A 111,178-nucleotide genomic window follows, 5' to 3' on the forward strand; every position below is an offset into this window, starting at 1 on the left:
ACATCGGCCTCAAACCCCGCCCGGATTTTCTGAAACGCCTCATCTTCGTCGCCGAAGAAAGCGAAAGTCGGACTGTCCCCGTGCTTTTCGACGTAATCCTGATGGAAGGCGGGGTCTTCGAAACCCGAATAATCAAAAACGAGCAGGTCGGCATCCTGTGCCGCCGCGGCTGTGGCTAGCGCCGTGGCTGAGACAGCGCCCAAAAGCGTGGTGAATTTCATGGCAGGTTCTCCCGATTGAACTTTGCAGCGAAAATTAGGGGCGGGCCGGGGTGACGGCAAGGGTCATTTCGCGCGTGCTTTCGCGGCGCGCTTTGCGATGACATCCTGAGCCAATTCTTGGGTATATGCGGCCAGATTGGCGAGATTTTCATCAGCTTGCGCACTGTCCTGCGCCTCAATCGCGTCGGCGATGGCGGTGTGAAGCGCGATGATGCGTTCGCGGTCACGGGCGCTGAAGGTGATCATGTTCATGAGGGGCTGCATCGCCTCGACCGCACCCGCAAGTTGATAGGACAGAACCGGGTTGCCCGCCGCATCCACCAGCGCCCGGTGAAAGGCCACGTCAGAGGCGCAGAAGGCCTCATCGGTCAGACCGGGCTGCGACTGCCGATGCGCCTCCGCGCGCATGGTGGCGAGATGATCGGCTGTGCGCCGCGCGGCTGAAAGCGGAGCGCAGGCCCGCTCGAGCGCGTAGCGCGCCTCGCAAGCGGTGGCAAAGCTCACATCATTCATCGATAACAGCAGGGTCGAGGTGGTGATTTGCTGGCCATACGCGTCCTCAAACCGCAAGCGGTTCACGAAGGCGCCGCCGGTGGCCCCACGTTGGGTGCGGATCAGCGATTGGGCGGCCAAGCGTTTCAGCGCCTCGCGCACGGTGGGGCGCGAGACGTCGAATTGCTCGGCCAGTTCCGCCTCGGACGGCAAACGCTCATCCACGGGCAGCGCGCCCGAGATGATCGCATCGCGGATCGCCTTGGCGATTTGCGCCGACAGATCGGCGGGGTTGGAAGGGTCAATTTTCATTTGTCAGACAATTAAACGTCTGACATATGATTGCGCAAGTCTCGACTCGCGTTTGGGAGGACGCCGGTGCCGCATTTGATCCGCTCATCGCTCTGGCTGGCGTTTTTCGGCGCTATCCTGGCCGCGTGGTGGATGATGTATGTCATGGCGATGGACATGGATCTGGACTGGATCGGGCGTCCGGGGCCGATGGGGCAGGCGATGGCCGACATGGACCCGCGCATGCCGATGGATATGCCCATGGCGCGGTTTGGCCCGCTGTTTGCGATGTGGGCGATCATGATGGCGGCGATGATGCTGCCGACGCTGGTGCCGACGCTGACGACATATGAGCGGCTGATGATTAGCGCGGACGGCACGCGGGCCGGGTGGCTGGGCGTGCTGCTGGGATATTTCATCGTCTGGGTTGCGTTTGCCGCAGCGATCACGGGCGTGCAACTTGCGCTCCTTTTCGGCGGCGTGATCAACATGCTGGGCATCGCGCCAACCTGGCTCTCTGCCGCACTCTTGATCGCGGTTGGCGCATTCCAGTTCAGCCGCGTGAAAGAGGTTTGTCACGGCGTGTGCCATGCGCCCATGACCTACTTCCTCGGTCATTGGAAGACGGGTTTCTATGGTGGCTTGCGCATGGGGTTGGGTTTGGGCGTATTTTGTGTGGTTTGTTGCTGGGGCTTCATGGCGCTGGGATTTGTCGGCGGGGTGATGAGCCTTTTGTGGATGGGCCTCGCCACACTCCTCATGGTGTTCGAAAAACTGCCCGATATCGGGCACAGGATCATCAAGCCAACCGGCGTCGCGCTGATCGGCGCTGGCGTCGCGTTGGCGGTTTTCTGAAGAAAGGAACGAGAGATGGCAGAAAAGACACGCGCACCCAGTGACCGATTGCCGATCTCGCAACGAATTGATCAGCGGATGGACAGCAACCCGCTGCGCCGCAAGATGAAGCCGACCGAATGGGCGATCAAGGGTGAGCTTTTCCTGAATTGCTCCTGCACCGTCTTCTGCCCTTGCGTCGTCAGCCTCGGCGCGCATCCCCCGACCGAAGGGCATTGCCATGCCTGGATGGCCATCGCTATTGATGAGGGGCATTTCGAGGGGGAGCCGCTGGATGGGCTGAATGTGGGCCTCCTCGTCGATATCCCGGGCCGCATGGCGGAGGGCAACTGGAAGGTTGCGGCTTATGTGGATGAGCGTAGCACGCAAAAGGCCTATAACGGTATCCTGAAGATTTTCAGCGGCGTGGCAGGCGGCACGACCGGCCTTTTCACCATGCTGGTATCCGAAATCATCGGCGCGGAACGCGAAAAGGTTGAAATCGTGCGCGATGGCGACAAGCGCGGCATCTATATCGGGCGCAAGATCCAGGGCGAGATTGAGACGATGAAGGGCGCGAGCCCCGATCATCCGGTCATGGTCACCAATTCCAAATACTGGATGGGCCCCGACATCATCGCTGCACAAGGCACCAAGTCCCGCGTGCGCGACTATGGGCGCGTCTGGGATTTCGGTGGCAAATCCGCCGAGATTTGCCCGATTGACTGGAAAGGCCCCAAGCCATGATCACGCCTGAGTACTGCCAGACCATGGCGCGCTACAATGCCTGGCAGAATGACGGGCTGCGCAAGATGATCCCGGAAATGAGCCATGATGATCTCTATGTCGATCGCGGGGCGTTCTTCGGCTCGATCATGCGGACGCTTAATCATCTGTTGTGGGGCGATATGTTGTGGATGAGCCGCTTTGACGGTGGCGAAGCGCCAGATCCCGCGATGAGCATCGAAGACAGTTTTGAGATGGCACCGACGCCCGCTGTTTGGGCAGCAGACCGGTTTCGCATGGATGCGCGGATCACGCTGTGGGCGCAAAGCCTGCATGCGGTCGATCTGGTTGGCGATATGGAATGGTATTCGGGGGCGATGAAAAAGCAGATGTCAAAGCCGAAAGCGATCTGCATCATGCAGCTTTTCAACCACCAGACCCACCATCGCGGTCAGGTCCATGCCATGCTGACGGCGGCGGGGCAGAAACCCAATGATACCGACATCCCGTTTATGCCGGAGGATGCCTGATGGCGACCATCGCGCCATCCCGCCGTATCCGGCGCACCCCCTTCACCGAAGGTGTCGAAGCGGCAGGTGTGAAGGGATACACCGTCTACAATCACATGCTGCTGCCCACGGTTTTCCGCAGCGTGGAAGAGGATTACCACCACCTGAAATCTGCTGTGCAGGTCTGGGATGTTGCTGTTGAACGGCAGGTCGAGCTGCGCGGCCCGGACGCGGCGCGGCTGATGCAGATGCTCACGCCCCGTGACCTGCGGGGGATGCTGCCGGGCCAGTGCTTTTATGTGCCGATTGTCGATGAAACCGGAGGTATGCTCAATGATCCGGTTGGCCTGAAACTGTCTGAGGACCGCTGGTGGATTTCTATTGCTGACAGCGATTTGCTTTTGTGGGTCAAGGCCTTGGCCTACGGCTATCGCCTCGATGTGCTGGTGGATGAGCCCGATATCTCGCCCCTTGCGGTGCAGGGGCCGAAGGCGGATGAACTGATGGCCCGCGTCTTTGGCGACGCGGTGCGGGCGACTAAGTTCTTCCGCTTCGGCTGGTTCGACTTTCAGGGTGTCAGCATGGCCGTCGCGCGGTCAGGCTATTCCAAGCAAGGCGGGTTCGAGATTTACGTGGACGGCACCAAGAATGGGATGCCGCTCTGGAATGCGCTTTTTGAGGCGGGCAAAGACCTGGATGTTCATGCGGGCTGCCCCAACCTGATTGAGCGGATAGAGGCGGGGCTTCTCTCTTACGGCAATGATATGACCCGCGAAAACACGCCCCATGAATGCGGGCTGGGGCGGTTTTGTTCGACCCAGACGGCGATTGGTTGCGTAGGGCGCGATGCGCTGCTCCGCGTGGCAAAGGAAGGGCCGACGCAGCAGGTCCGCGCAATCGCAATCGATGGCCATATCCCTTCGTGCGACCGGGTTTGGCCTATTATGGCGAAGGGGAAGCGGGTGGGGCAGGTGACCTCTGCCGCCAAATCCCCCGACTACAACACAAATGTCGCCATCGGGATGGTGCGGATGACTCATTTGGACGAGGGGACGCAGTTGGACGTCCACACGCAGGACGGTGTGCGGCAGGCGACGGTTTACGAGAACTTCTGGATTTAGGAATGCGGCACCCGTAGGAACCTCCGGCGGGCGTTTTGGCAAAGATGAAAAGAGGAGCGTGCGATGTTCAAGGCATTGGTGGTTGAGAAGAATGATGAAGGAAAAACCAGCGCTGCGGTGCAGGAGATTGGCCTTGATCAATTGCCCGAAGGGGATGTGACTGTTGCGGTGGAGTATTCCACTGTCAACTATAAGGATGGGCTGTGCATCGGGCCGGGTGGCGGTCTAGTGCGGAACTACCCCCATGTGCCGGGGATCGACTTTGCCGGGACGGTCGAGGCCTCAGACGACGCGCGTTACAAGCCCGGCGACAAGGTTGTGCTGACCGGCTGGCGCGTGGGTGAGGTGCACTGGGGCGGCTATGCGCAGAAGGCGCGGGTGAAGGCCGATTGGCTGGTGCCACTGCCCGACGGTCTGGATGCACGGCACGCCATGGCGGTGGGTACGGCTGGCTTTACGGCGATGCTCGCTGTGATGGCGCTCGAAGATCAAGGGATCAAGGATGGGCCGGTGCTCGTGACAGGTGCGGCGGGTGGTGTTGGATCGGTGGCGACTGCGATCCTGTCCAAGCTGGGTCATCAGGTTGCCGCTGTGACAGGACGCCCGGAAACGGCCGATTACCTGATATCGCTCGGCGCGACGCAGATCGTCGCGCGTGAAGAGATCAACGAAACCACCAAACGCCCCCTAGAGGCAGAGACGTGGGGCGGCTGCGTGGATGCCGTGGGCGGCGAGATGCTCGCGCGCCTGTTGGGCCAGATGCAGTATGGGGCATCCGTGGCCGCCGTCGGCCTTGCCGGTGGCGCAGGCTTGCCCGCAACGGTCATTCCGTTCCTTCTGCGGGGCGTGAACCTGCTGGGCATCGACAGTGTGATGCAACCCTATGAGAACCGTGTCCGTGCGTGGGAGCGGATCGCCCAGGACCTGCTGATGGACAAGCTCGACGCGATGATCCATCCCGCGACTTTGGAAGATTTGCCCGAGCTTGGGCGTGGCATTCTGAAGGGTCAGGTCAAAGGGCGCGTTGTCGTTGACGTAAACGCGTAAGGCGGAATTGTTTCCAGTTCGCGTATTCTGAAGAGGCGCCTGGGCATCTAAAAGCAGGCGCCAAAAGCGCCCCTCTCACCGTGCTAAAATGCTGCAATTGCAAAGGAAATCGTGCAGTTGCAGCGTCGTTTCATGCGACAAACGCGGCGCAAATCCGGGTTATTTTGTCGCGTCTTCCTGTTATAGTTCTTTCATAAAACAGCCAACAGGGAAACAATTATGGCCATTCAACCTCCTCTATCGGACCTGCCGATAAAGACCGCAGATAGCGGTTTTTACCGCGGGTTCAGCGTCAATGTGACGGTCGTCAGTAAGATTATCATCAGCGTTCTAGTGGTCTGGTGTATCTTTTGGCCGCTTCAGGCGGGCAGGATCCTGGGTGATTGGAACTCTGCCATTCTGGCGCAGTTTGCGGCCTGGTACATCTGGGTTGTGGCCGCTTTCGTCGTGGTTTGTTTGGGCCTCGCATTATGGCCAGCTGGCGGCAAACTGAAACTTGGCGCCGATGGGGAAGAGCCGGAGTTTTCGAACTTCTCCTGGTTCTCGATGATGTTTGGCGCCGGGATTGGTGTGGGGATGCTGACTTGGGCGGTGGCAGAGCCTGTCGCGCATTTCGGTCAGAACCCGTCAACGATCGCGGGCATCACGACACCACTTGGAGAGGACAATGTGCGGACCGCCTATATCTGGTCCTATATGCATTGGGGTTTGGGTGCCTGGGCATGCTACGCCATTGCCGGGCTTGCACTGGCGTTTTTCAGCTACCGGCGCGGGCTGCCCCTGACTATCCGGTCATCGCTGACACCGCTCTTCGGGAAGGCCTTGTCGGGCACATTGGGCCACATCATCGATATCGTGGCCGTGGTCGCCACGATCCTAGGCGTTGCGCAGACACTGGGCTTTGGCGTTGATCAGTTTGTCGCTGGTCTCACGCGGATCGGGATCGGCGGGCTGGTCCATCCAGCAGGCGCGGTGGATGCTGCAGGTGCCAGTATTGCTGGCACGGTGAATACGTTCGGTATCGTTGTCGCGCTGCTCTTCATCATGGGCGCTTCGACCCTGTCGGCACTCTCAGGTGTGGGCAAAGGCATCAAGTGGCTGTCCAACATTAACATGGTGCTGTCGATCATCCTGCTTGGTTTCTTCATCATGTTCGGCGCCACATGGTTCGGGGCATCTGCGTTCTTTGTTGGCATCTGGGACTACTTGATCGCGTTCCCGGGTCTGTCGGTTCAGGTCTATTCTGGTACAGGGCTTGATGCATTCGTTGCGTCAGCACCGGCCGCGATCCAAGGCCTGTCCGCGGCTGAAGCGGAGACGGTTTTGTCAGCACTTTCCAGCCCCAGTGCGACGGTCGAAGGCGTGACCGCGTCGATGACGGAAGGCGGTATCGCCGTGTCAGAAGCTGATATTGCTGCCGTCTACGATGGTACGTTGGAGAACCGTCTGACCACCTGGCAGGGCTGGTGGCCCGTCTTTTACTGGGCCTGGTGGATCGCCTTTGCACCCTTTGTGGGACTGTTCCTTGCGCGGATTTCGCGCGGGCGCACGATCCGGGAGTTCGTGCTTGGCGCGATGATTGTGCCAGCCCTGATGTGCTTTGTCTGGTTTGCCTGGGCAGGTGGCACAGCCGTGGATCTGGAACTGAACGGTGACGCCAATGGCGTGATCCTGAATGCGGGCAATGGCGACAAGATCTTTGCTATGACCGAGTTCATGCTGGCCCCGATCAGCGAATGGCTGGCCTGGGGCATGGCCGTGATGATCGTGGTCCTGTTGATGACTTTCCTGGTCACCTCGGCTGACTCCGCTGTATTGATCGTTAACACGATCAACGCGGCAGGCGACGAAGGGCCAAAGGCGCGGCCACATATCATGTTCTGGGGCGTGGCGCTGGCGCTTGTTGTCGGTGGGTTGCTGCTCTCAGGCGGCACCGGGGCAATCCAGACCGCGATGGTGATTGGGGCGCTGCCGTTTTCGATCGTGATGGCGCTGATGTGTTTGGCACTGATCAAGGCGATCTGGAATGACGGGCGCCGCGCTGCGGCGGGCGTGGAGTCGGTGACAGTCGACGCCGTCGCAACGCCGGCAGAATAAGGCCAAGAACCATAGCAAAGGCCACGCACTTAAGCGGCGTGGCCTTTGTTTTTGCATGGTCTGCTTGACGAAAAGGCCGACGTGCTACGTCGTCATCGCAAGCGGGACAAGACGTTCCCGCATGGAGGTTCGATGAGCAATTCCCCGATTATTGTGTGGTTCCGGCGCGATCTGCGGCTTGACGATCATGCGGCTCTCAGCGCTGCTTGTGCAACCGGGCGACCGGTCATCCCGGTCTTCATCCATGATGATCTGGTGGCCGGTCTGGGGGCTGCGCCAAAGATGCGACTTGGCCTCGCGGTGGGACATTTTCAGAAGGTGCTGGAAGACCGTGGCAGCCAGCTTATCCTGCGCAAGGGTCCGGCCCTTGCCACTTTGCGGGCGCTGGTGGACGAAACGGGGGCAGGGGCGGTGTACTGGTCGCGGCTCTACGATCCGGCGAGCAAGGCGCGCGATACCGAAGTGAAGGCAGCGCTAAAGGAAGACGGGCTGGATGTCCAAAGCTGCGCGGGGCATCTGCTTTTTGAGCCCTGGAGTGTGCAGACAAAAACCGGCGGTTTCTACAAGGTCTATACGCCGATGTGGAATGCGGTGAAGGGTAGAGAGGTTGCGCCTGCCTTGCCCGCACCCGGTCGCATGCCCGCTCCCGAAAGCTGGCCCGCGTCTGATCATCTGGGCAACTGGCAGATGGGGGCGGCCATGCAGCGCGGTGCTGACATCTTGACGAGCCATTGCACGGTTGGCGAGCGCGCCGCCATCGACCGATTGGACACTTTCATTGACAACAAAGTGCAGAAATACGTCAAGAACCGTGATCTGCCCGCGGTGGACGGCACATCGCGTCTGTCCGAAAACCTCACCTATGGTGAGATTAGCCCGCGCACTTGCTGGCATGCGGGGATACGTGCGCTGCATGAAGGTAAGGCTGACGCGGAAGTGTTCCTCAAGGAATTAGTCTGGCGCGAGTTCGCTTATCACCTTGCGCATTTCACGCCCCGGATCGTCAGTGACAACTGGAAAGAGGATTGGGACGCGTTCCCGTGGAACACTGACGAGACGCCGGAGGTCGTCGTTTGGAAACGCGGGCGCACCGGTATCCGCTTTGTCGATGCTGCGATGCGTGAGATGTATGTGACCGGCACGATGCATAATCGCGGACGGATGATTGTCGCGTCATACCTCACCAAACACCTGCTCAGCCATTGGAAGATCGGGATGGACTGGTTCACCGATTGCCTGATCGATTGGGATCCCTGCAGCAATGCGATGGGTTGGCAATGGTCGGCGGGCTCCGGCCCCGATGCGACGCCTTACTTCCGAGTGTTCAACCCGGTCACGCAGCTCGACAAGTTCGACAAGGACCGGGCCTATGTGAAACGCTGGATCGCGGAAGGAACAAGAACGCCTTCTGACACGGCTCTGTCCTATTTCGAGATGATCCCCCGGAATTGGGGTATGACGCCGGACGACTGCTACCCTGATCCAATTGTTCCTGCCGATGAAGGTCGCAAACGCGCACTCGCCGCTTACGAAGCCCGTGATTTCTAAGGCCTCACGGAGTGATCAAATAAAATTTGAACGTTTTCCGTGACTTCGCCGTATCTATAAGTAACCTCAACATGAACAAAGCGGGTCAACCCCGCATAAGAACGATATGACGACAGGAACACACATGATCTTGACCAGTACTGAAGGGCAAACGGCCCTGCCACGTTACTTTGCGCAGGTGTTTGAGCAGATCAAACACCTCAACAAGGGGCGCGTGGACCTGGTGCTGCCCGATGGGCGCAGATTCCGCGCAGAGGGGCCAAAGCCGGGCCATGTCGCCGAAGTGCATGTGCATAACGATGACCTTTTCGCGCGTACGATCCGCGAAGGAGATATGGGCTTTTCCGAGGCTTATCTTGATGGCTGGTGGACCACGCCTGATCTGATGGCCGTCATGGACTTTATCCATGATGATGCCGATCACATCTATGATGGTTTTCCGGCGCAGCGACTGGTGCGGGCCTATGAACGCCTGCGGTTCTGGATGCAGCGCAATTCCAAGAAACAGGCCAAGAAGAACATCAGCTACCACTATGATCTGGGAAACGAATTCTACGGTCTGTGGCTGGACGACACGATGACGTACTCTTCGGCCATCTTTGAGACTGGTCAGGAAAGCACCGAAGCTGCGCAGAAGGCGAAATATGCCAGTATGGTCGACCAGATGGGCGCAAAGCCCGGTGACCATGTGCTTGAGATCGGCTGCGGTTGGGGCGGCTTTGCCGAATATGCCGCGAAGGAGCGTGGGATCAAGGTAACCGGGCTCACCATCAGCCGCGAACAGCACGATTATGCCATCGAACGGATCGCGCGCGCCGGGCTGTCCGACATGGTGGAGATCAAGATGCAGGATTACCGCGATGAGAAGGGCCGCTATGACGGCATTGCCAGTATCGAGATGTTCGAAGCGGTGGGTGAAAAATACTGGCCAACCTATTTCAAAACCGTGCGCGAATGCTTGAAACCGGGCAAGAACGCAACACTCCAGATCATCACGGTCAAGGATGAACGCTGGGAAGGATATCGCAAGGGCGTGGATTTCATCCAGAAATACATCTTCCCCGGCGGTATGCTGCCCGGTCCTGCAATCTTGCGCCAAGAGATTGAAAAGGCTGGATTAAATGTTGCGGGCTCCGTCGAATTTGGCACCAGCTACGGACTGACCTTGCGCCGCTGGTACGACACGTTCAATGAAAAGTGGGATCAGGTGGCGGCGTTGGGCTTTGATGAGCGCTTCAAGCGGATGTGGGATTTTTATCTGACCTCTTGTGCGGCGACATTTGATAGCCGAAACTGCGATGTAACGCAGATCACCGTGAGCCGCGGCGCCTGACGCGCCGCCCACGGGCCCGAAACAAGGACCGAGTATATGCCCACCGCCGGACGTCTTGCAGGTGCTGTTATCTTTGCCCTGTTTGGCTGGTATATCGGCGGTATCATGGCGCCGCTGTTTCCTGAAGAGCGCCCGCCGCAGTTTCTATTGCCTATGTGTGCACTGTTCGGGCTTTTCATCGGGTGGACAGTTTGTGGAAGCCGGACGGGCAAAGGCTATGTCAACGCCGTCAGCAACGGTCTGACCACGATTGGCGCGTTTTCGTTCTGCGTGGTCTTTGCGTTGGGCGGCAACCAGATGATCTCGAATGCGTTGCGTAACCGATATGATGGCCCGATGGAGGCGTTGATCGGCATGTTTGAGCTGATGATCGAACATGCGGTGCAGTTCCTCGATGTGACCTTCCTGGCGACATTGATCATCGGGGGTATCATTTGCGCACTGATCGCTGAGTATTTCGGCAAGAAGTATCCCTGACGCGTATGGACCTTTTCGTTTACGGAACCCTGCAATCAACGAAGCTGATGCAGGCAGTAGCGGGCGGCGTTGTGCCAGAGGCCCAGTCGGCAGATTTGGCGGGTTATGACATCTCTCGGCTCCAGAACCATGTTGTCCCGCTGATCCGTCCGCATCGGGGCGGCAAAGTGTCAGGTTATGTTTTTGCAGAACTGACAAAAGAGCAGACCGCACGGCTGGATTTGTTTGAGGGGGCATTTGGCTATCGCTGCGCCTCGGTCACGGTGACAACGGAGCAAGGCCCTCGCAATGCTGAATGCTATCTGCCGCCATCGGATTTGAAGGGCGACGGCCCATGGTCATTTGCGGATTGGCAGCAGAAACACGAAGCACCGACAATCCTGGCGGCGCAAGAGCTTTTCGCGCATGATCCATTGCCGGATCAGACAACCCTCCGCGCGATGTGGCCAATGATGGAAAGCCGCGCCTGGGCTAAGCATCGCGCGGCAGCAGGGCCTGCCAATCATCGCCATCAGCCGCAAGATGGGGATGTGACGATCCAGCGAATGCACCCGCCTCAGGGAGGGTTCTTTCGTTTCCAACCCTTTGAAGTGACCCACAAACAATTCGACGGCGGGTATAGCCCGCCTTTGTCGCGTGAGATCTTCATGGGTGTCGATGCGGCGGTCCTCTTACCCTATGATCCGGTGCGCGACCGGGTGCTGATGGTCGAACAGGTGCGCATGGGGGCGCTGATGCGCCACGATCCGAACCCATGGATGCTGGAACCAGTTGCCGGGATTGTGGATGCACGTGAAAGCCCGGAGGATGCTGCACGCCGTGAAGCCGTCGAAGAGGCGGGCGTGACGCTGACCCATCTGGAACATGCCGGGTCATTCTACCCCTCGCCAGGGGCCAGCACGGATTACTACTACACTTATGTTGGTCTATGTGATCTTCCGATGGACGCCCCGTACTTCGGCGGCATACCGGGCGAAAACGAGGATATACGTGTGCATCCGATGTCCTTCGACGCTGCGATGGACCTGCTCGATACGGGCGAGATTGGGACCGGGCCGCTTTTCTATCTGCTTTATTGGGTCGCGCGGCATCGCGACCGTTTGCGCAGCCTGACTTGATGTCGCTCTGGTCCGGTCCTACACAGAAGACCAGACAATGAAAGGCGCGCAGATGACTATCCGAGAAGACCTTGCCGACGCTGTTGGCAATACCCCCCTGATCAAACTGCGCGCCGCGTCCGAGGCGACGGGATGCACCATTCTGGGTAAGGCGGAATTCCTGAACCCCGGCCAGTCGGTCAAGGATCGTGCGGCGCTTTTCATGATCAAGGATGCGATTGCACGCGGTGATCTGAAACCGGGCGGGACGATTGTCGAGGGCACGGCAGGCAATACCGGCATCGGACTTACGCTGGTTGGTGCCTCGATGGGATTCAAGACCGTGATCGTGATCCCTGAGACGCAAAGCCAGGAAAAGAAGGACATGCTGCGCGTCGCAGGTGCACATCTGGTCGAGGTCCCTGCGGTGCCTTACGCGAACCCGAACAATTACGTCAAATACTCCGCGCGGTTGGCGGCAGAGCTTAGTAAGACCGAACCGAATGGCGCGGTCTGGGCCAACCAGTTCGACAATGTGGCCAATAGACAGGCACATATTGAAACGACCGGTCCGGAAATCTGGGAGCAGACGGACGGGAAGGTTGATGGCTTCACCTGCGCGTGTGGTTCGGGCGGGACGCTTGCTGGTGTCGCGGCGGTTTTGCAGCCTAAAGGGGTCAAGGTTGGTCTGTCGGATCCTGACGGATCAGGGCTCTACAAGCTCTTCACCAATGAGGTGCCGCCATCTGGCGACTCGATCAGTGAGGGGATCGGGCAGGGGCGGATCACCGCAAATCTTGAAGGTTTCAAACCCGATTTTGCCTATAAAATCCCTGATGCCGAGGCGCTGCCGATCATCTTTGATCTGTTGGCAGATGAAGGGCTGTGCATGGGTGGCTCAACCGGCATCAATATCGCTGGCGCCATCAGGCTCGCGCGCGACATGGGACCGGGCCATACGATTGTGACGATCCTGTGCGATTACGGCACCCGGTATCAATCAAAGGTCTACAATCCCGAATTTCTGCGCTCCAAGGGGCTGCCAGTACCCGTATGGCTGGAGTCTGACAAAGACGTGCCCACGGTTTTTGAAGACGTATGATCCTGCGGGTCTTCGCAGTACTGACGGCATGCTTGATGCTCTGTTTGGCGCCCGTTAAGGGGGGCGCGCAAACACTGCCAGAACCCGGCTCTGAGACCGCAGAAGAAGAGGCGAGTTGGGAACGCATTGCCCAGCGTGCTGAACAACTCGCGGCGCGCGACGATGCCTCGGAATTCGCGCTTAATCGCTTAAGGGCAGAACTTGTCACGTGGCGCGACATTTTTCTGGCGCGAACGTCAATCAATGCTGGCCGCATTGCGACGGTTGAGGCACAGATTGCCGCACTCGGCCCCATCCCGGAAAGCGGTGAGGAATCGGACCTCATCGCACAGCGTCGTGTCGCGTTGGAGGCGCAACGGCAAGAGCTGATCGCGCCCCGACTTCTGGCAGAGGAGGCCTATGCACGGGCGAACGGGCTCATCGGCGAATTTGATGCGCAGCTTCTGTTACGCCAGACGACAGCGCTGACCCAGAGGGGGCCAACCCCACTCAACCCAACACACGCGGCCGGCGCTGTGGCGGCGTTGTGGGATCTGGTGCAGGTGATCGGCGTCGAGACCCGTGCGAGGACTGAGCAGCAATGGGGTGCGGGTCGCCTGATCGCCGGATTGCCACGGGCAATCCTTCTCTTCCTGGTAGCTCTTGCCTGTCTGGGCCTTTTTCGTCGGCGTTTGACCGCGTGGCGGCAGCAGGTCCGCAGGGACAATCGCCGTTTCGCGCCCGTCTGGCTGTTCGTCCTGTCGCTAGCCCAACTTCTCATTCCCACGATCGGACTGGTGGCGCTGTCTGAGGCGTTGACGACACTCGATATCTTTGGATTGCGCGGCAATGACGTGGTCGAGGCCTTGCCAGCGGCGGGGTTTGTTGTGCTCTTCGCCTGGTGGCTGAGCCGGATGATTTTTCCCGTGGGAGCCGAGGCAGGCTATTTGGGGCACGATGTTCGCACGCGCTCAGCCGGTCGACGCTATTCGCTTGCTTTGGGGTGGATGCTCGCCCTTTGGGTGCTGATCACCGGTGCGTTGCAAACGATGGATATTGAGGCAGGCCCGCGTGCGGCCATCGATTGGCCACTGATGGCGATCATGGGTGTCCTTTTGTGGCGCTTTGGTTTCGTACTGCGCACGAAGCCTGAACCGATCCCAGGCGAAATCGTGTCAGAGGGCCGCATGCGGGGATTGATCGGGCGGTTTTGCACGATTGTGGCCGTTGTCGCTCCCGTAGCGGCTGCCTTCGGATTTGGCGCGGCAGGGGCAGCTCTTCTTATCCCGGCCCTGTCTTCATTGGGGCTGGCGGGCGTGGTGTTTTTGGTCCAGCGGCTCCTGCAGGATGTGACAACCCCGCGCGCCACGGACGAGGCGGCAAAGGGTTTTGCGGCACTCGTGCCTGTTTTTCTGAGCTTCGTCATCTACATGGCCAGCCTGCCTGTATTCGCTTTGATATGGGGGGCTCGTGTTGATGATCTGGTCGAAATCTGGACGCGCTTTCGCGAGGGCTTTGCGCTGGGAGAAACGCGGATTTCACCCACCGATTTCCTGGCCTTCATTTTGGTCTTTGCCATCGGTTATCTGCTGACGAGGTTCATTCAGGGGACTTTGCGCCGCTCGGTGATGCCGCGTACCCGGCTGGATATCGGTGGGCAAAACGCCATCGTGGCAGGCTTTGGCTATGTCGGGATCATCCTTGCCGCGATTATCGCGATCACCAGTGCGGGCATTGATCTGTCTAACATTGCCCTTGTCGCCGGCGCCTTATCGGTTGGGATCGGTTTTGGTCTGCAGAACATCGTTTCAAACTTTGTTTCTGGCATCATCCTGTTGATTGAACGCCCGGTCAGCGAAGGCGACTGGATTGAGGTGGGCGGGCAGATGGGCTATGTCCGCGCCATTTCTGTCCGCTCCACACGGATCGAGACCTTTGACCGGACTGATGTGATCGTCCCCAATGCAGATCTTGTCAGCGGGCAGGTCACCAACTGGACGCGCGGCAATCTGGTGGGCCGGGTCATCGTGCCGGTAGGTGTCGCCTATGGCTCTGACGTGGACAAGGTGACCGAGATCTTGCGCGGCATCGCCGAGGCCCATCCGCAAGTGGTGATGACACCGCCGCCTGCCATCCTGTTTCAGGGATTTGGCGCGGATTCGCTGGATTTCGAAATCCGCGCGATCTTGCGGGACGTTAACTATGTCCTCACCGTGAAGTCGGAAATGAATCACGCTATTGCCAAGGAATTCGCGGCTGCGGGCATTGAGATTCCCTTTGCCCAGCGTGATATTTGGCTGCGCAACCCCGAAGCCCTGAAAGGAGACACCGCGTGACCGAACTCTTGTTCCGGCGAGATGCCTATATGCGAGAGGCATCCGCGAAAGTCACTGCGCTCACTTCAGAAGGGGGCGTTATCCTGGATCAGACGCTGTTTTATCCGACTTCCGGCGGGCAGCCGGGCGATAGCGGGACATTGTCGTGGGATGACGGGACACTGGAAATCGCCACCAGTGTGAAAGGCGAGGGGGAAGACGTGGTGCATCTGCCTGCCACACCATCGCCCTTGCCACCTGTTGGCGCTAACGTCAGCCAAAAGCTGAACTGGGACCGCCGCTACAGGCATATGCGCGTTCATACCGCGCTGCACCTTTTGTCTGTTGTCATCCCCTTACCCGTGTCGGGTGGGGCGATCAGCACCGAAAAAGGCAGGCTCGATTTCGACATGCCGGAGGCGCCAGAGGATAAGGAGGCGCTAGCCGCCGATCTTAACCGACTGATCGCCTGCAACATGGATGTGCGCGAGGAATGGATCACGGATGCGGAGCTGGATGCGCAGCCGGATCTTGTGAAAACGATGTCGGTTCAGCCGCCAAGAGGCAGCGGTAAGATCCGCCTGATCCGTATTGGCGTCGGTGCCGAAACCGCCGACCTGCAGCCCTGCGGCGGCACGCATGTGGCCAATACCGATGAAATTGGTCCGGTGCGCCTGGGCAAAATCGAAAAGAAAGGCCGCCAGAACCGGCGCGTCTATCTGCATTTGGAGTAGCGCGATGGTACGGTTCGGTCTTCTTGTGATCTTGATGCTTGGGCTGGCACGGCCTGCAATGGCGCAATCCCTTATCGATTGCGGTAAGGATGAGGCGCGCGTCGTCACCGACGCGCTGCGCAATGCCAAGGACCTCACGCTCGTTGCAGCAGCGCGGGTGGGTGACACGCCAGAATATCGCCGGTGGTTCGGCGATTATTCGGATGCCAATGCCGAGGTTGTGCGCGCCACACTTAAATCCGTTATCACCGCGATCCGTAGCGGCGGTGTGTCAACGGAATGTCATCGCGCCACCGATCCCAGCTGTAGCGCGGGCGAATATGCCTGGGTCTATCCGCATCGCCCGTTCGAGGTACATGTCTGTCCGCCATTCTTCCAACTTCCCCCGCTGACAGCATTGCGCCCCGGCGAACGGCGCAGCGACAACGGCACGCGCGAAGGCACGATGGTGCATGAGATTTCGCATTTCCTCGAAGTCGCGGATACGTGGGATCATTGCTATTCGCGCAGTGAATGCAGCCAGATGGCCATCGACTACCCGCGCCGTGCGATCGAGAACGCGGATAGCTATCAGTATTTTACCGAGGATGTGACGTACTACGCGCGTCAGCCCTTGGCGGGCAAACCGGCGACGGACTAGTCCTTGTACTGATCCTGCATCAAGAGATCGCGTGGCGCCTGGTCCAGCATCCGTTCGGACTCTGGCAGTCCCTCGCGCGATAAAAGGATCGCGAAGGGGCGCAAGCCGGGAACATGGCTGCAGACGACCAGCAGCATCACCATGATCGGCACCGACAGGAACATGCCGGGAATGCCCCAGACCGCCCCCCAGAAGGCCAGCGACAGAATGATCCCGAACGATGACAGGCGCAGTGCACGCCCCATCAGCATCGGATCAATGACACTGCCATTCACAAACTGAATGATGCCGGCAATTGTGAAGATCATCGCGGTTGTCGCAGGATCGCCGAGTTGCACATGCGCGATTAGCGCGATGAGCGCTGTTGCAATAATCGACCCGATATTCGGGATGAAGTTCAGCACAAAGGTGATGATCCCGATGGCCGCCGCAAGCTCCAATTCGAAGAAGCGCGCGACGAAGTAGATCATCACTCCAGTGACCAGGCTGATCACGGTCTTGACCAGCAGGTAGTAGTTCACGCGGTGGATGATCGATTGAATGATCTTGCCGATGCGTTTGGCCTGTTCGGGGTCGCCGACAAAGTTCTGTAACTTGGTCTCAAACCAGATCCGCTCGGCAAACAGAAAACCAACGAAGAGGATGATTAGTACTGTGGCTTGCGTCATCCCGCTGGCCTGTCCGGCTGCCGTCCGCAGATAGCTGGACACGTCAAAGGAGCGCATCGCATTGAATATGGCTTGCTCGCTGTCCGGCCCCAGCCAGGTAAACAGCGACGCAATGGCCGAAGGGGCCTGCTCTGTATACGACAAGGTGGTGACCAGCACCGTGTTGACCTGCGCCAGCAATATCGAGGTCAGTGTCAGGAGTGCTGCGGTAATCAGCACCATCGCCGCGATACTGGCCAAGGTGAAGGGGATGCGAAACGGGCCAATCCGCTGGCGGGCAATAAAGCTGATCACGTCGCTTGTCAGGCTGAAAAGGATGATTGCCGTGGCCAACGAGATCAGAATGAACCGCGCCTGCACCAGCAGGAACAGCACAACAGCAAAGGCAATGATGACCAAGGCGCCGGTTTGCAACCGGGCCGCGTCAGAGCGACGTTCGGGGCTATTGGCCTTGGGTGGATCATGCAGCATGGCGCGAATTGCTCTTTGACAGGATAAGCCTGTTATACGGGTGCTGCACGTGCGGCGTAAACCACAGTCACAAACATATGTTGGGGTCTTGCAAAAGGGGGGCAGTGCGCGCTAAACCGCCCGGCACGGACAGGTGGCCGAGTGGTCGAAGGCGCACGCCTGGAAAGTGTGTAGGCGGGAGACCGTCTCCAGGGTTCGAATCCCTGTCTGTCCGCCAGATATCCAAATCAGAATTTATGACAGGCGTAGAGAATGCACCGTTTGGCAGAGCCGTCACGTAGGTTCGCCAATAGAAGGCATCAACCGATCTGCCCATCCATCCTGCAAGCTTTGTCAAATGGCTTTTCGCACGATCTCTTCAGGGGCGATCCGCGCGCTGCGCCATCTCCGACACTGAGACTCACACGCCGCAGATTTGGTGCGTAAGCACTTCATTTCCGGGGACGTCTTACGTGGCGTCAGGCATTCCGCCAAAAATCAGACAGAAATGAGGCGCTATATTACACGAGTTTTGCGTGCCAAATTATTGTTAGAAATAAATAAATGTGAGCTGCCATTTCACTTGCGCAGTGTAAACTAAACATGACAGTTGATTTTGACGCGACAAAATGACACCTTGCGAATGCATGTGCGTCAAAATGACGCGATGCTCTGAGGCTCGCGTTGGCCGTTCGTGATCTTGGTCATCCCCGCTTCTGAGAAGATTAATCAAGGAGGATTCGGAGATGTCCGATGATGACGAAAAGGTTTGGCCAACAGGCTTGACCCTGCGAGAAGCTGAGGAAGTCCACAGTTATCTCATTGACGGTACGCGGGTATTTGGGGCCATTGCCCTGCTTGCGCATGTGCTCGTGGCGATTTCGACGCCTTGGCTCGGATAAGGGGGTGACGTCATGAATAATGCAAAGATGTGGCTTGTTGTCCCTCCTGCGGTTGGCGTGCCGGTATTCCTGGGTGCTGTCGCGGTCGGGTCCTTTGCCGTTCACGTGGCTGTTGTCAGCAACACGTCATGGGTGGCTGATTTCCTGTCGGGTCAACCGCTTGGCACGGGTGATATGCAGGCATCGGCGACGACGCTCTTGCCGGATGTGGACACTGCAAAGGCGGCTTATGTGATCGAAGGTGAGGATGGCAGTCACGAGGTGACGATCATCATGCCGGATGGCACTGTGGCGCGGGCGATACTGCAACCCAATGATGTCCTCGCATCGGCAACAACCGAAGCGCCACCTCTTATCGTCGAGCACTGACGCTTCAAAAACTGGGTGCGCTTGCGCCCATCTTCTTCCCGCGCCTCTCATCGGGTGTTCCTGACGATTGGGATGCTCTGAGGGCGCGATTAGGGAGCATTCATGTTCGACTATCGCAACTTTGCGCTGCGCCGGTTGGCGACACTGGCGCCGAAGTATCTGCCGTTTGCAGATGTAGCGACCGACGACGTTCCATTGTCGCGGTTGTTGCGATTGTCCTTGTTTCAAGTGACGGTCGGTATGGCTCTTGTACTGCTGGTCGGGACGCTCAACCGCGTCATGATCGTTGAGTTATCGGTGCCTGCAACGCTTGTAGCGGGCATGTTGGCGCTGCCTTTGCTCTTCGCGCCGTTTCGCACCTTTATCGGCTATAAGTCGGACACGCACAGGTCTGCACTCGGCTGGCGGCGTGTGCCCTATATCTGGAAAGGCACGCTTTACCAGTTTGGCGGCTTTGCGATCATGCCTTTCGCCTTGCTGGTTCTTTCCGGTTACGCCGAAGCCATTGATGCACCACGGTGGATCGGCCTTTCTGCGGCAGCCCTTTCGTTTTTGTTGGTCGGCGCGGGCGTGCATATGGTCCAGACCGTTGGCCTCGCACTCGCCACTGATCTTGTCGATGATGCGGATCACCCCAAGGTCGTGGGGCTGATGTATGTAATGCTTTTGGTCGGTATGGTGCTGAGCGCGCTTATCTATGGGGCACTTTTGGCGAATTACACACCCGGCCGTCTGATCCAGGTGATCCAGGGATCAGCCGTGGTCACCGTTGCCCTGAACCTCTTTGCCCTGTGGAAGCAGGAAGCGCGTGATAGAGTGCGGGCGAAAGAGATGGAAACGGCCCGACACGAGCGGTTTTTCGTGGCGTGGCAAAGGCTGGTTAATCGACCGGGCGCGCTGCGCCTTTTGGTACTGATCGGTCTCGGCTCCTTTGGGTTTGGCATGGCGGATGTCTTGTTGGAGCCCTATGGCGGGCAGGCGCTCGGCTTCTCGGTGGCTGAGACCACGCGGCTCACGGCTATCCTTGCTACGGGGACCTTGATTGGGTTCGGCGTCGCCTCGCGTGCGCTGTCCGGGGGGCGGTCGCCCATACCCCTTGCAACCATCGGTGCCGCAATTGGGGTGCCCGGCTTTCTCGCCATTATCATGTCATCAAGCGTCATCGGGCCGATGCTCTTTGTTGCAGGCACATTCGCCTGCGGGCTTGGCGCGGGGCTCTTCGGCCACGCCACACTGACGGCAACGATCCAAAGCGCACCCAAGGGGCGGGTCGGCCTCTCGCTGGGTGCGTGGGGCGCTGTCCAGGCAACATGCGCGGGCATTGGTGTCGCGCTTGCCGGCATTGTCCGGGATGTGATGGTGGGTTTTTCGGCACAAACGGGACTTCAGGCCCAAACGCCCTACAATATTGTATTCGGCATAGAGATCGTCTTTCTGGCGGTCGCGATCCTCGTGGCGATCCCGCTGCTATCGAAATCGAAAGTTGGATCCGACAGACCGCAAAACGCTCTTATGCAAAATAAGTCGGTGGAGGTCTCATGACACAAGTCATCACACGATACTTCGACAGCGCGAAGAACGCGCAGAAAGCCAAGTACGAGCTGATCAAGATACGCGGTTTGTCGCCTGGTATTCTGGATCTCTATGATCAGCCGGACGGGCTGAGCGATGCTTTGGCCGCCCAAAACGTTGAAGACGCGACGATCCGCGCCTACCAGCAGGAAATGTCGGCGAAGGGTGGTGCTGTGATGCTGGTGCGTGCAGGGTACAAGCCCTTGCGCGTCGCTCAGATCACCCGGGATGTTACGGCAGCGATGGGTGCTTCCGAGCTGGGCGGACTGGTCGAAGAGGTCTATGTCAAGGAGCGGCCAAAACGGCCTTTGAGCATCCTTGATAACCATCCTCACATGCTCAAACGCGACAAGGATCCTTATCGGACCGAGTTCCACATGGCCGATTGGCCAATTCCGCTCATCAAGCGTCGTGACCGCGCCCCTCACAGTGTCACGGACGCGGATTTTCACCTGACCGAAGTTTTCTGGCCACTCACGGACCGCAGAAAGCCCTATACGGGCTCCATCATCGCGCCGCATGCCCGGATGGCGAACTTTCCGTTGCCATTGATTAGCAGAACGCAACCCTTCACTGGTTCGATCTTTCCACTCCATGCGCGGATGGCAAACTTTCCCATCCCGCTGATCAGCAGACGGAAGCCCTTCAACCGGTCGTTGATCCCGCGCCACGGACGGATGGCATCGGTTCCGTTTCCGCTCCTGATCAACGAAAAGACCGGCAAGAATGCCCTGATCCCGGGCGGTCCGCGAATGGCGAATTTCCCGATTTCGCTGCTGAGCGATCGCAAACCGTTTACCGGTTCGATTTTTCCGCGCCACGCGCGGATGGCCAACTTTCCCATCAGGCTCATCAGCCGGCGCAAGCCGTTCACCGGTTCCTTGATACCCCGTCATGGCCGGATGGCGAACTTCATTCTGCCATTGATCACCCGGCGTGACGATGTTGCTTCAGACCAAGGTGGTGAAGGTTTCTCATTCTCAAAGCTGATTGGGGTGCCGACTCTCATCCGAAGACGCGCATAGCGGTTTGCTGCTGCGTCCTTAACGCCCAACAACCAACTCGGCCATCAAGCCGCCGAGCTTGGCGCTTTGTCCCAATCGCAAAACACCGCCATGGGTGCGCGCAACATCGGCCACGATGGAAAGGCCGAGGCCTACGCCACTGCCTTTGTCTTGATTGCGCGCCGGATCAAGCCGAACAAAGGGGCTGATCGCATCCTCCCGCTGTTCAGGTGGAATGCCGGGCCCGTCATCCTCAACCCAGAACCGTACCGCGCGATCCGTGACGCTGACCCCAATCTCCGCCTTGGAACCATAGCGCAAGGCATTGTTAATCAGGTTGTCGAGCGCGCGGCGCAGGGCCAGCGGGCGCATGCTGATCGCATCATGCGCACCTTCGATACCGCCACAGGTGACTGCTTGACCGGTTCGTTCGGCATCCTCCAACACTGCTGTGACTAGATCGGCGGGCACTATCGTCTCAAGCCTGTCACTCGCGTCACTGCGTGCAAAATCAAGGAACCCATCCAGCAACCGCTGCATGTCATCGACATCACGGATCAGCGGCCCGACATCCTCGCCCTCCATCATCGACAGGCCCAGCCGCAAACGGGTCAGCGGCGTGCGCAGATCATGGCTCACCCCCGAGAGCATGAGGGTCCGGCTTTGCGCCTGCCGCTCTAGCCGGTTGCGCATATCGAGGAACGCCATGCCGGCCGCACGCACCTCAACGGCGCCGGTCGGTGTAAACTGCGTGATCCGACCCTTCCCGTAATCCGCCGCTGCGGTCGCCAACCGCTTGATCGGGCGTAACTGGTTGCGCAGAAACACATAGGCAATCGCCGTCATCAGCCCGCCCAGGACCACCATGATGACCAACAACTGGTGCGGGTTCGAGGCCGAGACACGACGGCGCGAAAAATCCATCTTGAACGGCCCATGCCGCGTGTCGACCCAGACAACCACCCGCCGCCTGTCCTCAAGCGAGATGGCCAGAATATTCGCGATGCCAGAACGCATATTGCGGATCACCCCGTTGCCGGTCAGGTCGATGAAGGGCTTGATATCAACGGGCGAGACATCATCGGCGGGCAAATCGGTCAATATCTCAAGCGGCGCATCGATGCGCGCAACAGCGGCCCGTGCCGCCTGCAGATCAGGTGCATCATTGGCAGTGTCAATCAGAAAGCGCAGCTCGATATTCACCGCACTTGTCATCAGCCGCGTCACACCGTCAAAGTGACGCTGAATAAACACAACCGAGACCAGCAATTGCAAAAAGATAACCGGCAAGATGAGGATCAACGCCGCCCGCGCATAGATTCCCCGCGGCATCGTGTTTTTGAGCCAACGAAACAGCATGCGCCTACGCTAGCGGGCCGCGCGGGAAACCGGAAGCCAAGATCATGACGGATGCCGTATCCTATCCAGTTGGCGTACCCGTGCAATTGGCACCTGATCTGCACTGCGTGCTGGCGCCCAACCCCTCACCGATGACCTTTTGGGGTACTAACACCTATCTGATTGGCGCTGCAGCGTTAGCGGTCGTGGATCCGGGCCCGGCGGACATGCAACATCTTGATGCCTTACTCGCCGCAATTGCGGGTCGCCCTGTCACCCACATTCTGGTCACGCACAGCCATTTGGATCATTCGCCGCTGGCCCGACCGCTGTCAGAGGTCGTCAACGCACCCATTTTGGCCTTCGGTGATGCACAGGCCGGGCGCAGTCACGTAATGACGCGTCTGGCTGCAGCTGGTCTGACGGGTGGAGGGGAGGGAATAGATGCCGATTTCGTGCCCGATGAATGCCTATCGGATCAGGCAATCGTCAACGGACCGTGGGGGACAATCCGCGCGGTGCACACGCCTGGTCATCTTGGCAATCACTTGTCCTTTCAATGGCGGCAATCTCTTTTTAGCGGGGATCACGTAATGGGCTGGGCCAGTTCCTTGGTTTCGCCGCCGGACGGTGATCTGACCGACTTCATGCTGTCATGCCAGAAACTCAGCGCAATTGACGCGACAACCTATTTTCCTGCCCATGGCCCAGCCATCACTGACCCGAAAACGCGGCTGGCATGGCTTGTGGGTCACCGCAAAGACCGCGAGACGCAGATCCTTGATCAACTGTCACTTGATGATCTGACCGTCAGTGAACTGACGCGCCGGATCTACGTGGAAGTGGCGCCTGCGCTGCTGCCAGCCGCCGAAAGAAACGTTTTCGCCCACCTCGTGGATCTGACCGAGCGTGGCATCATTGATGCCTGGCCGACCCTTGCGTTCACCGCACAGTACCACCGCCGATAGTAGCCGTCACGGAAAGCAGAAATTCTGTTCCAAACCCTCTGGACGGAGCGGATTCACATTGCTATACGGCCCGTCATGTTCCGGCGTAGCTCAGCGGTAGAGCAGTTGACTGTTAATCAATTGGTCGTAGGTTCGATCCCTACCGCCGGAGCCAAAATACCCAATAAGTGAGTGTTTTGGCAAAGGCGTTGCGCAGCAAAACTGGAGCGCCTACAACGTTGTGCTCCACTCAATTCTTCGATCATTTCAATACCAGGTTCGGTTGCGAAGTTGACTTACGCGGCAGTGATGGCAAGCGGCTGAGTATAGAAACCGATCACATGCATCCGCATTCTAAAAAAAAGCGGGCAACCGGTCTGATGTTGATGTTTTGGCGGAGAGACAGGGATTCGAACCCTGGGTAGGCTTGCACCCACAACGGTTTTCGAGACCGCCCCGTTCGACCACTCCGGCACCTCTCCGCGGGGGTCGCGCTGTCCTAATGCGCGGATGCGGCACTGGCAAGTCCCAATGCGGCGGGCGGTGACAATTCCGTCACTGCCCTTGGAAAAGGCCCGTCGCCCACATATCAGTAGATTAACGGGATCTTTGGAAGGAATTGCGATGCAACGCCTGGTTGGGCCTACCTTTGCAACAATGATCACGGTCTTCGCTTTGCCCGGCTGGGCGCAGGACGATGAAGCTGCGAAGATCGATGCTCTATATGAAGCACTTGCGTTGCCGCAGATGCTTGAGATCATGCGCGAAGAGGGGCTTGATTATGGCGAGACCATCGCGACCGACATGTTCCCGGGCAGCGGCATTGCCCGCTGGAATGACGCCGTGTCTCAGATTTACGACGTCGAGATGATGAATGAAGAGGTGCGTGGCGCATTCGGTGAGGCCTTGGAAGGCGATGATATCGACGCAATGCTGGCCTTCTACAACTCCGATACGGGCCGCACGATTATCGAGCTTGAAGTCAGCGCGCGGCGCGCCTTGCTGGATGATGCGATTGAACAGGCCAGCAAAGATAATGCGGCCCTTGCGATGGCTGACGAGACGCCGCTGGCCTTGCAAGTGCAGGATTTTGTTACGGCAAACGATCTGATTGAAGCCAACGTGGTCGGTGCGCTCAATTCAAACTATGCGTTCATGACTGGCCTGATCGATGGTGGTGCCATGCCCCCCGGGATCACGCCGGAAACCGTTTTGCGGGATGTTTGGGCGCAAGAGGATGAGATCCGTGCCAATACATCCGAATGGGTTTATTCGTTCCTGCTGATGGCTTACCAACCGCTCGAAGCCGAGCAGATGGACGAGTATATCGCCTTCTCAAAAAGCGATGCCGGCGCCGAGATCAATGGTGCCTTGTTTGAGGCCTTTAACGGCATGTTTGATGATATCTCGCGCGCATTGGGGCTGGCAGCATCGCGGTTCATGATCAGTCAGGAGTTGTAGACTGGTCTTGGCATTCGGGGCGCAGGGCTTATTCTGCCGCCAAAGCCGCTGACGAAAGGACCGCCTCCCTTGCTTCGACTAACTGCCGCCGCTGCGGCACTCTCCATCCTTGCCGCATGTGATCAGACCCCGGCGATCACAGGGGACCCGAACCTGCCGCTGGATGATCCGGCGCAACAGGCGCTGGTGATCAGCGAATGCGCGATCTACTTTGCCGCAGTTCAAAAATTGGAAAGCGAAGGACGCAGTGCCAATGGCAATCCAACGCGGGATTGTCCGGATGTGGCGCGTGGACGGCAGGCGGATATCAATCCGCGCGTCAGCGTGCCACCGGTCAGCCCCGGTTATCCCGAAACGCTCTACCAGCGCATGATCGCGCGCGGCATCCCGCAGGACCTGGCGGATGATATCGCGAAATCGCAGGCCTTCTGGAACCTCGTGGCGCAGCGCGATTCGGCTGTTGGATCGTTCTAGCGCATAGAAGATGTAGCAACATCGGAGCCTCAATATGACCACCTGGGCTGACTTTGCGATCATATTTGGTTTGGGTTTATTGCCGCTGACCGGCGCGTCTGAAAGCAGAACATTCTGGGGGCCTGATCGCCCCTGGTTTCTGCCAAACAGGATACGGACACCGCTCGGTCTTTCGTTGCTTTTGATCGCCTTCTTTGGCTTTCAATATCAAGACTACCCACGCCCAGAGGATGCGGATTGGCAGTGGATTGATTTTCTGGGCCAGCTTGGCACGGCCTTTTCGCGCGTCTTCGGGATCGGCTAAGGCGATCCGAACTCAGCCGCCATACACCATCAAGGCCACGACCAGCGCGCCGGGATTGGCGGCATAAAGGCCAAGATCTGATTGCAGCTGGATGATGCGGGCAGGGCGGTCAGCTGCGGGGATCCCGGCGGCATCCATCGCCTCGGTCAGGACCGGACCGCCACCTGCATTGATGTCGGCAATGATGGCGTCGAAATTGCTTTTGACGATGACTTCCACACGTCCGCGCCGCTCATTGTACGCCGCATTGCCCACCGCGGTACTAACGCCCGAGACCGACAGCAGCAGCGGATTGCCCAGATGACTGGCCTCCTGCGAACAGGCGGCGAGCGTGAACGCAACGGCATAGATAAGTCGCATGGGTGTTCCACCTTCTTTTGGCTTGACTTGCAGCGATATTGCTCACATAAGCCGCCATCTCAGCAACCCGTTTGCTGAACCATTGCGAAAACTCGCCCAAGGGCGCGCTGTCCACAGGTACCAAACACCGGACCGATCCGGGGCCTAAGAGACGCGGAAAATGAAGGAAAATAGCATGTTTGCGGTTCTGAAAACCGGCGGCAAGCAGTACAAGGTTGCTTCAGGCGACGTTCTGCGTGTCGAAAAGCTGGCAGCACAAGCTGGCGACAAAGTCCAATTCAACGAGATTCTGATGGTCGGCAACACGGTCGGCACGCCCTTCGTCGAAGGTGCTGGCGTGCAGGCTGACGTGATCGATCAGATCAAGGGCGAAAAGACCATCAACTTCGTCAAGCGCCGCCGCAAGCACAGCTCGCAGCGCAAGAAAGGTCATCGCCAGCAACTGACCTTGGTGCGGATTGCCGACATCCTTGAAAAAGGTGCGGACAAATCCGGCGTGATGGCAGCGGTCTCTGGTGCCGGTGTTGTCGCAGCCCCTGCGGCAAAGCCTGCCAAGAAGGCGGCACCAAAGAAAGAAGCTGAGGCACCCAAAGCCGAAGCTCCCAAGGCCGAGAAGCCAAAGGCAGAGAAGAAAGCAGCCCCTGCGAAAGCAGAAGGCGCTGACGATCTGAAAAAGCTGTCCGGCGTTGGTCCCGCTTTGGAGAAAAAGCTGCATGACGCAGGCGTGACCACATTCGCCCAGATTGCAGCATGGACCGAAGCCGATGTAGCTGCTATGGACGAGAAATTGTCATTCAAAGGCCGGATCGAGCGTGAAGGCTGGATCGACCAGGCCAAAGACCTGGCCAAGGGTTAAGGAGAGCAACCGATGGCACACAAAAAAGCAGGCGGTTCATCCCGTAACGGGCGCGACTCAGCCGGTCGCCGCCTTGGCGTGAAGAAATTCGGCGGTGAAGCCGTCGTTCCAGGCAACATCATTTTGCGTCAGCGCGGCACAAAGATGTGGCCAGGCTCCGGCGTGGGCATGGGCAAGGATCATACGATCTTTGCAACTGCCGAGGGCGCCGTGAAGTTTCACAAGGGCCTCAAAGGTCGCACCTTTATTTCGGTTCTCCCGGTGGCGGAGGCCGCTGAATAAGCCGAAAAGCTCAAGAACAAACATTTGAGGGGATCGGTGCAAACCGGTCCCCTTTTTTATTCATAGTTTCGCCACCATCTGTGACTAGGGAAGAGGCGAAGTCGGTAAGTGGGTTTCGAGGAGGGAACGCAATGAGACATGAGGATATCACCGTGCAGGACACGATCGAGGCAGCGCGCTTTATTCTGCGTCCATGCCGCAAGTCCGATGCGGGTCTTATTGCGATGTATGCAGGCGATGATCGTGTCGCCCGTGGCACCCGTGCGATGCCGCATCCCCTGCCGCCCGGTGCCGTTGAGGCGATGATCGAACGCGCGAGCCAGCCTGACCGGACAGAGGATGTCTGGGTCATCGACGGCTCTGGTCACGGCCATGCCGAAGCCTTGGGGCTGATCAGCCTTGAGCGGATGGACCGCGCGCAATCGGAGATCTTCTATTGGATCGCGCCCGCCTTCTGGAACACCGGTTTCGCGACCGAGGCGGTGCGCACCCTGATCGCAGCCAACCCGCACAAGGCCGAACGCATCTTCGCCGAGGCGTTTCAGGACAACCCAAGCTCGGCCCGCGTGCTGACCAATTGCGGCTTCGATTATCTTGGTGATGCAGAGGCGTTTTCCGTCTCGCGCAATGCCACGGTGCCAACCTGGACCTATACGCTCAAAACGGGGTGATGACCGTCCCGACATTGCGGACGGAGCGGCTCCTTTTGCGCGGATTGGTGCAAGAGGATGCGCCTGTATTGGCCGCGGAGCTGAACAATTACGAGATCAGCAAATGGCTGACGGTCGTGCCGTACCCGTACACCCTTGCGGATGCGGAATGGTTTATCGGTGAGAATCTGGCAGGCCGCATGCTTGCTAGGACAATCTGGCGTGGCGAGGTCTTTGTCGGTGTTATGAGCATCGACAAGGAACTCGGCTACTGGCTGGCGCAGGACGCCTGGGGGCAGGGTTATGCGACCGAGGCGGCTGGTGCGGTGGTCGGTCACCAATTCGCGTCCACGGACGCAGAGGCAGTTGGTTCGAGCCACTTCGTTGAAAACGAGGCGTCGCGCAACGTCCTGACAAAGCTGGGTTTTGTTGATATCGGCCCGCATGTCCATTTCTCCAAAGCCCGCGATGCAGAGGTGCCGGGGCGCAGCATGGAACTCACCCGCGCCCGGTGGGAGGCAAGCCAAGATGCCTGATCTGACCCATCGCAACATCCGCACGGATGATTTTGAAGATCTGCACGCAATGGTGTCGCACTGGTCCGTCACCCGCCAACTCGGCGGCTGGCCCTGGCCCGCAGACCCGGATTTCACGCGCAGCCGTTGCAAACCCTACGAGGGAGACGGATTTATCTGGGCTGTCTGTCTGGATGATCGCCTGATCGGCTCAATTGGCGTCACAAACGGCGATCTCGGCTACATGCTCAACCCCGCCCATCACGGGCAGGGGATCATGCGCCATGCCGCTCGCACGGCTGTTGATCATGCGTTTCAAACGAGTGAGCGCGATCATCTGACCGGATCAACCTGGTACGACAACCCCACCTCCGCCCGGCTGCTTGAAAGACTTGGTTTCCTGCACTGGCAGACGGCTTACATCCGCAGCAAGGCGCGGGGCTTTCCCGTGTTGGTGCATCATCGGAGGTTGACCCGTGTCGATTGGGAGAAGCCTTGAGAGCGCGTTCTGTCAACGGTCTTGAGTGGTAAATTCAATGTCGCAGCGACCGCGCTAAAACTTGTTTTGGGACGTATTGGTTCAGCGGAGAGCAGCAAACGTTTCAAACTTAAGACCTCGTTGCCTGAATTTATAAGAACCGTTGTGGTGCGTGTCCCCGGATTCGAACCGGGACTTTTCGGATTTTAAGTCCGATGCCTCTACCAGTTGGGCTAAACACGCTGAGTTATGGTGTCAGACCCGGGACTCGAACCCGGAACAAATACGCCCTCAACGTACTGCGTCTACCGATTGCGCCAGTCTGACGAGTGTTTGGTGCGGGTGGTGGGATTCGAACCCACACTGTCCTGATCCTGAATCAGGCGCCTCCTGCCAGTTGGGCTACACCCGCATGGTGGTTTGGTGGGACAGGCTGGATTCGAACCAGCACAGCTTTTACACGAGAGATTTACAGTCTCCGACCTTCGCCAATAGGAGAGCCGTCCCACAAATTTTAGTGGGTTAGGCGATACTCCAATTGATAAGTCGCGATCTGTTTCATGACGGCGGCTTATATTCAGCAATCCTTTGATGTCAACAGCATTATGCAGGAACTGATATTTATCGGGTGTCCCGAACGTTTCTGCGCGGGTTCACCCGCGTCCGCTTGAGAACCTGACAACAATCGCGTATCGCACATCGCTGAACAGCCGCAGAAAGCCAGCCACATGAAATTCCTCGATCTTGCCAAGGTCTATATTCGGTCCGGTGCCGGTGGGTCGGGCTGTATCTCGTTCCGGCGCGAGAAATACATCGAATATGGCGGCCCGGATGGCGGTGATGGCGGCAAGGGCGGTGATGTGGTAGTGGAGGCCGTGGAAGGCCTGAACACGCTGATCGATTTCCGCTATCAGCAACACTTTTTCGCAGGCAACGGCCAGGCCGGCATGGGCAGCCAGCGGACCGGCAAGGACGGTGGCGACAAGGTGCTGCGCGTGCCTGTCGGCACCGAGATCATCGACGAGGATGAGGAAACCGTCATCGCCGACCTCACCGAAGTGGGCCAACGCATCATCATCGCCAAAGGCGGCAATGGCGGCTGGGGCAATCTGCGCTTCAAGACCGCGACCAACCAGGCCCCGCGCCGCGCCAATCCAGGGCAGGAGGCGATTGAGCGCACGATCTGGCTGCGCCTGAAGCTGATCGCAGATGTGGGCCTTCTCGGCATGCCCAACGCAGGCAAATCCACCTTCCTGGCGGCAACTTCGAACGCCCGGCCCAAAGTCGCCGACCACGCCTTCACGACGCTGATCCCCAACCTTGGTGTTGTCGGGATCGACGAGGTCGAATTCGTCGTTGCCGACATCCCCGGCCTCATCGCGGGCGCATCTGAGGGCAGGGGCCTTGGCGATACCTTCCTCGGCCATGTCGAACGCTGTGCGGTGTTGCTGCATTTGATCGATGGCACCTCCGGCGATCCGGCGGGCGATCTGACCACGATCATCGAAGAGCTTGAGGCCTATGGCGGTGCGCTCGCCGAAAAGCCGCGTATCACCGTCTTGAACAAGATCGACACACTCGACGACGAAGAACGCGCCTTTCTGACCGAGGAGATCGCCGCCGTTGCAGATGGCCCTGTCATGCAGATGTCCGGCGTCAGCCGCGAGGGTATTCCGGATGTGCTGCGCGCGCTACGCGAAAAGATCGACGAAGACCGCCTGCGCCATCGCAAGGAGGCCGCAGAAGAACAGGACGACGCGCCATGGCAGCCTTAAGCGACGCCAAGCGTCTTGTTGTCAAAATCGGCTCGGCCCTGCTGGTCGATGCCGAGACCGGCAAGCTGCGGCAGGACTGGCTGACCTCGCTTGCCAGCGATGTGGCGCGGATCAAGGCGCGGGGGACCGATGTCATTCTCGTCTCGTCTGGATCCATCGCGCTCGGGCGGGGAGTTTTGGGGCTGCCACTTACATCTCTGGCGCTGGAACAATCACAAGCCGCCGCCGCCGTCGGCCAAATCCAGCTCGCCCGTGCCTACGAAGAGGCGCTGGCGCCTCACGGCATCACCACCGGCCAAATCCTCGTCACGCTTGAGGATTCCGAGGATCGCCGCCGTTACCTCAACAGCCGCGCGACGATGGAGACGATGCTTGGGCTTGGTGTGACGCCCATCGTCAACGAAAACGACACGATTGCCACCGACGAAATCCGCTATGGCGACAATGACCGGCTTGCGGCGCAAGTTGCAGTGACGGTGGGGGCCGACCAACTCATCCTGCTGTCCGATGTTGACGGCCTCTACACCGCTAATCCAAAGATCAACAGCGCCGCAAAACACATTGATCACGTTGAGAAAATCACCGCCGAGATCGAGGCTATGGCGGGTGATGCGGGTTCAGGCCTCTCCAAAGGCGGCATGATCACAAAGATCATCGCAGGCCGCATCGCGACCGAGGCGGGATGTGCGATGGCAATCGCACTCGGCACCGCGCTCTACCCACTGGGCAAGCTCGAAAACGGGGCCAAAGCCACCTGGTTCGCTGCCCAGACTGACCCGCAGGCGGCGCGTAAGCGCTGGATCGCATCGATGAAACCGCGCGGCACCATTACGATTGATGCAGGCGCGAAAGATGCACTGGGGCGCGGCAAAAGCCTTTTGCCTGCCGGGGTTGCCCAGATCCACGGCAGTTTCGGGCGCGGCGATCTGGTGGCGATCATCGATACGGAAGGCGCGCAACTTGGCCAGGGCCTGATCCGCTATACCAGCGCGGAGGCGCGTCAAATCATGGGCCGCCGCACGGCTGACATTGTTGATATTCTGGGCTATGAAGGCCGCGCGGCACTGGTGCACCGCGACGACATGGTGCTGTAGGAGGACGCGATGAACGAGCAAAACACAATCGGCACGATGATGGCGAAAGTCGGCAGCGATGCGCGTGCGGCTGCCGCAGTCTTGGCCACCGTCAGCGCAGAGGCCAAAGCGCAGGCGCTGAACGCCGCCGCCGATGAAGTCTGGGCACAGCGCGCCACCATCATCGCCGCGAATAAAGAAGACCTCGCCTTTGGCGCGGAGAAGGGTCTATCGCCCGCGATGATGGACCGCCTGATGCTGGATGAGGGTCGCATTCAGGGTATCGTGGACGGCCTGCGTGCCGTTGCCGCCCAAACCGACCCTGTCGGGGAAGTCGCCGAGGAATGGACACAACCCAGCGGCCTGCACATTCGACGCGTACGCACGCCGATTGGCGTCATCGGCGTGATCTACGAAAGCCGCCCCAATGTGACGGCAGATGCCGGTGCACTCTGCCTCAAATCCGGGAACGCCGTGATCCTGCGCGGCGGTTCAGAAAGCTTTCATTCCAGCCAGGCCATCCATGCCTGCCTCGTCACCGGCCTGAAATCCGCTGGCCTACCTGAGACATCAATCCAACTGATCCCAACGCGGGACCGCGCTGCCGTGACAGCCATGTTGCAAGCGACTGACCATATCGACGTGATCGTCCCCCGTGGCGGCAAAGGCCTTGTGGGCCTTGTCCAACGCGAGGCCCGCGTCCCCGTCTTTGCCCATCTCGAAGGCATCTGCCACATCTATGTGGATGGCGACGCCGACCTCGAAAAGGCGAAGGCCGTTGTGCTGAACGCGAAAACCCGGCGCACGGGTATCTGTGGATCAGCCGAGACATTGCTCGTTGATCGCGCTTTTCACGCCCGCTACGGCGATGTGCTGAGCGAAGCATTGATCAGTGCGGGCGTCGAAGTGCGCAGCGATGGCAGCCTGAAGGGCTCAACACCCGCAAAGGCGGACGATTTCGGCAAGGAATTCCTCGACATGATCATCGCGGCCAAGGTCGTGGATGGCGTGGGTGAGGCGATTGCCCATATCAGGCACTTCGGCTCCAACCATACCGATGCGATCATCACCGAAAATGACGACATCGCCGATCAGTTCTTCCGTCAACTCGACAGTGCCATCCTGATGCGCAACGCCTCAACCCAATTCGCGGATGGGGGCGAGTTCGGCATGGGCGCCGAGATCGGCATTGCCACCGGCAAACTCCATGCACGCGGACCTGTTGGTGCGGTGCAATTGACCAGCTTCAAATACCTGGTCACTGGCGACGGGACGATCCGGCCCTAAAAAACGGCCACCAGCTTGTCAGTGTCCATGGTCAGGCGCAGTCTGCGGCCAGCCTCAGCCATGACGCCCGGGATAAGCGCGAATTGCACCTGCGCGGCGGTGTATTCGTAACCGACGACCGGGCGGCTCATCGTGTCCCACAAAGCGCCATCGACGCTCAGCCGCGGACCCTCGGCACTCAGCCGCCACTGATCCCCTTCCTGCACCACATGGATGTCGCCGCCCATGGGCAGGGCTGCTTCAAAGCATTGCATCAAAAGCAGCGCACAACGCACCAAGCGCCGCGACTGTTCCCCTTCGACATTCCAGAAATAGGTAAAACGTCCGCCGCGCGCCGTGGCGGCAAGGATCGACACGATTTCGGCGCGGCTGATCATCTGATCGTCGCTGGTCGCCCCATAAGCGATACGAAAGTACCGGATCCGCGCATTGGCGTTCTGCACGCTTTCATTGATCAGTTGCATTTCAGGGCCGGTATCACCGTCCGTCAGCGACAAAAGCTCGACACCATTGCCGATCGCGCCGATAGGGCTGATAAGGTCATGACAAATACGCGAACCCACAAGGGCGGCCAGATCGGGGCTCATGAAAGAGGCTCCTTTTGTGAAGGAAAAGACATGTCGGACATCAACGCGATCCTCGAACCGGGCATGCTTGTGCGGCATCCGGAACATGCCGATTGGGGCGTCGGGCAAGTCCAGTCGAACATCGGCGGGAAAATCACCGTGAACTTTCGTGAAGAGGGTAAAGTCGTCATAGATGGATCACGCATCCTGCTTGTCTTGGTATATGAAGAATAAACACAACCCAAAGTAGTTCGACACCAAAAAATGAGAATTTGGACAGAACAGAGCTTGTGATGCAACGGTTAGCAATTGGTTAATGCCGCCGAGGAAAAGTAAACACTTGCACAAATGCAAATGACCCCGACAAAAACACCAACCGCCTTACAGGTTGATCTTGCAAAGACAGAGGATGATCTGCGGCAAATCCAGCGTCTGCGATACGATGTCTTCGTTGCTGAACTGGGTGGGACGGGCCCGCATGTGGATCATGCGGACCGGCTGGAGCGTGATCGCTTTGACGATCACGCCGAACACCTGATGCTGCGCGATCTGGCGCGGCCTCCGGGGCAGGATGTGGTGGGGGTATACCGGCTACTCACCCAATCGGGGGCGGAGGCTGCGGGACAATTCTATTGCGAGGACGAATACAATCTCAGCGTGCTCAAATCAGGCGGCAAGCGTCTGCTGGAGCTCGGTCGATCATGCTTGCATTGCGATTATCGGGGCGGCCCGGGCCTCATGCTTCTTTGGGGGGCGCTGTCGGATTATGTCAGTGCACATCAGATCGAAATTCTGTTCGGCGTTGCCTCTTTCCACGGGACAGATATGAACAGCAAGGCTGAGCAACTGAGCCTTCTACATCACCATTATCGCGCGCCGCAGCATTTGCGCGCGCAGGCGATTGGACCGACCGCAAGCAAGATGGACCTGATCCCCCCCGATGCGATTGATCGAGTGAGGGCAATGCGTGATATGCCGGCACTGATCAAGGCCTATCTACGACTGGGTGGCATGGTCGGTGAAGGCGCTTTTGTTGATCACGCGTTCAACACGATTGATGTCTGCCTGATCCTGCCCATCCACGCTGTGAGTGCGCGCCAACGCGAGCGTCTGGCGAGGGGAAAGCCGCGTCGTGGCTGAGACATGGTATGGTGGCGACGCCCCGGATCCGACGCCCTTGGGCCTCATGGATTGGTGTCGGGTCGTTGCGCGTGCTGTTCCGCTTGGCGTGTTGGTTTTTGGTGGCCTTATCATTCTGTTGGCTGTCCGTCTTTTTGAGCGGCCGCTTTGCGGCGTAAGACGCCCAGTGACACCGCATATCACCCAAGTCGTCTGTCGTTTAGCGTTCATCGTCTTGGGCATCCGGTACAGCGTGACTGGAAGACCGATGCAAGGGCCCGGTGCAGTGGTGGCCAACCACGCGTCCTGGCTCGACATTTTCGCGCTCAACGCCCGCAAACGGGTCTATTTCGTCTCCAAGTCCGAGGTCGCGGGCTGGCCCGGCATCGGCTGGCTCGCCCGCGCGACCGGCACCGTCTTCATCCGCCGCGACCGGCGCGAGGCCGCAACCCAGATCAGCATCTTTCGCGAGAGGCTCGCAGCAGGTCACAAGCTGCTTTTCTTCCCCGAAGGCACCTCCACCGATGGTCAGCAGGTGCTGCCCTTCAAGCCAACGCTCTTTGCCGCATTCTTTGACGACGCATTGCGCGACACGCTCCAGATCCAGCCTGTCACCGTCAACTACACAGCCCCGCCCGGCGCGGACCCCCGGTTTTACGGCTGGTGGGGCGACATGGATTTCGGCCCACACCTCCTCAGCACCCTCGCCGCTCCGCGCCAGGGCAAGGTCAGCGTGACCTACCACGCACCCGTGAAGGTTAGCGATTTCGAAGATCGCAAAACGCTCGCCAAAGCAACAGAAGAGGCGGTGCGGGATGGGCTGGCAAGCGCACCGGTCTAACGCCGCTTCGGCGTGTTCTTTGGGTGTCGCCCACGTGCATGAAAGTCAGCGTTGTCGACGCAAAAACTATCAAAAGCTCCGCTAACGCTTTCGGGCTTTTCCCGCGCGTTCAACGCAGGGGCTCTGCCGCCAAGCGCCGGAAACATGCCGTCCTCTTTTTGCGTCAAAACGAGCCCAATCAACCGCTTACCGGACACGAGGTAATCGCGACTATGCCGCTCGATAAGGTCAAGAACATGCCAGCCCTGGCCGTTCAACCCGGCGTCCACTGCGTCATAGTCCGGCAGCCCAATCACACACCTGTCCGTCCGCGAAAACGGCTGCAAAGCAAGCGCGTCGTTGAGCGCATCCATGTTGCCCGTCCAGGGCGTGTAGCCAAAGCTTTCCTCCAATCGCAGATCGTCGCTGACACGCGCGCAAAATTGCGTCCAGTCCCGAAAATGCCAATTCAGCAACTCGTATCCAAGTATTGCCAGATCTTCTATCGCGCGCTGGTAAACATCCTCTTTATGAAAAAGCGTGATCGCGCCGTGCCGCAGCAAGTCGGTGTCAGCCGACATGTCTAGCCACCCATCGCGGCATGCATCTCAAGCAATGTCGCAGCCGCATCATCAGCGCCCCAAATCTCCTGCCCGATCCCAAAGAAATCCGTATGCGGGGCGAGCGTGCGGATTAGAACTTGATCAAGCGCACCTTCGGCGACCACGGGCACTTCGATCATCATCGACCACCATTCAAAAAGCTCAAGTTCCGCCTGCCGCCCGTCACCCAGCGCAGTGACGCCAACCGGGCCAAAGCTCACATAATCAGCGCCCAATTCCCCAGCCGTCATCCCGTCATGGCGCGAATTGCCGCAATAGCTGCCCACAATTGCGTCCTCACCCAGATCCTTCCGAACCTGCCGGACAGAGCGCGCGCCGTCCGGCAGATGCACCCCGTCAAGGCCCAGCCGCTCGACCATCAGGATATGACTGTCGATCACGAGCGGGACGTCCCGCGCGTGGGTCACCTCGCGCAGCGCGTCAGCGGCTTTGACAATGCGTGCGTCATCCTTGGTTCCCAGTGCCAGCCGCACGCATGCCACCGGGACCTGATCAAGGCAGGCGGCCAGCTGCGCCGGAAACCGCGACAGATCAAATTCCGAAGGGGTGATCAGGTAAATCTGCGGCGTGTCCTGGTCGTCCGACATGAGCGTGTCTTTCGTATTTCTTCTTTGGTGAAAGGGTTCTAGCGGGGATCACACGGCTTGGCCATGGGGTGCTTGCCTCTGCGCGGGGTGCGGCGTATCAGGCCGCGACCGTCAGATGAGAATGCCGATGCCCAGCCCCGACCCGCAACCCGCCTTTGTCCTGATCCGCCCGCAAATGGGCGAAAACATCGGTGCTGCCGCGCGGGGCATGTGGAATTTCGGGCTCGACCGGATGCGCATCATCGCGCCGCGCGACGGATGGCCCAACCAAAAGGCGGTCGCGATGGCCAGCGGGGCAGGGCGGCTCCTCGACGAGGCGCAGATCTTTGATGACACACCTGCAGCCATCGCCGATTGCGATTACGTCTATGCGACAACAGCACGCCCCCGCGGGCTGACCAAACCGGTGCTGACGCCAGAGGCCGCCATGGACGAGGCGCGCGCGATGATCGCCGAAGGTCGCAAAGTCGCAGTCATGTTCGGGCCGGAACGGTCCGGCATGGAAAACGACGACATCGCGCGGGCCAATGCGATCATCTCGGTGCCGGTGAACCTGGATTTCCCGTCGCTGAACCTCGCCCAATGTGTCCTGCTGACCGGTTATGAATGGCGCCGTGCGTCGGTGCCTGCCCGGCCAGCCCATGTGGATGCGGCGGGCGATTGGGCCGAACAGATCGAGATTGAAAAGCTCAGCCAGCATTACGAAGAGACGCTCGACCAGGCAGGCTTTTTCTTCCCCGACCACAAAGCGGCCAATATGAAGACCAACCTGCGCAACCTTTGGTCCCGCATGCCGCTGACCCGCGCGGATGTGCAGGTGCTGCACGGGATCATGCGGCAGATGGTGCGCTGGAAGGATTGCGGCTAGCGCGCGTTCCGCGTCACCCTGACGCTTGCAGGTGACGCCCGGCGCGCATAGGTTCCGCGCGACAAAGATGAAGGTTCGTAATGGCCAACAAACGCAGCATTTTCGAAGAGGTTGGCGACACCCCCAAACAAACCGCCGCACCGGGTGCGATCGACGCGAAATCAGGCGGAGCGCGGCAGGGCATCAGGCTCTGGCTCATGGCGCTTTTTGGTCTGGTGGTCGTGATGATCGTCGTGGGCGGCCTGACGCGCCTGACCGATAGCGGATTGTCGATCACCGAGTGGAAACCCGTCACCGGCGCGCTGCCCCCGATGTCAGCAGCGGAATGGGATGCCGAGTTTGAAAAATACCGCGCCATCCCCGAATATCAGTTGCAAAACAAAGGGATGACGATGGCCGAGTTCAAGGTCATCTACTGGTGGGAGTGGGGTCACCGGCAGCTTGGGCGCTTTATCGGCCTCGTCTGGGCGCTGGGTTTCGTGGGCTTTCTGGTGGCGCGCAAAATCCCCACCGGCTGGACGCCCAAGCTGCTTTTGCTCGGTGCTCTTGGTGGGTTGCAAGGCTTCATCGGCTGGTGGATGGTCGCCTCTGGTCTTGAGGAGGGGATGCTCGATGTCGCCTCCTACCGGCTGGCGACCCATCTGGGTGTCGCCTTTGTGATATTTGGCTTCATTGCCTGGTATATCTACCAACTCGGACGCAGCCAAGGCGACCTCTTGCAAGCGCGCCGCAACGGCGATGTCCGGCTTGCGCGCCTCGGTTCTATCCTGATCGTTCTCACCTTCCTGCAAATCTTGCTCGGCGCGCTGGTCGCCGGGATTGACGCCGGCCGCGCATACCCCGATTGGCCGCTAATGGCGGGTAGCTTCTTCCCACCGCAACCCTTTGATTTGCAGCCGATTTGGCGAAACTTCTTTGAGGATGACGGCCTCGTACAATTCATGCACCGCATGGCCGGATACCTCTTGTTCCTCGTCGCCATCGGCGTCTGGCTGCGCGCCCGGAAGTCGGCGAATGGACAGACCCGCTTTGCCTTTAATGCCATGATGGCGATGATGTTTTTGCAGATGATCATCGGGATCGTCACGGTCATCTATTCCGCCCCCTGGCAGATCGCGATTGTCCATCAACTGGGTGCGGTGATCCTGTGGGCGCTCGTACTGCGCGCCCGTTTCCTCGCGCAATATCCCATCCCGCAATCCATCCGAGGCACGTAAATGACCGCATATCAAGAGCTTATGGCGTTCCAGCGCGAGACAGAGGCACTGGGTCAAATCGCAGGCCGCCTCGGCTGGGATCAAGAAACGATGATGCCGGAAGGCGCAACACCCCAACGGGCCGAGGAACATGCGGCGATGGCGCATGTGCTGCATGCCCGCCGCATTGATCCGCAAGTAGGTGAGTGGCTCGCCAAGGCCGAGCCTGAGGATGACATTGCGCGCGCTAACCTACGGGAAATCAAGCGAGATTTTGAACGCACCTCGAAGGTGCCCGCGCGGTTGGCGGCGGAACTGGCCAAAACAACCTCGCTCGCCCATCGGGTCTGGGCGCAGGCGCGCGCAGATGAGGATGTGGCGGCGTTTCTGCCGATGCTGCAAAAGGTGCTCGACCTGCGCAAGGAAGAGGCGGCAGCGATTGCCGGGGATACTGACCCATACGATGCGCTGCTTGAGAATTACGAGCCCGGCGCAACCGGGGCCAGTCTTGCGGCGATGTTCGACGCTCTGCGGCCACGACTTGTGACTTTGCGCGCCGCGATCCTGGAAAAACCTGCGCCCGCGTCGCTGTCGGGGACATTTGACGAGGCGGGGCAGCTTGCGATTTCCGAGAAGCTCGCGCTCGCCTTCGGCTACAGCCTGACGAATGGGCGGATCGACAAGGCTGTGCATCCTTTCTCGTCAGGTTCCGGTCTGGATGTGCGGATCACAACGCGGACTGCAGCCGAGGACCCATTCAACTGCTTCTATTCGACCGTGCATGAGGTTGGCCATGCCGCCTATGAGCAGGGGATCGATGACACTCATCTTCTGACCCCGCTGGGACGGGGCGTGTCGATGGGCGTGCATGAAAGCCAGAGCCGGATTTACGAGAACCAGTTGGCGCGCAGCCGCGCGTTCACAGGCTGGCTCTACGGTCAGATGTGCGACACATTCGGGGATTTCGGGATCGCGGATGAAGACGCGTTTTATGCGACCGTGAACCGTGTGCATGACGGCTTTATCCGGACCGAGGCCGATGAGGTGCAGTATAACCTGCATGTGCTGCTGCGCTTCGATCTAGAGCGTGCGCTGATGGCGGGTGATCTGCAGGTAGGCGATCTTGAGGCCGCGTGGAATGACCGGTTCAAGGCCGATTTCGGCTATGCGGTCGACAAACCCTCAAACGGCGTCCTGCAGGATGTGCATTGGTCTGAGGGGCTTTTTGGCTATTTCCCGACCTACACGCTTGGCAATGTCTATGCGGGTTGTCTGCATGACGCTTTGCGTAAAGCGCTGCCTGATCTGGATGCGGACTTTGCCAAGGGTGACACGTCAGCGGCGACCGGATGGCTGCGCGAGAATCTGCAGCAATATGGCGGGCTGCGGATGCCGGTGGAGACGATCATCCATGCGACAGGTGCAGAACCGAGTGAGGGGCCGTTGCTCGATTATCTCGACACCAAGTTTGGCGAGATTTACGGGCTATGACACAAAGGTGCGGCTGCGCCGCACGACATTTTTAGTGCCTCCGGCGGAGGTATTTGAAAACATGAGAAGTTACCAGTCGGGGTCGCGCTTTTCGAGGAACGCGTTGATCCCTTCATTGGTGTTGGCGTCCAGCATGTTCTGCACCATCACGTTGCCCGTATAGGCGTAAGCTTCCTTTGTGGTCATCTGAGCCTGCTCATAGAAGGCCTGTTTGCCGATTTTCACGGCACTGGGCAGCTTGCCCGCAATCGCCTGCGCCAATTCCGTCGTCTCACGCGCCAGGGCGTCAGCATGAACGGCGCGGTTGATCAGGCCAAGCTCTTGCGCCTCGCGGGCATTGATGAAACGGCCCGTTGTTAGCATCTCGAACGCCGCTTTGCGGTGAGTGTTGCGGGTAAGCGCCACCATGGGGGTGGAGCAGAACAGCCCGATATTCACCCCATTCACGCCAAAGCGCGTATCATCGGAGGCCACGGCCAGATCGCAAGTCGCGACCAGCTGGCAGCCAGCAGCGGTTGCAATTCCGTGGACCTGCGCGATTACCGGCTGCGGCATCTTCTGGATCGTTTGCATCATCACGGCACAGCGGTCGAAGAGATCCTTGAAATAGGCCGCACCCCCATCTTCGGCCTGTCGTCCGTTTTGCATCTCTTTCAGATCATGCCCGGCGCAGAAGGACTTGCCCGCGCCTTTCAGAATAACGACGCGCACCGTCGGATCGTCCGCAATCGCGTCAAATGTGGTTTGTAACGCTGCCAGCATCGCGTCCGACAGCGCGTTCAGCCGATCAGGGGCGTTCAGTGTCAGGGTTGCGATCGACGCTGCGTCATTGCGGGCAAGGATTGTCATGGGCGCTCTTCTCTGCTGATTTGACGCGAGGTTAAGGGGGAGCGGCTTACAATGGAACCAAAGATGGACATCCCCGCTTTGCAGGCCTTCGTCTCAAACGAATTTCCGCAACTGGGCGATGATTTTATCATCGAAGAGTTGACCGAGGAGGGTGTGCGGGTGCGGCTTCAGGTGGCGCAGCGGCACTTGCGCCCCGGTGGCACCGTGTCGGGACCGTCCATGTTCGCGCTGGCGGATGTAGGAATGTATCTGGCCATTCTTGCGCGGATTGGCCCGGTCGCGCTGGCTGTGACCACAAATTGCTCTATCGATTTCATGCGCAAACCTGCGGCGAGTGCTGACATGATCTGCGAGACGCGTCTTCTGAAATTGGGCCGGGTTTTGGCCGTCGGGGATGCGATGCTTTACAGCGAAGGCGTGGTCCAGCCCGTTGCTCGGGCGTCGCTGACCTATTCGATCCCACCGAAATGAAAAAAGGGCCGGAATGCTCCGGCCCAGTCAGGAAGAAGGCAGGAGGGGATTAATCCTGCCAGAACGGTTTGGACGCCTCTGCTTGGGCAGTGGCGTGATCCAGACCGATATCGCGGAGCAGATGCGGGCCGAGCCGTTTGAGCGCGCGGCGGCTTTTGCGGCGCATGTCCCACTTCACAACCACCACCGCCAGACGCACTGCAAGACCGGCGACGACGGGAAGTGTCGCCTGGGCGTTCAGAACCTGGATTTGCGCGGGGTGGAGCGCGTGTGACATCGGACTACTCCTCAAATTGTATTGACACAATGTAGCGGTATGCTACGGTATATTGATACAAAAGCGGTAGCTGTGGGTCTATGAAATGATTGTATCGGGTACAAAATGGGAAGAGGACCTGCAGCGCGCCGGGAAATCGAAGTACAAAGCGCTGGCCAAGGCCATTCGCGAAGGCATTGTATCGGGTCAAATGCCCGCCGGGCACAAGCTACCGCCGGTGCGCGAACTTGCCTTTCAGGTTGGCATGACGCCGGGCACCGTGGCGCGCGCCTACAAGCTCTTGATCGATGAAGGGCGGTTGGAGGCGGGGGTGGGCCGCGGTACCTTTGTGGCCGGTGGGCAGCGCGCACCACAACCGGTCGTGCCCGGCACGCCGGTCATGCATGACCCGGTTTATGAAATGCATGCCCGCGCCCATCTGCTCAGCCCGAAAATGCCGGAAATGGGGCAGGCCGCGCTGATCCGTGACGCCATGCATGCTGTTGCGAATGAGACTGATGCCGAGGCGTTGTTGGGCTATCCCAGCCGCGACAGTGATGTGCCCGCGCGGTTGGCGTTTGCCAAGATGCTCAGCCCCGATCAGGTTGGGGTGTTCACATTGGATGATGTGGTCACGTCACATGGCGGCCAAAACGGGATCATCATGATCTTGCAAAGCCTGTTGCGCGGCCCCAACCCGCTGGTTGCGGTTGATGAGCTCAGCTATGGCGGCTTCCGTTCTGCCGCGCTGGTCAGCCGCGCGGCGCTTGTCGGCATCCCGTGGGATGATCAGGGGCCGCGTCCGGATGCGCTCGCAATGGCGATCAAGGAAAAGGGGATACAGGTCTTTTGCACCTCGGCAGAGGTTTGCAACCCGACCGTGCTGTCAACATCTGCGACGCGCCGGCAAGAGATTGCACGGGTGGCGGAACGCTATGGCGTGCATGTGCTGGATGATGATTGCTACCGGCTGATGGGAACGGCCTATACAGGCCCGAGCTATCGGATGCTGTTGCCCGAACTGGGCTGGTATGTGACGTCGCCTTCGAAATCCATCACGGCGGCATTGCGGATCGGCTTCGCAATTGCGCCAAACGGCTGGGCCGGGGCGCTTATGCGCACGGCGACCTTTGGGTCATTTGGCGTCAGTCGGTTGGTGACAGATGTCTATGCGCATATCATGGCGCAACCGATGCTGGATCAGGTGACGGGGCAGATCAGGGCGCGGATCAGGCAGGATATCCGCGCTGCGGTCAATGTGCTGGGCCGTTACCGGATGAACTGGTCAGAGGACGTGCCGTTCTTCTGGCTCGACCTCCCGGGCGGATGGCGGGCGGGCGAGTTCTGTCAGGCTGCCGAAGCCGCGGGCGTTCTGGTGAAATCAGCCGAGGACTTTTCCTTGCGCGACGGCAGATCCGTTCATTCGGTGCGGGTTGCGGTGAACGGACGTGTGCCGCACAGTCGTTTTCTGGATGCGCTACAGGTCCTGCGTGATTTGTTGGACAACCCGCCGGAAAGATTGGCTGTGTGATGGGGTAAAATAATACCTAAATTGTAAAGCATTGTTTTTGCTTAATTTATCACGGCATGTTGCGCTTGACTGTATCTTGCGCCCCTTTATAACGCCGCAATCCGAATGAATGCGGCCCGGTGCCGCCCCAACGATATTGGTGAGACATGAAGACCTTTACCGCAACTCCGGCGGATATCGACAAGAAATGGATCCTGATCGACGCCGAGGGCGTGGTTCTGGGCCGTCTTGCCTCGATCATCGCCATGCGCTTGCGCGGCAAGCACAAACCATCCTTCACGCCGCACATGGATATGGGCGACAACGTGATCGTCATCAACGCAGAAAAGGTCCAGATGACCGGCAACAAGCGTGATGAGAAATACTACTGGCACACCGGCCATCCCGGCGGGATTAAGTCCAAGACCAAGGCGGAAATCCTGGAAGGCGCGCATCCTGAGCGCGTTGTGATGAAGGCCGTTCAGCGCATGCTGCCCGGAGGCAAGCTGAGCCGTCAGCAGATGACCCATCTGCGTGTCTTTGCTGGTGCCGAACATGGGATGGACGCCCAGAAGCCCGAAGTGCTCGACGTCAAATCCATGAACAAGAAAAACACGAGGAGCGCATAATGGCCGATCAAGTGAACTCGCTCGAAGAGCTCGGCCAGGTTGCCGAAGGTGTTGAAGCTGTCGAAGCTGTTATTGAGACCGCTACACCGCGCGAGCCCGTCCGTGATGAGCTGGGCCGCTCTTACGCGACCGGCAAGCGGAAGGATGCGGTTGCCCGTGTCTGGATTAAGCCGGGTTCCGGTAAGGTGACCGTGAACGGGAAGGACATGAACGCATACTTCGCGCGTCCTGTGCTGCAGATGATCCTTGCACAGCCTTTCACTGTTGCCGGTGTCACCGGTCAGTTTGACGTGGTGGCCACGGTCAAAGGCGGTGGTCTCTCCGGTCAGGCCGGTGCGGTCAAGCACGGTGTGTCCAAAGCGCTGCAGCTTTATGATCCGTCGCTGCGTCCCGCGCTGAAAGCCGCGGGCTTCCTGACCCGCGACAGCCGCGTGGTTGAGCGGAAGAAATACGGTAAGGCCAAAGCGCGGAAGAGCTTCCAGTTCTCGAAGCGTTAAGAATTTTTCACGGTTTTGTCGAAGGGCGGTCCGACTGGGCCGCCCTTTTTTTTGCGTTCAGCTGGTCTTGCGCTTGCGGGCCTGCAAGTTGGCGCTGGCATAGGTGTTGATCATGTTCAGCGTGTTCACGAAGGCCTCAATCGAATAGCCGAAGATGAAAGATAGCAAATAGATCAGCGGTCTGTTCAGGTCGACGGTGAGCGTCAGGATGTTGGACGGCACAAGCAGCATCGAAAAGGTCAGCGCTGCGAGGCCAGCAAACACGGTGCGTAACACCGAATAGCTCAGGCTAAGGGCCGAGACATTCGTGTTCAGAATCCGCCACATGCAATAGACGATCGAGCCCAACGCGCCATAGATGATCGGTAGCGCCCAGAGGTGGACGATGTTCAGCCGCTCTTGCAATTCCTGCATGCGGGCGATCACTGAATAGCGCGATTGCGCATAGGTGCTACTTGCCTCGCGGCCCGCAGCCTGCATCGTGGCAAGTTCAATCCGGGCAATTTGCGACAGGCTTTCGCGGAAGCTGCTGTCGACTGGGCCGCCCTCAAGCGCGCCTGCTGGATCATCCGGGAGCGTATCGGTCCGCATGTGCACCGTCTGGATATCACTGATTTCAGGACAGGCGAGGAAAGGGACCCATGCGCTGTCCGTCCCGCAATAGCGGTCTTGCGCGGCGTTTCGCCATTTGGTGATGGGGTTAAAGTCTTCGCGCAGTTCATGCATGCGCTGCGGCAGCAGTTCCTCGCTGTGATATTGCGTTTTCAGCGCCGAGAACTGCTCAAGATAGACAAGCTGCGGTTCCAGATCGCCGTTTGGCGTGGCCCCTGCGGATTGGGCAAAGTAGTTTTCAAGCTCGACCAACTGCATCATCGCGCCGAAATGGTCGAATTTGACGAATTCCTGCGCCTCTTGAATCACGAAGGTCGCCCGGTTCGACCAATACGAGAAATGAAAGGCCCCAACCACGAGGACAAAGCCGATGATTGCCAATAGCGGACTGCTGAGGGTGTGGTGCTTGCTGCGATGGGGTGAACGGCCGCTCAGCACCTCATTCAGCGTATAGGTATCGACGGTTGCCAGCGCATTGTCATAAGCCTCTTGAAACGCGCGGCTGAGTTCGTTGACCTCGTCATCGGTGAAGGTCTGGTTTTTGCCTTCATCCTCGTAATCGAAAGGTTTGTTGTCAAAAGGGCGCAACGCGCTGACCAAAGCCAGACAATCCTGCCCTTCGATCCGCAGAAGATAATCCCGCACATGCGTGCTTTCGCGCCTCAATTTGTCCAGGCTGCTTTCCGTCTTTCGCGAAAGATAGGCCATTACTGCATCACGCCCTGGACGGGTCCCTGTGGTAGCGTGCAGCGGCAGATCTGGCCCTTATTGACCACGACGACCGGCCAGCACCATTGTCCGCTTGGCAGTACGCATGAGCCTTGGGGGGCTTGTTGGGCCGCGACGGGCACGGTCAAAAAGATGAATGTGATCAGTGCAACGAGGCACTGTTTGATCGTTGAAATAAACATAGAAACCCTCGACTAAAATCGTGTGGATCGCTTAAGCACTTTAGAAATAATGACTAAAAATTAACACAAACTGTGCCCAGCGTCAAAACAATGCCGGGCAAGGTATTCCTGACCGGCGCAAATAGCGCGAATGGGGATTGCACTTTGATGAGGCTGCGACAAAGCTCTTTGCGATGTGGCAGCGAATAGTATCCAGTGAGGGCGGACGCAGCGCGCTGATGATCAGCCCGCCGTTTCTTTATGCGCTGCTGCTTTTAGCCTTTCCGCTGGCGGCGATCTTCCTGTTCAGTTTCTGGACGCAGGACTTCATGACTGTCGATACGACATTCACGCTGGATAATTACCGCGAGATCGCCACCCAGCCGATTTATGGCACGCTACTAAAGCGGTCGCTTTATGTCTCGGCCTGTGTGACGGCCGTGACGGTTTTGCTCGCCTTTCCAGTGGCTTATTATGTGTCCTTCCATGTGCGCCCGGAACGCAAATCGCTGTGGCTGTTCCTCATTACGATCCCGTTCTGGACGTCCTATCTGATCCGCGTTTTTCTGTGGAAGGTGATCCTGGGCTTTAATGGCGTGATCAATACCGGGCTGATCAATATCGGCCTGATTGAAGAACCGCTGACCTTTATCCTTTATAACGTCAATGCGGTGATCATCACGTTGGCGCATGCTTTCGCCCCCTTTGCGATCCTGCCGATTTTTGTGGCCCTGGAAAAGATTGACCGGTCGCTCTTGGAGGCGGCGCAGGACCTTGGCGAGAACCGGGTGATGACGTTCTTTCGGGTCACATTGCCCCTGGCGATGCCAGGTGTCGTTGCGGCGGTGTTGATCGTGTTCATCCCGACCATCGGCGATTACGTGACGCCTGAACTGATGGGTGGAGCGGGTGGCAAGCTGATCGCCAATATGATCCAGACCCAGTTTCTGGCCTTGAACAACGCGCCTCTTGGGGCAGCCCTTGCCATCGTCGCGATGGTCTGTGTCTCTGCGATTGCGCTGGTCTTTGTGTTGCTCAATCGCCGTTGGCTGCGGGGGCGGTCATGAGCTTGCGGTTCTACGCCATTGCCTACCTGATTTTCCTTTACGCACCAATCGCTTTGCTGCCGATCTTTGCGTTCAATGATGCGACGATTATCGCCTTCCCGCTGAGCGGCTTCACCACGAACTGGTTCTCCGAATTGTGGACGAACACCGCCTTGCACACCGCCGTTGGCAACTCGGTCTTCATCGCGGTGATGACGGCGATCCTGTCGACCTTGCTGGGCATCTGCGCCGCCCGCGCGGGGGCGATGGCCAATTTCCCGCTGAAGGCCGGCATCATGGGCTTCATCATGTTGCCGCTTGTTTTGCCGGAGATAATCGTGGCGGTCTCTCTGCTCGTGGTCGTGGTGCAGATCTTTGATCTGGGCCTGTCGAACTGGACGATCATTGCGGCGCACGTGTTGATCTGCACGCCGTTCAGCATCGCGATCCTCAACGGCGCCTTTCAATATTTGGACCCGTCCATGGAAGAGGCGGCGATGGATCTGGGTGAGACCCGGTTTGGCGCGTTCCGGTCCGTCACCTTGCCGCTGGTGATGCCGGGGATCATTTCATCGATGCTGATCGCCTTCACGATTTCCCTCGATGAGTTCATCATCGCGTTTTTCCTGTCCGGCGTCAGCCCGACGATGCCCGTCTATATCTGGGGGCTTTTGCGCTTTCCGGCCTCATTGCCGGTGGTCATGGCGCTTGGGACAATCCTTGTTGCGCTTTCTATCCTGTTGCTCACAATCGCAGAAATCCTGCGCCGCCGCGGCCTGGCGCGCGCGGGTGTCGCGGATAAAGGGGGCTTTCTTTGACCTCTCTGATCACGCTGGAAAGCGTCAACAAGTATTACGGCGACTACCACGCGCTGCGCGATATTGACCTCACGATTGACGAAGGAGAGTTCTTTTCGCTGCTCGGCCCGTCGGGCTGCGGCAAGACCACGCTCTTGCGGACGATTGCCGGTTTTGAGAGCGTTTCCAGCGGGTTAGTGGCCATCGGTGGTAAGGATATGGCGGGGGTGCCCGCGAACCTGCGGCCGACCAATATGGTCTTTCAGTCGTATGCCATTTTTCCGCATCTGAGCGTGGAGGAGAATGTGGCCTTTGGCCTGCGCAAGCGGTCCGACCTGAACAGGCAGGCCAAGCAGGTGCTAGTTGATGACGCGCTGGATATGGTGGGGCTGGATGGCTATGGCGGGCGCGCCGCCCATGCGCTGTCCGGTGGCCAGCGGCAGCGTGTCGCGCTGGCCCGCGCGCTGATCCTGAAACCCAAAGTGTTGCTATTGGATGAGCCGCTTTCGGCGCTCGACAAGAAGATGCGCGAGCAGATGCAGGTGGAACTGATGCGCCTGCAGCGCCATGTGGGGATCACCTTCATTCTGGTCACACATGATCAGGAAGAGGCGCTGGTGATGTCTGACCGGATTGCTGTGATGTTCGAAGGCCGCATCGGGCAATTGGCGGATGCCGAGACACTTTATCGCCGTCCGCGCAACCGGCAAGTGGCTGAATTCATTGGCAAGATGAATTTTCTGGAGGCAGATGTGACGGCGATGGGTGACACCATCTCTCTGCAGGTTCAGGGGCTGGGTGGCTTGCAGATCACGCCGGAACAATCGCCAGAGGTGCGCGAGACCGGCGCTGCTGTCGTGGGGATCAGGCCTGAGACTTTGGGCATTCTCTTTGAGGGCGAGACCACCGACCGGAAGTTGGCGGAAGGGGTTGTTGATGAGGTCGTCTACTACGGCGACATGACCTATTACGACGTGCGGATTGCCGGGGTCGAGAGGCCGCTCAACATCGCGATGAAGAACATCATCGGGCAGCCGGTGCTCGATGTGGGCGCGCCTGCGCAGGTGATCTGGGATGAACGGTCTTTGGTGTTGCTGAAGTGACCGAATGCGCACAGGTTGCTGTTTGTCCTGAGGCAAGCGCCACCATCGGGCAGATCGGCGCGCTTGTAACGTCATGTCAACGAAGCCGCCAACTGTCTGATGGCTGACCTTTGCTGAGATGCAAGCGACACTCGTCTTCAAGACAATCTCCGATCACCAGCCTTCGCGAACGTCCACGAGAGTGTCTCGCCTTACTAGTCCTTCTGGCTTGTCGGCACCCAGCCCGGCTTTGCGTTCCTTTCGGCACGCGCGCGACTTTGTTCGCGTTCGGTTGCATCGATCGCTCTTGCCCTAGCCTGAACATACCCGCTGTCGCCCGGCTCTCTGCCTGGAATGATGACTTCTTCAAACTTGGCAGGTGCCCCAGTTCTTTCGCGCTGCCAGTCACCAAAGGATAAGGGATTTTCCAAATCCGTGAAATCGCGCTCACGATACGCACGGAAATCAGTTTTGGTTGATGATTGGCGACTTTCGCCCATGGATCTGTCAAACAACTGACGTGCCATCACCGATGAAACTTTCTCCGGATATCCAAGATGCAAAATGCCAGAAAGCAGCATATCGCTGAGGCTTGGACCTGCCTGTTCGGTGCCATCCAGGTGTTCTTGGCGAACGATCATTTTCTTGTCTGTGTCCAGATCACCGGGTCGCTTGCTCGCATCAATCTTCAAGCCACGAAATCCCATTTCGAAGACCAGCCTTTTGATGCCGTTTACAAGTCCTGGATCGTGAAGGATGTTCATACGCACATGCGGGGCCGCATCTTTGAGTACTTCGTCCACAAAGCGCTCTTCATCATTCAGACGGTCGCGTGAGTGTGTTCTGGATGTGTATATCCGTGTCGTCAAACCGCGGGCCCCGTCGACGCCAGGATAGCCGATCAAGACGGTACCCACGCTGGAATCGTCATCCGTTATGATGCTGGATCTATCGTTGTCTTCGATACTCAAGGCGTCAGGATTATCGTTCGCCAACGCATGTGCGCCGTCCCGGGTTACGTTTCGCGTATTGACTTGTACAGGTGTAGGCGGGCGGGCGCCATCGCCTTCCTGAAAAGCATGATCGCCGACAGTGGCGGGCTGCACGTCATCGCGTTGAACAGGGGCCGCGATATGCGCGTTGGCTGCTGCATTACCTGTCGCATCAGATCCCGTAGTATAGGCCATCGTCATTGTTCCTTGCTGAATGTGGCGCATCAATTGGTGTCGTGTTGCGACATTACAAATGTTGCACTGGCGCGCTGTCACATTTGATACGGGGAACCGGAAAAACTTCTGACACGTCCAAATGCACCGGACTGGTGAGTGTGTTTTGAACATTATGTGCGCCGTAGTTCCTGCATGTCACCGCAGCCGCGTCCTGCCGCCGCTGATCTCGCCGTGGGCGCAGGGTGGGCAATGCAATAGGGCGGCCCAATCCACCTTCTGTTGGGTATCGCGAAAGGATGGCGTGGCTGGAACGGAGCCGTTTCTCGTCATCCCAGAGCATGACCCCCAAAAAAAGTGCCGCCCAATCGATTTGGGCGGCACGTGCTGTTTGATGCAAGCAGGGCTATTCCGCGGGTGTGGCGCCGTTGGGTTTGGCTGCGTCAATCACCTCGGGCTTTGGGGCGGTGATTTCCTCGGCCTCTTTCGCCGGGCCGGGGTAGGCGTTGCCTGTAACTTCGGCCAGACCGCCCTCCATGCTCAGGCCCAGTTCCTCGCCCAGCTTTTTCATTGCGGGCATCTGCAGGGCCATGCCCATGATGCTGTCGAGCGCCTGGTTGACCGGGGCGCCGGGCGTGCCTTCACCACCTGACGCGCCGTTCATGCCGGTGACCTGGTGGATCTTGATGCTGTCGATCTTTTCGGCAGGCTTCACCATTTCGGCCACGATGGCGGGCAGCGCTTCCAGTCGCGCGATGTCGAGCTTCATCTTGATGATCTCGGCGCTCAGCGCGTTTTCGGCACCCGCGATGGCGTGGCGACCCTCGGCCTCGGCCAGCATGTCGCTTTTCTTGGCTTCGGCGCGGATGGTGAGCGCGTCTGCATCGGCTGTCGCTTCTTCGCGAAGGGCGGCGGCGCGGTCGGCCGCGGCATCCTTTTCGGCCTCGGCTGCCAGACGGATCGCGGTGGCCTGACGCTCAGCCTCTTTCGTGGCTTCGATCAGGGCGATCTGCTTGGCGCGGTCAGCCTCGGCCACGGCACGGGCGGTCTCAATCGCCTCTTGTGCCTTTTTGGCCTCTGCGCGGGCAGTGTCGGCGGAAGCACGAGCGCGACTTTCTTCCTCGGACTTTTGCGCGATGATGATCTGACGATCCTGATCGGCGACTTCGAGTTCACGTTCATTCGCGATCTCAGCCTCGCGGATTACGCGCTCGCGTTCGATCTCGGCTGCGCGGATTTCACGCTCTTTCTCGATCCGGGCCTTTTCCTTGGCCTGATCCGAGATTTCCTTGTTCCGCGCGATCTCGGCCTCTTGTTCGGCCTGCAGGATCTCGATCTGTTTGATCTGGGCGATCTTCGCCTCTTCCTGCGCACGCTCAATCTCGTATTTCTGGCGCTCGGCTTCCATTTCCGCCTGACGGACGGCCACGTCCGCCTCAGCCGTAATCGTCGCGCGCTCTTTCTTCGAGGTCGCGATCACCTCGGCCAGTTTGCGCATACCGACCGCGTTAAAGGCGTTGTTCTCGTCCAGCGCGTCGAACGAGGTCTGGTCGAGTGCGGTCAGCGAGACCGATTCCAGTTCGAGACCGTTCTTCAAGAGGTCCTCGGAAATCGCGTTCTGCACCTCTTGTACGAATTCAGAGCGGTTTTCGTGGAGTTCATCCATAGACATGCGCGCGGCAACCGAGCGGAGGCCGTCAACAAGCTTACCTTCGATCATCTCGCGCAGCTGATCGACGTTGAATGTGCGGTCACCCAGGGTCTGGGCGGCGCGGCTGATGCCGTCTTCGGTCGCGTTGACCGAGACGTAGAACTCCACACCCACATCCACACGCATCCGGTCGCGGGTGATGAGTGAGGCGTCGTCTTTCCGGTGCACCTCCAACCGCAGGGTCTTCATGTTCACGTATGAGATTTCGTGCAGGAACGGGATCGCGATCGTGCCGCCATCCATGATGACCTTGCGCCCGCCGGATCCGGTTTTGACAAGGCTGACCTCGCGCGTTGAGCGGCGATAGAGGCGGGCCATGATGAGGCCGATGAAGATGAAGAGGCCGATGATTGCGGCCGCAATGATGAGTATGGATTGCAGATCCATTTACGTCTCCTTTGTTAGAGAAAGTTGTTTGTTTGGTTGCGGTTACGTTGTGATGTCGACGACAAAGAACATGCCGTCGCGTTTGCGGATCACGTGCACATCGCGCCCTTGCGGGATTTCCACGTCATCTTCCAGCGGTTCGACCCGCAGGTAGTGGATGTTGCCGTGCCGGTCCTTGATCTTGGCCTCGGCCGGGCGGCCACGGCGGGCGGTGCCTTGAGTGATCACCCCGTGATGGCCACCCAGAAAGCGGGTGCGCATGGCGGTGCTTTCGGTCTTGGGCATGATTGCGGCGACGATGCGCGCGATGAAGCGGGCGCAGTAGATGCCGGCGATCGTAGCCAGCGGCAGGCTGGCGGCAAGCGGGATTGTGACCCCGCTGATCGCGGCGCCCGCATTCAGGATCACAAGGCCAGAGAGGCCAAAGATCGTAAGGAACGAGACCAACCAGATCAGGAACGGCACCTCGCCGATGCCGAGCCAGCCCAGCAGCCCAGCGGGGGCGGCCGCGGCGTCGGTGTCAAAGTCCGGCTCCACGTCGAGATCGGCATCAAGATCGATGTCAAAATCGGCGTCGATATCTAGATCGACATCAGGCGCATCGGACCCGATGGCCATGATGCTGCCGCCAAGGATGAGAGAGATGATTTCGAGGATAAAAAGACCCAGAACAACGCAAAGTGCGATGGAAAACGGATAGGCTTCGGGGGCTAAGAATACTGCGATCATCTGGTCTCCTTTGATGTATACATAGGTATACGTATGATCACGTTAAAGTGAGTGTCGCAAAAATTTCACATAAATCGGAGCGCTGATCAAATCAGGAGTGTCGTTCAAGCTATTGAAATTGATATGAATACCTAATTCCCAAAGTTTCGATGCCGGGATTGGTTTCCGTGGCGTTTGCGTTCGAGCGGTGGTCGAAAAACACTGTCAGGCTGCCCGCATCGCCGAAGTTCACACCCGCCCCAAGCGCGCCACGGAACTGCAGGGGAAAGCCCAGATCCGGCCCTTCGCCGCGAAAGTAGACACCCGGCATGAGCGAGAGTTCGATGAAGATCGGACTGTCGGAAATCCGCTCCGTGCTCCATTTCCCACCAGCGCCAATCCAGAAATCATCGTCGCTGGTCAGGCTGGCCCCAAATGTGGGCTGAAACGCGCCGTAGCGGCGGGGCAGGTCGTAGGTGGCGTAGATTTCTTCGCCGATATCCTCTTCCTGAAAATAGGTATCGGCATATTGCACGCCAAAGCGCTCTGGCGCCTCACTTTGCTGTAAGCAATCAGTCGGGCAATCATTCAGGTAGGTATCAAGCCCGCCCACGATAAAAAAGAACACTGCAAATCGGCTGTCCATGGTTTTCCTTTAGCGATCAGGTTCGATCAGGCCGAGCCCGCGGAGATAAATGCCAATGCCGGTTTCCAGCAGGTCTTCGGGCGGGAAGGGGCTTTTGGTGCCGGGGTTGGAACGTGCGAAAAGTTCGACCACGCCGTGGGACATGGCCCAGATATGGGCGCTGAACATCTGCGGAGGCGGGCGTTTTTCTTCGGGGATATGCTGGCTGAGTTCGGTGGCGGCCTTTTCCAACACGCCCATGGCGCGGGTGGCGACGCTGTGCAGCTCTGGCGTGCGGTTGATCGAAATGCCGGATTCGAACATCGCGATGTAGTAGCCGGGATACTTGTTGGCGAAGGCGAGGTAAGCGCGGCCAGTCGCCTCAAACGCCGACAGGGCGGAGGGCTGGCCATCGTTATAGGCATGCTCCATCAGGTCGCCGAACATCTCATAGCCTTGCTGGGCTGCAGCGGCGATCAGATCTTCGCGACCTTCGAAATGGCGGTAGACGGCGGCGGGGGTCACACCGGCCTCACGCGCGGCCTCGGACAGCGTAAAACCGGTGGGTCCGCGCTTTTCAATGAGCGTCAGACAGCCATCGATAAGGGCCGCGCGCAGATTACCGTGATGATAGCCGCGCTTAGGCATGCCAGAGGTCTGGCCCCCCAGCGACAGCCGGGTCAATCTCGCCCAGCGCTTTTGCGTCTTTATGTGGGTAGTCCAGTTGATGCAGAACACTCCGGATCACCTGCACGCGGGCGCGCCGCTTGTCATCGGATCGGATCACGATCCACGGTGTCTTCTCACTATGCGTACGTTGCAGCGTTTCGTGGATACTGTCGGTGTATTCCTGCCATTTGGCGAGGCCCTCGACATCGATCCAGCTGAGCTTCCACTGTTTGAGAGGGTCCTTCTCGCGGTCAAGAAACCGCTTAAGCTGGGTCGCGCGGCCAACATTCAGCCAGATTTTGATCAGTGTGATTCCCTCATCCACCAGCATTTGTTCAAATTCCGGCGTCTGCGTGAACCACCGCTCCCGTTCGTCGTCAGTACAGAACCCGAAGACATGTTCGACGACGCCCCGATTGTACCAGCTGCGATCAAAGATCGTCATCTCACCCTTGGCGGGCAGATGCGCGATGTAGCGCTGAAAATACCATTGCGCAGCTTCTGTATCCGTGGGTTTTGAAAGCGCCACGACCTTTGTGTTGCGTGGGTTCAGGTTTTCGCGGATGCGTTTGATCGTGCCGCCTTTGCCAGCTGCATCGCGCCCCTCAAAAACAATCGCAATTCGCTGTCCGGTTTGCTTGACCCACGCCTGCACCCGTACCAGCTGCAATTGCAGCGCTTCAAGAGCCGCTTCGTACTCTTTGCGATCCCAGCGTCTGTCATAGGGGTAAGAGGGATTGAGAATATCGGATTTGCCGGCTGCTTTGATCGCATCCCTGACCTCTTTGGGCGCCTGATCGTCAAAAAAACGACTGATGCCTCCGTCAAAGGGTAAAACCATGAAAACTCTCCCGATCTTCTGGGCACTTATATGGGGGTTTCCGTGGCAGAGCGCAATTCGGCTTTCTTAGCCGTATCAGGGATCAGGTGGTTGTTTGCCCGAAGATCGTGCTTGCCTTGGCGCGTGACCTTGCGTAACTGCCCAACGCTGTATCGCAAAGAGGTTTTGCCCGGATCTGTGGGAGAGGGATTGTCGTTGGAGGGGCATGTGAGTGCGCAGGCAAGCGCCGACGAGCGCCAGTGCCTGGTCATCGGCGTCTGTACACGCGGGCGAAACGCGCTGCTGCGACGTCTGCTCGAGAGTTTGCTGCGCCAGGCCCAGCCGGTCGGCTACGATGTCAAAATCCTCATTATCGACAATAATGATGTACCCTGCGCGACCGAGGCGCTGCAGGGTCTTCCGCCTCACTTTCCCATTTCCGTTGTGCATGAGCCGAAGGTGGGGCTCGTCTTTGCCCGCAACCGCGCTCTGAACGAGGCGGTTTTACTTGATGCCGCGTGGTTCCTTGGTCTTGACGATGATGAGTGGGTCGAACCGGATTGGCTTGCGACAATGATCAGTGGGACCGAGACCATGGAGCGTGAAATCATCATGGGCTCGCAATATCTGGTTTATGACGAGACGCTCAGCCCTTATGTGCGCCCCAAACAGATGACGGTTCCGGCAAAAGGGCTGCGGCCACGTGTGATGTCGACGGCAAATTTTGGTCTGCACAAATGTGTCTTTGATCCGCGTTTTGGCCCCGGCTTGCGCTTTGATCCCTATTTCAACGAACGTGGCGGTGAGGATACCGCGTTTTTTGCATATGCGGCGCGGCGCCATGACTGGATTGCGGCGTCACTGCCAGCAGCCAAGGTCTACGAAGATTGCAAAGGTGAACGGGCGACGTTGCGCAATCGGCTCCATCGGTCAATGCGGTCTCAGCAGACATTATTGCAGGTCCGGCGTCGGCATCGCCAAATGAAACTCTTCGGCAGTTATAGCGGCAATGCGTTGCACATTCTTGGCCGCATCAACTTTCTCTTTTTCAACGGGCTGGTCGACCTTGTCGCAGGGTTGTGTCGGCACTCATTTGAACCAAAAAGGGCCAAGTTGCGGATTGGCCGCGGTCTTGATCGCGGCGCGCGCCTCTGCGGGATCCTGCTCTATCTTTGCGGTGTTTCACTGCGACCTTATCGCGTTCGGCCTCAGAATCCCGGAGAGTGAGGCGGACAAAGCGTCCGCCGAAGGTGCTCTAACAGTTCGACCAATCACCCACGTAGTAGCAGCCACCGCCATCCGCACCAAAGCTCACCCCGGTGTTTGAGTTGTAGTAGCTTGATGAGCCATCGGGATAGACCGAGCCCGAGCTGCCGATGAGAGAGCCAGACCCAAGCACGATCTGCTCGCCTTGCGATGTGGCGACGGGTTGTCCGCTCGCCAACGCCGCAACAGCCTCGGGGCTTTGTTTGTCGCCCAAGAACCCGCCAGCGACCAATGCCTGCGTTCCGGCGCTATCGGTCAGATCAACGTCAAAGCTGCCTGCGACCTGCTCCGCCTCATCGCCGAAAAACCCGGCCTGAAGGCCCGATGCAGTGACAGTCGCGTTCAGACCGTTCAGACGCAGATTATCTGCGGTGAAACCTTGTGCGCCGACAGTGGCGTCTTCGAAATCTAGCGTGAATGATGTGCCGGATGCGTCCTGAAGGGCGATAACGCCGTCGACCATGTTGGTGTCAAAATTGGCCTCAAACACGAATCCGCCACTGCCGGAAGTGACACCACCGCTCGAAAGCGTGGCCACATATGCGGAAGGACCGATGTAGTAAGCCGTGCCGGTAACGGGGACCGTCGAGGCTATCTGATCACCAAAAGCATGGAATGACCCGCCCTGCACGCCATTTTGGTCGGCGACAATCAGCATCAGACCGGCGTGATCTGACAATGCCGCCTCAGCTGCCAGCGCGACCGTACCGTTATCGAATAGATATGTCCCGGTATTTGGGTCCTGAGACAAGCGGAAATCGTTGCCGCCTTCCGTGATGATAATATCGCCGCTGCCATCATTTGCTGCCCGAATAGTCAGGTCGAGCGTCACTGTCGCCCCGTTCGTTCTGACCTCACGCGCGCTGGTTGTGAAGCTTTGCGCACCAGCAAACGCCTGAAAATCATTGGTAAATAACGGGATACTTGCCTGTGCGGCGGCGGGTGAGTCGTCGGATCCACCTCCGCCGCCCCCGCAGGCGGCGAGGCACGAAACGCCCAAAAGAGCCATGGTTTGCGGCGCATAGTTCTTCGAAAATGTCATCTGGAAATCCCCCTTGGTCAAAATATGCCAGGAGCATATCGCGGATTGGGGTTCCGACGATGGAAAAATGATTGATCGCCTCTAAGTGGCTATTGATTGCCCACTCTTACAGCGGCGCGATCAATGGCGGCAATGGTTTCATCAGGATGTGTATGATGCGGCATGTGACCGACGCCGCTTAGGACAGTCAGATTGGCATCAGGGACGATCTTGATGAATTCCTGAGGATGGACGTGCAAAGGCACTGTCGTGTCGAGATCACCATGCACGATCTCAATTGGAAGGGTCAGGTCAGGGTAGCGCTGCGCCATCTCGACCACATGAGGTCTAAGCGTGTTCACCTGTCTGATGTTAGCACGCATTGTGTCTGGTCGCAGCGCAAGCCGTGCGCCGACATAGGTGCTGTAACCATCGGGCACCGGCTGTGGAGCAAAAATGCCGGCGATCCCGTCTTCGACCCGGCTATCCGGGGCAAGCGCGGAAATCAGCGGGATGGTGATGGCCCCGCCAAAGGCGGACCCGTTCACGGTGTAATAAGACCCAAGATCACCGGGCCATGGCATCGTCACCCCGGCGAGAGACACCACGGCTGAAGCATTGGCGGAGCTTTCTTCATCCAGACCGGCCAGCGCCCACGCATAAGAGACGATGCCTCCGAAACTGTGGCCTGCGACGATTGGGTTTTCGATGCCCAGCGCCTCAGATGCCCGGCGCAGTACCACGGCTTGCGCTTGCGGGCTGGCACCTTCGGTCGCCGTGATACCGGCGGGCACGCCCGGCACACGATCCGTATAGCCCAGGCCGGGTCGATCAAATGCGGTTACGGTATAGCGGTCCGTGAGCCGCCCCATCAGGTCAAAGGTGAACTCGCGCAGGTTTCCACCTGCACCATGCAGCAAAACCAGATGCGGGCCGCTCCCTTCCTGGACGTAATGGACGCGGGTGCCGTCGATATCAACGAATTCGCCAATCGGCGCATGGGTGCGTTCGGCCTTCTTGGCCCGATATTCGCCACCGAAATAGGTTAGTGTCGCTGCGATCCCAAGGATGACGACGATACTTGTAAATCCGTTAAGTCCCAATTTTATCCAACTCGAAATGCGTGGTCTGATAGATCTCGTTCACCCAATTGCCATATAGAAGATGCGCGTGACTGCGCCATCTGTTTTGCGGCTCCCTCGCGGGATCGTCATCGGGGTAATAGTTCATCGGCACATTGATGGGCGTGTCATTGGCGATATCCCGATCGTATTCCTGTTTCAGCGTGCCACTGTCATATTCGAAATGATTGAAAATATAGAGCGCGCGATGCGCTGCATCCTCAACTAGGCAAGGACCCGCCTCATCGCTGGTGATCAGGGTCTTCAATCCGGGTGCGGCGCTGATTTCCTCTTGTCGCATTTCGGTCCAGCGGCTGACCGGGATCACGCAATCGTCTGAAAACCCGCGAAGATAGGGTGAGGCCGGAGCAGTGTTCCGATGCCGGAAGCAACCAAAAGCCTTGTGATCCAGCATATACTTTTTCACGCCATGGAAATAGTTGATCATCGCCATCCCTCCCCAGCAGACACCGAAGGTCGAATGCACATTGGTCTGGGTCCAATCAAACACCTCGGTCAGTTCGTCCCAGTAGGTGACGTCTTCGAAAGGCAGATGTTCAATCGGCGCACCGGTTATGATCAGCCCGTCGAACTTCTCGTCCTTCACAGCACTGAAAGGACGGTAGAATTCGGCCATATGCTCCGCCGCGGTGTTCTTCGTCCGATGCTCCGACATCCGGATCAGCGAGAACTCGATCTGCAATGGCGTGGCACCGATCAGCCGGGCAAACTGGTTCTCGGTCTGGATTTTCTTGGGCATCAGGTTCAGCAGAGCGATGCGTAGGGGGCGAATATCCTGACGTGCAGCGGTATCTTCATCGAGCACCATGACACCTTCCTTGGAAAGGACGTCATAGGCGGGCAGGGCGGATGGTAGTTTGATGGGCATGGGGCAAGTCCTGATCAGAGGGGAGAGATAGGCGGCTTACCCCCGCATCTCAAGGGCGTCAGCGATCATGCTGACAAAGCCCTCCGTATCCTTGACCTGTGCGACGGCCTGCTGCGGCACGGTGATCCCCCACGTGTCGGCCATGGCCTGATAGCGTGGCTGCCGATGCGCCAGCGCCTTGGCAAAGGCCCAGCGGATGAAATCGTCAGGATCGACCTTGTCGGGGGCGACGCCGAATTCCCGCAGATACGCCTCCCACGTTGCCAGTAGGAAAGCCGGGTCATACGACATCGGCTTGGGTTCCTTGTCGAAACGGCGGATTAGTTCTGCGGTGTGCTCTTCGCTGCCCTTGATCCAGACGATCAGCGTCTTTGAGGCCAGATCGGTCATGATCGGGTCATCGGGGTTGGTCACGTCCACCCATTCGCAGATAGAACCGCCGGTGTCGCAGACGAAATGCGGGTATTGGTACAGCGTCTGTGCACGGTTGATGAAGTAGTCCGTATCGTGCAGCGCGGCGACCTCGGCGGCCTGAAATTCATCCTGCCGCCGCGTGTATTCTGCCCAATCCAACCCGCCCTTGGCCGGGTCACCCGGTTTGCCCAGATAGAAGGACATCGGTTTGAGATCGTCGAACGAGATGTTCGACCCAATATAGATACTGTTGGACAGCAGAAGATCGCGCAAAAACGGCACCTTCATCGCCTCACGCTTGGCATTGTCGGCGATTTTCTCGCCCATATAGCGGGTGCCGATCCGGTAATCGATGGAGTAGTGAAACCAATCGCCCGTCTCCCGCAGCATTTTGGACAGATAGGTTTTGCCGAGCCCGGACATGGCAAACAGTAAGACACGTTTCTGCGGGGCGTTGCGCCATTCAGATGCGGTTTTGTAGATCATCTCGATTGGGTAGCGGCACAGCGCTGCGAGCACCAGCCCTATTTGCCCGGAAATGGTGTCAGACAAGTTGGCAAGGTTCTCTGACCCAATCAGGTCGGCTCAGATGACGGAATGCCGGACCGCTTACGCAGCCCGGCATTCTCACCGAATTGAGGGTGATCACGACACTTACTGGAACGCTGGGCCACCTGTTGTGATCACAATGTAACACATGCATGTACCTGAACCGGTTGAGAAACAGTCAGGATCGCCGCCGCATTCCGCTGAAGCAGATGTGCTGAGAAGCATCACCAGTGCAGACGCAAGAACTCCGAGTTTTTTCATAAAACGCACTTCCTTTCATTGATCGACATTGCTTTCAGAAACATGTGCGCCAAGCGCACGGGGTGAAGCGTAAATCTGTGATCAAAGCCCGCACAATGCGGCCCGGCTGCGTTTTTCGCCAATCTGTCGCAGAATTCGTGAATGTGTTTGGTGGATCACGGCAGACCAAGACCTTGAAATGCCGTGCCCAATTTGTGCCCTGTCGCTACACTTTGGATCAGGGTTCAGCAGCCACATTTTCAGAGTAAGCAGGCGGCAGACCGGCTTGCCCTGACATTTAACCGTTCAGCACACCTGGCCAATTCGCATCTGCGGCTGCGATGTGGCCGGGAATGTCACGCTCCCAACGCCGCTGCACCCGGCGCGAGAAATTCAGGTACAGCTTGTCATCCACAATGCTCCACGCCTCGGGTACGGTCGAGGCAGTGTAACCTTGACTGACCGCGAAGGCGCAGTATCCGCCATATTGCGGCGCGTACTTTTCGGGATTGGCGGCAAACAGATCGCGGTTCTCGACTGTGCTGAATTGCCATGTGGCACCCATATAGTCATGGGTGAACTCGGTATTGCCCGGTACGGGCTCGCCTTGTGTGAAATACCCCACAACATCGGTCCCATCAACGGCAATGCCGTTTTCGGCATAAATGGCGGGTGTCGCCGCAAAGGCGGCGCGGGTGGTGAAAGCAAGGGCAGGTGTTGCTGCGACAAGCGTCAGCAGGTGGCGGCGGGTCAGTGACATGGTTGCGGCTCCAATAGCGATTGCGTCATTGGCGCCTAATTGGGGGTAGAGCCCCTTTGAAAGCTACCCCTCACACAGACATGTGACACATGTTGCAACGGGCCTATCGGCCGCGCCAGATCCAGCCGCCACCGAGAATGCGGGTGCTATCGGTGTCGTAAAAGACACATGCCTGTCCGGGCGACACGCCTTGTTCTGCCACCAAAAGCTCCACCTCCGCCTCACTGTCGGAAAGCGGCCGCAAGATCGCGTCAGTCGGAGGCCGGGTGGAGCGGACGCGTACCGCAATCTCCCGTTCGGGCTGATCAGACAGCTTGCCGCCACCGATCCAGTTGATCTCCCGCACCGGGACACGCCGTGTGGCCAGCATGTCTTTCGGCCCGACAACAACCTGCTTGGAGTCAACATCCAGTTTGACCACGTACAGTGGATCGGCAAGGCCGCCGATGCCCAGCCCACGCCGTTGACCGATTGTATAGTGGATCACACCTTTATGCGTGCCCAAAACCCGGCCAGCAGTATCGACAATGTCACCAGGCTCTGCCGCTCCGGGCCGCAGCTTTTCGATCACCGCCGCATAGTCACCATTAGGGACAAAGCAGATGTCCTGGCTGTCGGGCTTGTCCGCTACACTCAGCCCGTATTTCGCCGCCAGAGCCCGGGTTTCGTCCTTGGACGCGTGATGGCCCAGGGGAAAGCGCAGGTAGTCGAGCTGCTCCTGCGTAGTTGAGAACAGGAAGTAGCTTTGATCCTTTGCCGGGTCCGCGGCGCAATGCAACTCCGCACCCTCGTCGCCCATCTTGCGCTGAATGTAATGCCCGGTCGCCATACAATCGGCATCAAGGTCTTTCGCCGTCTCCAGCAGGTCCTTGAATTTCACCCGTTCATTGCAACGAATACACGGCACCGGCGTGGCTCCGCCAAGATAACTATCGGCAAACTCGTCCATCACGGCTTCACGGAAGGTGTTTTCGTAGTCCAGCACGTAATGCGGGAAGCCCATTTCGTCTGCCACGCGGCGCGCATCGTGAATATCGCGGCCCGCGCAGCACGCGCCTTTCTTGGCGAGGGCCGCCCCGTGGTCATAAAGCTGCAGCGTGACACCCACCACATCATAGCCTTCTTCGGCCAGCATCGCAGCTACAACAGAACTATCAACGCCGCCCGACATGGCGACGACCACGCGCGTTTGCGCAGGCGGTTTGGCAAAGCCGAGAGAATTCAGCGGCGAATCAAGTGGCATGGGTTTTCCAGATGCATAAGGTTCGCGATAAAATATAGGAAAATGCAGCGTACTCTCAAGTGGGGTTTATACCACTCCTTAAGCCCTGAATCGCATTAATCGCCGCGGTGGAAATGCAAAGGGGTGCGAGATGTATCTACGTAAAGTTGAGGGGCCGCGGTCGGTCACGCTGCCGGATGGCAGCATCATGACCCGCGCAGATTTGCCCAGTGAGAAGACGCGCAGATGGGTCGCATCACGCAAGGCGGCAGTTGTCAAAGCGGTCGCTGCAGGCCTTATTCAACGCAAAGAGGCGCTTGAACGCTACAAGTTGTCGGATGAGGAATTCTCGGAATGGGAGACTGCAGTATCACAATTTGGCGAAGCTGCCCTTAAGGCAACTGCCCTACAAAGGTATCGACAACCATAGGTGGAAATGCAATCATCTTATGGGGCAGTAACCGCTAGTTAACCTTTTGACGTCTAGGTTAACGGTGTGAATGAGAGAGCGGAGACCTCGAATGCGTGTTTTGCTAGTCGAAGATGACCCTACTACGTCCAAAAGCATCGAATTGATGCTGACCCATGCCAACCTGAATGTTTATGCAACGGATCTTGGCGAGGAAGGGATCGATCTGGCGAAGCTGTATGACTACGACCTGATCCTGTTGGACCTGAATTTGCCCGACATGAATGGTCACGAGGTGCTACGCCAACTCCGTCTCAGCCGTATCGATACGCCTATATTGATCCTCTCAGGGGACGATGGGACAGAAAGTAAGCTAAAAGGCTTTGGTTTTGGTGCTGATGATTATCTCACCAAACCCTTCCACCGCGAAGAACTCGTGGCGCGTATTCATGCGATCATTCGCCGATCCAAGGGCCATGCCCAATCGATCATTAAGACGGGGCAGATTGCCGTTAATCTTGATGCCAAAACGGTTGAGGTTGATGGCAGCACCGTGCATCTGACCGGCAAGGAATACCAGATGCTGGAGCTGTTGAGCCTGCGCAAGGGCACAACGCTGACCAAAGAGATGTTTCTCAACCATCTTTATGGTGGCATGGACGAGCCTGAACTGAAGATCATCGATGTCTTCATCTGCAAACTGCGCAAAAAGCTGAGCGAGGCGACAACGGGCGAAAACTACATCGAAACGGTGTGGGGTCGCGGCTATGTCCTGCGTGATCCCGAGCCGGTGATGGCCGAGGAAAAGCTGGCCATTGGCGCTTGACCGCGCTGCGACATTCCCCACCACGTCGTTTTTGATGCCTCAGAAATCGCGCGCGCGCATACTGGACGATCCAATCCCGCCTGCATAAGAATTGGCTCACGCCCAATCGGGCCAATGCAGAACGAGATGCCGGGGGCCAGTGTGGGCGCGACTGACGAAATCATTCATCCGCAGACCGGTAAAACTGCACCACAAGACCTGTCAGAGGCGCAGGCTGCGGCAGAGTTGGCTTGGCTTTCCAGTAAGTTGCATGATGCAAATGCAGCCTACCATCAAGCCGATGCGCCGCAGATCAGTGATGCAACATATGATGCGCTCAAGCGCCGCAACAGCGCCATTGAGGCTCTTTTCCCGGCCCTCAAACGCGAAGATAGCCCGTCCGAGCAAGTGGGGGCGCCTGCCGCCGAAGGCTTTGCAAAGGTCTCGCATGCGGTGCGGATGCTGTCGCTCGGCAACGCTTTCGATGACGCGGACGTGCAGGCATTTGACACTAGCTTGCGCAAATATCTGGGGCTAAGCGCTGAGGCCCCGCTGACATATACCGCCGAGCCGAAGATCGACGGCCTATCCCTGTCCTTACGCTATGAAGGTGGCGTGCTCGTCCAGGCAGCGACCCGTGGGGATGGTGCCATCGGTGAAAACGTGACCGCCAATGCGCGGACGATTGGCGATATCCCGACACAAATCCAAGATGCGCCCGACGTGCTTGAGGTCCGAGGCGAGGTTTATATGAGCCACGCCGATTTCGCGGCACTTAACGAACGGCAAGCCGACGCGGGTGGCAAGACATTCGCAAATCCACGCAACGCGGCAGCCGGATCACTGCGCCAACTTGACGCCGAAATCACCAAGACCCGTCCTCTCCGCTTTTTCGCCTATGCTTGGGGCGCCCTGTCGGCACCACTGGCCGAGACCCAATCAGGCGCCATTGCAAGATTGGCAAAGCTTGGCTTTGTCACCAATAACCTGACAACGACCTGCGACGGCCCCGACGCGCTCATCACGCATTACCACAAGATTGAGGCGCAACGCGCCAATCTGGGCTATGACATCGACGGCGTTGTCTACAAAGTCGACAGCCTCAATCTGCAAGAACGATTGGGCTTTCGTTCGACCACACCTCGCTGGGCGATTGCGCATAAATTCCCCGCTGAACTGGCCTGGACGACGCTTGAAGCAATCGACATTCAGGTTGGGCGCACCGGCGCATTATCTCCTGTCGCGCGACTGAAACCTGTCACGGTCGGCGGCGTCGTCGTTTCCAATGCGACATTGCACAATGAGGATTACATCGCCGGTCTGGGTGGAGATGGAAACCCGATCCGCGACGGGCGCGACCTGCGCGTGGGCGATTGGGTGCAGGTTTACCGGGCGGGCGACGTTATCCCCAAGATCAAGGATGTAGACATCGCGCGCCGCCCCGAAGAAGCGATCCCATATGTCTTTCCTGACACCTGTCCCGAATGTGGTTCAGAGGCGATCCGGGAGGAGGGCGATGCGGTGCGCCGCTGTACCGGTGGTCTTATCTGCCCGGCGCAAGCGGTCGAGAAGCTCAAGCACTTCGTTTCGCGCGCGGCTTTTGACATCGAGGGGCTCGGCGCCAAGCAGGTAGAACAGTTCTATACTGATGGCTGGATCGCAACACCGGCAGACATCTTCACCATCCGCGACCGTTTTGGCGAGGGTCTCCAGCAGCTGAAAAACCGCGAGGGCTGGGGCGAGAAGAGTGCGAATAATCTCTTTGATGCCATTGACGAAAAACGCAAAATACCGCTTGCGCGCCTGATCTTCTCACTTGGTATTCGCCATGTTGGTGAAAGCGCGGCGGCTTTGCTTGCCAACCACTACACGTCATGGACGGCCTTTGCAGATGCGATGACCAAAGCGCAAATCGGTGCCGGACTCGAATGGGACGATTTGATCAGCATCGACGGTGTCGGCGCAGTCATGGCAACCTCGGTCGTGACGTCCATGCAGCAGGAGGCGGAACGCGCATCCATCGACACTTTGGTCAGCATGTTGGATGTAGAGGATGCGGCGGCCGTCGCAACCGACAGCCCCGTTGCTGGCAAGACAATCGTATTCACCGGCACGCTCGAACAGATGACCCGCGCAGAGGCCAAGGCGCGGGCCGAGGCGTTGGGTGCAAAAGTGTCCGGGTCTGTCAGCGCCAAGACGGACATTCTGGTTGCTGGGCCGGGTGCTGGGTCCAAGGCGAAAAAGGCTGCCGATCTCGGCGTCCAAACCATGGATGAGGAGGCCTGGCTTGCCCTGATCGGCGCGGTATGACGGGGCGACCCGAGGTTCTGTTCCCTCTCTTCGGCAGCTTGACCGCGCTTGACGGGGTGGGGCCAAAGACCGCGCAAACTCTTGGCAATATCGGCGTTGAAAAGCCACGCGATCTGCTGATGACCTTGCCGCAAAGCGGCGTGGACAGGGCGCGCCGGGCCAGTGTAAACGAAGTAGGCCCACCCGCGATTGTAACGGTTGTTGTGACCGTTGGCCCGCATTATCCGCCCAAGACACGCGGGCGGCCCTACCGCGTTCACGTGACTGACGCCGAAACGACGTTTCAATTGGTGTTCTTTCATGCGCGCGGCGATTACTTGCAGAAGCTGTTGCCAACCGGGCAGGACCGTCTGGTTTCCGGCAAAGTCGAGATCTTTGATGGCATCGCCCAGATTGTGCATCCCGACCATGTGGTGCCGCTTGATGCAAGTGAAGACATACCCCCTTTTGAACCGGTTTATCCGCTCACAGCAGGCGTGACGCAAAAGCTGATGTGGCGGGCGAGCCGGTCCGTGCTGGCCATGGCGCCAGAGCTTGCCGAGTGGATTGACGCGCCGCTGAAGGCGCGCGAAGGTTGGCCGGACTGGAACGACGCGCTTGAGCAGGCGCATAACCCGAAAAAGATGCAGGATTTATCCTCTGATCATCCGGCGCGTCGGCGTCTGGCCTATGATGAATTGTTGGCGCATCAAATCACGCTGGCGCTCGCCCGTGCTGCGTCACGGCGTGCGAAGGGGCGGGTTTCTGAGGCGACGGGGGTGTTGCAAGACAAGGTCCTGCAATCCTTGCCCTATCGCCCGACCGCCGCGCAGACGCGGGCAGTAGCCGAGATTGCGGCTGATCTGGCCGCACCGCACCGGATGAACCGGCTTTTGCAGGGGGATGTCGGCTCGGGAAAAACGCTCGTGGCCCTCATGGCGCTGCTTTGCGCGGTCGAGGCGGGCGGGCAGGGCGTGATGATGGCCCCGACCGAGATTTTGGCCCGCCAGCATCTGGAGGGCCTGCGTCCGCAAGCCGAGAGCGCCGGTGTGGTTCTGGAGTTTTTGACTGGGCGTGACAAGGGAAACGAGCGGGCAGCAAAACTGGCTGCATTGGCCGCGGGCGAAATCCAGATTCTCGTCGGTACACATGCGGTGTTCCAAAAGGATGTTGTCTTTCACGATTTGCGATTGGCGGTGATCGACGAACAGCATCGCTTTGGCGTCGCCCAGCGGATGGAACTGGGCGCCAAGGGCGCGGCGACCGATGTGCTTGTCATGACCGCAACACCGATCCCGCGGTCACTGGCACTGGCGCAATATGGCGATATGGATGTGTCGGTCCTAGACGAAAAACCGCCCGGGCGGACGCCAGTGCAAACGGCGCTGATCTCAACGGCACGCATGGACGATATTGTTGAACGTCTGCGCAAGGCTGTCGCTGAAGGCAGGCAGGCCTATTGGGTCTGTCCGCTGGTTGAAGAAAGCGAAGTGGTCGACATGACAGCGGCCGAAGAACGGTTCAAGCGCCTGCGCGCGGCTTTAGGCGAGGGCGTGGTCGGCTTGGTGCACGGCCAGATGCCCCCTGTCGAAAAAGACGCAGCCATGGCGCGTTTTGTGATGGGCGAAACCAAGGTACTTGTCGCCACAACCGTGATCGAGGTGGGGGTGAACGTGCCCAATGCCTCGATCATGATGATTGAGCGTGCCGAGAGCTTCGGACTGGCGCAGCTACACCAGTTGCGGGGGCGGGTAGGGCGTGGCGCTGCTGCCTCGACCTGTTTGTTGATCTATCAACCGCCGCTCAGTGAGAGCGGCAAGCGCCGCTTGGAGATCTTGCGTGAAACTGAAGACGGTTTTCGCATTTCGGAAGAAGACCTCGCGATGCGCGGCGCGGGCGATGTAATCGGAACAGCCCAATCCGGGATCCCGCGTTTTCGCATCGCCGATCTTGAGCGGCAGGCGGGTCTGATGGCCGTTGCCCAAACAGATGCGCGCAAATTGCTGCAAGATGATCCGAAGCTCGACAGCCCACGCGGGCAGGCGGCACGGACGTTGCTTTGGCTGATGGAGCAGGACAAAGCCATCCGTTTGATATCAGTGGGTTAGCACGAAGTGGAACATATGTTCACAAATGTTCTCAAAAAGTTCTTTACAACTCATTAACCTTGTGAGATCACAGGGCCATCGGAACATTAAAGGAACATCCCATGGCTGAAGAGATCAAATCGGTGATCCAGCGTTCGCGCCACACATTGCTGGCCGATACATTGGGTGTTCTTGCTTTGATGACGATGCTTGTTGTCGGACTTGCCTTGCCTGGGCTCATCTGATTTGCCCGACGATCGCGGTGCGGTCCTTCACATTGCCCTGTCCCAAGAACGCAATGCGAGATGACCTGCCTGTCCGTATCACATAGGGATTTTGCCTCTTCCCTTGATACATCCGCGCCCTGATCGTTTCCCTGCCGCCGCCACTCTGTCCCGGGTGAGCGGCGGTTTTTTTGCTTAGCCCGCAGCCTTATGGGCCTGCAACGCGTCAAGCGTCGCATCAAAGGCGAGCATGATCGAGGCGTGGCGGTTTTTGTAGTCTTTTGCCGGAGCAAGAACCTTGAGGCCCTCGAATGGCACTGACGGTGCTGGCCCGTCATGCTTGAGCATGTTGAAGAGCTCATCACGCCCCTTTTCGATTGTGCTGATCGATTGACCAACGATGGCCGCTCCAACAACAGAAGCTGCTGCCTGCCCAAGTGCGCATGCTTTCACGTCCTGACCATAATCGGTGACAATCCCGTCCTCAACTTTCAGGTCAACCGTCACGGTCGATCCGCAAAGCGGTGCGCGCTTCTTTGCGGTGGCTGTCGGGTTTTCAAGACGGGTGGTGCGTGGCATATCCACCGCCAAGGCGCGGATCTGCGTTGAGTAAAGCTTGATCAGGTCGGTTTCTGCTGACATCGTGTTTGCCCTTTTTCGCACCTTTCCCTAGATAAACCCGAACACGCACAAAGCAAAGGTTTTCCACATGCCCTTCGATCCGGCCAGCCTGACCTATAATGACGCAGGTCTGATCCCCGCAATTGCACAGGATGCCGAAACCGGCGAGGTGCTGATGATGGCCTGGATGAATGCCGCTGCCGTTGCGCAAACGTTGGAGACGCGCCGGGTCACCTATTGGTCGCGGTCGCGTCAGGAATTCTGGATCAAGGGTGCCACGAGCGGTCACACGCAGGAACTTGTTCGGTTCAAGGTGGATTGTGATCGCGATTGCCTGCTGGTCGAAGTGAACCAGACAGGGCCTGCCTGCCATACGGGCCGCCGCACCTGCTTTTATACCGAGGTGCAGGATGGCCAGGAGGTTGAGGTGGTCAAACTGCCGGAAGACCCACCATCTGTCTGATATCGGCGGGCGTCGCACCTTCCTTGCGGTACTTGTGGATGGCGCGGGCGTCGTCGCGCTTGGCAAGGCGCCGACCGGCATCGTCGCGTATCAGTCGGTGATGATGGTATCGCGGTGTGGGCAAATCCAGCAGTTGTTGAAGAAGCACATGGATGGGCGTCGCCTCGGCCAGGTCGGCCCCACGAACGACATCCGTGATGCCCTGTGCTGCGTCGTCCAACACCACTGACAGGTGATATGACGTTCCCATATCACGCCGTGCCAGAACAACGTCACCGATGGAACTGACTAATGTCTCGGACGACGTTTTGTGTATCTCTGGCGTAGCGCCGCCTTCAACATATGAAATATCACGAGCGGCGTTGTGCATATCAAGCCGCAGTGTCACGTCGGGCATGACCTCTGGGCGCGGTTTCGACCTGCATGTGCCGGGATAGATGAGACCATCCGGGCCGTAGGCTGGTGCGCCTTCCTGCGGTGCCGACGCCGCCTCTTGAACATCGCGCCTGCTGCAGTCGCAGGGGAATAGAAGCCCCTGATCCCAAAGCTTTTGTAACGCCTCACGATAAACCGGCAGGCGTTCGGATTGTCGCATGACTGGCTCTGGCCAGGATAACCCAAGCCAGCGCAGATCATTGTAGATTTGTTCTTCCCAAGCGGGGCGGGCGCGGGACCCGTCGATATCCTCAATGCGCAGAAGAAACGTGCCACCCGCCGCCTTGGCCATGTCATGGGCGAGCATGGCGGAATAGGCGTGCCCAAGATGTAATGGACCCGTAGGCGATGGCGCGAAGCGGGTAATCACCGACGGCGCAGGACTATCACGTCGGCGCCCATGTCGACATCATCAAGATGTGGCCCGTGTTCGCGGAAAATGACCTCCGCACGGGCCTCGCCGATCTCGGTGGCGAGGGCGTCGGTGTAGCTGTCATCCTTCAAGGTCGGGTCGTTGAACGACAAGGCAAGCAGGCCACCACTGTTCAGCTTGGCGACCAGAAGGCCAAGCGTTTCCGGCGGTGCAGCCCCCAGGCTGACCACACCAGCGGCAACGATGACTTGATAGGCTCCACGTCCAAAGCTCAACTCACCCGGTTGCGACAGCCATGTTTTATCATAAATCCCAAGCGCTTGCGCGCGCTCCAGCATTTCTGCGGTGATATCAGTGCCGTCGAGATGCTGAAATCCCGCCTGCCGCAGCGCCATACCGCCCAGACCGGTCCCGCAGCCGAAATCGAGGATCGGATCGCTTGGGTCGGCAATGTCTCGTAACGCAGCAGCGATGCGGCCGGGCGTGTGATAGCCCCGTTTGATGACATCCGCGTCATAGGTTTCAGCCCAATCGGCATAGATGGCGATCGTCTCTTCCACCGGGCGCGGGGTCCAGAGGCCAGGGCGCATGACGTCTTTCTTTTCGGTCATGACAGGACTTTAGGCCCGCCGCTCAGGCCGCGTCCAGCGCCTTTTGGCCCAGCCATGCGGTCCAATCCGCCTTGGCCCGATCCGTGTAGGCCTTGTAGCGGTCCTTGCGATTGCGTCGCCCGCCCTTGATGCCGTCCACGGGTGGGAACAGGCCAAAGTTGACGTTCATCGGCTGAAATGTCTTCGCCTCGGCCCCGCCGGTGATGTGGGTCACAAGCGCGCCCATCGCCGTCGTTGGCGGGACGGGAGCCAGGGCTTGCCCCGTCAATTCGGCCACGGCGAGGCGTCCGGCCAGCAGGCCCATCGCGGCACTTTCCACATAGCCCTCAACACCGGTGATCTGTCCGGCAAAGCGGATATGCGGTTTTGAGCGCAGCCGCATCTGATCATCCAGCAGCGTGGGCGCGTTGACGAACGTGTTCCGGTGAATGCCACCAAGACGGGCGAACTCCGCATTCTCAAGCCCGGGAATCATTTTGAAAACAGCCTTCTGCGCGCCGTATTTCATCTTGGTCTGAAAGCCCACGATATTAAACAGCGTGCCCAAGGCGTTGTCGCGGCGTAGCTGTACCACCGCATAAGGTTTGGTCGCCGGATCATGGGCATTGGTCAGCCCCACGGGCTTCATCGGGCCAAAGCGCAGCGTCTCGCGTCCGCGTTCGGCCATGACCTCAATCGGCAGGCAGCCGTCGAAATAGCCTGCGGTCTCGCCTTCCTTGAACGCGGTTTTCTCCGCCGCCAGCAAAGCGTCGATGAACGCCTCATATTGGTCGCGGGTCATCGGGCAGTTCAGGTAGGCGGTTCGTTCTTCCTCGGTCTCGCCCTTGTCGTAGCGCGACTGCATCCAGGCCACATCCATATCAACCGTCTCGGCATAGACGATGGGGGCGATGGCATCGAAGAAGGCGAGCGCCTCGGCGCCGGTTTCTTTCTGAATAGCCTCAGCCAATGCGCCAGAGGTCAGCGGACCTGTGGCGATGATCCAATGACCGTCTTCTGGCAGCGATGTGATTTCATCGTATGAAATCTGGATGTTCGGATGCGCTTTTAACGCTTGCGTCACGCTTTCCGCGAAAGGATCCCGGTCAACCGCCAATGCGCCACCAGCAGGCAGCCGATGCTCGTAGGCCGTGCGCATAATCAGACCGTTGGCTTGCATCATCTCCCAATGCAAAAGGCCCACAGCGTTTTGCTCGTGATCGTCTGACCGGAACGAATTGGAGCACACCATCTCACCCAAATGACCGGTGCGATGTGCAAATGTCCCGACTTTCGGGCGCATTTCATGCAACCTGACCTGGATACCGGCATTCGCAGCCTGCCAAGCCGCCTCGGACCCGGCCATGCCGCCGCCGATGATGTTGAGTATCTTTGTCATGCAGGTGATTTAGATGGTGCTGGCGGGTTTGCAAACCCCGCCACGCACCTGGTTGCTGAAAGGTCGCTCAGAAAATCACCGGCACATCCTTTAGAATGCTGCGCGGCCCGAAGGTCAGCCCACCATTCCGGCCAAAGCCAACTTCAGCGCCAATCATGAAATAACTGTCATCATCATCGGCGCCACCATCGATATCTCTGCTTAGATTGCCGAGCCTACCGAAAATGATCACCTCCGGGGCGACACGGTAAGATCCGCCAATTTCGAGCGTCCGGATTGTGCCGTCGCCATCGCTAGACGAAAGATTGTAGCTCTCAAAACCAGCACCAACGCCAAATCCGTTGCCAAGCTCATAATCGAGATCGACGCCGATAAAACCGATATCGGTGTTTGTATCGTCCAACTCGCCCCCGCACCGATGTAACTGTCTACGCGTCCCCGTCCAAAGGCAAAGGCTGCCTCGGCACCAAAGAGGTTCGCATCATCGTCATCCACGCTATCGATGCTGTAAAACAGTCCCAAGCTGCTGCCGGACGGCCCGCCATTGTAGATGCCATGCAAAGTCAGGCTTGTGACATTGTCGCTGTTTTCCGAATTGGTCGTGAAACTGGCATCCGCCCCAAATCCGATAATGGGTGAGATCGCGACCTCGACACCACCATAATAGGAGGTGTTGGTTTCAGAGATATCGCTAAACCGCTGAAGTTCCAGACCAATCTCAGCACCATCAAGTTGCTGGGCCAGGGCCAGGGTCGAAGTTGAACCAATCAGAATACCTGCGTAAAGAACTGCTCTTATCATCGGGTTTTTCCCTTTTCGCTGTTATTTTTGACTGCCTTACCTTCTAGTTTTCTTCGTCTTCATCCGCCCCTTGATCCGCGATCCAGGCCACACTCACAACGGTTTCACCAGCGCCAGTGTCGAACACTTTGACGCCGCCTGCGCCGCGCGAACGGAACGAAATGCCGTCAATGGGAACGCGAATGGACTGGCCTGTTGAGGTCACAAGCATGATCTGGTCCGACATCTCTACCGGGAAGGAGGTGACCAATGGGCCGCCCCGCATCGCCTTGTCCATGGCTGCGACGCCCATGCCACCGCGCCCACGGACGGGGTAATCATGGCTGGAGCTTAGCTTGCCAGAGCCCTTGGCGGTGATCGTCAGGATCAGGTTTTCCGCCGCCGACATCTCGGCATAGCGTTCCTGGCTGATCTGGCCCGGTGCGGCCTCTTCGTCCTCATTCTCTGCATCGTCGGTCAAACCCGCCATGGCGCGGCGCATTTTCAGATAGGCGGCACGCTCCGCCGGATCAGCCTCAAAGTGTCGGATGATGGACATTGAGACGACCTTGTCTTCACCTTGCAGCCTGATGCCGCGCACACCGACAGAGCTGCGTGAATTGAAGATGCGCACGTCCGTGGCGGGGAAGCGGATTGCACGGCCTGAATCGGTGACCAGCATCACGTCATCATCGTTCGAAGCGATGCGCGCGTTGATCAGTGTCGTCTCCGCGTGTTCATCCTCAAACTTCATGGCAATCTTGCCGTTGCGCATGACATTTGTGAAGTCCGACAATTTGTTACGGCGCACAGTTCCTGCAGAGGTGGCAAACACGACTTGCAGATCATCCCATTCTTCCTCGGGCCGGTCGACCGGCATGATGGCTGCAATCGAGACACCTTGCGGGATCGGCAAGATGTTCACGATTGCCTTGCCTTTCGCCGTCCGATTGCCCAGCGGCAGGCGCCAGGTTTTCAGCTTGTAGACCATCCCGTCAGTCGTGAAGAACAGAAGCTGCGTATGGGTATTGGCCACGAAGAGGGTCGTGACGACGTCCTCTTCCTTCGTCTGCATTGACGACAGGCCTTTGCCCCCACGCCGTTGCGCGCGGAAATCGGTCAGGGCGGTGCGCTTGATATAGCCGCCGGATGTCACGGTCACGACCATATCCTCGCGCTCGATCAGGTCCTCGTCTTCCATGTCGCCGGACCAATCGACGATTTCGGTGCGACGTGGAACGGCGAAAAGGTCACGCACTTCGGTCAGCTCATCGCGGATGATCTGCATGATCCGCTCACGTGAGCCGAGGATTTCAAGATATTCACGGATCTTGCGTGCCAGTTCCTGCAGTTCATCCGTGACTTCCTGAACGCCAATCTGGGTCAAGCGCTGTAGGCGCAACTCTAGAATGGCGCGGGCCTGTGTCTCAGAGAGGTTGTAGGTGCCGTCCTCATTCGCGGTATGGGTCGGATCATCGATCAGCGCGATGTATTCAAGGATGCTTTCCGCGGGCCAGCGCCGCGTCATCAGCTTTTCACGGGCGGTCGCGGCATCGGCAGAGGCGCGGATGGTCGCGACAACCTCGTCAATATTGGTCACAGCCACGGCGAGGCCGCAAAGGATGTGCGCCCGCTCGCGGGCCTTGCGCAGCTCAAAGGCAGTTCGACGGGCGACAACGTCCTCGCGGAAATCGACAAAGGAGGTCAGAAATCCGCGCAGCGTCAGCATCTCAGGCTTGCCGCCGTTGAGCGCCAGCATGTTGCAGCCAAAGCTGGTTTGCATCGGCGTGAAACGGAAGAGCTGGTTCAGCACGACCTCTGCCGTGGCATCGCGCTTCAGTTCGATCACGACACGCACGCCATTGCGGTCGGATTCGTCCTGCACATGGGCGATGCCTTCGATCCGCTTGTCGCGCGCGGCCTCGGCGATGCGGTCGATCATCGTGGCCTTGTTCACCTGATAGGGGATTTCCTCGATGATGATGGCAAAGCGGTCCTTGCGGATCTCCTCAACCTTCGTCTTGGCACGGATGATGACAGACCCGCGTCCCTCCAAATAGGCTTTGCGCGCGCCGGAGCGGCCCAGAATGATCCCGCCGGTGGGGAAATCGGGGGCGGGGATATGCTCGATCAATTGTTCAGTCGAAAGGTCCGGATCGTCGATCAGCGCGAGCGTGGCATCAACCACTTCGCCTAAGTTATGCGGCGGGATATTGGTGGCCATGCCCACGGCAATACCACCAGCCCCATTGACGAGCATGTTGGGAAAGCGCGACGGCAGAACAGTGGGTTCCTGCTCCTTGCCGTCGTAATTGTCCATGAAGTCGACCGTGTCCTTGGGCAGGTCTTCGGTCATGTATTGCGCGACCTTGGCGAGGCGGCTCTCGGTGTAGCGCATGGCGGCTGCACCATCGCCGTCCATAGAGCCGAAATTGCCCTGGCCATCGATCAGCATCAGCGACATGGAGAAATCCTGCGCCATCCGCACAAGCGCGTCATAGATCGCGGAATCACCATGCGGGTGATATGAACCCATCACGTCGCCGACCGATTTTGCAGACTTCCGATAAGCCTTGTCGGCCGTAATGCCTTTCTCATACATCGAATAAATGATGCGCCGGTGCACAGGTTTTAGGCCATCGCGCAAATCAGGAATTGCCCGCGAAACGATCACGCTCATGGCGTAATCGAGGTAGCTGGTCTTCAATTCGTGTTCGATCGTGACCGCCGGCCCGTGATATGCGGGGCGCTCTGGCGGCATTTCATCTTCGTTTTCAGGTGTTTCCGGAGTGTCGTTCACGTAGGCCGCCTGTTGCTGCTTATTGTGCTATATTTCGTTGCAAAGATGATATCAGACACTTGATATGGGGCGCAATGCCACATCGGCAACGCTGTTAGCAGCCACCGAAGATCAGTGATAGCATATTGTTTTTGTTGACTTATTTTTGCTCTTCGAAATCATTTTCTTACAAGATCAAGAAAAGGAGCAGTTATGCAGTCAGAGACAGAGTTGATGATGAAAGGGTACGGCCTGACGACGGCTGAGATGTTTTATCACATGCCGGACCATCCCCATGTACTGAATACGTTTGTCTGGCAGGATTATGATCTAGCCCCCGATCACGATAAGCTGTTGAAGTTTATCAGCTTTTGGCAAGAGGAACTGGACGGCCCTCTGCATTCGGTGCGGTTTGTGCATCGCAAGTTGATCAGCGCGGGTGAATGGCGGCATGTAACCGGCGAATTTCACTACCACTAACGGTTTCCCCGTTTACGTACTCGGCCGAGTTGCTGCGCATTCTGTCTGTGGTGGCAACGTGGAAAGAGCCAGTTTTCTGGATGCGAAGGAACACCCCAATAGTAGCTAAGTTGATGTTACCGCTTGATCGACCAAGTCATCGCAGTCTCGTAGCCAGCGGACTCCAGTACCTCGATCTTCGACCGCCATCCCGCAGGACAAACGACAAAGGCGGTTCCTATGCCACGGTTGGTGAAAGCAGCTTCGCCTCCGCGCAGTAGCGTCATCGCACCTTCGCCGCTTTGGTCAAGAGCCGCCGAGTTGGCCAGATCTGGGTGGTAGTAGTCGTCAATCACACCCGTCCCTGTGATGTCGTGGGCAGGCGGAAAGTGTAGCCGAGAGGCGGGTTGCGCGATGACGTATCCGTCAACATCACCTTTTGGACCCAGAACCATCATGTCGCGATCCCGAAGTGTGAGGCTCCGCATCATCCACGCTGAGAACCGCGGATCAGCTTCAGGATGGGGTTCCCAGAAGGGATCAATGTCGAAAAGAACCTGCCGATTTTCGGCACTACGCGCAACAATGCCTGGCACATCGTCTTCTGTTGCGTAACTGACATCGGATGGCATTCCTTGGTCGCTTAGGTCACTCCGCGAAAGATAGAGCGTGATTGCTTCATACCCCGTCGCTTCAAACTCGCGCCGCCAATCCTCACCTGTGACGAAGGATGCCAGTATGATCCGTGCACCTGCCTCGTGCAGAGTTCTTTCTGCTGCCGAAAGCAAAGAATTGACTGTCCCAACCGCCGCCTCTGGCGAGACGAACGAGTCAGGCAGAATAAGACCCGGTTCACCACCATACTTCCCTGAATAGATGGGCGGCACAGGCAGCATCATCGAGTGGACAACGCCGGTGATACGACCCGCGTCATGTGCTACATGCCAAAACTGACGGAAGGGTTGCTGGTCTGCTGTGATCGCAAAGGTTAGCGCGTTTTCGATCTGCGCGGGTGCATCGTCGGCCATCTTCCAGAGGATCATATCCTTTGCTTGGCGTTCCTTTGCATCGAGCATGAGGAGTTCGACCAAGTGAGGTATGTCATCGGGTGTCGCTGGCCGGATGTTCTGGGTCATCGCTCAACCTCTGCCGTCATGTGCTGCCTAAAGATTTCCCACCTCTATCGACCACCTGCACTAAATTGACAAAGCAGGATAATTTCACCAGCGTTAAGAAAATCTATCGCCTTTGGGGCGTCGAATGAAGAATGTGAATCTGAACGCGCTGCGGGTCTTCTCTGTCGTCGCGTCGCATGGGAACCTGCAACGCGCGGCTGAAGAACTGAACCTCTCGCGTGGTGCAGTCTCTCAACGGATCAAACAGCTCGAAATTGAGCTTGGGGTGGTTCTTCTCGTGCGGGGTGCTCGCGGCGTTTCGCTTACTCTGGAAGGTGAGCGCTGCCATGCAGCCATGAAAGAAGCCCTTGCGATCCTCGACACCGCGTTGGTGAGCGTCGATGATGGAGGTGATCGCATCACGCTGCATCTTGGTTCGTCCACAGCAACAAAATGGCTCATGCCACGTATGGACGCTTTCGCGACCAGGTTCCCGAATGTCTCCCTGACCACGCAGGTTCACGAGCAGGTTCTGGCGCGCAGTCTAGGCCGGAATGAGATCGCAATCTGGCCTGGCAAAGCACATGATACAAATGCAGCTCACGTATCGCGCCGCCTAGCCGATATTCGCCTTGTTGCCGTGTGCAGTCCTGAATTCTTGCGACCGGATTGGCCAGTAGGACTGGAGACTTTGCTCACGTTTCCGCTGCTTCAGGACGCGCACCGGCGTTGGGAAAAGCTGATCCAAGCAACAGGGTATGGAGACGCGCACAAGCTGCTCAATTTCGACCGAGCCGCTCTTGCGCTCGATGCTGCCGCTGGAGGCCACGGTGTTGCCATCGCACCAACCTACATGGTGGAGCATGATCTCAGGGCAAAGAAGCTGGTGGAGATTTGGGTCGATCCCAACCCCTCTGGTGATGGGCTGTACATCTCATGGGCCAAGGACCATTTGCGCCAGACGCGCATCAAGCGGATTGTTGACTGGATCGCATCTGAGTTCGCGTAAGAGGCTGACCTTCGACTTGCGATTACGAACGGCAGGTCCTTTCGCAAACCGACATCAGACCTCGCGAGAAACGTTCCCTGAGATATCAGTACTGGCCGGCCTGCGGCACGGGGATCAACGGGATGTCGGCTCCCCCGGTATTGGTGCATGCAGCGAGGATGATGCAGAGTGCTGACAGGCAAAGCAGGCCTTTGAACATGGTCGGTCTTTCGTTTGTCCTTCGTCGGCGCAATGTAGCGACGTGGCCCGCCTTGGGAACCCCAATTTGCGCGATCGGCGATAAGTTGCAGCGACGTTAACCGGCGCGTTTGACCATTCCAAACAGATCGCGTGGGTCGTCCGGGTCGGCGATTAGGTCGAAGTCGATGTAGAAGGGCGTGTCCTTGATCTTGTCATGGACGTAGCGGAGGGCACTGAAATCCTCGATGGCGAAACCCACGCCATCGAAAAGCGTGATTACGGCGCTGTCTGTGCGCCCCTGGGCGGCGCCGGTGATCACTTCCCAAAGTTCGGTGACCGGATGGTCGGGGGCCATCTGCTGGATCTCGCCTTCGATGCGGGTCTGAGGGGTGTATTCGGTGAAAACCGATGAACGGGCGACGATGTCGCGGTGGAGTTCCGTTTTGCCGGGGCAGTCGCCGCCGATGGCGTTGATATGGACCCCGCTGCCCACCATGTTGTCGGTCAGGATCGTCTGCATGTCCTTGTCGGCGGTGGCCGTCGTGATGATCCCGGCGCCTTCGATGGCATCTTCGGGCGTGGGACAGTGGATGAGGGTCAGGCCCGCAGCTTCAAGGTTCGTCATGCATTTTTCGGTGGCTGCGGGGTCGATGTCGTAAAGGCGGATTGTGTCGACGCCGTTGACCGCCTTTTGCGCGATGCATTGGAATTCAGATTGCGCACCATTGCCGATCATCGCCATGACCTTGGCATCTGAATTGGCGAGGTGCTTGGTGGCGACGGCCGACATGGCGGCGGTGCGCAGGGCGGTCAGGACCGTCATTTCGGAGAAGAGGATCGGGTAGCCGGTATCGACCTCGGATAGCACGCCGAAGGCGGTGACGGTTTGCAGGCCCTCCTTCATGTTCTTGGGGTGGCCGTTCACGTATTTGAACCCGTAAAGCGTGCCGTCGGATGTGGGCATCAGTTCGATGACGCCGACATCGGAATGCGACCCGACGCGGGGTGTTTTGTCGAACAGTTCCCAGCGGGCGAAGTCCACTTCGATCTCATGGGCGAGGTCGGCCATGAAATGTTCCATCCCAATGTGATGGACGAGGCGCATCATGTTGTCGACGCTGACAAATGGCACCATGGCCAGTTCGGAGGCTTTGAGGCTCATAGCTTGCTCCGCGTCGGGCGGTCGAATACGCGGCGGCCCATGAGCGATGCGGTGAGGTCGACCATCAGATTTGCGGTTTTGCCGCGATCGTCGAGGAACGGGTTGAGTTCGACAAGGTCGAGCGAGGTGACGAGGCCGCTATCCGACAGCATCTCCATCACCAGATGCCCTTCACGGACGGTTGCTCCGCCAGGAACGGTCGTACCAACGGCGGGGGCAATCGACGGGTCAAGGAAGTCGACGTCGAGCGAGACGTGCAGCATCCCGTTCACGTCGTCGACTTTTTCGAGGAATGTCTGCAGCGGGGCGCTGATCCCTTCCTCGTCAATCCGGCGCATGTCCACGAGCGTCACGTCGCCGCCCGCCAGGACCTGGCGCTCTGCCTCATCCACGGAGCGCAGGCCGATCATGCAGATATTGGCAGGGTCAACGCGTGCGGGCAGGGGCGGGTAGGCGTCAAAACCGGCGCGGCCGGTGACATAGCCCACAGGTGTGCCGTGCAGGTTGCCGGTATCGGTCGTCTCCGGTGTGTGGATGTCGCTATGGGCATCCAGCCAGAGTGCGAAGAAGGGGCGGTTTTCGCGGGCGGCATGGGCGGCCATGCCCGCAACGCTGCCCGCCGCGAGCGCGTGGTCGCCGCCCATGAAGATGGGGAGGCCCTTTGGGGCGGCATTCAGTGCCGCGTCAATCAGCGTATGGGTCCAGCCTACATTCTCCGCAAGGGCATAGACCTGGGAGTTCGGTGGCTTCGGGACTTCGACCGGTTTTGGCGCGAGATTGCCGATGTCTTCGACCGTGTGGCCGAGGGCGGTGAGGGCTTCGGCGATACCCGCCGTGCGATAGGCGTCGGGACCCATCAGACAGCCACGGCGACGCTTGCCGCAATCGACGGGCGCGCCGATGAGGATGCAGTGTTTTTGTGTCATGGCGCGAGTTTTGCGCAAATCTGCGGGTGGGATAAGCGGCCAAATTGTGCAAAATGGGGTCAGATTATGCGTTGTGAGCAGTGCAAATGGACGAATTGGATAGCCGCCTGATTGCGGTGTTGAAGCTAAATGCGCGGGCGGCCTTGTCCGATTTGGCGGCGGAACTGGGGGTGACCCGCAGCACCGTGCGCACCCGCCTTGATCGGCTGATGGCAAGCGGAGAGATTGCGGGGTTCACGGTGTTGACCCGGTCCGATGTGCGGCCCGACGCGGTGCGCGGATTGATGATGCTGGATATTGCCGGGCGGGCGGCGGAACGGGCGATGAAGCGTCTCACCACGATCCCGCAGGTGCGTGCGGTGCATTCCACCAATGGCACCTGGGATCTGATCGCGGAGATTGGCGCGCAGACGCTGGAGGAGTTTGATCAGGTGCTCTTTGCGATCCGCCGCCTGGAAGGTGTCACGCGGTCCGAGACGAGCCTGCTCTTGTCGACCCGACGCTGAGGCGCGCGGCGACGATCCAAACGACCACTAGCGCGAAGGAGGCAAGCGCATTCCAGCTCGCCATCGACAGCGTCAGTAACTCCCACGAGACCTGATCGCACATGACGACCTGTGGCCCCTCGATCGCCAGAAGATCAGAACCGCTCAAGCCATCCAGCGCGCCACCGCCAGAGCAACTCGCCGGGCCTTCCCACCAGTCTCGCTCGACCCCTGTGTGATAGACCCCGATGCCGCCGGTCGCGGCGGCGGCAATTGCACCGCATCCGGCCAACCAAGGACCGGGAACCTTCAGGGCCAGGACGCCAATCACAATCGCTGCAGCATGGGGCCAACGCTGCCACAGACACATCGCACACGGTGGATATCCGAGAAACTGGAACAGGTAGGCCCCGGCAAGCAAACCCGCCGACCCACCGGCTGCGAGCATGATCATCAAGTTGCGGGTCATACCAATCCTATCAACGCAAAACCGCCAATCAGCAGAATACAGAACAAGATGAACATAAGCCCCAAACGCTTTTCGATGAAATCACGAATGGGTTCCCCGTATTTCCATAACAACGCTGCGACGATGAAGAAACGCAGGGCGCGGGCGAAGATCGAGGATGCGATGAAGACGGGCAGGGAGAGGCCCGTGACGCCAGATGCGATGGTGATCACCTTGAAGGGCAGGAAGGTCACGCCCGCCACAACCACAGCCCACGCGCCATATTCGTTAAAAGTGGCGGACATCTCATCAAAGCTGGCATCCTTGCCGTAGAACTCCAGGATTGGACGTCCGAAGCTCTCCATCATTGCAAATCCGATGTAGTACCCGAAAAGCCCGCCTGCGACCGAGGCGATGGTGGCCACCGTTGCGATCAAAAAGGCGCGGGACGGTCGGGCGATGATCATCGGGATCATCAGCACATCGGGTGGAATTGGGAAGAACGAGGATTCAATGAACGAGATGAAAGCCAGCGCCCACAGCGCATGGGGCGTCTGCGCCAGGGAAATCGTCCAATCATACAGCTGACGCAACATCGCAGGCTGCCCTTTTACCGTGTCCGGCGTCTTAGGCCATGAGGGATATGGGCCGTCAAGCATTTGCACGCATAACCTGACAGGAGCGACAGAGACGTTGCATGTGCGGCGCGTTTTTCAGCCGCGCAAAATGCAATTGGCCAATTGACGCGCCTCATGCGCCCCTTTAGGAGAGGCGCACTGGCCGATGTGGCGGAATGGTAGACGCAGGGGATTCAAAATCCCCCGATGGTAACATCGTGAGAGTTCGAGTCTCTCCATCGGCACCACAATATATTGTTTTCATTGGGAAAAATTGGATCAGGCTCCATGCGCCACCAAGTTTTCTCCAACTGCTCTACGTACTTTACGACGTCATCCGTGCGGGTCCAGGGCAAGTAACTTGACTGTCTTGGCCCATTCCGTACCGTGTCGACGTGTTCGCACTGCGGTGATCTGGTGCCCCGTTTTTAAAACAACCCAGCAGTGCCGAAATAGCGGAAGACAATGATCTTACTGAATAGACTTGCCGGAGCCCTCGCATTCGCCTCGATGGCTCAATTGGTGGAAGCGCAAGCCACTCAAACTTCCGTGATGGAGGTGCCACCACGTTTCATCGCCAGTGCCTATGCTGCTGTTCATGATGGGTTTGACCCTACAGAGTATATGGATGCCATCAGCAGAACTGACTTTGGGGCATTGCGTGAGCTCGTGGCGCCAGAGGATTGGCCCATCATATATGACTACGCGACGTTCCGAGGTCAGCTTCCAATTCGTCAGCGGATCTACAGACTTTCAGCTGAGGATCCGGACTACATCGGTGCTGATCCGAACAGAATCGACATGCTTACGCTTTTTGGAAATCCGGACCTTGCGCTGCAGCGTTGGGGCATGGTTGATGAAAGCAGTGCTTTGTCCGTTTTTGAGAACTCGCTTGTCAAACCAGGGCGGTCGCTGCTCGAAGACGACCTCATGGAGGTTGCGAGAGGAGCAACGGGTAACAGCCAAGACTTCTTCGTACGACGAGACCAAAGCAACGTGATCACTGCCCAATCGAGATATTTCATAGGCGATCGCTGGCGCGAGTCGACGAATGATCCGAACTACGTTCATTTTTCCAATGCCTATCTCGCGATGATCGATGCTGCAGCAAAAATGGTTCCGGAGAGTGCGACAATCGTAGAATTGTCCATACGCAGTTGGGGAAACCGCACTCCGTACCTGCTTCGGGTGTCATTTCCGCAGAGTGTTACCGATCCTTTGGACGCATATAGCCAGCCGTTAACGCCGCTGTTTGGCTTTGCAGTCGTCGATTGGCGAACCTCTGAGTCCGACTATGGCGCAACGCTGGCCATCAACCATTTTGATGCATGTGATGAAGCTTCCGAATTCGCCATAAATCTCAATGAGAGATGGGATGCGCGTCCGAGCGATAGCAGCAGACGTTATGGCTACGACCTGACTTGGCAAGAACCTTTCCAGACGCTGGAGATAGCAACTGGAGAAGCGAGTTATTGTAGCACGGTGGCTTCGACGAGGCCAGAGAGCTACCCGCTGACTACGGAAAGTCATTCTAGGTACTCACCTGAGAATTTTGTCTACCGGGCAGTGAACAAACTCCTGTTTGATGAGTTCACGCCGAGGGCCGGCAAGCACAGCCTATTTTCACTGCAGTGGTAGGCGGCACCTGCGGTGATTGGCACGGTTTGCAGATGAGTGGCGGATGAAATGGTGTCACTCTCGGTAAAAATAGGGAACAATCTTTCGTCTGTAGATTTCCGATCCATCTGGATTCTTCGAAATCTGCAGGTTGCTGGGAGGACCAGGTAGAGGAAGTTCAATGGCATGAACTGTATCTAGATAGCGCCCAACTGAACCCGTGACGATCAACGCAAAAAGACCTGTTATCGGCGTGCAATCGGACGCTATCCAACGAGCCAGACAAGGCGATTGGATGCGCGCTATCGGCACCAGCACCCTCACAAATCGCCTCATTTACGCTGCGTTTTGCAGCGTTAACGACGAAATCCTGCCTTCTTGTGACCATGTTGCAGCATTAGGCTTGCAAAAGTTAACGCGCAGCGGAAAAAGCAAGCAATTCAAGTGAATGATGGCTGCGATTAATTGGGCATTCACGTGGATCGTGTACGGTCGCCGATGGGCGCTAAAAGTGAATGAGTGATAAGGCCGAACAAGACTGGCCAGGCAGAGCAAGTATTCGATGGCAGGAACCAGCCGCAAATGACAATCCTGACGCTTGATTGGTCGACAACCGACATCGACGGCAGCAATACCGTGTCCGGTTCCGGCGCAAGTATTGACATAGATGTTGCGACGCCAACCAACGATGGGACGGCCTGGGCGTTGGGCACCATCGCGGGTGAGCAAGTTTTGGTCGCCTCGCAGGTGGATGAGCCGGTCACGCTGGATGTCGCTTTCGATGACCCGGTCGAGAATGTGCAGTTTGAGCTTCTGGATGTCGATGCAGGCACCTGGGACGATCAGATCACGGTCATCGCGCTTGATGCCAATGGCGATGCGGTGCCCGTCAGTTTTACCGATCTTGCATTTCATCACAGCGTTGCCGGAAACACGCTCAGTTCCGATGGCAATGTCTCGCCAGGGATCGAAGGGTCCGGTGCGCCTGACAGCGTGACTGTTACCATCCCTGGGCCGATTGTGAGCCTGCAGGTCATCTACGACAACGGTCCAGACGCGGCGCAATCGGGCGTCGTCGGGGTCTCTGACATTACCTTCAGCACCGTGGAACTCGACGGCTATGTCGAAGGCACTTCCGGCGCTGACACGATCAATACCGGCTATCAGGATGACCCGGATGGTGACCGTATCAACGCTAACGACGCAGTCTTGCCCGGCGAGGGCAGTAATGACGATATCGTCATCGCCGGTGGCGGAGACGATTTTGTTTCGTCGGGCGGTGGCGCGGATACCATCTTTGGTGGTGAGGGCGCGGATGACCTGCGCGGCGGCAATGGTGCTGACATCATCTATGGAGATGCGCCGGAGTTTGATGGCCCGCTCGACCTCGATCAACTGAGCGCGGGCGATATCGTCAATCAGCAGTTTATCACTGATGGCGTACGTATCTCCAGCGTGAACTCCGATAATCCGGTCATGATCTTTGATTCCGCCAATCCGACAGGCGGAGATACGGATCTTTCAGTACCGGGCGTGGGCAACATCCTGATCCTTTCGGAGGATGGTGACACTTCCGACCCTGACGACAACCTGACCGGCGGAACCTTTGTTTTCGAATTTGCGGGTCCCGCCACCGTCAATAGCCTTGATGTCATTGATACGTCGGGCGGCGGTGAAATCCGCCTTTACGATGAAGACGGCGCGCTGATCGCTGAGATTGACCTGCCCGTGGGCGGCGACAACACATTGCTGTCACAGGCGATCGACACATCCGGTGTCACGCGCATGGAAGTGGAGCTTTTCGGCACTGGCGCGCTGACCAATATCGACTACACGATCGTCAACGACGCGGTTGGCAACAATGACGATATCCGCGGCGGCAATGGGGCCGATACGCTGTTCGGCCAAGCTGGTGATGACACGATCCGTGGCGGCTCTGGCAATGACACCATCACAGGCGGCACCGGGGCCGATACGCTGTTCGGTAACGCTGGGTCTGACACATTCCTTGGTGGTACAGCCGGGGATGTGGTGGTCGGTGGCGAAGACGGTGACGGCAACGATATTGACGTCCTTGATCTGACGGGTTCCGGCGTCGATTTCATCACCTATGATCCGACCGATCCAGAAGCGGGGGTGGTCACCTTCACCGATGGATCGACGATGACGTTTTCGGAAATCGAAAACGTTATCCCCTGTTTTACACCCGGCACAATGATTGCGACTCCAAAAGGTGAACAACCGGCGGAAACGCTCAAAGCAGGTGACCGAGTACTGACCCGCGACAACGGGATTCAGTATATCACTTGGGCGGGCAAGAAAGAGCTGAAGCTGGATGATCTGAAACTCAGCCCAAACCTGCTTCCCATCATGATCCGCAAGGGCGCATTGGGGGACGATCTGCCAGACCGCGATATGATCGTGTCGCCCAATCATCGCGTGCTGATCGTCTCTGACATAGCCAAGCTTTACTTTGGAGAAAGCGAAGTGCTGATGACGGCAAAGCACATGACCAGGATGGAAGGGGTCGAGGTGATGAATGCGCCGCAAGCCACCTACATCCACTTCATGTGCCAAAACCACGAGATTGTTCTTTCGGACGGTGCTTGGACGGAAAGCTTTCAACCCGGGGACTATTCCCTGAAAGGCGTGGATACGGACCAACGCGAAGAGCTTTTCCTGCTGTTCCCAGAGCTTGCGACAAAAGAAGGGTTGCGCAACTACCGGGCAGCCAGGCGCACGGTCAAAAAGAAAGAGTCGCGGCTATTTTTTCGCAAGTGAGGCGCGCCAGGCGGCCCATTCCTCTGGCGTATCGAGATCAAGTCGGGCCCGGTCATCGTGAAAAGGGACAAGGCAGGTCTGCTCTCGCAGCGGTTTGACCAGTGTTTCGCCACCGCTATCACCGGCCAGTTTCGCAAATTCCGGGCGCAGTGATGCGTCGAAAATGATAGGATGTCCGGGCTTGCCGCCCGTCGTTGCCCCGCGCCAAATCAGGTGATCGGGTTGATCTTCTCGCGCCTTAAAGACCCGCTTCAGATCCTCCGTTTCCAGCGCGACCAGATCGCCCAGTAACATCATGAAAGCCGGGGCTGCGGGCAGTTTTGCGACAGCGCCCCGCATTGTGCCTGACATGCCTTCGGTCGCTTCGGGGATCGTGAGGCATGTGACATCTAAGTCAGAGAGCACAACGGCACGCGCGTGGCTGTCGGGGCCGAGGGCGATGTAGACCTGATAACCGGTGCGCAGGGCGCGCTGTGCCTGCAGCCGCAAAAGCGGTTCGCCCCGCACCTCTTCCAGCAATTTGTCCCCGCCGCGCATCCGGCTGGATGTGCCGGCGGCGAGGATCAGGATCGGGATCACCCGCGCATGGCCGTCATGTCGGGGTCGAAGAGGTGGGTCGTGACCCGTGTGGCCTTGCGGCGTTTGCCCATGATCTCAATCTCTGCCACCAGATCATCACTGGCATGTTTGCGGGGGACAAGCGCCATAGCTATGGATTTGTCGGCATGGTGCGAATAGCCGCCAGAGGTGCAGAAGCCCGCCACCTGATCGTTGATGAAGACCGGTTCATAGGCCACGACATCGGCATCATCCGCCTCGACCTCAAAACTCACCAGCGTGCGGGCAGGTGGATTGGCCCGCTCTTCCTCGGCCGCGGCGCGCCCGATGAAATCGGTGTTTTTCTTGAAGCTGATGAAACGGTCCATGCCCGTTTCGGCGGCTGTGTAATCGGGTGAAAATTCAGACAGCCATGAGCCGAAGAAGCGATCAAGCCGCAGAGACATCATCGCGCGCATCCCGAAAGGCGTGATGCCCATGGGCTGGCCCGCCTCCCACAGGGTCGCCCAAAGCTGGCGCTGGTCCATCGGGTCGCAGAAGATCTCAAACCCCAGATCGCCGGTATAGCTGACGCGCTGGACGATGCAGGCGACCTGACCAACGGTCATGCGGCGGACGTCGAGAAACTTCATGGAGGCGACGTCATCGCGCGTGCAGGCGGTCAGGAGATCGCGCGCTTTCGGTCCCGCGATCTGGAAACCGTTGCGTTTGTCCGAGATGTTTTCGACCACGCAATCATCCGCCGCGTTCTGGAGGAACCAGCGGTGATGGATTTCCTGCGCGCCATAGCTGGCGGTGAGCTGGAATTCGGTTTCAGAGAGACAGGAGACGGTAAAATCGCCCCAAAGCCGCCCCTTGGGTGACAGCATCGGGGTGAGCGACATGCGCCCCGGCTGCGGGATGCGGCCCGCCATGATCCGGTCAAGCCAGGCGCGGGCACTGGGACCGGTGACGCTGAATTTACCGAAATTCTGGACCTCGTTGATGCCGACACCGGCGCGGACCGCCTGCACCTCACGCCGTGTGGCGTTCCAGGCATCCGAGCGGCGGAAGGTTGGCGTTTCGTAAGTTGGGTCGCCCTCTTTGGCGAAGTAATTGGGCACTTCCAGCCCGAATTGATGGCCCCAGACGGCACCTAATCCCGTGAAGATATCATACATCGGTGTGGTCCGGTGGGGCCGGGCGGCCGGCAGTTCCTCGTTCGGATAGCTGACTGAGAAACGGGTCTGGTAGTTTTCGATCACCTTGGGCCGTGTGTAGCCGGGTGTGATCCATTTGCCATAGCGGGCGACGTCGAGGGCTGTCACGTCGCGTTCGCATTCGCCTTCGATCATCCATTGTGCCAGCATCAGCCCAACGCCGCCACCCTGGCTGAACCCGGCCATGACACCACAGGCGGACCAGTAGTTCTGCACACGGGGCACCGGGCCGACGAGCGGGTTGCCATCGGGCGCAAACGTAAACGGCCCATGGATCACGGATTTCACACCAGCGCTTTCGAGGACGGGGAAGCGGCGATAGGCGAACGCGATTGAGTCCTCGATCTTGTCATAGTCATCGGGCAGCAGCTCATGCCCGAAATCCCAAGGTGTCCCGTCCACTGCCCAAGGGCGGCAGGGCTTTTCATAAAACCCGATGCAAAGCCCGCGCCCCTCTTGCCGCAGGTAGCTTTCGCCGCCGGGGTCGATCACATGGGGGTGTTCGCTGTCGCGGTTGTAGATCTCGGGGATGTCATCGGTGACGAGGTACTGATGTTCCATCGGGTGCAGCGGCACATAGATGCCTGCCATCGCCGCCACTTCGCGGGCCCAGAGGCCACCGGCATTGACCACATGCTCCGCGTGGATCGTGCCCTTTTCGGTCACCACATCCCAGGTGCCATCGGGCCGCTGGTTGGTTTCGGTCACCTTGCAATGGGTCTCAATCGTGGCTCCGCCCATCCGTGCGGCCTTGGCATAAGCATGCGTAGTGCCGGAGGGATCAAGGTGCCCGTCAAGCGGGTCATAAAGCCCGCCGACAATGCCATCGAGATTGGTGATCGGGGCGAGTTTGCCGATCTCTTCCGGGCCGAGGATTTCGGTATCAAGGCCCATATAGCGATGCTTGGCCCGCTCAGCGACGAGCATGTCGAACCGGTCCTGATTGTCTGCCAGCGTCACGCCACCGGAATGGTGCAGGCCGCAGGACATGCCGGTGATCTCTTCAAGCTCCTTGTAGAGCTTGATCGTGTAGCCCTGCAAAGCGGCCATATTCGTGTCGCCGTTCAGCGTATGAAATCCGCCGGCCGCGTGCCAGGTTGAACCGGAGGTCAGATCCGACCGCTCAATCAGCATGACGTCGGACCAGCCAAGCTTGGTCAGATGATAAAGAACTGAGGCGCCGACGACGCCTCCGCCAATGACGGCAACACGGGTGGTGGTCTGCATGAAGTCTACTCCGGCTTGTTAGGCGCTAGCATGCCGCGCAGAGACCCATTTGCCGTGCCACCGTGCGACATCTGATGTCGCAAATGCACGCGGTGCAGGCGTCTTTAGGGAATGATCCGGGTGTATTTCGTGCCTTCCACTGTTGCGCCCAGCCGCAGCCCGGTTTGTCCAAAGACGACCGCGATCACTGGCGACAGTGATGTCGTTGTATCGGCCCGCAACATCTCACTTTGGTTATTTGCCGCATATTCGATATCGGCCCCCGCTACCCAGCCGGGGGATTGGCGGAACTCAAGCAAGGCTTCTGGCGTCATGAAAAACAGAACATGGCTGAATTGCTGTGCACCAATCTGCAGACCTGCGCTGCCGGAGGTGGCAGAGTAATAGTCGACCGTTGAGGGCCCGACACGCAAGGCACCCCGTCCGTAAGAGCCGCCCAAACCAAGGCCCACCTCGGTCACAAGCGGCATGACCAGAATGCCTGACGCGCGGTCTGCAAGATCACGTGTGCCGGGAAACTCCGAATACATGCCGTTGAGCGTGCTATCGACACGGGCATCAATTGTGGCCGCCCCGCTGCCGCCAATGCCGTTGCCGCATGCCGCAAGTGTAGATGCAGCAAGCGCACCAAGCGCGAAGCCGCGCCGTGAAAAGTTATCCATAATGTACCGCCTTATAGCCTGTCATGAAGACGTTTGCCGTCTTTTATGCGTGCAGTATAGGCCAACAAACTAAGGCTGTCACGCGGAAGGTTGGCCCGAATTCGCAGCTTTTGAAACTGCCCTAAAATACGCTCTTGCTAAATGCATAGTTACTCTGCTATGAATTCATCATATAGATGAGCGGCTATGATTTCTCATGCAGCACTCAAACGATACCCTGTTCAAGACCCTCGCCGATCCGACGCGTCGCGCGATCTTTGAACGGCTCTGCCGCGAAGGTGAGCAGACCGTCGGCGCTTTGACGACTTTTGCTCAAATCTCTCAACCAACGGTATCGCGGCATCTGGCCGTGCTGCGCGATGCGGGCCTTGTGCAGGATCGGCCAGACGGCCGGAAGACGCATTATCGCGCAGCCTATCAGGCTTTGAAACCCTTGGTCGATTGGACGGCAGAGATGACGGCGTTTTGGGATGGTCGATTTGATGATCTGGAAAATCTGTTGCGGCGGATGGATCAATGAAAGACCGCCGTGCCGTGATCATCGAGCGGGAATTGCCCTATCCACCGGACCGGGTTTGGCGCGCACTGACGCAGCCAGAATTACTTTCAGAATGGCTCATGAACTCAGATTTTGTGCCGGAACTTGGCGCCGCGTTTTCGTTTGATGCCGGTTGGGGCAGTATCGCATGCGAAGTGCGGGAAGTGACGCCCATGGCATCCTTGTCATACACTTGGACGGCCGCCGACGTTGATACGATTGTAACTTGGACGCTGGAACCAATTCCAAAAGGCACCCGTCTGCGGCTGGAGCAGGTCGGGTTCACCCAAGACCAAAAACAGGCCTATGCAGGAGCGACCGGCGGTTGGCGGCGCTTCATCGATAACCTGGCGGCTCTGCTGTCCCGGCAATTGGACTGAGGAACATCATGCATTTCAATCACTTGATAAGACAGACGCATCGCTGGCTTTCAGTCGCCTTTACCACAATCGTGGCCGGTCTGTTTCTGGCCTCCGCGCAAGGCGTGGAGACGGAATGGGTGTATTACCTTCCGCTACCGCCACTCGCGCTGATGACACTGAGCGGCCTTTATCTGTTCGCTCTCCCTTATCTGCGGCGGGGCAGACGTGGATCACGACAATGATGATTACCGAGATTGAGGACTACTTCACCAAAGGATGCGGCCGATGCACCCGGTTTGCCACTCCGGAATGCTCGACGAAACAATGGGCTGAGGGGTTGAATACCTTGCGTGCGCTCTGCCTTGAGGCGGGGCTGGAGGAGGTCGTGAAGTGGGGGCATCCCTGTTACATGCATGCCGGACGCAATATCGCGATCATCGGTGCCTTTCGCGGCGATTTCCGGTTGAGTTTCTTTGATGCGGCCTTGCTAAAGGATCCCGATGGCGTCTTGGAAAAGCAAGGGCCGAACACGCAGTATGCGGACATGATCCGCTTTACAGACAATGACCGGGTCGCGGCATTGGCGATCACGATCAGCGGCTATCTGGCTGAGGCGATGGGCTACGCAAGAGACGGCATACGACCGCCCAAGAATACGGATATGCCTGACTTGCCAGATGAGTTGATTGAGGCCCTGGATTGCGACACGGAACTGGCTGAGGCCTTTCACGCGCTCACGCCCGGGAGGCAAAAAAGCTATGTCATTAATCTGAACGGGGCCAAAAAGCCCGAAACGCGCATCGCGCGGATCACCAAATTCCGCGACAAGATCATCGCGGGCAAGGGCGCGATGGAACGCTAGCCGTTCAGTCTTCGCGCAGCGCTTGTAACATTGCTTCGACGATTTTTTGCCCCCCCTGTGACGAAGGCTCGATTGGAGACATTTCGGAAAAGTCTCCCTCTTCCGTGCACGCCAGGTCCAATCGGATCACTGGCACGTTTCGAGTCCTTGCCAGTTGCTGGATTAGCGAATTGAAGGCTCCGATAGCTGATGGCGCATAGTCTCGCATTTCCGGCTCAGTGAAGGGTATGCTCGTGTAAATCGTGCAGGCGCTTATCGGAAGACCGCGCGCCGAAACTTCATCAAGCATCCAGCCATAAGCAATCTCAAAATCAGCAAGTGGCGCCGCAATGAGGTCCTGCATTTTTGCCCCTTGTGCGACCTGCGCAAGAAGGTGACGGAATTTCATAAGATCGTTGCCGCCAATGCTCACGACTATGTCCGTGATGTGCGTTGGCACTCTTTCAAGCTGGTTGGGAATGTCCTCAATACAGTCACCATCGACAGCGACCTTGAAGGCAGACCATGTTGCTGGAATGGATCGACGCAGTTGCTCAATAACCCCCGGTTCGCCGGGAACATAGGCGTCATTATCAAAGATTGAATCACCCATCAGACAAATATGCTTCTCAGTCATTGCTTCTTCTCTGCGTTGCATTCGCGGTTTCGCCAGTCATTGGTCAATCGAACAACCTTTTTGACTTCTCTCGACGGCCGGTCAAAAAGTCATCTAAAAAGGGGGGCTGAACGTGATCTTTGCGGACCTCTATGGTCCAGTGCTAGCCGTTCAGTACCTTCGCGGCTTCGGGCGCGAAATATGTGAGTATGCCGTCACAACCTGCGCGCTTGAAGGCAAGCAGGCTTTCCATCATGACCTTTTCGCCATCGAGCCAGCCATTGGCGACCGCCGCCTGTAGCATCGCGTATTCGCCGCTGACCTGATAAGCGTAGGTTGGGACGCCAAAGGTATCTTTCACGCGCCTGCAGATATCTAGGTATGGCATGCCAGGTTTGACCATGATCATGTCGGCACCCTCGTTCAGGTCGCGTTCGACCAAGCGCAGCGCCTCGTCCGAGTTCCCGGGATCCATCTGATAAGTTTTTTTGTCGCCTGTTAGAGCGGTTGACGCGCCTACCGCATCGCGGAACGGGCCGTAAAAGGCCGAGGCATATTTGGCGGTGTAGCTGAGGATCGTGACGTTCTGATGCGCTTCGGCCTCGAGAGCATTGCGGATCGCACCGATCCGGCCATCCATCATGTCCGAAGGGCCAAGGATATCTGCGCCAGCCTCGGCCTGAGCCAGTGCCATTTTGACGAGGGCTTCCACAGTGCGGTCATTCACGATCTGACCGTCTTCGACAAAACCATCATGGCCATTGATGTTGTAGGGATCGAGCGCGATATCGGTCATCACGGCAATATACGGGGCGGCATCCTTGATCGCGCGGATCGCCTGATTGGTCAGGTTTTCGGGGTCCCAGGCCATTGCACAATCCTCGGTCCGTGCGTCCATCCCCGTGTAAGGAAAGATGCAGATAGCCGGGATGCCGAGGTTCTGCGCGTCAACTGCCGCTTTTGCGACGCGATCGACCGTGCGCCGCACCACACCCGGCATTGATGGCACCGGCGTTTCATCGTCGCGTCCTTCCATGACGAAGACCGGCCAGATCAGATCATCCACACTCAAGGTATGCTGACGCGACAACGCACGCAAAGCGGGGGTCGTGCGCATCCGCCGCAAGCGTGTTGCAGGGAAGGGGGCCAGGGTCGGTTTCATCTTATCGTCACCTTTTTGCGTCGGCTTCTTGCTGGCATGGATTTTGCAGCATCACAAGTCTGGGCAAGGCAGGTGCGGAACGTTAGTGTCCGCCAAATCCCGAGAACGACACGAGAAACACATTGCCCGTGACAGACTCCATCCTTGCGATCCTGGACCTGCATACCTTCTCCAACATCTGGTACTGGCTGGCGGTGGCGGTCACCTGGGCCGTGGTCAGCCATTGGGTTTTGGGCATTCCATTCGATCTGATTATCCGGGCGCGACGCTCTATGCCGGGGGCGGTTGATGATTTGCAAACACTCTTCGATTTTCACGTACGCCGTTTCATTATGATTGAGGACATGGCCGGTATTCCGATCATAGCGCTTTCGACATTTGTCCTGACCGGATTGGCGATGACCGGTTTTTACTACGAGGTTGAGATGGCGCAGGGTATTTTCCTGATCGGCTTTCCGCTCACCATCGTCGGCGCGATCTGTCAACATGCCTGCCGACGCTACCAGCAGCACCCGCCAGCACCCGAAGATCTCGTGAAAGAGTTGCTGCGCCTACGCATCATTATTCAGGTCGTGGCCATGATCGCGATCTTTTTCACGGCCATCTACGGGATGTATTACAACCTCTCGGTCCCAGATGATTTCCTGAATGGTTGACACCGGCAGCGCGCATTGTAGGTGAGCGCGCATGTCCCCTGCCAACCATATCACCGTCAGCGGCGCCCCTGAAGGCTATGACGCGCAGCTTATCCTGCGCGAGCTTGAAAAGGGCGCGCCCGTCCTGCATGTCGCGCGCGATGACAAACGTCTTGCCGCGATGCAGGCTGCACTTCGCTTCTTCGCGCCAGACATCCCGGTCTTTGTCTTTCCCGCATGGGACTGCCTGCCTTATGACCGGGTGTCGCCCAATGCGGACATCTCGGCTGCGCGCATGGCCACGCTCGCGGCCTTGGTGCACGGCATGCCGGAGCGCTTTATCCTGCTGACTTCACTTTCGGCAGCAACCCAGCGCGTACCAGCGCGGGCGCTGCTGCGCGAGGCCGCTTTTCGCGCCGGGGTCGGCAACCGGATTGATGAAGATGCTTTGCGCAATTTTCTGGTGCGGATGGGCTTCACCCAAAGCCCGACGGTGATGGAGCCTGGGGATTATGCTGTCCGCGGTGGGATCATCGATATCTTCCCACCCGGCGAAAGCGGGCCGGTCCGGCTGGATCTTTTTGGTGATGTGCTCGACGGCGCGCGGCGGTTTGATCCGGCAACGCAGCGGACGACTGAGAAGCTCTCTGAGATAGAGCTGGCTCCGGTCTCTGAAGTGGTCCTCGACGAGGCCGCCATCACCCGGTTTCGGCAGAATTACCGGATCGAGTTTGGCGCGGCGGGCACGGATGATCCGCTTTATGAGGCGGTGAGTGCGGGGCGCAAGCATGCGGGTATCGAACACTGGCTGGGCTTCTTTCAGGACGATCTGGAGACGCTGTTTGACTATCTACCAAATGCGACGTTGACGCTCGACGATCAGATCGGCCCGTCGCGCATCGCGCGGTGGGACAGTATCACCGACCAATACGAAACCCGGATGCATGCGCTCGAACAAAAGGGGCGCATGGACACGGTCTATAAGCCCGCACCTCCGCAACTGTTGTATCTGGATGATGATGCCTGGAATGCAGCGGTGGAGGGCCACCGGGTGCTGCAATTTGCGCCGCTCAAACAGGCGACGGGGCCGGGTGTGACGGATGCCGGTGGCCGGATTGGCCGCGATTTTTCGCCGGAGCGCCAGCAGGAACAGATCAGCCTTTTCAAAAGCTTGGCGGATCATGTGAAAGTGCGATTGGCCGATGGGCCGGTGGTTATCGCATCCTATTCCGAGGGCGCGCGCGAGCGGCTGGAAGGGCTGATCGCTGATGAGGGGATCGCGGAGGCGATTGCCGTGCCCGATTTTTGCCGGGTGGGCAAACGTGGGGTGCATCTGGCGGTCTGGCCGCTGGATCACGGATTTGAGGCACCCGGTCTGACGGTGATCTCAGAGCAGGACGTGCTAGGCGACCGGTTGATCCGCCAGACAAAGCGCAAGCGCCGGGCCGAGAACTTCCTGAGTGAGGCGAATAGCTTGGCCCCCGGTGATCTGGTTGTCCATGTCGATCACGGCGTGGGCCGCTTCAAGGGGATGGAGGTTGTGACGGCGTTGGGTGCGGCGCATGAATGCCTGCTCTTGGAATATGCCGAGGACGCGAAGCTCTATCTGCCCGTTGAGAATATCGAGCTTTTATCGAAATACGGGCATGAAACAGGGCTGCTCGACCGATTGGGTGGCGGCGCATGGCAGGCGAAAAAGGCGAAGCTGAAGGAACGGATCCGACAGATCGCCGAACGGCTGATCCGGGTCGCGGCAGAGCGGGAATTGCGGACGGCCCCGGCGCTCGATCCGCCAGACGGGATGTGGGACCAGTTTCTGGCGCGGTTTCCTTATGCCGAAACCGATGACCAACTTGCGGCGATTGAGGATGTGCTGACCGATATCGCGGCGGGCAAGCCGATGGACCGGTTGATCTGTGGCGATGTGGGCTTTGGCAAGACGGAGGTGGCGATCCGCGCTGCCTTTGTGGCCGCGCTCTCGGGCGTTCAGGTGGCGATTATTGCGCCGACAACGTTGCTTGCACGACAGCATTATCAGAACTTTGCCGAACGGTTCCGGGGCTTTCCGGTGAATGTGCGGCCCTTGTCGCGGTTTGTGTCCTCTGGAGACGCAACGAAAACGCGCGAGGGGCTGGCGAAGGGAACGGTCGATATCGTCGTGGGTACCCATGCGCTGCTTGCCAAAGGTGTGCGGTTCAAGAACCTTGGTCTGCTCGTCATTGATGAAGAACAGAAATTCGGGGTCCAACATAAGGAACGGCTTAAACAGCTCCGCACCGATGTCCACGTGCTGACGCTGACCGCGACGCCGATCCCGCGCACGCTGCAACTCTCGCTCTCTGGTGTCCGGGATCTGTCGATCATCGGGACGCCGCCCATCGACCGTCTGGCGATCCGGACCTATGTCAGCGAATTCGACACGATCACCGTACGCGAGGCGCTGCTGCGTGAACACTATCGTGGCGGGCAGTCCTTCCTTGTCGTGCCACGGATCAGCGACATGGCCGAAATGGAAGCGTTTCTGAAAGAGCAGGTGCCCGAAGTCTCCTACATCACCGCGACGGGCCAGATGGCGGCGGGGGAACTCGACGACCGCATGAACGCCTTTTATGACGGCAAATACGATGTGCTGTTGGCGACGACGATTGTGGAAAGCGGTCTGGATATTCCGACGGCGAATACGATGATCGTCTGGCGCGCGGATATGTTTGGCCTGTCCCAGCTTTATCAGATCAGGGGACGGGTGGGCCGCTCCAAGACGCGCGCCTATGCGTATCTCACGACAAAACCGCGCCAGAAACTGACGGATACCGCGCAAAAGCGCCTGCGGGTGCTGGGGTCGATTGACACGTTGGGGGCCGGATTCACGCTGGCGAGCCAGGACCTCGATATTCGCGGGGCGGGGAACCTGCTGGGTGAGGAACAGTCGGGCCAGATGCGCGAGGTGGGCTATGAGCTCTATCAGCAGATGCTGGAAGAGCAGATTGCCGCGATCAGATCGGGGGCCGCCGAGGGCATTATCGATGACGGCCAATGGGCGCCGCAGATCAATCTGGGCGTGCCGGTTCTGATCCCCGAAGATTACGTGCCCGATTTGGATGTGCGGCTGGGGCTCTACCGGCGGCTGTCGGAACTGACGACGAAGGTGGAGTTGGAAGGTTTTGCGGCTGAGCTGATTGACCGGTTCGGCAAGTTGCCGAAAGAGGTCAACACCCTCATGCTGGTTGTGCGGATCAAGGCGATGTGCAAACGGGCCGGGATCGCGAAACTGGATGCCGGGCCAAAGGGGGCGACGATCCAGTTCCACAACGACAAATTCGCCTCGCCCAAGGGCCTTGTGGAATTCATCGAGGCGCAAAAGGGCCTTGCGAAGGTCAAGGACAACAAGATCGTCGTGCGCCGGGACTGGGGCAAGGAGCGCGACAAGATCCAGGGTGCCTTCAACATCGCGCGGGACCTGGCGCAGAAATTGGCCGACGAAAAGAAGGCAAAGGTAGGCTAGGGCGCGTCACCGGGTCGTCTGATTTTTGATGTCAACCACCAGGCAAGGCTCGCTGAGATGAGAATGCCAATGGCCATCGGCATCGGTGTGCCGTCAAACATGATGGCAATCGGTGCCGCAAGCAGCACGCCGCCGATTGTTGCGACCGCTGCGATGATCGAGGCTGCGAGGCCAGCGATGTGACCCATCTCTTCCATCGCCAGTGCATTGAGATTGCCAATGGTGAGGCCAGCCTGAAAGAAGTTACCGGTCACCCAGATCACGTAGGTCCCAAAGGCCAGCCAATAGGGGCCGTTTGCGGCGGTGATCACAATCATCAACAAGGTCAGCATGACCTGAACAGCAAACATCGCCTTGATGATCGCCCGCATACCGAGGCGAACAACAATCCGCGCATTCAGCACGCTGGCCGATGCTGAGACAATGGCGATACCGCCAAACCAAAGATGAAAGTGCGCGCCTTGATCAAATGTGATGTCAAAAACCTGCTGGGTGGAAGACAGGACCGTGAACAGCATCCCGAATGTCAGCGTCTGTACGAAGATCGACAGTCGCGCAGTGCGGTGGGCAAACATCTCATAGGTGGCGGCCGTCAACGCGCGGACGCTGAGCGGGCGGCGATTTGCAGGCAACAGCGTCTCCGGTTGACGGATCATCAGCCAGAGCAGGGTCGCAAAGGAAAACAGCATGAAGGCCGCGAAAATCGCGCGCCATCCGAACCCGAGCATGATGTAGTGCCCAATGGTCGGGGCAAGCGCCGGGATCAGCGCGAAGACCATCATCACGAATGACAGGATGCGCGCCATCTGGGACCCGCCGTAAAGGTCGCGGATCAGGGCCATCGCAACCACACGCGGACCTGCCGCACCCAGGCCTTGGACCACGCGCGCGGCCAGCATCACCTCAAGCGTCGATGATGCCCAGGCGACCGCGCAGGCTGCGATGTAGACGACGGCGCCGCCGACCATAACAGGTTTGCGGCCAAATGCATCCGAAAGGGGCCCGGTAAAGAACGTGCCCACGCCCATGCCCAGCACGAAGCTGGTGATGATCAGCTGCGCGTTGTTGAGGTTGTCGGGTGACAAGGCCTCGCCGATTTCGGGCAAAGCGGGCAACATCGCGTCGATGGAGAACGCCACCGTCGCCGCCAGCATCGCCATCAGTGCGATGAATTCGGTTTGGGGCAGCCGCCTGATCTGCGGCGGGTCGGCGGGTATATCCGTCATTCCGCCGCCGCGATCTGGTCCTTGATCTCATTGATCACACCGACCCACATCTCTGGCGGCTGCGCTCCGGGGACGGCATGTTTTCCTGCCACGATGAAGGTCGGCACGGATCCCACGCCCATCTTGCGGCTATGGGCATCGCGCGCGCGGATGTCGTCTGTGTCGGCGTCCGAGGCGAGGAGTTTGGCGACCATGGCGGCATCCATCTCGGCCGTGTCGGCGATGTCGGCGAGGACCTCGTGGTCGCCAATATCGCGGCCGTCGACGAAATAGGCTTTGAAGAGCAGATCGACGACCAAGGATTGGCGCTGCTCGATCCCTGCCCAGTGGATCAGGCGGTGTGCGTCGATCGTATTGGGCGTCGTCTTGATGGCGTCGAAGTTGATATGGGCGCCGGACTTCTCGGCATGCTCCACAACCGGCGCGTAGGCGCGCACCGCACCTTCCTTGCCGCCGAACTTGCCCTCAAGATACGCTTTGCGGTCCATGCCTCCGGCAGGCATGTCGGGGTTGAGCTGGAACGGGTGCCATTCGATGGTGAAAGGATGATCGGGGATCTCGGCCAGCGCTTTGTCCAGATTGGTCTTGCCAATATAGCACCAGGGGCAGATCGGGTCCGAGATGATATCAAGCTTGACCATGTGTGTTCTCCCATTCCTGGCGCAGAACGCGCCTGAGCAGTTTGTTGTTGGCCCCGCGTGGCAGAGCCTTTTTGGCGACATAGATGCGCGGGCATTTGTATCCGGCGAGCCGCGCGCGCATAAAGGCGTCCAACCTGTCCTCCTCTATCACGTCTGACGCCACATAAAAGGCCGCGATGAGCGTGGTGTCTGCGCGCAATTGCACAGCGCAGGCTGCGGCCTCGGTGATGGCGGGATGGGCGGTCAGCGCGTCTTCGACTTCGACCGGGCTGACGCGGTAACCACCTGCATTCATCATTTCATCGGCACGGCCCGCGTAGGTGATCGCGCCGTCATCGGCCATGATGCCGATATCGCCGGTCAGGAACCAATCGCCCTGAAACCGCGCGGCAGTCTCTTCGGGCGCGTTGTGATAACCTAACATCAGGCCCGGATCATCGCGGTGGACGGCAATCGTGCCCGGCATCCCGCGCGGCACAGGGCCGTCTTCGCCGATCAGCGCCACTTTGCGCCCGTTCTGGGGATAGCCTGCGGCACCCTTTGGCGCAGGGCGGGCAGGGGCGCCGGAGATGAAGGTGGAGCATTCGGACATGCCGAACGCCTCATAAATCGGTTTGCCGGTCTTTTCGGTCCATTCCGAGGCGAGAACCGAAGCCAGTTTTTCGCCCGCCGACAATCCGTGGCGCAAATCTGGGAAATCGGGAAGAGGCTGCCTTAGAAGCCGCCGGTAAACGCCTGGTGCAGCGGCGAAAAGTGTGGCGTTCTCTGTCGCTAGCAGGTCACCTAAGGCTTCGATCTCGGTGCCTTCGGATGGGATCAGAGCGGTAGCGCCAACCGACCATGGGTCCATCAGGCCCGTGCCAAGCGTATAGGTCCAGTTGAACGCTCCGGCATGGAGCAGGCGGTCGTCTGCACGCAAGCCGTACCAGCCGTCCCACATCATTTGCCGTGCCCAGATCGCCCGGTGGGCATGCGTGACCGCACGTGGCTGGCCGGATGTGCCTGACGTGAAGACGATATAGGCGGGCCGGTTCGGGTCACCCATCACGTACTCCGCTGGGGGCAGGTGCCAGAACTGTCGCAACGCCTCTGCGTCTAGCGTTCGGCCCGGTGCAGCTGGCATGTCTGCTGCGCGAATGGTCAGGGCTGGTCGGATCATCCTGCTGATCCGGAAGATCTCTGGCGCGGTCAACTGCGCCGAGACTGGGACCGGAATGATGCCAACCGCGATTGCGCCAAGATAGGTGATGGGGAATTCGGGGCGGTTGCCCAATTGCATCAGGAGGAAATCGCCCGGGCGCAGGCCTTGTTGCAACAGCCCTGTTGCCGTGCCCAAGACGGCTGATTTTATCTGCGTATAAGTGAAGTCTTGCGCGTTTTCGCCGATGATCCGCAATGCCGTCTTTGCACCCAAACGATCCGCGTGCTGTAGTACATAGGTCGCCATATTGAAGGCGGGCGGCGGCGGTGGAAAGGGGGTGGGATCGGTGACGGAAAGCATGGCCCTCCGCTATGCTGCCGGGCGCGAAGTTGCAAGATTGCGAAGGGCCGCGTATGAGGTCGCTCATGGCTGAAAGTGACCCCAAGAACCTGATCCGCATCGCCCACGAGAATGGGAGTAGCGGCGTGGCCCAGCCCATTGATCTGGGCGCACGCGTGCGTGAGTTGCGCAAGGCCCGCGACTGGACGCTGGAACAGGCGGCCCAGCAGGCGGGGCTGGCCCGGTCGACCTTGTCCAAGATCGAAAATGGGCAGATGTCGCCGACCTATGACGCGCTGAAAAAGCTTGCCGTGGGGCTGGAGATTTCGGTGCCACAGCTTTTTACGCCACCCTCGAAGGGGCAGGTGAATGGCCGCATGGCGGTGACGAAATCGGGCGAGGCGACCCAGCAGATCACAACAACCTATGAGCATGACCTGCTGGCAAGTGCGCTGACCGCCAAGAAGATGCTCCCTTATCGCACCCGGGTCCGCGCCCGGACACTCGAGGATTTCGACGGCTGGGTGCGCCATGATGGTGAGGAGTTTCTGTTCGTGCTGACGGGCCGTGTGCGGCTTTATACCGAGTTCTATGAGCCGGTCGAACTGGGCCGTGGTGACAGCGCGTATTACGACGCGGCGATGGGCCACAATGTGGTCTCCATCAGTCAGGAAGACGCGACGATCCTATGGGTGACGTCGCTCGTTTAATCTTTCGGGAACAGGCGCGGCAAGACCAAGGCTGCCACCCCAACACCGACAATCTGCATCACGATGAACATCGGGATATGCGACGGGTTGATGCCGGCAAATGTGTCACTGAACCCGCGCGCGATGGTGACGGCGGGGTTGGCGAAGCTTGTGGAGGATGTGAACCAATAGGCGCCGGTGATGTAGAGCGCGACGAGGGTCGGGACAGCGTCGGGCCTGTTCTTGATCCCGCCGAAGATCACGAAAAGCAGGCCGAATGTGGCGAGGACTTCGGAGAACCATTGTGCCACGCCAGTTCGGTCCGTGGTTGAGGCTTGCAGGAACTGAAGGTCGAACATGATGTGGCAGGCCCAGACACCCAGGATGCCGCCGATAATCTGGACGGGGATATAGGCGGCGGCCTCTTTGGGGGTGATGTCCTTGCGAATGAGAAAGGCGAGTGTGACGGCAGGGTTGAAATGCGCGCCGGAGATGGGGCCAAGCGTCGTAATGATGAAATAGAGCGTGCAGCCGGTGGCAATCGCATTCGCTAGCAGCGCAATAGCGACGTTGCCGCCCGCCAGCGCCTCGCCCATGATGCCCGATCCCACGACACCGATCAGCAGGAATGCGGTGCCAATGCCCTCTGCCAGCAGCTTTTGCATCAGGATTGTCCGATCTTGTTCAAAGCGGTTTGCAATTCGGCCTGCGCCATATCCTCGAAGGGCAGGGCGAAGAGCGCCTCTGCCCGCGCACCGAGTAACCGATAGGCTTCGGCAAAAGCTTCGGGCTGTTCGTCGGGTGCCGCCGCTGCCGGGTCTTCGACACCCCAATGCGCGCGGACTGGCGCGCCGGGCCAGTAGGGGCATTCCTCTGCCGCTGCCGAGCCGCAAACGGTGATCACGGCGTCCATGATTGGTGCGTCGGGCTTGGCGTAGTCATCCCAGCTTTGCGAGGTCAGACCGTCGGTCGGAAAACCTTCCTTGGCGAGCAACTTGATGGATTGGGGATGCACCTGTCCTGCTGGTTTCGACCCTGCCGACCACGCCTTGATCCGGCCGTCAGAGCGATGTGTCAGGATCGATTCAAGCAGGATAGAGCGGGCCGAATTGCCGGTACACAAAACAAGGATATTCATCGGGGCCTTCCAAACTTTCAGGTCCGCCTAGGCCCGCAATGTAACAAAACGATGACAGATCGCATCATTCCGCATACCACCAGACATCCGGCTGCCAGCCCGGCCAATCGCCGAAAATCGGAATGTAATCAGGATATTGCAGCTCCTTGGCATGGGCAACGCGGCTGATATTCCACTGATAAATCGGGATGACATAGCGGCCCGTTGTCAGGATCCGGTCGAGTGCTTTGACGGACGCCACAAAGTCCTCCTGGCTTTCAGAGGTCAGAAGCTGCCCGATCATTGCGTCCACGGCTGGCGATTTGACCCCCATCAAGTTCCGCCCGCCTATCTGGTCGGCATTCTCCGAGCCGTAGTAGCCATATTGCTCGTTCCCCGGCGACAGCGACACGCCGCGGCGGTAGTAGGTCATGTCGAAATCGTAGGCATCGGTGCGTTCTTTGAACTGGGCGCTATCGGCAACGCTCACGAGAGGTGTCACGCCAATCCGCGCGAGCGATTCCACGAACATGTCGATGATCGCCTGATTTTCGGAGCTGCCTTGGGGCAGCAGGATTTCAAAGGTGAAGGCGGTCCCATTGGCGTTGCGCATCACACCGTCCTGTACGGTCCAACCGGCCGCTTCCATCTGTTCAAGTGCCGCAGCGGTGCCTGCGCGGTTCCGCTCGGAGCCATCGGCGACCGGTAGGCTGTAGCCCTCTAAGGCACCGGGCAGCAGATCGGTGGAGAAAGGTTCCAGAAACTCCCGCACGCGCCCCTCTGCCGGGCCGTCTGACATGCCAAGAGGCGAGTTTGACCAGTAGGAAGTGATGCGCGGCTGTGCTCCGCCGGTCATCGCCTCATTGATGAATTCGAAGTTGAAGACATGCATCATCGCGTCGCGCACACGCCAATCGCTGAACTGATCGCGGCGGGTATTCATCACGAACCCGGTCATGCCGGAGGGGCGCTCATGCGGCAGGACCGACAGGAGCACGTCTCCATTCTGCACGGCGGGGAAGTTGTACTGGCTTTCCCAGCGGGCCACGTTGAATTCGCGGTTGGAATTCACTTCGCCGACCTTAAAGGCCTCAAACGCGGCCGTTTCATCGCCGAAGAACTCAAGGCGGACTTCGTCGATGTTATGCGTCCCGCGCCGGAACGGCACATCCTTGCCCCAGTAATCGGGGTTGCGGCGCAGGGAGACAAAGCGCCCGGGCTCAAAATCCTCGATCACGTAAGGGGCAGAGGTGATGGGCACGATTTCGGTCGTGCTTTCAGCGAAATCCACGCCGTCCCACTGTGCTTTTTTCAGGATCGGGCGCATGCCGGCGAGCAATGCCAATTCACGATCTGCGGTGTTGAAGGTAAAGCGCACCGTGCGCTCACCCACCTGTTCCAGGCTTTCGACTTTCGACCAGAAACCAAGGTAGCGTGGATGCCCAACGGTGCCCAAAGTCTCGTATGACCACATCACATCTTCGACCGTCACAGGGCTGCCATCCGAGAAGGCGGCACCTTCGCGCAGTGTGAATTCCACCCATTGGCGGTTGGGCCCGGTTTCGACCGATTCGGCCAAAACACCGTAGAGCGAAAAGGGTTCGTCCAGGGACCGGCCCATGAAGCTTTCGCCCAAGAAGAAACGCAACTGCCATGGGGTCGAGCCCTTGCGGATGAAAGGGTTCAGACTGTCAAAGCTGCCAACCTCTGCTGTGACGATCTGCCCGCCTGTTGGCGCGTCGGGGTTTGCATAGGGCAGAGACACAAAATCCGGTGGAAGGGCAGGGTCGCCATACATAGCTATGCCATGCTGGGGTTCTGCCGCCGTGATCTGACCTGCCATGCCCACCGCAACGGCCAATGCGGCCCTGCGCGCGATTTTGCCGAAATTCGTGCCCATTTTTTGGCGCCCCTGTTGTTTGTTAATTGGTTAACTCCGGATCGTAGTGAGGGATTTCAACCTTTTCAAACTTTTAGCTTGGACGCGCGCAAGTGATTGCTTATAAAGATGTCACTGCTCGATAGGTTTCTTGCCTGTATGAAACCTGCCTCAATAACTTTACGCCCGCCTTGTGCGGGCGTTTTTTTATTGCGCATCGGGCTTCCGGGTGGCGTTCGCATCTGCAGCATATAGACTGAGTCGCAAGTGTGCAGAATCGGAGCCAAATCATGTCGCTTGCAGGAAAAACCGCCGTCATCACCGGATCAAATTCAGGCATCGGTCTTGGCGTTGCCAAGGAACTGGCCAAGGCCGGGGCGAATGTCGTCCTGAATTCATTCACCGACCGCGAGGAAGATCATGCACTGGCCGCCGAGATTGCCGATGTCACCGGTGTCGAGGCGAAATATGTGCAGGCCGACATGTCCAAGGCCGAGGATTGCAGAAGACTGATCGTCGCGGCGGGAGGCTGCGACATTCTGATCAACAATGCCGGTGTGCAACATGTCGCTCCGATCCAGGAATTCCCGTCAGAAAAGTGGGACGCGATCATCGCGATCAACCTCACCTCGGCGTTTCACACGATTGCCGCCGCAGTGACAGGCATGCGTGAGAAGGGCTATGGCCGGATCATTAATATCGCCTCGGCGCACGGCCTGACGGCGTCCCCTTACAAATCGGCCTATGTGGCTGCCAAGCACGGCATTGTGGGCCTGACGAAGACGATTGGTCTGGAAACGGCGCAGGACCCGATTACCTGCAACGCGATCTGCCCCGGTTATGTGCTGACGCCGCTGGTTGAGGCGCAGATCCCCGACACGATGAAGGAATACAACATGTCGCGGGAGGACGTGATCAAGAACGTGATGCTGGAGCGCCAGCCCTCAAAGGAGTTTGCGACTGTCGAGCAATTGGGCGGCACTGCGGTTTATCTCTGTTCTGATGCGGCCGCACAGGTGACTGGGACAACAATCAGCGTTGATGGGGGTTGGACCGCACTCTGACCGCGAAAGGGGGCCGAGAATGACCAAACGGATCAATCTTGCACTACAAGGCGGCGGGGCGCATGGGGCGTTCACCTGGGGTGTACTCTGTCGGCTGTTGCACGAGGACGACATCGAAATCGCGGCGATTTCAGGCACTTCCGCAGGGGCATTAAACGCAGCAGCGCTCAAATCAGGCTGGGTGTCCAAAGGGCGGAAAGGTGCGCTGGAGAACCTCGAATGGCTTTGGTCGCAAGTCGGGGCCATCACGGATCCATGGTTTTCTGACTGGGTATCGTCACTTGCACCCACGGCACATGCCTGGGCGCAGGCAATGAAGTACTCACCCGCCTACAACACCTTCGACATGACGGCTCGGATGTTTTCTCCTTATGTCTACGGTCCGGCGATGCGCAACCCGTTGGAACGGATCGTGTCGGAATTTCACTATGACGAAGTCTGCGCCAATGAGGGGCCAAGCCTGCATATCTGCGCGACCAATGTCCGCAGCGGTAAGATCCGTGTTTTCACTGGGGATGAGATCAAGCCCGATGTCATCATGGCATCGGCTTGCTTGCCAAGTCTCTTTCAGGCTGTTGAGTTTACCGACCCCAGAACAGGCCAGACAGAGGCATTTTGGGACGGCGGTTACACAGGAAATCCGGCACTTTTCCCATTATTTGCCAATGATTTACCGGACGATATTCTGATCGTGAACATCAATCCGCTGCATCGAGACGATCTGCCGACCGATAGCCAATCGATCCAGAACAGGATCAATGAGATCAGCTTTAACTCATCCCTTTTACGCGAATTGCGCGCGATTGAGTTTGTGAAGCGGCTCATAAGTGACGGGTCGATCAAGCGTGGGACGATGAAGGACGTGCTGGTTCACATGATCGCGGACGATGGTTTGATGAACGAGTTGAATGTGGCGACGAAGACGATCCCCAACGCCGTTGTGCTCGCGCGGCTCAAAGAGGCAGGTGAGGCTGCGGCGGATGCTTTCATCAGAACCCACAAGAAAGACCTGGGAAAGCGAAGTTCGGTCAACCTCACTGAGATGTTCAGCTAGTCGCTGCTATTCAGCGGCCGTAGGCAGCGCCTCGGGTTCCTTTCCGTTATCATTCGGATAGACAAGGCCAGCCGAAATCACCAGTTTCGCTGCATCTTCAACGCTCATATCAAGCGGTTTGACATCCCGTAGGGGCAGGAACAGCAGAAATCCTGATGTAGGGTTTGGCGTTGTGGGTAGGAATACTGTTACGACGGGTTCGCCATCCGACAATTTCGTATCAATCTCACCCTTGGCATTGGTCGAAATGAACGCAATCGCCCAAATGCCCTTGCGCGGATATTCGACAAGGCAGGCTGTGTCGAACGACGTGTCGCGTTGAGAAAACACCGTTTCGGCAATCTGCTTGGCCGCATTGTAGACGGACCTGACGACGGGCGTGCGATCCACAAGACGCTCACCGATGCCAAGAAATGACCGCCCGATGATGCCTTTGCCGATCCAGCCCACGATAATGGTGAACAGAAGGAAGATGACAACACCGACACCGCGTACATTGACGGTGATGCGATCCTCACCCTCCAGACCCAGAATGCGATTGACCAACTCGCCGGGCTGATAGGCATCCGGAACAAATGGCCAGACCCAACTATCCACCCAGCCCACAACCGTCCAGATCAGCCACAGGGTTAGGCCAATTGGCGCAACGATAATGACACCGGCAATGAAGTTACCGCGCAGCCGCGCCAGAATACCTGGTCGCGCGCGGCGCTTTATCTCGTCTTGGCTTGGATTACTCATACGTTCTTCGGCCCCGTTCGATAAGGCACATCTAGGCGCTGCAATGGGCAGTCACAAGCGTTAGCCTTCGCTCCTCACCGCGATTTGCGCATGGCGATGGCGATTTGTGCAGCAAGCTGCGCATTGTTGCGCACAAGGGCAATATTGGCCTCGAGCGAGCGGCCTTCGGTCAGTTCAAAGATGCGACCCAATAGGAATGGCGTGACCTCTTTGGCGCTGATCTTTTGACTTTCAGCCTCTGCAAGGGCCTGATCGATGATCGGAGCAAGCGTGGCCATCGGGATTTCGTCGGCGACAGGAATCGGGTTGGTCACCAATTGCCCGCCTTTGAGGCCCATTGCAGCACGCATCTGGTGCGCTTTGGCAATGTCCTCGGCCTGATCCATGCGCAGCGGCGCGACCATGTCCGACTTTGCCGACCAAAATGCAGGCAGCACATCCCGCCCATAGGCGATGACAGGCACGCCGAGCGTCTCCAGAACTTCAAAGGTCTTTGGCAAATCGAGAATCGCCTTGGCCCCGGCTGCGACGACGGTGACCGGTGTTTGCGCCAATTCATGCAAATCGGCAGAGATATCAAAGCTGTGTTCGGCCCCTCGGTGCACGCCGCCGATGCCACCCGTGGCAAAAACCGCGATTCCCGCCAGATGCGCGGCAATCATTGTCGCGGCGACGGTGGTCGCGCCGGTACCGCCCGTTGCAATACAGGCCGCAATATCCGCACGAGAGAGTTTGGCAACGTCCTGCGCCTGACCAAGCGCTTCGAGCGCTTCCGACTCGAGCCCCACGTGGAGTTGACCGTCGATCACGGCAATCGTGGCCGGAGTCGCACCCGCCTCGCGGATATCCGCCTCGACGCGCCGGGCGGTTTCGACATTCTGTGGAAAAGGCATGCCGTGGGTGATAATCGTGCTTTCAAGCGCGACAATCGGCGCGCCATCCGCGCGGGCCTGCGCCACCTCTGCGCTGTAAGTGATGGGGATCATAACGGCGTCTCTCCAGATACATAGGTGGCTGCGGCATTCAGCGCGCGGGCCAGGGCCGCTGCGCGGTCCATTCCTTGCGCCTCAGAGGCGATATGGGCGGCCATGAATGTGTCACCTGCACCCGTTACGCGCGTGACCATGACGGGCGGCGGCGCCTGCGTAATGATGTCGCCTTCTGCGCCCTCGGCGGCGGCATTGCCGCCATCCGTGACAAGTACGCGATACGCTCCACGCCCGATCAAACCTGCAGCGCCGCTGGCCGCATCCGGAAAGGTTGTCTGACAGAGCAATCCGGCCTCTTCGAGGTTCACATAAAGCGTGGCCGAAGGATGATTGATCAGCGCCAACAACCGCTCCGCCTTCCCGGGTGAGGCCGGGGCCACCCGTAGATCGGCACCGTCGAAAAGCGGCGAGGTCGCGATCATCTGCAGCAACTCCACGGTCAGGTTACCGTCGAGGGCCACGAAGCCCGAAAACGGCTTCTCAGACGTGCCAAGCCCACCGTCTTCAAGCGCGCGGAGAATCTTTGCGCCCGCCGCCTCTAACGAATGGGCATCAGCGATGGCCGCAATCAGGCCGTTTGCCCCTTCGACGGCCATGTAGACATCCGTCGGCAGATCCTCCGAGCGGTAAATGTGATCGCAGATCATGCCCATACGCTTGGCTTCGGCGATCAATTCATTGCCTTCCGCATCCTGACCAACGGTGGTCAGCAGGGCTGGGGTCATGTCAAATCGGCGCAAAGTCATCGCGATATTCATCGCCACCCCGCCAGGCAGTCGCGTGATGCGGCCTGGCACGTCGGAACCGACGCGCATATGGCTGGCCGAACGTCCGATCACGTCCCAGAGGACGGACCCGATGCACAAGATATCAGGGGTCTCTGTCATGACTGCCTTGTGGTGCAGCCGCATGCCGGGTGCAAGCTAGTCTGGAACCGCAAAGGTCAGATTGGCCCAAAGTGTTTCCCATACCGCACCTGTTTGATCGGCAATCTCAGCGCTTGGCTCGCGCAGTACCACGGCGTCCACCATGTAGGCATAGCCCGGTATCACCGGGAAGGTCGCGATGCCTTCGTCATCCGTTCGATACAGCGCTATCTCAACGGAACCATTTGGTGCCTTTTGAAACACTTCAACCTGTTCGTTGGTCCGCGGATCGTTGCGGTAATGGACCTGCACCTGAAACCCGTCAGACAGATCGTCAGTGTAGGGGTTTGAGAGCGCGACAATTTCAGTTTCCAGCCCGACACGGCGGTCGGCACCTGAACCGTCACCAACACCGATCAGCGTCTTCGAGTAGCGTGAATAGACTTCAAGAAAGTCGTTCAGCGGCAGGTCACGGGCTTCGTGTTGCTGGCGGACGTTACCCAGGTCCTTGTGGTCGACAAATCTCTGGAACTTTTCCCAATTCGTATAATCAACGGTCGCATTGCGGGTCTGATAGGCGGCAACATGCAAGCCATTTGAGAGAGGATTCTGATTGAGCGCCGGAATATCGCCCGGGCGCCCGCGGACGCGGACCACGTCCTCACCGGCGAAAAGGACGAAATTGACGAAACTCCGGGGCAGATACGAGAGCGTAACACCTGCAAACTCTTCGCCATTGACAAGATCAGCCTCAAGTTTACCGTCCGCGGGAATCTGGTAGGCCTTGGGCTCAATCCAGAATTCGTGGGCCATCAGGGGCTGGCAGATCAGACAAAAGATGAATGCAAGAACGCGCATAACGACTTCCCATTTTTATCGGATCAGAGTGGCCTTCCTTCGCATCTTGTCAAGCGTGATGGTCCTTTGGTTCACAACGCTGTCAGTCGCGCAAGCCCATGAGGTGCTACCGTCCATCGCGGACATGCGCGTGGTCGGCGACCGCGTGGTGTTCGAAGTGCGCGCGAATATCGAAAGCTTCGTTGCTGGTGTGAACCTGACCGAGACGTCCAATACGAACGAAGCGGCGGAGGCCGCCGTCTACGACGCCTTGCGCGCATTGGAACCTGCGGACTTGCAAGCCCAGTTTGAGGCATTCTGGCCGCAAATGGCTGAAAGGATCACGCTGTCTGCGGATGGTATCACCCTGACACCGACGCTTGATCGTGTGATTGCCGATCCGGTCGGGAATGTGGAGCTAGTGCGCAGTTCCAT

At 58.5% G+C, this 111,178-nt stretch carries 116 protein-coding genes and 8 tRNA genes (2 of these 124 only partly in view); 69 read left to right on the plus strand and 55 right to left on the minus strand.

Annotation, left to right across the window (positions count from 1 at the left end; translation table 11 throughout):
- Nucleotides 1-221, minus strand: partial view of an ABC transporter substrate-binding protein gene (locus SLH47_RS14270; RefSeq protein WP_320240224.1) — the 5' portion only. Its footprint begins 820 nt before the window's first position; 221 of the gene's 1,041 nt are visible here — the first part of the coding sequence; its start codon is at nt 219-221; its stop codon lies off the left edge, out of view.
- A 63-nt stretch (nt 222-284) separates the two neighbouring features.
- Nucleotides 285-1,025 carry a FadR/GntR family transcriptional regulator gene (locus tag SLH47_RS14275; RefSeq protein ID WP_320240225.1) on the minus strand — a complete coding sequence of 247 codons (741 nt, stop codon included), beginning with the start codon at nt 1,023-1,025 and terminating at the stop codon, nt 285-287.
- A gap of 66 nt (nt 1,026-1,091) precedes the next feature.
- On the opposite strand from SLH47_RS14275, the gene SLH47_RS14280 reads away from it, so the two are divergent.
- The 14 genes from SLH47_RS14280 (at nt 1,092) to SLH47_RS14345 (ending at nt 16,563) form a co-directional block, all read left to right on the plus strand.
- Nucleotides 1,092-1,859 (plus strand): DUF2182 domain-containing protein, encoded by a 768-nt coding sequence (locus SLH47_RS14280; RefSeq protein WP_320240226.1) that lies wholly within the window; start codon nt 1,092-1,094, stop codon nt 1,857-1,859.
- Nucleotides 1,860-1,874: 15 nt separating this feature from the next.
- Entirely contained in the window at nt 1,875-2,585 is a 711-nt protein-coding gene (locus SLH47_RS14285; protein WP_320240227.1) for a DUF1326 domain-containing protein, read from the plus strand.
- Nucleotides 2,582-3,094: a DinB family protein gene (locus tag SLH47_RS14290; protein WP_320240228.1), complete on the plus strand. Its 513-nt coding sequence runs from the start codon at nt 2,582-2,584 to the stop codon at nt 3,092-3,094. The genes SLH47_RS14285 and SLH47_RS14290 overlap by 4 nt, the downstream gene beginning before the upstream one ends.
- Nucleotides 3,094-4,194, plus strand: a complete 1,101-nt coding sequence (locus SLH47_RS14295; protein ID WP_320240229.1) for a dimethylsulfoniopropionate demethylase — start codon at nt 3,094-3,096, stop codon at nt 4,192-4,194. Before SLH47_RS14290 ends, SLH47_RS14295 begins: the two co-directional genes overlap by 1 nt.
- A gap of 63 nt (nt 4,195-4,257) precedes the next feature.
- Nucleotides 4,258-5,241: an acryloyl-CoA reductase gene (gene acuI / locus SLH47_RS14300; RefSeq protein WP_320240230.1), complete on the plus strand. Its 984-nt coding sequence runs from the start codon at nt 4,258-4,260 to the stop codon at nt 5,239-5,241.
- Between the two features lie 219 nt (nt 5,242-5,460).
- Complete coding sequence (locus tag SLH47_RS14305) at nt 5,461-7,338, plus strand: BCCT family transporter (protein ID WP_320240231.1); 1,878 nt, start codon at nt 5,461-5,463, stop codon at nt 7,336-7,338.
- Between the two features lie 132 nt (nt 7,339-7,470).
- Nucleotides 7,471-8,886: a deoxyribodipyrimidine photo-lyase gene (locus tag SLH47_RS14310; RefSeq protein ID WP_320240232.1), complete on the plus strand. Its 1,416-nt coding sequence runs from the start codon at nt 7,471-7,473 to the stop codon at nt 8,884-8,886.
- A gap of 124 nt (nt 8,887-9,010) precedes the next feature.
- Nucleotides 9,011-10,219: a cyclopropane-fatty-acyl-phospholipid synthase family protein gene (locus SLH47_RS14315; protein WP_320240233.1), complete on the plus strand. Its 1,209-nt coding sequence runs from the start codon at nt 9,011-9,013 to the stop codon at nt 10,217-10,219.
- Between the two features lie 36 nt (nt 10,220-10,255).
- Nucleotides 10,256-10,696, plus strand: coding sequence for a TrgA family protein (locus tag SLH47_RS14320; protein WP_320240234.1), 441 nt, complete (start codon nt 10,256-10,258; stop codon nt 10,694-10,696).
- A 5-nt stretch (nt 10,697-10,701) separates the two neighbouring features.
- On the plus strand, nt 10,702-11,814 hold the full coding sequence (locus SLH47_RS14325) for a gamma-glutamylcyclotransferase (protein WP_320240235.1): 1,113 nt from the start codon (nt 10,702-10,704) through the stop codon (nt 11,812-11,814).
- Nucleotides 11,815-11,866: 52 nt separating this feature from the next.
- Nucleotides 11,867-12,895 (plus strand): cysteine synthase A, encoded by a 1,029-nt coding sequence (locus tag SLH47_RS14330; RefSeq protein WP_320240236.1) that lies wholly within the window; start codon nt 11,867-11,869, stop codon nt 12,893-12,895.
- Complete coding sequence (locus SLH47_RS14335; protein WP_320240237.1) at nt 12,892-15,210, plus strand: DUF3772 domain-containing protein; 2,319 nt, start codon at nt 12,892-12,894, stop codon at nt 15,208-15,210. Before SLH47_RS14330 ends, SLH47_RS14335 begins: the two co-directional genes overlap by 4 nt.
- Complete coding sequence (locus SLH47_RS14340; RefSeq protein ID WP_320240238.1) at nt 15,207-15,923, plus strand: alanyl-tRNA editing protein; 717 nt, start codon at nt 15,207-15,209, stop codon at nt 15,921-15,923. Before SLH47_RS14335 ends, SLH47_RS14340 begins: the two co-directional genes overlap by 4 nt.
- Before the next feature lie 4 nt (nt 15,924-15,927).
- A complete protein-coding gene (locus SLH47_RS14345) occupies nt 15,928-16,563 on the plus strand; it encodes a M35 family metallo-endopeptidase (protein WP_320240239.1) in 636 nt (211 codons plus the stop codon).
- On the opposite strand, the gene SLH47_RS14350 is transcribed toward SLH47_RS14345, so the two are convergent.
- Nucleotides 16,560-17,702: an AI-2E family transporter gene (locus SLH47_RS14350; RefSeq protein ID WP_320240240.1), complete on the minus strand. Its 1,143-nt coding sequence runs from the start codon at nt 17,700-17,702 to the stop codon at nt 16,560-16,562. The two genes, SLH47_RS14345 and SLH47_RS14350, sit on opposite strands and share 4 nt — an antisense overlap.
- Nucleotides 17,703-17,829: 127 nt before the next feature.
- On the opposite strand from SLH47_RS14350, the gene SLH47_RS14355 reads away from it, so the two are divergent.
- The 5 genes from SLH47_RS14355 to SLH47_RS14375 all read left to right on the plus strand — a co-directional run bounded on the left by SLH47_RS14355 (nt 17,830) and on the right by SLH47_RS14375 (nt 21,549).
- Nucleotides 17,830-17,919, plus strand: a tRNA-Ser gene (locus tag SLH47_RS14355).
- A 508-nt stretch (nt 17,920-18,427) separates the two neighbouring features.
- Nucleotides 18,428-18,583, plus strand: coding sequence for a light-harvesting antenna LH1, beta subunit (gene pufB, locus SLH47_RS14360; protein ID WP_320240241.1), 156 nt, complete (start codon nt 18,428-18,430; stop codon nt 18,581-18,583).
- Between the two features lie 12 nt (nt 18,584-18,595).
- On the plus strand, nt 18,596-18,952 hold the full coding sequence (locus SLH47_RS14365; RefSeq protein ID WP_320240242.1) for a light-harvesting protein: 357 nt from the start codon (nt 18,596-18,598) through the stop codon (nt 18,950-18,952).
- A gap of 102 nt (nt 18,953-19,054) precedes the next feature.
- The gene (locus tag SLH47_RS14370; RefSeq protein WP_320240243.1) at nt 19,055-20,494 is read left to right on the plus strand and encodes a PucC family protein; all 1,440 of its coding nucleotides are present in this window, start codon (nt 19,055-19,057) and stop codon (nt 20,492-20,494) included.
- A complete protein-coding gene (locus tag SLH47_RS14375) occupies nt 20,491-21,549 on the plus strand; it encodes a PucR family transcriptional regulator (RefSeq protein WP_320240244.1) in 1,059 nt (352 codons plus the stop codon). The genes SLH47_RS14370 and SLH47_RS14375 overlap by 4 nt, the downstream gene beginning before the upstream one ends.
- A gap of 18 nt (nt 21,550-21,567) precedes the next feature.
- Here the strand turns inward: SLH47_RS14375 and SLH47_RS14380 are convergent, their stop codons facing one another.
- Nucleotides 21,568-22,887, minus strand: coding sequence for an ATP-binding protein (locus SLH47_RS14380; RefSeq protein WP_320240245.1), 1,320 nt, complete (start codon nt 22,885-22,887; stop codon nt 21,568-21,570).
- Nucleotides 22,888-22,931: 44 nt separating this feature from the next.
- Here SLH47_RS14380 and SLH47_RS14385 point away from each other — a divergent pair, with 44 nt between their 5' ends.
- Both SLH47_RS14385 and SLH47_RS14390 read left to right on the plus strand, forming a co-directional pair.
- Nucleotides 22,932-23,834: an MBL fold metallo-hydrolase gene (locus SLH47_RS14385; RefSeq protein ID WP_320240246.1), complete on the plus strand. Its 903-nt coding sequence runs from the start codon at nt 22,932-22,934 to the stop codon at nt 23,832-23,834.
- 79 nt (nt 23,835-23,913) lie between these two features.
- Nucleotides 23,914-23,988 (plus strand) — tRNA-Asn (locus tag SLH47_RS14390).
- Nucleotides 23,989-24,205: 217 nt separating this feature from the next.
- Here SLH47_RS14390 and SLH47_RS14395 read toward each other — a convergent pair.
- Nucleotides 24,206-24,295: transfer RNA gene (locus tag SLH47_RS14395), tRNA-Ser, on the minus strand.
- Between the two features lie 142 nt (nt 24,296-24,437).
- Here SLH47_RS14395 and SLH47_RS14400 point away from each other — a divergent pair.
- From SLH47_RS14400 to SLH47_RS14410, 3 genes are all read left to right on the plus strand, one after another.
- A complete protein-coding gene (locus SLH47_RS14400; protein ID WP_320240247.1) occupies nt 24,438-25,274 on the plus strand; it encodes a DUF2059 domain-containing protein in 837 nt (278 codons plus the stop codon).
- A gap of 69 nt (nt 25,275-25,343) precedes the next feature.
- A complete protein-coding gene (locus tag SLH47_RS14405) occupies nt 25,344-25,748 on the plus strand; it encodes a hypothetical protein (RefSeq protein WP_320240248.1) in 405 nt (134 codons plus the stop codon).
- Nucleotides 25,749-25,782: 34 nt separating this feature from the next.
- Nucleotides 25,783-26,052 (plus strand): hypothetical protein, encoded by a 270-nt coding sequence (locus SLH47_RS14410; protein ID WP_320240249.1) that lies wholly within the window; start codon nt 25,783-25,785, stop codon nt 26,050-26,052.
- Between the two features lie 12 nt (nt 26,053-26,064).
- Here SLH47_RS14410 and SLH47_RS14415 read toward each other — a convergent pair whose 3' ends face one another.
- A complete protein-coding gene (locus SLH47_RS14415; protein ID WP_320240250.1) occupies nt 26,065-26,412 on the minus strand; it encodes a hypothetical protein in 348 nt (115 codons plus the stop codon).
- A 175-nt stretch (nt 26,413-26,587) separates the two neighbouring features.
- Between SLH47_RS14415 and SLH47_RS14420 the strand changes: the two genes are divergently transcribed.
- From SLH47_RS14420 to SLH47_RS14440, 5 genes are all read left to right on the plus strand, one after another.
- On the plus strand, nt 26,588-27,268 hold the full coding sequence (locus SLH47_RS14420; protein ID WP_320240251.1) for a 50S ribosomal protein L21: 681 nt from the start codon (nt 26,588-26,590) through the stop codon (nt 27,266-27,268).
- A 12-nt stretch (nt 27,269-27,280) separates the two neighbouring features.
- Nucleotides 27,281-27,550 carry a 50S ribosomal protein L27 gene (gene rpmA, locus SLH47_RS14425; protein WP_320240252.1) on the plus strand — a complete coding sequence of 90 codons (270 nt, stop codon included), beginning with the start codon at nt 27,281-27,283 and terminating at the stop codon, nt 27,548-27,550.
- A 131-nt stretch (nt 27,551-27,681) separates the two neighbouring features.
- Nucleotides 27,682-28,221, plus strand: a complete 540-nt coding sequence (locus SLH47_RS14430) for a GNAT family N-acetyltransferase (protein WP_320240253.1) — start codon at nt 27,682-27,684, stop codon at nt 28,219-28,221.
- Nucleotides 28,221-28,736 (plus strand): GNAT family N-acetyltransferase, encoded by a 516-nt coding sequence (locus SLH47_RS14435; RefSeq protein WP_320240254.1) that lies wholly within the window; start codon nt 28,221-28,223, stop codon nt 28,734-28,736. The genes SLH47_RS14430 and SLH47_RS14435 overlap by 1 nt, the downstream gene beginning before the upstream one ends.
- Entirely contained in the window at nt 28,729-29,214 is a 486-nt protein-coding gene (locus SLH47_RS14440; protein WP_320240255.1) for a GNAT family N-acetyltransferase, read from the plus strand. The genes SLH47_RS14435 and SLH47_RS14440 overlap by 8 nt, the downstream gene beginning before the upstream one ends.
- A 145-nt stretch (nt 29,215-29,359) precedes the next feature.
- On the opposite strand, the gene SLH47_RS14445 is transcribed toward SLH47_RS14440, so the two are convergent.
- The 4 genes from SLH47_RS14445 to SLH47_RS14460 form a co-directional block, all read right to left on the minus strand.
- A tRNA-Leu gene (locus SLH47_RS14445) sits at nt 29,360-29,436 on the minus strand.
- Between the two features lie 7 nt (nt 29,437-29,443).
- Nucleotides 29,444-29,520, minus strand: a tRNA-Leu gene (locus tag SLH47_RS14450).
- A gap of 7 nt (nt 29,521-29,527) precedes the next feature.
- A tRNA-Leu gene (locus SLH47_RS14455) sits at nt 29,528-29,605 on the minus strand.
- A 9-nt stretch (nt 29,606-29,614) separates the two neighbouring features.
- Nucleotides 29,615-29,700: transfer RNA gene (locus tag SLH47_RS14460), tRNA-Tyr, on the minus strand.
- A gap of 221 nt (nt 29,701-29,921) precedes the next feature.
- Between SLH47_RS14460 and obgE the strand changes: the two genes are divergently transcribed.
- The 3 genes from obgE to SLH47_RS14475 are packed head-to-tail and all read left to right on the plus strand — an operon-like array spanning nt 29,922 to nt 33,328.
- On the plus strand, nt 29,922-30,968 hold the full coding sequence (gene obgE, locus SLH47_RS14465) for a GTPase ObgE (protein WP_320240256.1): 1,047 nt from the start codon (nt 29,922-29,924) through the stop codon (nt 30,966-30,968).
- Nucleotides 30,956-32,062: a glutamate 5-kinase gene (gene proB / locus SLH47_RS14470; RefSeq protein WP_320240257.1), complete on the plus strand. Its 1,107-nt coding sequence runs from the start codon at nt 30,956-30,958 to the stop codon at nt 32,060-32,062. The genes obgE and proB overlap by 13 nt, the downstream gene beginning before the upstream one ends.
- 9 nt (nt 32,063-32,071) lie before the next feature.
- Complete coding sequence (locus tag SLH47_RS14475) at nt 32,072-33,328, plus strand: glutamate-5-semialdehyde dehydrogenase (protein WP_320240258.1); 1,257 nt, start codon at nt 32,072-32,074, stop codon at nt 33,326-33,328.
- Here the strand turns inward: SLH47_RS14475 and SLH47_RS14480 are convergent.
- On the minus strand, nt 33,325-33,915 hold the full coding sequence (locus SLH47_RS14480) for a histidine phosphotransferase family protein (protein WP_320240259.1): 591 nt from the start codon (nt 33,913-33,915) through the stop codon (nt 33,325-33,327). The genes SLH47_RS14475 and SLH47_RS14480 overlap by 4 nt on opposite strands.
- 30 nt (nt 33,916-33,945) lie before the next feature.
- Between SLH47_RS14480 and SLH47_RS14485 the strand changes: the two genes are divergently transcribed.
- From SLH47_RS14485 to SLH47_RS14495, 3 genes are all read left to right on the plus strand, one after another.
- Nucleotides 33,946-34,128, plus strand: a complete 183-nt coding sequence (locus SLH47_RS14485; RefSeq protein WP_320240260.1) for a DUF3553 domain-containing protein — start codon at nt 33,946-33,948, stop codon at nt 34,126-34,128.
- Between the two features lie 120 nt (nt 34,129-34,248).
- Nucleotides 34,249-35,034 carry a GNAT family N-acetyltransferase gene (locus SLH47_RS14490; RefSeq protein WP_320240261.1) on the plus strand — a complete coding sequence of 262 codons (786 nt, stop codon included), beginning with the start codon at nt 34,249-34,251 and terminating at the stop codon, nt 35,032-35,034.
- On the plus strand, nt 35,027-35,854 hold the full coding sequence (locus SLH47_RS14495) for a lysophospholipid acyltransferase family protein (protein ID WP_320240262.1): 828 nt from the start codon (nt 35,027-35,029) through the stop codon (nt 35,852-35,854). Before SLH47_RS14490 ends, SLH47_RS14495 begins: the two co-directional genes overlap by 8 nt.
- Here SLH47_RS14495 and SLH47_RS14500 read toward each other — a convergent pair.
- Together SLH47_RS14500 and SLH47_RS14505 are read right to left on the minus strand one after the other, a co-directional pair.
- On the minus strand, nt 35,851-36,414 hold the full coding sequence (locus SLH47_RS14500; protein ID WP_320240263.1) for a hypothetical protein: 564 nt from the start codon (nt 36,412-36,414) through the stop codon (nt 35,851-35,853). The two genes, SLH47_RS14495 and SLH47_RS14500, sit on opposite strands and share 4 nt — an antisense overlap.
- A gap of 2 nt (nt 36,415-36,416) precedes the next feature.
- Nucleotides 36,417-37,043, minus strand: coding sequence for a thiamine phosphate synthase (locus SLH47_RS14505; protein ID WP_320240264.1), 627 nt, complete (start codon nt 37,041-37,043; stop codon nt 36,417-36,419).
- Nucleotides 37,044-37,170: 127 nt separating this feature from the next.
- Here SLH47_RS14505 and SLH47_RS14510 point away from each other — a divergent pair, with 127 nt between their 5' ends.
- The 3 genes from SLH47_RS14510 (at nt 37,171) to SLH47_RS14520 (ending at nt 40,598) form a co-directional block, all read left to right on the plus strand.
- Complete coding sequence (locus tag SLH47_RS14510; protein ID WP_320240265.1) at nt 37,171-37,911, plus strand: RNA methyltransferase; 741 nt, start codon at nt 37,171-37,173, stop codon at nt 37,909-37,911.
- An 80-nt stretch (nt 37,912-37,991) separates the two neighbouring features.
- Complete coding sequence (gene ctaA, locus SLH47_RS14515; RefSeq protein WP_320240266.1) at nt 37,992-39,128, plus strand: heme A synthase; 1,137 nt, start codon at nt 37,992-37,994, stop codon at nt 39,126-39,128.
- Entirely contained in the window at nt 39,129-40,598 is a 1,470-nt protein-coding gene (locus SLH47_RS14520) for a carboxypeptidase M32 (RefSeq protein ID WP_320240267.1), read from the plus strand.
- 69 nt (nt 40,599-40,667) lie between these two features.
- Here the strand turns inward: SLH47_RS14520 and SLH47_RS14525 are convergent, their stop codons facing one another.
- The gene (locus SLH47_RS14525) at nt 40,668-41,531 is read right to left on the minus strand and encodes an enoyl-CoA hydratase (protein ID WP_320240379.1); all 864 of its coding nucleotides are present in this window, start codon (nt 41,529-41,531) and stop codon (nt 40,668-40,670) included.
- Here SLH47_RS14525 and SLH47_RS14530 point away from each other — a divergent pair.
- The gene (locus tag SLH47_RS14530) at nt 41,499-41,918 is read left to right on the plus strand and encodes a PaaI family thioesterase (protein ID WP_320240268.1); all 420 of its coding nucleotides are present in this window, start codon (nt 41,499-41,501) and stop codon (nt 41,916-41,918) included. The two genes, SLH47_RS14525 and SLH47_RS14530, sit on opposite strands and share 33 nt — an antisense overlap.
- A gap of 49 nt (nt 41,919-41,967) precedes the next feature.
- On the opposite strand, the gene SLH47_RS14535 is transcribed toward SLH47_RS14530, so the two are convergent.
- Nucleotides 41,968-42,195, minus strand: a complete 228-nt coding sequence (locus SLH47_RS14535; RefSeq protein WP_320240269.1) for a DUF1127 domain-containing protein — start codon at nt 42,193-42,195, stop codon at nt 41,968-41,970.
- Between the two features lie 85 nt (nt 42,196-42,280).
- Between SLH47_RS14535 and SLH47_RS14540 the strand changes: the two genes are divergently transcribed.
- From SLH47_RS14540 to rpsI, 3 genes are all read left to right on the plus strand, one after another.
- Entirely contained in the window at nt 42,281-43,705 is a 1,425-nt protein-coding gene (locus tag SLH47_RS14540; RefSeq protein ID WP_320240270.1) for a PLP-dependent aminotransferase family protein, read from the plus strand.
- 146 nt (nt 43,706-43,851) lie between these two features.
- Nucleotides 43,852-44,313: a 50S ribosomal protein L13 gene (gene rplM / locus SLH47_RS14545; protein WP_320240271.1), complete on the plus strand. Its 462-nt coding sequence runs from the start codon at nt 43,852-43,854 to the stop codon at nt 44,311-44,313.
- Entirely contained in the window at nt 44,313-44,810 is a 498-nt protein-coding gene (rpsI, locus tag SLH47_RS14550) for a 30S ribosomal protein S9 (RefSeq protein ID WP_320240272.1), read from the plus strand. Before rplM ends, rpsI begins: the two co-directional genes overlap by 1 nt.
- Before the next feature lie 57 nt (nt 44,811-44,867).
- On the opposite strand, the gene SLH47_RS14555 is transcribed toward rpsI, so the two are convergent.
- Nucleotides 44,868-46,130 carry a hypothetical protein gene (locus SLH47_RS14555; RefSeq protein WP_320240273.1) on the minus strand — a complete coding sequence of 421 codons (1,263 nt, stop codon included), beginning with the start codon at nt 46,128-46,130 and terminating at the stop codon, nt 44,868-44,870.
- A gap of 376 nt (nt 46,131-46,506) precedes the next feature.
- On the opposite strand from SLH47_RS14555, the gene SLH47_RS14560 reads away from it, so the two are divergent.
- The 3 genes from SLH47_RS14560 to SLH47_RS14570 are packed head-to-tail and all read left to right on the plus strand — an operon-like array spanning nt 46,507 to nt 49,258.
- Nucleotides 46,507-47,379 carry an ABC transporter permease gene (locus tag SLH47_RS14560; protein WP_320240274.1) on the plus strand — a complete coding sequence of 291 codons (873 nt, stop codon included), beginning with the start codon at nt 46,507-46,509 and terminating at the stop codon, nt 47,377-47,379.
- A complete protein-coding gene (locus SLH47_RS14565) occupies nt 47,376-48,176 on the plus strand; it encodes an ABC transporter permease (protein WP_320240275.1) in 801 nt (266 codons plus the stop codon). The genes SLH47_RS14560 and SLH47_RS14565 overlap by 4 nt, the downstream gene beginning before the upstream one ends.
- The gene (locus tag SLH47_RS14570) at nt 48,173-49,258 is read left to right on the plus strand and encodes an ABC transporter ATP-binding protein (protein ID WP_320240276.1); all 1,086 of its coding nucleotides are present in this window, start codon (nt 48,173-48,175) and stop codon (nt 49,256-49,258) included. Before SLH47_RS14565 ends, SLH47_RS14570 begins: the two co-directional genes overlap by 4 nt.
- 194 nt (nt 49,259-49,452) lie before the next feature.
- On the opposite strand, the gene SLH47_RS14575 is transcribed toward SLH47_RS14570, so the two are convergent.
- The 6 genes from SLH47_RS14575 to ppk2 form a co-directional block, all read right to left on the minus strand.
- Nucleotides 49,453-50,424 carry a hypothetical protein gene (locus SLH47_RS14575; protein WP_320240277.1) on the minus strand — a complete coding sequence of 324 codons (972 nt, stop codon included), beginning with the start codon at nt 50,422-50,424 and terminating at the stop codon, nt 49,453-49,455.
- A gap of 385 nt (nt 50,425-50,809) precedes the next feature.
- Nucleotides 50,810-52,501, minus strand: a complete 1,692-nt coding sequence (locus tag SLH47_RS14580; RefSeq protein WP_320240278.1) for a flotillin family protein — start codon at nt 52,499-52,501, stop codon at nt 50,810-50,812.
- Between the two features lie 42 nt (nt 52,502-52,543).
- Nucleotides 52,544-53,230 carry a YqiJ family protein gene (locus SLH47_RS14585; protein ID WP_320240279.1) on the minus strand — a complete coding sequence of 229 codons (687 nt, stop codon included), beginning with the start codon at nt 53,228-53,230 and terminating at the stop codon, nt 52,544-52,546.
- Nucleotides 53,231-53,339: 109 nt separating this feature from the next.
- Nucleotides 53,340-53,855, minus strand: a complete 516-nt coding sequence (locus tag SLH47_RS14590; RefSeq protein WP_320240280.1) for an acyloxyacyl hydrolase — start codon at nt 53,853-53,855, stop codon at nt 53,340-53,342.
- Nucleotides 53,856-53,864: 9 nt separating this feature from the next.
- Nucleotides 53,865-54,482 (minus strand): TetR/AcrR family transcriptional regulator, encoded by a 618-nt coding sequence (locus SLH47_RS14595; RefSeq protein WP_320240281.1) that lies wholly within the window; start codon nt 54,480-54,482, stop codon nt 53,865-53,867.
- Nucleotides 54,475-55,344 (minus strand): polyphosphate kinase 2, encoded by an 870-nt coding sequence (ppk2, locus tag SLH47_RS14600; RefSeq protein WP_320240282.1) that lies wholly within the window; start codon nt 55,342-55,344, stop codon nt 54,475-54,477. The genes SLH47_RS14595 and ppk2 overlap by 8 nt, the downstream gene beginning before the upstream one ends.
- 123 nt (nt 55,345-55,467) lie before the next feature.
- Here ppk2 and SLH47_RS14605 point away from each other — a divergent pair, with 123 nt between their 5' ends.
- Nucleotides 55,468-56,550 carry a glycosyltransferase gene (locus SLH47_RS14605; protein WP_320240283.1) on the plus strand — a complete coding sequence of 361 codons (1,083 nt, stop codon included), beginning with the start codon at nt 55,468-55,470 and terminating at the stop codon, nt 56,548-56,550.
- Nucleotides 56,551-56,578: 28 nt separating this feature from the next.
- Here the strand turns inward: SLH47_RS14605 and SLH47_RS14610 are convergent, their stop codons facing one another.
- The 6 genes from SLH47_RS14610 to mnmA all read right to left on the minus strand — a co-directional run bounded on the left by SLH47_RS14610 (nt 56,579) and on the right by mnmA (nt 62,826).
- Nucleotides 56,579-57,631 (minus strand): transferrin-binding protein-like solute binding protein, encoded by a 1,053-nt coding sequence (locus SLH47_RS14610; RefSeq protein ID WP_320240284.1) that lies wholly within the window; start codon nt 57,629-57,631, stop codon nt 56,579-56,581.
- A gap of 89 nt (nt 57,632-57,720) precedes the next feature.
- Nucleotides 57,721-58,713, minus strand: a complete 993-nt coding sequence (locus SLH47_RS14615; RefSeq protein WP_320240285.1) for an alpha/beta hydrolase — start codon at nt 58,711-58,713, stop codon at nt 57,721-57,723.
- Complete coding sequence (metA, locus tag SLH47_RS14620; protein ID WP_320240286.1) at nt 58,703-59,620, minus strand: homoserine O-acetyltransferase MetA; 918 nt, start codon at nt 59,618-59,620, stop codon at nt 58,703-58,705. Before metA ends, SLH47_RS14615 begins: the two co-directional genes overlap by 11 nt.
- A gap of 36 nt (nt 59,621-59,656) precedes the next feature.
- Nucleotides 59,657-60,520 (minus strand): ATPase, encoded by an 864-nt coding sequence (locus tag SLH47_RS14625; RefSeq protein ID WP_320240380.1) that lies wholly within the window; start codon nt 60,518-60,520, stop codon nt 59,657-59,659.
- A 601-nt stretch (nt 60,521-61,121) separates the two neighbouring features.
- Entirely contained in the window at nt 61,122-61,583 is a 462-nt protein-coding gene (locus SLH47_RS14630; protein ID WP_320240287.1) for a YHS domain-containing (seleno)protein, read from the minus strand.
- 103 nt (nt 61,584-61,686) lie between these two features.
- A complete protein-coding gene (mnmA, locus tag SLH47_RS14635; protein WP_320240288.1) occupies nt 61,687-62,826 on the minus strand; it encodes a tRNA 2-thiouridine(34) synthase MnmA in 1,140 nt (379 codons plus the stop codon).
- 130 nt (nt 62,827-62,956) lie between these two features.
- Between mnmA and SLH47_RS14640 the strand changes: the two genes are divergently transcribed.
- The 5 genes from SLH47_RS14640 (at nt 62,957) to SLH47_RS14660 (ending at nt 68,640) form a co-directional block, all read left to right on the plus strand.
- Nucleotides 62,957-63,235 (plus strand): DUF1153 domain-containing protein, encoded by a 279-nt coding sequence (locus SLH47_RS14640; protein ID WP_320240289.1) that lies wholly within the window; start codon nt 62,957-62,959, stop codon nt 63,233-63,235.
- 91 nt (nt 63,236-63,326) lie between these two features.
- Complete coding sequence (ctrA, locus tag SLH47_RS14645; RefSeq protein WP_320240290.1) at nt 63,327-64,040, plus strand: response regulator transcription factor CtrA; 714 nt, start codon at nt 63,327-63,329, stop codon at nt 64,038-64,040.
- A gap of 126 nt (nt 64,041-64,166) precedes the next feature.
- Entirely contained in the window at nt 64,167-66,329 is a 2,163-nt protein-coding gene (ligA, locus tag SLH47_RS14650) for an NAD-dependent DNA ligase LigA (RefSeq protein WP_413785649.1), read from the plus strand.
- Nucleotides 66,326-68,416, plus strand: coding sequence for an ATP-dependent DNA helicase RecG (recG, locus tag SLH47_RS14655; RefSeq protein ID WP_320240292.1), 2,091 nt, complete (start codon nt 66,326-66,328; stop codon nt 68,414-68,416). The genes ligA and recG overlap by 4 nt, the downstream gene beginning before the upstream one ends.
- A 101-nt stretch (nt 68,417-68,517) precedes the next feature.
- Entirely contained in the window at nt 68,518-68,640 is a 123-nt protein-coding gene (locus SLH47_RS14660; protein ID WP_320240293.1) for a hypothetical protein, read from the plus strand.
- A gap of 174 nt (nt 68,641-68,814) precedes the next feature.
- Here SLH47_RS14660 and SLH47_RS14665 read toward each other — a convergent pair whose 3' ends face one another.
- Nucleotides 68,815-69,261: an iron-sulfur cluster assembly scaffold protein gene (locus tag SLH47_RS14665; RefSeq protein ID WP_320240294.1), complete on the minus strand. Its 447-nt coding sequence runs from the start codon at nt 69,259-69,261 to the stop codon at nt 68,815-68,817.
- Between the two features lie 67 nt (nt 69,262-69,328).
- Here SLH47_RS14665 and hisI point away from each other — a divergent pair, with 67 nt between their 5' ends.
- Nucleotides 69,329-69,703 (plus strand): phosphoribosyl-AMP cyclohydrolase, encoded by a 375-nt coding sequence (hisI, locus tag SLH47_RS14670; protein WP_320240295.1) that lies wholly within the window; start codon nt 69,329-69,331, stop codon nt 69,701-69,703.
- Here hisI and gluQRS read toward each other — a convergent pair.
- The 6 genes from gluQRS to gyrA form a co-directional block, all read right to left on the minus strand.
- Nucleotides 69,672-70,508, minus strand: coding sequence for a tRNA glutamyl-Q(34) synthetase GluQRS (gluQRS, locus tag SLH47_RS14675; protein ID WP_320240296.1), 837 nt, complete (start codon nt 70,506-70,508; stop codon nt 69,672-69,674). The genes hisI and gluQRS overlap by 32 nt on opposite strands.
- The gene (locus tag SLH47_RS14680; protein WP_320240297.1) at nt 70,505-71,122 is read right to left on the minus strand and encodes a class I SAM-dependent DNA methyltransferase; all 618 of its coding nucleotides are present in this window, start codon (nt 71,120-71,122) and stop codon (nt 70,505-70,507) included. Before SLH47_RS14680 ends, gluQRS begins: the two co-directional genes overlap by 4 nt.
- A 22-nt stretch (nt 71,123-71,144) precedes the next feature.
- Entirely contained in the window at nt 71,145-72,500 is a 1,356-nt protein-coding gene (trmFO, locus tag SLH47_RS14685) for a methylenetetrahydrofolate--tRNA-(uracil(54)-C(5))-methyltransferase (FADH(2)-oxidizing) TrmFO (protein ID WP_320240298.1), read from the minus strand.
- A gap of 67 nt (nt 72,501-72,567) precedes the next feature.
- The gene (locus SLH47_RS14690) at nt 72,568-72,732 is read right to left on the minus strand and encodes a hypothetical protein (protein ID WP_320240299.1); all 165 of its coding nucleotides are present in this window, start codon (nt 72,730-72,732) and stop codon (nt 72,568-72,570) included.
- Entirely contained in the window at nt 72,729-73,301 is a 573-nt protein-coding gene (locus SLH47_RS14695; protein ID WP_320240300.1) for a hypothetical protein, read from the minus strand. Before SLH47_RS14695 ends, SLH47_RS14690 begins: the two co-directional genes overlap by 4 nt.
- A 43-nt stretch (nt 73,302-73,344) precedes the next feature.
- Nucleotides 73,345-76,080, minus strand: coding sequence for a DNA gyrase subunit A (gene gyrA / locus SLH47_RS14700; protein WP_320240301.1), 2,736 nt, complete (start codon nt 76,078-76,080; stop codon nt 73,345-73,347).
- A 192-nt stretch (nt 76,081-76,272) separates the two neighbouring features.
- Between gyrA and SLH47_RS14705 the strand changes: the two genes are divergently transcribed.
- Nucleotides 76,273-76,539, plus strand: a complete 267-nt coding sequence (locus tag SLH47_RS14705) for an usg protein (protein WP_320240302.1) — start codon at nt 76,273-76,275, stop codon at nt 76,537-76,539.
- A gap of 116 nt (nt 76,540-76,655) precedes the next feature.
- On the opposite strand, the gene SLH47_RS14710 is transcribed toward SLH47_RS14705, so the two are convergent.
- Nucleotides 76,656-77,654, minus strand: coding sequence for a hypothetical protein (locus SLH47_RS14710; protein ID WP_320240303.1), 999 nt, complete (start codon nt 77,652-77,654; stop codon nt 76,656-76,658).
- 124 nt (nt 77,655-77,778) lie between these two features.
- On the opposite strand from SLH47_RS14710, the gene SLH47_RS14715 reads away from it, so the two are divergent.
- Nucleotides 77,779-78,642, plus strand: a complete 864-nt coding sequence (locus tag SLH47_RS14715) for a LysR family transcriptional regulator (RefSeq protein WP_320240304.1) — start codon at nt 77,779-77,781, stop codon at nt 78,640-78,642.
- Nucleotides 78,643-78,937: 295 nt separating this feature from the next.
- Here SLH47_RS14715 and SLH47_RS14720 read toward each other — a convergent pair whose 3' ends face one another.
- Together SLH47_RS14720 and rocF are read right to left on the minus strand one after the other, a co-directional pair.
- On the minus strand, nt 78,938-79,984 hold the full coding sequence (locus SLH47_RS14720) for an ornithine cyclodeaminase (protein WP_320240305.1): 1,047 nt from the start codon (nt 79,982-79,984) through the stop codon (nt 78,938-78,940).
- Nucleotides 79,981-80,910 (minus strand): arginase, encoded by a 930-nt coding sequence (gene rocF, locus SLH47_RS14725; protein ID WP_320240306.1) that lies wholly within the window; start codon nt 80,908-80,910, stop codon nt 79,981-79,983. Before rocF ends, SLH47_RS14720 begins: the two co-directional genes overlap by 4 nt.
- Nucleotides 80,911-80,996: 86 nt before the next feature.
- Here rocF and SLH47_RS14730 point away from each other — a divergent pair, with 86 nt between their 5' ends.
- A complete protein-coding gene (locus SLH47_RS14730; RefSeq protein ID WP_320240307.1) occupies nt 80,997-81,416 on the plus strand; it encodes an Lrp/AsnC family transcriptional regulator in 420 nt (139 codons plus the stop codon).
- Here SLH47_RS14730 and SLH47_RS14735 read toward each other — a convergent pair.
- Entirely contained in the window at nt 81,373-81,864 is a 492-nt protein-coding gene (locus SLH47_RS14735) for a disulfide bond formation protein B (RefSeq protein WP_320240308.1), read from the minus strand. The genes SLH47_RS14730 and SLH47_RS14735 overlap by 44 nt on opposite strands.
- A complete protein-coding gene (locus SLH47_RS14740; protein ID WP_320240309.1) occupies nt 81,861-82,439 on the minus strand; it encodes a YqaA family protein in 579 nt (192 codons plus the stop codon). The genes SLH47_RS14735 and SLH47_RS14740 overlap by 4 nt, the downstream gene beginning before the upstream one ends.
- A gap of 183 nt (nt 82,440-82,622) precedes the next feature.
- On the opposite strand from SLH47_RS14740, the gene SLH47_RS14745 reads away from it, so the two are divergent.
- From SLH47_RS14745 to SLH47_RS14760, 4 genes are all read left to right on the plus strand, one after another.
- Nucleotides 82,623-82,708: transfer RNA gene (locus SLH47_RS14745), tRNA-Leu, on the plus strand.
- A gap of 217 nt (nt 82,709-82,925) precedes the next feature.
- Nucleotides 82,926-84,098 carry a hypothetical protein gene (locus tag SLH47_RS14750; protein WP_320240310.1) on the plus strand — a complete coding sequence of 391 codons (1,173 nt, stop codon included), beginning with the start codon at nt 82,926-82,928 and terminating at the stop codon, nt 84,096-84,098.
- 199 nt (nt 84,099-84,297) lie between these two features.
- A complete protein-coding gene (locus SLH47_RS14755; RefSeq protein WP_320240311.1) occupies nt 84,298-84,525 on the plus strand; it encodes a hypothetical protein in 228 nt (75 codons plus the stop codon).
- A gap of 134 nt (nt 84,526-84,659) precedes the next feature.
- On the plus strand, nt 84,660-86,858 hold the full coding sequence (locus tag SLH47_RS14760; protein WP_320240312.1) for a Hint domain-containing protein: 2,199 nt from the start codon (nt 84,660-84,662) through the stop codon (nt 86,856-86,858).
- Here SLH47_RS14760 and SLH47_RS14765 read toward each other — a convergent pair.
- The 3 genes from SLH47_RS14765 to SLH47_RS14775 form a co-directional block, all read right to left on the minus strand.
- Nucleotides 86,841-87,437: a nucleotidyltransferase family protein gene (locus SLH47_RS14765; protein ID WP_320240313.1), complete on the minus strand. Its 597-nt coding sequence runs from the start codon at nt 87,435-87,437 to the stop codon at nt 86,841-86,843. The genes SLH47_RS14760 and SLH47_RS14765 overlap by 18 nt on opposite strands.
- On the minus strand, nt 87,434-89,842 hold the full coding sequence (locus SLH47_RS14770) for an FAD-dependent oxidoreductase (protein ID WP_320240314.1): 2,409 nt from the start codon (nt 89,840-89,842) through the stop codon (nt 87,434-87,436). The genes SLH47_RS14765 and SLH47_RS14770 overlap by 4 nt, the downstream gene beginning before the upstream one ends.
- A gap of 104 nt (nt 89,843-89,946) precedes the next feature.
- Nucleotides 89,947-90,504, minus strand: a complete 558-nt coding sequence (locus SLH47_RS14775) for a YSC84-related protein (protein WP_320240315.1) — start codon at nt 90,502-90,504, stop codon at nt 89,947-89,949.
- Nucleotides 90,505-90,700: 196 nt separating this feature from the next.
- Here SLH47_RS14775 and SLH47_RS14780 point away from each other — a divergent pair, with 196 nt between their 5' ends.
- The 4 genes from SLH47_RS14780 to SLH47_RS14795 are packed head-to-tail and all read left to right on the plus strand — an operon-like array spanning nt 90,701 to nt 92,266.
- The gene (locus SLH47_RS14780) at nt 90,701-91,024 is read left to right on the plus strand and encodes a metalloregulator ArsR/SmtB family transcription factor (RefSeq protein WP_320240316.1); all 324 of its coding nucleotides are present in this window, start codon (nt 90,701-90,703) and stop codon (nt 91,022-91,024) included.
- Nucleotides 91,021-91,422: an SRPBCC domain-containing protein gene (locus tag SLH47_RS14785; RefSeq protein ID WP_320240317.1), complete on the plus strand. Its 402-nt coding sequence runs from the start codon at nt 91,021-91,023 to the stop codon at nt 91,420-91,422. Before SLH47_RS14780 ends, SLH47_RS14785 begins: the two co-directional genes overlap by 4 nt.
- Nucleotides 91,423-91,430: 8 nt before the next feature.
- Nucleotides 91,431-91,646 carry a hypothetical protein gene (locus tag SLH47_RS14790; protein WP_320240318.1) on the plus strand — a complete coding sequence of 72 codons (216 nt, stop codon included), beginning with the start codon at nt 91,431-91,433 and terminating at the stop codon, nt 91,644-91,646.
- Complete coding sequence (locus tag SLH47_RS14795; RefSeq protein ID WP_320240319.1) at nt 91,643-92,266, plus strand: YdeI/OmpD-associated family protein; 624 nt, start codon at nt 91,643-91,645, stop codon at nt 92,264-92,266. The genes SLH47_RS14790 and SLH47_RS14795 overlap by 4 nt, the downstream gene beginning before the upstream one ends.
- A 4-nt stretch (nt 92,267-92,270) precedes the next feature.
- Here SLH47_RS14795 and SLH47_RS14800 read toward each other — a convergent pair whose 3' ends face one another.
- Nucleotides 92,271-92,882, minus strand: coding sequence for an SGNH/GDSL hydrolase family protein (locus SLH47_RS14800; protein ID WP_320240320.1), 612 nt, complete (start codon nt 92,880-92,882; stop codon nt 92,271-92,273).
- Nucleotides 92,883-93,024: 142 nt separating this feature from the next.
- Nucleotides 93,025-94,023, minus strand: a complete 999-nt coding sequence (gene hemB / locus SLH47_RS14805) for a porphobilinogen synthase (protein WP_320240321.1) — start codon at nt 94,021-94,023, stop codon at nt 93,025-93,027.
- Nucleotides 94,024-94,151: 128 nt separating this feature from the next.
- On the opposite strand from hemB, the gene SLH47_RS14810 reads away from it, so the two are divergent.
- Nucleotides 94,152-94,679: a hypothetical protein gene (locus SLH47_RS14810; RefSeq protein WP_413785650.1), complete on the plus strand. Its 528-nt coding sequence runs from the start codon at nt 94,152-94,154 to the stop codon at nt 94,677-94,679.
- 31 nt (nt 94,680-94,710) lie between these two features.
- Complete coding sequence (gene mfd / locus SLH47_RS14815) at nt 94,711-98,160, plus strand: transcription-repair coupling factor (RefSeq protein WP_320240323.1); 3,450 nt, start codon at nt 94,711-94,713, stop codon at nt 98,158-98,160.
- Here mfd and SLH47_RS14820 read toward each other — a convergent pair.
- Genes SLH47_RS14820 through SLH47_RS14830 form a run of 3 tightly spaced genes read right to left on the minus strand, consistent with a single transcriptional unit; the run spans nt 98,157 to nt 101,528 of the window.
- On the minus strand, nt 98,157-99,386 hold the full coding sequence (locus tag SLH47_RS14820) for a multidrug effflux MFS transporter (RefSeq protein WP_320240324.1): 1,230 nt from the start codon (nt 99,384-99,386) through the stop codon (nt 98,157-98,159). The genes mfd and SLH47_RS14820 overlap by 4 nt on opposite strands.
- The gene (locus SLH47_RS14825) at nt 99,383-100,027 is read right to left on the minus strand and encodes a DsbA family oxidoreductase (RefSeq protein WP_320240325.1); all 645 of its coding nucleotides are present in this window, start codon (nt 100,025-100,027) and stop codon (nt 99,383-99,385) included. The genes SLH47_RS14820 and SLH47_RS14825 overlap by 4 nt, the downstream gene beginning before the upstream one ends.
- Entirely contained in the window at nt 100,014-101,528 is a 1,515-nt protein-coding gene (locus tag SLH47_RS14830) for a class I adenylate-forming enzyme family protein (RefSeq protein ID WP_320240326.1), read from the minus strand. Before SLH47_RS14830 ends, SLH47_RS14825 begins: the two co-directional genes overlap by 14 nt.
- 65 nt (nt 101,529-101,593) lie before the next feature.
- Between SLH47_RS14830 and SLH47_RS14835 the strand changes: the two genes are divergently transcribed.
- Entirely contained in the window at nt 101,594-102,217 is a 624-nt protein-coding gene (locus tag SLH47_RS14835) for an XRE family transcriptional regulator (RefSeq protein ID WP_320240327.1), read from the plus strand.
- Here SLH47_RS14835 and SLH47_RS14840 read toward each other — a convergent pair.
- The 3 genes from SLH47_RS14840 to SLH47_RS14850 form a co-directional block, all read right to left on the minus strand.
- Nucleotides 102,214-102,861, minus strand: a complete 648-nt coding sequence (locus SLH47_RS14840; RefSeq protein ID WP_413785647.1) for an aquaporin — start codon at nt 102,859-102,861, stop codon at nt 102,214-102,216. The genes SLH47_RS14835 and SLH47_RS14840 overlap by 4 nt on opposite strands.
- The gene (locus SLH47_RS14845; RefSeq protein ID WP_320240328.1) at nt 102,861-103,334 is read right to left on the minus strand and encodes an arsenate reductase ArsC; all 474 of its coding nucleotides are present in this window, start codon (nt 103,332-103,334) and stop codon (nt 102,861-102,863) included. The genes SLH47_RS14840 and SLH47_RS14845 overlap by 1 nt, the downstream gene beginning before the upstream one ends.
- Nucleotides 103,335-103,398: 64 nt before the next feature.
- A complete protein-coding gene (locus SLH47_RS14850; protein WP_320240382.1) occupies nt 103,399-105,156 on the minus strand; it encodes an extracellular solute-binding protein in 1,758 nt (585 codons plus the stop codon).
- A gap of 326 nt (nt 105,157-105,482) precedes the next feature.
- Here SLH47_RS14850 and SLH47_RS14855 point away from each other — a divergent pair, with 326 nt between their 5' ends.
- Together SLH47_RS14855 and SLH47_RS14860 are read left to right on the plus strand one after the other, a co-directional pair.
- Nucleotides 105,483-106,256 (plus strand): 3-hydroxybutyrate dehydrogenase, encoded by a 774-nt coding sequence (locus SLH47_RS14855; protein ID WP_320240329.1) that lies wholly within the window; start codon nt 105,483-105,485, stop codon nt 106,254-106,256.
- A gap of 19 nt (nt 106,257-106,275) precedes the next feature.
- On the plus strand, nt 106,276-107,310 hold the full coding sequence (locus SLH47_RS14860; RefSeq protein ID WP_320240330.1) for a patatin-like phospholipase family protein: 1,035 nt from the start codon (nt 106,276-106,278) through the stop codon (nt 107,308-107,310).
- Nucleotides 107,311-107,316: 6 nt separating this feature from the next.
- Here the strand turns inward: SLH47_RS14860 and SLH47_RS14865 are convergent, their stop codons facing one another.
- The 4 genes from SLH47_RS14865 to SLH47_RS14880 form a co-directional block, all read right to left on the minus strand.
- Entirely contained in the window at nt 107,317-108,051 is a 735-nt protein-coding gene (locus SLH47_RS14865; protein ID WP_320240331.1) for a DUF502 domain-containing protein, read from the minus strand.
- 74 nt (nt 108,052-108,125) lie between these two features.
- Nucleotides 108,126-109,037, minus strand: coding sequence for a pseudouridine-5'-phosphate glycosidase (locus SLH47_RS14870; protein WP_320240332.1), 912 nt, complete (start codon nt 109,035-109,037; stop codon nt 108,126-108,128).
- A complete protein-coding gene (locus SLH47_RS14875) occupies nt 109,034-109,927 on the minus strand; it encodes a PfkB family carbohydrate kinase (protein WP_320240334.1) in 894 nt (297 codons plus the stop codon). The genes SLH47_RS14870 and SLH47_RS14875 overlap by 4 nt, the downstream gene beginning before the upstream one ends.
- Nucleotides 109,928-109,963: 36 nt before the next feature.
- The gene (locus SLH47_RS14880) at nt 109,964-110,719 is read right to left on the minus strand and encodes a DUF4198 domain-containing protein (protein ID WP_320240335.1); all 756 of its coding nucleotides are present in this window, start codon (nt 110,717-110,719) and stop codon (nt 109,964-109,966) included.
- Nucleotides 110,720-110,822: 103 nt separating this feature from the next.
- On the opposite strand from SLH47_RS14880, the gene SLH47_RS14885 reads away from it, so the two are divergent.
- Nucleotides 110,823-111,178, plus strand: partial view of a HupE/UreJ family protein gene (locus tag SLH47_RS14885; RefSeq protein ID WP_320240336.1) — the 5' portion only. It continues 925 nt past the right edge of the window; only the first 356 of its 1,281 coding nucleotides appear in the window; its start codon is at nt 110,823-110,825; the stop codon falls past the right edge of the window.

It is taken from the genome of Cognatiyoonia sp. IB215182 (assembly GCF_033963905.1).
GTDB lineage: Bacteria > Pseudomonadota > Alphaproteobacteria > Rhodobacterales > Rhodobacteraceae > Yoonia.

Coding starts and splice junctions, on each gene's coding strand:
- SLH47_RS14275 (WP_320240225.1), bottom strand. CDS start 1,025: ATGAAAATTGACCCTTCCAACCCCGCCGATCTGTCGGCGCAAATCGCC.
- SLH47_RS14285 (WP_320240227.1), top strand. CDS start 1,875: ATGGCAGAAAAGACACGCGCACCCAGTGACCGATTGCCGATCTCGCAA.
- SLH47_RS14290 (WP_320240228.1), top strand. CDS start 2,582: ATGATCACGCCTGAGTACTGCCAGACCATGGCGCGCTACAATGCCTGG.
- SLH47_RS14295 (WP_320240229.1), top strand. CDS start 3,094: ATGGCGACCATCGCGCCATCCCGCCGTATCCGGCGCACCCCCTTCACC.
- acuI (WP_320240230.1), top strand. CDS start 4,258: ATGTTCAAGGCATTGGTGGTTGAGAAGAATGATGAAGGAAAAACCAGC.
- SLH47_RS14305 (WP_320240231.1), top strand. CDS start 5,461: ATGGCCATTCAACCTCCTCTATCGGACCTGCCGATAAAGACCGCAGAT.
- SLH47_RS14310 (WP_320240232.1), top strand. CDS start 7,471: ATGAGCAATTCCCCGATTATTGTGTGGTTCCGGCGCGATCTGCGGCTT.
- SLH47_RS14315 (WP_320240233.1), top strand. CDS start 9,011: ATGATCTTGACCAGTACTGAAGGGCAAACGGCCCTGCCACGTTACTTT.
- SLH47_RS14320 (WP_320240234.1), top strand. CDS start 10,256: ATGCCCACCGCCGGACGTCTTGCAGGTGCTGTTATCTTTGCCCTGTTT.
- SLH47_RS14325 (WP_320240235.1), top strand. CDS start 10,702: ATGGACCTTTTCGTTTACGGAACCCTGCAATCAACGAAGCTGATGCAG.
- SLH47_RS14330 (WP_320240236.1), top strand. CDS start 11,867: ATGACTATCCGAGAAGACCTTGCCGACGCTGTTGGCAATACCCCCCTG.
- SLH47_RS14335 (WP_320240237.1), top strand. CDS start 12,892: ATGATCCTGCGGGTCTTCGCAGTACTGACGGCATGCTTGATGCTCTGT.
- SLH47_RS14345 (WP_320240239.1), top strand. CDS start 15,928: ATGGTACGGTTCGGTCTTCTTGTGATCTTGATGCTTGGGCTGGCACGG.
- SLH47_RS14350 (WP_320240240.1), bottom strand. CDS start 17,702: ATGCTGCATGATCCACCCAAGGCCAATAGCCCCGAACGTCGCTCTGAC.
- pufB (WP_320240241.1), top strand. CDS start 18,428: ATGTCCGATGATGACGAAAAGGTTTGGCCAACAGGCTTGACCCTGCGA.
- SLH47_RS14365 (WP_320240242.1), top strand. CDS start 18,596: ATGAATAATGCAAAGATGTGGCTTGTTGTCCCTCCTGCGGTTGGCGTG.
- SLH47_RS14370 (WP_320240243.1), top strand. CDS start 19,055: ATGTTCGACTATCGCAACTTTGCGCTGCGCCGGTTGGCGACACTGGCG.
- SLH47_RS14375 (WP_320240244.1), top strand. CDS start 20,491: ATGACACAAGTCATCACACGATACTTCGACAGCGCGAAGAACGCGCAG.
- SLH47_RS14380 (WP_320240245.1), bottom strand. CDS start 22,887: ATGCTGTTTCGTTGGCTCAAAAACACGATGCCGCGGGGAATCTATGCG.
- SLH47_RS14385 (WP_320240246.1), top strand. CDS start 22,932: ATGACGGATGCCGTATCCTATCCAGTTGGCGTACCCGTGCAATTGGCA.
- SLH47_RS14400 (WP_320240247.1), top strand. CDS start 24,438: ATGCAACGCCTGGTTGGGCCTACCTTTGCAACAATGATCACGGTCTTC.
- SLH47_RS14410 (WP_320240249.1), top strand. CDS start 25,783: ATGACCACCTGGGCTGACTTTGCGATCATATTTGGTTTGGGTTTATTG.
- SLH47_RS14415 (WP_320240250.1), bottom strand. CDS start 26,412: ATGCGACTTATCTATGCCGTTGCGTTCACGCTCGCCGCCTGTTCGCAG.
- SLH47_RS14420 (WP_320240251.1), top strand. CDS start 26,588: ATGTTTGCGGTTCTGAAAACCGGCGGCAAGCAGTACAAGGTTGCTTCA.
- rpmA (WP_320240252.1), top strand. CDS start 27,281: ATGGCACACAAAAAAGCAGGCGGTTCATCCCGTAACGGGCGCGACTCA.
- SLH47_RS14430 (WP_320240253.1), top strand. CDS start 27,682: ATGAGACATGAGGATATCACCGTGCAGGACACGATCGAGGCAGCGCGC.
- SLH47_RS14435 (WP_320240254.1), top strand. CDS start 28,221: ATGACCGTCCCGACATTGCGGACGGAGCGGCTCCTTTTGCGCGGATTG.
- SLH47_RS14440 (WP_320240255.1), top strand. CDS start 28,729: ATGCCTGATCTGACCCATCGCAACATCCGCACGGATGATTTTGAAGAT.
- obgE (WP_320240256.1), top strand. CDS start 29,922: ATGAAATTCCTCGATCTTGCCAAGGTCTATATTCGGTCCGGTGCCGGT.
- proB (WP_320240257.1), top strand. CDS start 30,956: ATGGCAGCCTTAAGCGACGCCAAGCGTCTTGTTGTCAAAATCGGCTCG.
- SLH47_RS14475 (WP_320240258.1), top strand. CDS start 32,072: ATGAACGAGCAAAACACAATCGGCACGATGATGGCGAAAGTCGGCAGC.
- SLH47_RS14480 (WP_320240259.1), bottom strand. CDS start 33,915: ATGAGCCCCGATCTGGCCGCCCTTGTGGGTTCGCGTATTTGTCATGAC.
- SLH47_RS14485 (WP_320240260.1), top strand. CDS start 33,946: ATGTCGGACATCAACGCGATCCTCGAACCGGGCATGCTTGTGCGGCAT.
- SLH47_RS14490 (WP_320240261.1), top strand. CDS start 34,249: ATGACCCCGACAAAAACACCAACCGCCTTACAGGTTGATCTTGCAAAG.
- SLH47_RS14500 (WP_320240263.1), bottom strand. CDS start 36,414: ATGTCGGCTGACACCGACTTGCTGCGGCACGGCGCGATCACGCTTTTT.
- SLH47_RS14505 (WP_320240264.1), bottom strand. CDS start 37,043: ATGTCGGACGACCAGGACACGCCGCAGATTTACCTGATCACCCCTTCG.
- SLH47_RS14510 (WP_320240265.1), top strand. CDS start 37,171: ATGCCCAGCCCCGACCCGCAACCCGCCTTTGTCCTGATCCGCCCGCAA.
- ctaA (WP_320240266.1), top strand. CDS start 37,992: ATGGCCAACAAACGCAGCATTTTCGAAGAGGTTGGCGACACCCCCAAA.
- SLH47_RS14520 (WP_320240267.1), top strand. CDS start 39,129: ATGACCGCATATCAAGAGCTTATGGCGTTCCAGCGCGAGACAGAGGCA.
- SLH47_RS14530 (WP_320240268.1), top strand. CDS start 41,499: ATGGAACCAAAGATGGACATCCCCGCTTTGCAGGCCTTCGTCTCAAAC.
- SLH47_RS14535 (WP_320240269.1), bottom strand. CDS start 42,195: ATGTCACACGCGCTCCACCCCGCGCAAATCCAGGTTCTGAACGCCCAG.
- SLH47_RS14540 (WP_320240270.1), top strand. CDS start 42,281: ATGATTGTATCGGGTACAAAATGGGAAGAGGACCTGCAGCGCGCCGGG.
- rplM (WP_320240271.1), top strand. CDS start 43,852: ATGAAGACCTTTACCGCAACTCCGGCGGATATCGACAAGAAATGGATC.
- rpsI (WP_320240272.1), top strand. CDS start 44,313: ATGGCCGATCAAGTGAACTCGCTCGAAGAGCTCGGCCAGGTTGCCGAA.
- SLH47_RS14555 (WP_320240273.1), bottom strand. CDS start 46,130: ATGGCCTATCTTTCGCGAAAGACGGAAAGCAGCCTGGACAAATTGAGG.
- SLH47_RS14560 (WP_320240274.1), top strand. CDS start 46,507: ATGTGGCAGCGAATAGTATCCAGTGAGGGCGGACGCAGCGCGCTGATG.
- SLH47_RS14565 (WP_320240275.1), top strand. CDS start 47,376: ATGAGCTTGCGGTTCTACGCCATTGCCTACCTGATTTTCCTTTACGCA.
- SLH47_RS14575 (WP_320240277.1), bottom strand. CDS start 50,424: ATGGCCTATACTACGGGATCTGATGCGACAGGTAATGCAGCAGCCAAC.
- SLH47_RS14580 (WP_320240278.1), bottom strand. CDS start 52,501: ATGGATCTGCAATCCATACTCATCATTGCGGCCGCAATCATCGGCCTC.
- SLH47_RS14585 (WP_320240279.1), bottom strand. CDS start 53,230: ATGATCGCAGTATTCTTAGCCCCCGAAGCCTATCCGTTTTCCATCGCA.
- SLH47_RS14590 (WP_320240280.1), bottom strand. CDS start 53,855: ATGGACAGCCGATTTGCAGTGTTCTTTTTTATCGTGGGCGGGCTTGAT.
- SLH47_RS14595 (WP_320240281.1), bottom strand. CDS start 54,482: ATGCCTAAGCGCGGCTATCATCACGGTAATCTGCGCGCGGCCCTTATC.
- ppk2 (WP_320240282.1), bottom strand. CDS start 55,344: ATGGTTTTACCCTTTGACGGAGGCATCAGTCGTTTTTTTGACGATCAG.
- SLH47_RS14610 (WP_320240284.1), bottom strand. CDS start 57,631: ATGACATTTTCGAAGAACTATGCGCCGCAAACCATGGCTCTTTTGGGC.
- metA (WP_320240286.1), bottom strand. CDS start 59,620: ATGCCCATCAAACTACCATCCGCCCTGCCCGCCTATGACGTCCTTTCC.
- SLH47_RS14625 (WP_320240380.1), bottom strand. CDS start 60,520: ATGATCTACAAAACCGCATCTGAATGGCGCAACGCCCCGCAGAAACGT.
- SLH47_RS14630 (WP_320240287.1), bottom strand. CDS start 61,583: ATGTCACTGACCCGCCGCCACCTGCTGACGCTTGTCGCAGCAACACCT.
- mnmA (WP_320240288.1), bottom strand. CDS start 62,826: ATGCCACTTGATTCGCCGCTGAATTCTCTCGGCTTTGCCAAACCGCCT.
- SLH47_RS14640 (WP_320240289.1), top strand. CDS start 62,957: ATGTATCTACGTAAAGTTGAGGGGCCGCGGTCGGTCACGCTGCCGGAT.
- ctrA (WP_320240290.1), top strand. CDS start 63,327: ATGCGTGTTTTGCTAGTCGAAGATGACCCTACTACGTCCAAAAGCATC.
- ligA (WP_413785649.1), top strand. CDS start 64,167: ATGCCGGGGGCCAGTGTGGGCGCGACTGACGAAATCATTCATCCGCAG.
- recG (WP_320240292.1), top strand. CDS start 66,326: ATGACGGGGCGACCCGAGGTTCTGTTCCCTCTCTTCGGCAGCTTGACC.
- SLH47_RS14660 (WP_320240293.1), top strand. CDS start 68,518: ATGGCTGAAGAGATCAAATCGGTGATCCAGCGTTCGCGCCACACATTG.
- SLH47_RS14665 (WP_320240294.1), bottom strand. CDS start 69,261: ATGTCAGCAGAAACCGACCTGATCAAGCTTTACTCAACGCAGATCCGC.
- hisI (WP_320240295.1), top strand. CDS start 69,329: ATGCCCTTCGATCCGGCCAGCCTGACCTATAATGACGCAGGTCTGATC.
- SLH47_RS14680 (WP_320240297.1), bottom strand. CDS start 71,122: ATGACCGAAAAGAAAGACGTCATGCGCCCTGGCCTCTGGACCCCGCGC.
- trmFO (WP_320240298.1), bottom strand. CDS start 72,500: ATGACAAAGATACTCAACATCATCGGCGGCGGCATGGCCGGGTCCGAG.
- SLH47_RS14695 (WP_320240300.1), bottom strand. CDS start 73,301: ATGATAAGAGCAGTTCTTTACGCAGGTATTCTGATTGGTTCAACTTCG.
- SLH47_RS14705 (WP_320240302.1), top strand. CDS start 76,273: ATGCAGTCAGAGACAGAGTTGATGATGAAAGGGTACGGCCTGACGACG.
- SLH47_RS14710 (WP_320240303.1), bottom strand. CDS start 77,654: ATGACCCAGAACATCCGGCCAGCGACACCCGATGACATACCTCACTTG.
- SLH47_RS14715 (WP_320240304.1), top strand. CDS start 77,779: ATGAAGAATGTGAATCTGAACGCGCTGCGGGTCTTCTCTGTCGTCGCG.
- SLH47_RS14720 (WP_320240305.1), bottom strand. CDS start 79,984: ATGAGCCTCAAAGCCTCCGAACTGGCCATGGTGCCATTTGTCAGCGTC.
- rocF (WP_320240306.1), bottom strand. CDS start 80,910: ATGACACAAAAACACTGCATCCTCATCGGCGCGCCCGTCGATTGCGGC.
- SLH47_RS14730 (WP_320240307.1), top strand. CDS start 80,997: ATGGACGAATTGGATAGCCGCCTGATTGCGGTGTTGAAGCTAAATGCG.
- SLH47_RS14735 (WP_320240308.1), bottom strand. CDS start 81,864: ATGACCCGCAACTTGATGATCATGCTCGCAGCCGGTGGGTCGGCGGGT.
- SLH47_RS14740 (WP_320240309.1), bottom strand. CDS start 82,439: ATGTTGCGTCAGCTGTATGATTGGACGATTTCCCTGGCGCAGACGCCC.
- SLH47_RS14750 (WP_320240310.1), top strand. CDS start 82,926: ATGATCTTACTGAATAGACTTGCCGGAGCCCTCGCATTCGCCTCGATG.
- SLH47_RS14760 (WP_320240312.1), top strand. CDS start 84,660: ATGACAATCCTGACGCTTGATTGGTCGACAACCGACATCGACGGCAGC.
- SLH47_RS14770 (WP_320240314.1), bottom strand. CDS start 89,842: ATGCAGACCACCACCCGTGTTGCCGTCATTGGCGGAGGCGTCGTCGGC.
- SLH47_RS14775 (WP_320240315.1), bottom strand. CDS start 90,504: ATGGATAACTTTTCACGGCGCGGCTTCGCGCTTGGTGCGCTTGCTGCA.
- SLH47_RS14780 (WP_320240316.1), top strand. CDS start 90,701: ATGCAGCACTCAAACGATACCCTGTTCAAGACCCTCGCCGATCCGACG.
- SLH47_RS14785 (WP_320240317.1), top strand. CDS start 91,021: ATGAAAGACCGCCGTGCCGTGATCATCGAGCGGGAATTGCCCTATCCA.
- SLH47_RS14790 (WP_320240318.1), top strand. CDS start 91,431: ATGCATTTCAATCACTTGATAAGACAGACGCATCGCTGGCTTTCAGTC.
- SLH47_RS14795 (WP_320240319.1), top strand. CDS start 91,643: ATGATGATTACCGAGATTGAGGACTACTTCACCAAAGGATGCGGCCGA.
- SLH47_RS14800 (WP_320240320.1), bottom strand. CDS start 92,882: ATGACTGAGAAGCATATTTGTCTGATGGGTGATTCAATCTTTGATAAT.
- hemB (WP_320240321.1), bottom strand. CDS start 94,023: ATGAAACCGACCCTGGCCCCCTTCCCTGCAACACGCTTGCGGCGGATG.
- mfd (WP_320240323.1), top strand. CDS start 94,711: ATGTCCCCTGCCAACCATATCACCGTCAGCGGCGCCCCTGAAGGCTAT.
- SLH47_RS14820 (WP_320240324.1), bottom strand. CDS start 99,386: ATGACGGATATACCCGCCGACCCGCCGCAGATCAGGCGGCTGCCCCAA.
- SLH47_RS14825 (WP_320240325.1), bottom strand. CDS start 100,027: ATGGTCAAGCTTGATATCATCTCGGACCCGATCTGCCCCTGGTGCTAT.
- SLH47_RS14830 (WP_320240326.1), bottom strand. CDS start 101,528: ATGCTTTCCGTCACCGATCCCACCCCCTTTCCACCGCCGCCGCCCGCC.
- SLH47_RS14835 (WP_320240327.1), top strand. CDS start 101,594: ATGGCTGAAAGTGACCCCAAGAACCTGATCCGCATCGCCCACGAGAAT.
- SLH47_RS14840 (WP_413785647.1), bottom strand. CDS start 102,861: ATGCAAAAGCTGCTGGCAGAGGGCATTGGCACCGCATTCCTGCTGATC.
- SLH47_RS14845 (WP_320240328.1), bottom strand. CDS start 103,334: ATGAATATCCTTGTTTTGTGTACCGGCAATTCGGCCCGCTCTATCCTG.
- SLH47_RS14850 (WP_320240382.1), bottom strand. CDS start 105,156: ATGGCAGGTCAGATCACGGCGGCAGAACCCCAGCATGGCATAGCTATG.
- SLH47_RS14855 (WP_320240329.1), top strand. CDS start 105,483: ATGTCGCTTGCAGGAAAAACCGCCGTCATCACCGGATCAAATTCAGGC.
- SLH47_RS14860 (WP_320240330.1), top strand. CDS start 106,276: ATGACCAAACGGATCAATCTTGCACTACAAGGCGGCGGGGCGCATGGG.
- SLH47_RS14865 (WP_320240331.1), bottom strand. CDS start 108,051: ATGAGTAATCCAAGCCAAGACGAGATAAAGCGCCGCGCGCGACCAGGT.
- SLH47_RS14870 (WP_320240332.1), bottom strand. CDS start 109,037: ATGATCCCCATCACTTACAGCGCAGAGGTGGCGCAGGCCCGCGCGGAT.
- SLH47_RS14875 (WP_320240334.1), bottom strand. CDS start 109,927: ATGACAGAGACCCCTGATATCTTGTGCATCGGGTCCGTCCTCTGGGAC.
- SLH47_RS14880 (WP_320240335.1), bottom strand. CDS start 110,719: ATGGCCCACGAATTCTGGATTGAGCCCAAGGCCTACCAGATTCCCGCG.